This is a genomic window from Adhaeribacter aerolatus, assembly GCF_007991635.1.
Lineage (GTDB): Bacteria > Bacteroidota > Bacteroidia > Cytophagales > Hymenobacteraceae > Adhaeribacter > Adhaeribacter aerolatus.
Window position 1 is genome coordinate 1 of the sequence record NZ_BJYS01000019.1, and the last position, 115343, is coordinate 115343.

The following is a 115343-nucleotide window of genomic DNA, read 5'->3' on the forward strand; positions in this document are numbered from 1 at the left end:
ATATCAATTATGTGGCAAAGTAGTGGATTATACAAATCCAATTAAATTACCTAATGGTTTTAGAATTGAAAGCCGTGAAATATATTTTCATGAAAGCTTTATAGTAGACTGAATTTTAGAAGTGTTATTTTAGAGATGAGGTTTATGGCTAATGGTAAAAATTGGATTTTATAAGAAAAAATTACTTCGCCCAACAAAAACGAAAGCCCATTGAAACTGGCACTAGCAGGAACGTTGTTGCCCATTTTGATAAAATAATAGCATCATCCTGATGAATAAAAAACTCTTAGAAGCAATTAGTAAAATTGATATCAATAATGAAGATATCAGCGATAAGGAGTTAATTGAAAATTTGGACTTTTTAGAGAAGGCACACGCAAGCATTCATAATATTCTCATTACTGCCCGAATGAAGAAACTGATGCAGGATTTCGGGGAAAGAGAAACGGATATTTATGTAGTTACATACCCTAAATCAGGAACAACCTTAATGCAAATGATTATCTATCAGTTAACGAAAGATGGGAGCATGGATTTCGAACATTTGTATGATGTATCACCGTGGTGCAGGTTTTCAGCCTATTTTAACAAAGTAATGCCAAGTGTGGGTGAAAGAAGAATAATTAAAGCACATGATGAATACAAAATGCTTAGTGGCATTAGAAAAGGCAAATTCATTTTTGTTATCCGAGACTGTTTAGACGTTATAGCTTCCCTTTATCAACACATAAAAGACTATAACAATCCAAATGCAAGTTTTGAAGAATTAGCGAATCGCAAAATGCGAGATTGGTTTGAATACAATAAAAGCTGGCTGGAGAATAAAAATGAATTAAATATACTATACCTTAATTATGAAGATATAATTGAAAATAAAAAGTCCGTAATTCTAAAAATAGCAGCGTTTCTGGAAGTGGAAATGGATGATCCCAAAATGGAACGGGTTCTGCAAAGAACGTCTTTTGAATTTATGAAAAAACATGAAACTAAATTTGGGGAGCAGCCAGAACATTGGAAGGTATATAATAATTTTATTCGGAGTGGGAAGGTTGGTGAAGGAAAGACGAAGTTAACGGAAGAACAATTTGAAGAGTTCCTAAATCTTTCTGAAGGGTACAAGACGGAAGGCACAATTCTGCAAAGATATTTCGTATAAATAACGTGCTACAAAAAACCAAAAAGTAATAAAACGCTTTTTAGATCAACCGTTTCCAACAGCTTTTCAAAATAATCCCTAATGAAACATATTATTTTAGTAATAATGTTCTCCTTTTTGGTTGAGGAATCGGTTAAAGCACAGACCTACAAAGAACAATACACGAAATGTTATCAGCTAATGAATGGTGTAAATATGCAAGACACCAGTTATTTCACCCAGAAGCTTAAAATGCTTGATTGCTTGATTGGCAGTAATGCTCCCAGCTTTAGTGTTAAAGCGCTTGATGGAAAAATACTCACACTACCAAAGTTAAAAGGCAGGTTGTTGTAATTAATTTCTGGAATACGGGTTATAAACCTTGTATTGCGGAAATGCCGGCTCTTAATGTAATAGTGGAAAGGTATAAGGGTAAGAACGTAACGTTCCTGTCCATTGCACCCGAAGAAGAAGAAATCATTAGAACATTTCTTAAAAAAAGATCTTTTCATTTTATTCCGGTGGCAAATGCACGAAAGTTAATAATAGAAGACTTTATTACCGAACAGATGTATCCTTATACCATGATCATTGACAAGAACGGAATAATAAAAAAGATTATACTTGGGGGCTCAGAGGATAAGGAGAAAACTTTCAGCAGTATATTACCCCACATTGATGAAAGTTTAGCAAAATAATAATAGCTGTTGCTATCCCTTTGTATACCAAACCCAGGTTTTGCGGCAGTATTGGCTTACACGTGGCCCATTGTCAGCAATTGGTCATGTCAATATTTTAGTGTTGAACCAAACAAAAGCCAATCAAAAACCGGTTATAATTGGCGCAAAATGCCTGCAATTTTTCGTAATTACATCCTTTATATTAGATAAGATAAAATGATCTTTACGAAGATTGTAATCAATATTAATCTAGCTAAATAAATACTTGAATTATGAATACTGACCCTTCCTTGAAACTTGATATCTATGTCAATTATTCCGGGCATTGCGAAAAAGCATTCCAATTTTACGAGCAGCATCTTGGCGGGGAAATTAAAATGATGATACCTCACCAACAACCGCTTCCCAATTTCCCGACAGAATGGAAGAAACCAATTCTTCATGCAATAATAGAGATTGGCGGTACTTTGGTCAGGGGCGCCGACATTCCTGATGCTGAACCTATGCGTAGCGCTTATCTGACGCTTAGACTGGCTACACCGGAGCAAGCGGAACACATCTATAACCTGCTTTCCGAAGATGGCGAAATCTTTATGAAGATGGAAAAGACTTTCTTTGCAAATCGCTTTGCTATGCTCCGGGATAAATTTGGAACATCATGGATGCTTCTTAATGAAATTTAGAATTCATTTCTTTTGTAAAGCGTCTAAATAAACAATATCCACTTTTTAGGTGTAGTTGGGCGGAACTCCTTATGTAGATGAGGATTATAATTTTCTGAAAGGAACAATCAAAGGCCCACCAGCGCAAACTTGCGGCACCAGTAAATTAACGTGGTAGAATTAATTGATACTTGAACCAGGTAAGATCAAATCCTTCGGAAACTATATTTTACCTTAATTTCTGATTATTTAATTGCTTCAAAAATGCGGATAGGAGGGGCGTTCCGGATACAAAATTCGGTTCTTACTTTTTTGAAGTGCATATCCAGGTAATCTTTCAGGAATTTATCTAACTGGAAAAAAGTTTGGTAGGCCAGAAATTTACCGCCGGGGCGCAGGCACTCGGCCGATTTTTTTACGATGGTATTCCGGAGCGGATGCGGCAGAAAAGAAAAAGGTATACCCGAAATAATATAGTCGGCGTTTTTAATGCTGCTTCGGGCCAGTAACTCTACCACATTTTCGGCGCTTTCGTGGTAAATAACCAACCGGGGATCCCGAAACGCGTTTTGTAAAATATTCACAAATTCCACATTCCGCTCGATTAAAATTATAGTAGAATCGGGTGTGAGGTTATCCAGCAAATAGCGGGTAAAAACGCCGGTACCGGGGCCGTATTCGATGATGACGTTTTTTTTGCGGAAATCTATTTTATCGCAGACCTTTTTGATACCAAAGATAGAAGTTGGGGTAAAAGAAGCGACTTGTTTGTCGCGCAACATGTTTTTTAAATACACAATAGTATCCATACTCTATCTTTTGAGGTGCGCTGTCTGGTGGTTAATAGTTATAAACCGATGTTTTGAAAATATATTTAAAATATTCTACTTCCCGGACTTTGGCCGGTTAGAATATATTACGGCATTTTGGTTGGAGCGGATAAGGCGGCCGGAAATTATTAATCGAAATTGGTGAGAGCGTAGGAGAGAATATTGGCCCCCATGCGTAGGGCTAACTGGCGTTTTTCTTCCGGATCGTTATATATTTCCTGGTCTTCCCAGCCGTTGCCCAGGTCGCACTCATAAGAGTAAAAACAAACCAGCCGACCCTGGTAGATGAGCCCAAACCCTTGCGGCGATTTGTTGTCGTGTTCGTGTATTTTGGGCAATCCTTTCGGAAATTTGTATTTCTGGTGGTAAATGGGGTGGTTAAAAGGCAGTTCTACAAAATTTAATTCCGGAAATACTTTTTTCATTTCGGCCCGGATGTATTTGTCTAAACCATAATTATCGTCGATGTGCAGAAATCCCCCGTTAACCAGGTATTTTCTTAGGTTTTCGGCTTCGGCATCCGAAAAAACCACGTTGCCGTGCCCGGTCATGTGCACAAACGGGTAACTGAAAAGTTCGGCGCTGCCCACCTCCACAATTGCTTCGTCTTTGTTGATATTCATGCTCAGGTTCTGGTTGCAGAACTTTATTAAATTGGGCAGGGAGGTCTTATTCGCGTACCAGTCGCCGCCGCCATTGTATTTTAACTTGGCAATCTGGAAACTCGGATTTTGGGCCAGGCTCCCAAAGAGCGTTAGCAGGCACAAAAGAAAAGTAAATAAATATTTCATAATGTATAAACGCGGTTAAGCAATTTTCATTTCGTATAATAAATTTAAAGTATGACACGCCACCAACGCGGCCGTTTCGGTGCGCAAACGGCTTTGGCCCAAGGTTACCGGTTTTATTCCTTTCTCATAAGCCAGTTCTATCTCACCGGGGGTAAAATCGCCTTCCGGCCCAATCAACACACAAGCCGAGTCGTGCAGATTTAGTTGGTGCAAAGAGGTTCTTTCGTGCGCCTCCAGGTGCGCAATATAAGTTTGATCTGGTTGAACTGTTCTTATAAAGTCTTTAAAAGGTATAATATCGTTTACTGCGGGTTTGTAAGCTTTTACGGATTGTTTCATGGCGCTCACCACCACTTTTTCCAACCGTTCCAGGTTCACCTGCTTTCGTTCTGAACGTTCGCAAAGCAAAAAAGATATTTGATTTACCCCAATTTCGGTAGCTTTTTCCAGAAACCATTCTATCCGATCGATATTTTTAGTAGGCGTTACCGCAATATGTATGTTAAAGGGCCGGTAGTTAAATGCCTTTTGGGCTTCAACTAGCCGCAGGCTACATTTCTTAGGGTTATCCTGCTCAATTACGGCCTTATAAAAACCACCTTTGCCATCTACCAAACTTACAAAATCGCCTTTGGTTAAGCGCAAAACTTTTATGGCGTGTTTAGATTCTTCTTCGGGCAGCACAACCGTAGTATCGGTCAGCAACGGGGTGTAGAAAAGGTGCATGCTTCTTTTAGTTTTAGCCAATATAACAGCCACACATTATTTTACCACTACAAACGTTAACAAAATATTCTTAGGTTAGGTTATAAGAATAGTGGAGGTTATTAAAGTTAGTGTTATTTATAGCAAAAGAATAATATTTTGGGATTATGCGCGACAGATTGTAGCTTTACTTAACTTGTAAAAACTTTATTACTTTATTTTAAAATATTTAGATGGAACAAACCTTAACGGATGAAAGACTCGCGGGGGAAAAAGAAGAAAAACACCCCAGTTCGCTGTACATGCTCTTTTTTACGGAAATGTGGGAGCGGTTTAGCTACTACGGCATGCGGGCTTTACTTACTTTATATCTAATTTCGGAGGTATCTAAAGGTGGCTTAGGCTGGACTTCGGCCCAAGCCGGCCAGCTATATGGTATTTATACCGGATTGGTTTACGTAACGCCGCTCATTGGCGGCTACCTGGCCGATAAATTTTTAGGTTACCGGTGGGCCGTAATTATCGGGGGCTTGCTGATGGCTTTGGGACACGCCTCTCTGGCAGTGGAGCCTTTGCCTTTTTTCTATGCCGGTTTAGGTTTACTGATTGTTGGTAATGGTTTTTTTAAACCGAGTATTTCATCGATGGTGGGGCAACTGTACCCCGAGGGCAGCAAGTTAAAAGACTCGGCCTATACTATTTTTTACATGGGTATTAACCTGGGGGCCTTTTTAGGTTCTTTAATTTGCGGTTACCTGGGCGAAAATATTGGCTGGCACTATGGTTTTGGCGCCGCCGGGGTGGGCATGGTGTTGGGGCTGGCACAGTTTTACATTGGCCGGCATCGGTTAGGTAAAATTGGTTTGAAACCCGAGCGGAAAAATGTAAATGTAAATAACGCACCGAAAGAACCATTAACCAAAGTAGAGCGTGACCGGCTGGTGGTGGTGCTTACCTTATCTTTCTTCTCCATATTATTCTGGCTGGCATTTGAACAAGCCGGTTCTTCGATGAATATTTTTGCTTACAAATTTACCGACCGTTCTATATTTGGCTGGGAAGTACCGGCAACCTGGTTTCAGTCCATCAATGCCTTCTTCATCTTTACCTTAGCGCCATTCTTCTCGATGCTGTGGGTGAAGCTGGCGAAAAAGAACTTGGACCCATCGGGACCGTATAAGTTTGCCATTGGTTTGGTTTTATTGGGGTTAGGCTTTGCGGTGCTGGTTTTTGGTTCCTTATCTATACCCCAGGGAGCCGAGACAGCGGGTGTAAGCATGATGTGGCTGGTACTGGCTTATTTGCTGCACACCATGGGCGAACTTTGTTTGTCGCCGGTAGGCTTATCTTTCGTTAATAAATTATCGCCGGCCCGCCTGATTGGGGTTATGTTCGGGGTTTGGTTTCTGGCCTCGGCCATTGGTAATTACATTGGCGGGGCTTTAGCCGGTATGATCGACGAAATGGCTAAAACCCAATCCATGTCCAGTTTCTTTTTAATATTTGTATCTATCGCTTTTGCCGCCGCTTTCGTGCTCTTCCTCTTATCACGTAGGTTAGTTAAGTTGATGCACGGCGTACATTAATTATTTTAAACGGTACTTATCAAAGCCTCTGCTCATAACAGCAGGGGCTTTTTTTATGTCATCTATTCAGGACTGGTGCCACAATACCTATCCAATACCACAGAATAAGGGTCTCTTTATAACTCAAATTTAACGCAGCCGTTTATGTTCTGTAAAACATAAATATCTCGTATGAAACTGAACCAACCCTTTTTTACCTCGCTGCTGATTTTATTGGTTCTTAATGGTTGTACAACCCAGAGTCAGGTCAGCCAACCAACAGAACCGGCTGCCATACCGCTGGCCGCAAATCCTAACTTTGAGGTTGACAATAATGTTTCCGCTGCCGGAAATAATAAAATCCGGGATCATGTCCAAAAACTCTATAATCGTCAGGTGGATGTCTTGGATGTTAAAACACCTGACGAGATGGCAATTTATTCTCAACTGGTTGATGTGCCCGATAAAACAACTTATGCGGTAGCCGGTAATCCTTTGACCAATGTAGATACTTTAAAGTTTAAAACCGATGGCTTTGTAAATCGCCGGCTGGCGGGTTTGGCTTACCTGCACAAGCGAGGTGTAAACAGGAAGGATAAAATTATTTCGGCTGAATATTTATTTACCACCGACGACGGCTATTATTACTTGTTAGGTTATGCGCCGGTGCCGCATTTGATCATGAACGAAGAAGATGTTATAATTGCCCAGGATAGCCTAAACCGGAAATCGACCGGACTGATGCGTACGTTGATTAAAAAATAAGGAGAAGTTTTTAAACCCTGATTAAGCTAAAAATACTTACCACCAGAAAAACAAAAGCCCCGGCATTTGCCGAGGCTTTTGTTTTTAATTAGGAAGGGATGGATTACATCATGCCACCCATGCCGCCCATGCCACCTGGCATTCCGCCACCAGCACCAGCTTTCTCTTCTTCCGGCTCGTCAGAGATTACGCAGTCGGTAGTTAACAACATACCGGCGATAGACGCAGCGTTTTCTAAAGCCAAACGGGTTACTTTAGTAGGGTCAATAATACCAGCCGCAAACAGGTTTTCAAATCTGTCTTCGCGGGCATTGTAACCGTAATCGTCTTTGCCTTCGCGTACTTTCTGAATAATTACAGAACCTTCGCCACCAGCGTTAGAAACGATAGTTCTTAAAGGAGCTTCCAAAGCCGTCCGGATAATGTTAACACCGGTTAACTGATCGTCGTTATCAACTTTAACGTCTTTCAGTACTTCGATGGCGCGTACCAAAGCAACACCACCACCAGCTACAATGCCTTCTTCTACGGCAGCGCGGGTAGCGTGTAAAGCATCATCCACGCGGTCTTTCTTTTCTTTCATTTCAACTTCAGTAGAAGCACCAATGTAAAGAATAGCAACCCCGCCAGATAATTTAGCTAAACGCTCCTGTAATTTTTCGCGGTCGTAGTCAGAAGTAGTTGTTTCCATCTGCGCCTTAATCTGGTTCACACGGCCAACAATTTCTGATTTCTCACCTTTACCATTTACAATGGTAGTGTTGTCTTTGTCGATGATGATTTTTTCGGCCTGGCCTAAATATTCCAGGGTAGCGTTCTCCAGTTTGTAACCACGCTCTTCCGAAATAACCTGACCACCGGTTAATACGGCAATGTCTTCCAGCATAGCTTTACGACGGTCGCCGAAGCCAGGAGCTTTAACAGCCGCAATTTTTAAAGAACCACGCAGCTTGTTCACTACCAGAGTAGCTAAAGCTTCGCCGTCCACGTCTTCGGCCACAATAACCAAAGGCTTACCAGTCTGAACTACCTGCTCTAATACCGGCAGTAATTCTTTCATGGTAGAAACTTTTTTGTCGTAGATCAGGATGAAAGCATTGTCTAAATCAGCTTCCATTTTCTCTGGGTTGGTTACGAAGTAAGGCGACAGGTAACCACGGTCGAACTGCATACCTTCTACAGTTTTTACTTCGGTTTCAGTACCTTTAGCTTCTTCAACGGTAATAACACCATCTTTACCAACTTTATCCATGGCATCGGCAATCATTTGGCCAATTTCGGAATCGTTGTTAGCAGAGATAGTACCTACCTGCGAAATTTCGCTTGAATTTTCGATTTTTTTAGACTGCGTTCTCAGGTTTTCAACTACGGCCGCAACCGCTTTGTCGATACCTCTTTTCAGATCCATTGGGTTAGCACCGGCGGCTACGTTTTTGCTACCGGCAGTGTAAATAGCTTGGGCTAATACAGTAGCAGTAGTAGTACCATCACCAGCCTGGTCAGCGGTTTTAGAAGCAACTTCTTTAACCAACTGCGCACCCATATTTTCGATAGGGTCTTTCAGTTCAATTTCTTTGGCAACAGTTACACCGTCTTTGGTAATGGCAGGTGCGCCAAATTTTTTGTCGATAACAACGTTGCGGCCTTTAGGGCCTAAAGTAACCTTAACGGCATTCGCTAATTTGTCAACGCCAGCCTTCACTTTGTTCCGGGCTTCGGTATCAAACGAAATATTTTTAGCCATAATATTAATATTTTATGTTTTAAGTTTAAGGATGAATTTGCCGGGTGGCAAACTGAATTTTAGATATTAAATTATAATACAGCAAAAATGTCAGACTCTTTCATGATCAGGTAATCAGTACCTTCGATCGAAATTTCGGTACCGGCATATTTACCATATAAAACCTGGTCACCCACTTTCAATTGCGGCTTCACCAATACGCCCTGATCTGACATTTTACCTTCGCCAACGGCAACTATTTCGCCACGCTGTGGTTTTTCTTTCGCGGTGTCCGGAATAATAATACCAGATTTAGTTTTTTCTTCGGCTGCTGCAGGAGCTACAATTACGCGGTCTGCTAACGGTTTAATATTTACTGCCATAGTTTTTAATTATTTTTTTTGTTAATAAGTTAAATTTAATATCTACAATTAGTGGTGTTCTAAACCAGGTTTTAAACCTACTAGCCTTCCTATCATTTCCTGTGCCATTAAGGTTAATCCTGCCAGTTTAGGTCAAAATTTCAGTTTTATGCTGCTGTTTACTGACAGTACCGGGTGAAACTTTGTCACTTGTAAGGCCGGAAGGAACTGGAATTCCTGGTAAAAAAAAATCCGGTGATGGAATAAATCAAATCACCGGATTTTTCTATAAAAAAATATTATTACTGCGCAGAATCGGTAGTAACCGGTGTAGTTGCATTAGGCGTAGCTGGTGCAGGAGCAGGAGCAGTATTATTGGTACCGGCCGGTGCTTTACCCGTATTCGGTATGGTTTGCGGCACAACCGGTGCTGTTGCTGGTGCTGCACCTTGCTGACTTGCCCGTTCCTGGTTAACGCTTCTGGCTCTCAGGGCACCGGCATTTTTATCAATTATCATATTAGAGCTTAAAGAAAGTACTACTAAACCAATGGCTAAGCCCCATGTCAGGCGCTCCAACAAATCTCCGGTTCTTTTTACCCCGATCAGGTTGCTCGAACCAGCACCAAATTGGTTAGATAATCCGCCGCCTTTAGAGTTCTGCGATAATACCACTAAAACCAGCAGGATAGAGATAAAAATAATGATACTGATGAGAGCAATGTACATTTTAAGTCAGCTTTTGTAATTTTTCAATTTTAGATGCAAAGTAAGCCTTTTTTTCCGGAATTTTCAATATCAGGTGCTCATATATTTTTATGGCTTTCTTGATCTTACCTTGTTTCACCAGAATTTTGGCCAAGGTCTCGGAGGCCATGTTTTTCTTGATTTTCGTGCTTTTAGAAGATAGGTCTTCCATTGGTTCGGCCTTGATTTTTACATTAGCCATCGATTTCAGTTTCGGGTTCTGTCGCAAAAACTGATCAATGATATCAAACTGCCGGCTTACCGGGGGAGCCGCTGCGGGCGTATAGCTTTCGAGCTGGTGCTGCTTGCTGTATTCCAGAATCAATTCCGGCTGAAAGTAATACGGCTCGGCTGGCGTTAACTCATCTTTTAACTGAATTATTTCTCCTAACCGGCTGGATGACATCCAGTAACCTAAATCATTTTCATGAAATACTTTATAGATTATTTCTTCTTTATAAGGTGTTAGCTGCCCGGTTACCGGTATTTCTTCAACTTCTTTTTCCGGTTTAAACAAATATTCATCAAACCGGGCCAAGGTTTCGTCAGCCGCTTCCGGCTCCAAACTATTCCCTATTTCAGTTGGTGCTACTGCGTCAATGGTAGCAGGTTCCGGTTCCGCTAAAGGTTCTTCTACCGCAGTTTCCGAATTTACCGGCTGAACTTCAAAATCCGTTAAAACTTCTGCCAGCAGGTTTTCGGGCTCGGTAATAATCAGGTTGTTCACAAAGTCTGTTACGAGGTCGCGGTAGGGCGCTGCCGGCGTCAGGTTTTCGATGGCAAAAAGCGTGTCCTGGTCTTCGTATAATTCAAAAGCCAAACTGTTTTCCGCCTGTTGGTAAGGCACTGGCAACTCCTCCGGCTCCTCTATGGCTGTTAGTTCTGGTTCTGCTTCCGGGTGTGCCGTTAATAGCTCGGTTTCGACTTCGGCAGTAGGTATTGTTATATCGTTGGTAGTATCTGCCTGTATGGCGGGGTGATCAATATTTTCTTCTGCTGTAGAATATTCAGGTGTGGGGGCTGCCTCTAAAATTTCCGGGTTTGGTTCCGTTATGGTTTCATGAGACGGTTCCGCCACTTCCTGGTTTAGCGGGGCAATAATTTGATTTTGTTTTTGGGTGGTTGGTGCCGGCTCAATGGGGGCAACGGTTAGTTCGGGGGCGGCGGTATAAATGAGTTTTTTCAGGAGTTGCCGGTTGGTGGCACAAGCAGCAGCCCGCCGGATACGCTGGTTCGAAAGCATACTACCCTGATCGTAAGCGGCTTTGGCTAAGAGCAGATGCGCGGTCTGGCAGTAAGGAAAGCTCGCCGCCAGTTTTTCCAGCTCGGCTACCTCTTGCTCCGAAATAGAAGAAACATGATTGATAATGTTTAAAAAAGCCGCTTTATTCATTTAATCTTATGTCAATTGCCTTTTCTGCTGTTGGCAATCTTAAACCTGTATTTATTTAGAATTTCTGAAGGTCAAACTATTAATAATATTTAAGCAATATTTACCAGTTGGCCAAGGAGCGGTTAAAAACATCCTGCACCATTCTTTCGATAATATCGCGAAGGGCGCGCTCGTCTATCTGGGAAATATTCTGCGACTGCGGAAAATCCCGGAAAGAAGAAAAAGCCTGGTCGAAATCCTGCTTGGGGTCTTTGGTATTGTGGTAGCGTACCTGGAGCCGGATGGTCAGGCGGTTGGCACCCGCAATGTCACCGCGGGTTTCGTCGTTCTGGATGGCAGCCGGACTAAAATTATAAGATAAAATCTGGCCTTCCAGTTGAATGTCGCCGTCCTGGGGGGCCAGTTTCAGGTTGGAGTTACGCTGAAAATACGTCCGGAATTCTTCGCTAACCAGGTTCGTTAAAAAAGAAGGTCCCTCACCCGAATTATTCTCAAAGTTCCGGATGGTCATGGTTTTGATACCCGGATCGATATTGGTACCGGTAAAAGAATATTTGATACAGCCGCTCAGCGAAAAAAGCAGGGTAAAAAATGGTATCAGTACGTATCTGCTTTTATTCTTCCAATCCATACTGCTTTAATTTTCTATATAAAGTTCTTTCGGAAATGCCTAAATCCTGCGCCGCATATTTTCGCTTGTTGTTATGCTTCCGAAGGGCTTTCATAATTAACTCTTTTTCTTTGATTTCCAGCGACAGCGTTTCTTCTTCGGTTTCGTGCGGAATATCTTCTACCTTGTTCGCCTCATAAGGGTCAGCCTTTCCTTTCACCGATAAAATAAAGTTGTCGGGGCCGTCCTGGTGGGCTTTATAAGGCCGGGGTTCAAAGGTGCCCATATTTTCAAAAAGGTGGCCGTGGTCTTTCAGGTAATCGTGGTGCTCGCCGTGGTTCGGGTTAATTAAATCAAATACCAGCTTCTTTAGGTCGTTTACATCCTTCTTCATATCGAAGAGTACCTTGTACAAGATATCGCGCTCCGAAAAATCCTTGTCCGGCTTTTTGTTCGAACCAATGAGCATGGGCAATTGATTATTTTGGTCCTGGGGTAAATATTCCCGGAGTTTGGCCGCATTTATCTCCCGGGTTTCATATTCCAGAACGGAAATCTGCTCTACAATATTCTTTAGTTGCCGGATATTTCCGGGGAACCGGAAGCGCAATAATTCAGCTACGGCATCCGGCGTCAAGGAAATCGGTTTTACTTTGTATTTGTCCGAAAAATCTGAAGCAAATTTCCTGAATAATAAATATATATCCTCGCCGCGTTCACGTAAAGGTGGAACACTAATAGGTACGGTATTTAAGCGGTAATACAGGTCCTCGCGGAAAGCCCCTTCGTTAACCGCATTTAATAAATTCACGTTGGTAGCAGCTACCACCCGCACATCGGTTTTCTGTACTTTAGAAGAACCAACTTTTATAAATTCGCCATTTTCGAGTACGCGCAGCAAACGGGCCTGGGTACCCAAAGGCATTTCGCCAATTTCGTCGAGGAAAATGGTGCCGCCGTTGGTTACTTCAAAATAGCCTTTGCGCAAATCGGTAGCGCCGGTAAAAGCACCTTTTTCGTGGCCAAATAATTCAGAATCGATGGTACCTTCGGGAATGGCGCCGCAGTTAATGGCAATAAACTGGCCGTGCTTGCGCGGACTCAGGTGATGAATAATTTTAGAAAAAGATTCTTTCCCGCTACCACTTTCGCCGGAAATAAGTACGGTCATGTCGGTAGGCGCTACTTGTACCGCCACCTGGATGGCGTAATTGAGGAGCGGCGAGTTACCGATAATTCCGAATCGTTGTTTTATACTTTGTATTTCAGCCGGATTCAAATTTTAATTTTTTAGGGGGTTAAAAACCTAAAAGGGCTATTGTTTTAAAGGCCCAAAGGCTGATAAAAAATTTACCAGCCTTTGAGCCTGCAAAAGCAAAAGCGCAATTTATTTTATGGGTTGGCCAAACAGCGTACCTACCGAGCAGGAATCTACCAGCACCTCTACGTAATCGCCTTTCTGGTAATTTCCTTTCGGGAAAACCACTACTTTGTTCTGGTCGTTGCGGCCCTGTAAATCGGCCTCCGACTTTTTAGAAAAGCCTTCTACCAGCACCCGGTGTATTTTGCCTACATCCTGCTGGTTGCGCAGCAGCGATAATTCGCGTTGCTTGTCTATAATTTCCTGTAAACGCCGTTTTTTTACCTCCAGCGGAATATCATCTACAAATTTCCGGGCGGCCAGCGTACCGGGTCTTTCGGAATAAAAGAACATGTACGAATAATCGTACTGCACAAAATCCATCAGACTGAGGGTGTCCTGGTGTTCTTCTTCGGTTTCGGTGCAGAAACCCGCAATCATATCCGAAGAAATGCCGCACTCCTGGCCCAGAATCCGGCGGATAGCCTTTACGCGGTTAATATACCATTCCCGGTCGTAGGTCCGGTTCATCAGTTCCAGTACGCGGGAGTTGCCGCTTTGCACGGGCAGGTGAATATATTTACAAATATTGGGGTACTTTTTAATCGTATACAGCACCTCGTCGGTAATATCTTTGGGGTGCGAGGTGGAGAACCGTACCCGTAAATCAGGGCTTACTAAAGCGACCCGTTCCAGCAAACCGGCAAAATTTACCTGCTCGGTGCCGTCGGCAGAAGCCCACTTATAAGAATCGACGTTCTGGCCGAGTAAAGTTACTTCTTTGTAGCCTTCCGCTACCAAGCTTTGGGCTTCGGCCACAATCGAATGCGCATCGCGGCTGCGTTCCCGGCCCCGTGTAAACGGTACCACGCAAAACGAGCACATGTTATCGCAGCCCCGCATAATGGATATAAAAGCGCTTACCCCGTTGGTGTTTAACCGGATGGGGTTAATGTCGGCGTAGGTTTCTTCGCGTGAGAGCAGCACGTTTACCGCCCGCTGGCCGCCGTCTACTTCGTTAATCAGGTTAGGTAATTCGCGGTACGCATCCGGACCCACTACCATATCCACTAGTTTTTCTTCTTCCAGCAATTTCGATTTTAAGCGCTCGGCCATACAACCCAGTACGCCCACCACCAAACCAGGGCGTGATTTTTTCAGCGCATTTATCTGGCGTAAACGGGCCCGTACGGTTTGTTCGGCTTTTTCCCGGATAGAACAGGTATTCAAAAAAACCACGTCGGCTATATTCAAGTCCGAAGTAGTATCGAAACCCTCTTTGGCCAGAATGGAAGACACAATCTCGCTATCGGAGTAATTCATCTGGCAGCCGTAACTCTCGATGTACAGTTTCCGCAAACGCCCGGTATTCTGGTCTGGGGTTACCTTTGTTTCGCAAGCTTCCGGTTGGGCCGGAGCTTCCGGAATAAAATCTATGTCTGTTAAAAGCGAATTCATAAGCATTAAAATTGGGGGCAAATATAAGGTTTTTTTCGCTACTAAATGACAGAATGGCAGACAAATTTATCTCCCTGATTTTAAGCTGCATAAAAAAACGTGTTAGATTAAAGATCTAACACGTCGCACATAAGCCAAGCTAAGTCTGCTTTTTTATTCCACCTTAAACTTGATGGGGTCAGATGTAAGGCTGTGTAAGGTTATTAAACCATAAACCGTTTGGCCGGGCTCAATGGTTTTGTCCAGCAAATTAAACTGCTGTAGGTCTTCCCGGAAATTTTTATTTGCAGAGCTGGCTACTAAAATATTGGCTAGCGAAATTACCGGACCGGTTGGCAAGGTGGTTCCACCCGTTGTTTCTACTTTGCCATAATTGTTGGTATTGGTAGTAGCACCCACCGTGAAATTTAGCGGCAGGTATAATAAATAAATCCAAGTGCCTTGTTTGATGTTCTGGGCCACAATAGAAGGCGAAACAGGAACAGTTTGGTTGTTGCCCACAATTAATTTTAAATTCTCGTTCAGGCGCAGGGCTTTGTTTGTATTATTGGTAATCCGGACAGCTACTACCCGCATACCGTGTTTACGTTCTTTTTTTACATACTTCTTATTCCGCTTCAGCGACAATACATCGTAGGCATACGAAAATTGTACATCGTCGGTGTTTTCAGTAAAGCCAAATGGGACTTTCTGTGGATTAATGCTTTTGTAACTGGAGGCGCAGCCGGATAAGAAAAGACATACAGCCACAAAGAGAATTGGTAAACGGTGTTTCATGGTTAATTTGCAGGTTTATTTATTTTTAGTTGCGGTTGCAAATTAAATTAATTTATTAATATTTTAATATATAACTATTTATTTATTTTTAAATATTTCCAGAATTGCCTTTGCTTTTAATAAGCATTCTTCATACTCTTGCTCCGGGTCCGAGTCGTAAGTAATGGCGCTGCCAACCATGTACGACAGGTATCGGCTGCTGGCGTTATATTGCAGGCTCCGGATAACTACATTCAAATCAAAATCGCCGTTGGGTTTAATATAACCCAAACTGCCGGAAAATAAACCGCGGCGGGTAGTTTCGTACTGCTCAATCAACTCCATCGCTCTTATTTTGGGTGCTCCGGTCATGCTGCCCATCGGGAACGCATTTTTTATGGCCTCCGGAACAGAACAGCCAGGCCGGATGGTGGAGGTTACCGTGGTAATCATTTGGTAGAGGTGCTGAAAACCATAAATGCCGAACATTTCTTCTACCTTCACCGAACCTATTGCGGACGACTTGGCTAAATCGTTGCGCACCAAATCCATGATCATCATGTTTTCGGCTATTTCTTTTTCGCTGGTCCGCAATTGTTCGCGCAAGCGGGCATCTTCCTTTGGGTCCGGGCTGCGCCGGATGGTACCCTTTATGGGTTGGGAAATTAATTTAGAACCTTCTTTTTTTAAGGAACGCTCCGGCGAGGCGCAGAGTAAATATTTATCGTACAATTTAAAGAAGCCGGCAAAGGGAGTAGGCGAAGCCTGGTTCAGTGCCCAGAAAGTTGCTGCCGGATTAATAATTGCTTCCGGGGAGAAAAACTCGACGCAATAATTTAATTCGTATACATCGCCTTCCAGAATATTTTGCTGGATAGCCTTTACCGTATGGAGGTACTGCTGCCGGGAAGTGCGGTGCTCAATTTCGATTTTAGTTTCTGAAACAAACGTAGTAGTGGGTGTACTTTTAATGGCCGCCAATATTTGCGGAATATCAGCAGCTTGCCGGCTCTTAACCTCAAAGCCCTCTGCATCAAAATAAAAGGCTATTTCGGGTTCAAAAAAATATACCAGCGGAAAACCCAGGTAATCCGGATTCTGGCTTTTTAATTTTTCTACCTGATTTTTTAGATCATAACTCAGGAATCCACATAAAATTTGCTCGGTAGCCGCTAAAGCATTAGATAAACCGGAAAACGCATGGTACGGGTGGATTAGCTGTTCCGTGGTGTTGCTTACTGCCAAAATATTCTCGAAGCCCTGGTAAGGATAAGGAATATGGTTAGGCTCGTAAAAGGCCACAACTTTGTAAGTATCCGCCCACGACAAAGCTTTTTGCTTGAAATCGTTTATGGTAAAACCAAGTTGCGCAAACGAAAAATATACGGAATACATGAAAAAAGCTCCAGCCTAAATTTGAAGGAGCAAAGTGAATAAAAAAATAGGCAAAAAGCTAAAAGCCCCGGTTTTATCTGGAATACATTTACCGGATAAAGCCAGGGCTTAGGGCAGGAGCAGGGTTACAACAATGGGAAATCTGCCTTAATAACCAGCTTGACGCCCAATTGTTTGCCAATTGCTATAACTTTAAATATCAGTTTTAAATTCTTTAACCTTCTGGTAAATACACTTGAAATGATAGAGAGCAAAACAAAGCCTGCTTTTCCATTCAAAAACCAAGATTATTAATATTAAGAACGTTCATAAAAAAAGGATGACTGTTCTGCCATCCTTTTTTATGAGTTCTGTTTCTGCCAAATTAAGCTACTTTCTGCTCTACATCGGCGAAAATACGGCCGCAGTGTTCGCAAACAATAATTTTTTTATGAGAAGCAATATCGGACTGGCGTTGTGGGGGTACCGTATTAAAGCAACCACCGCAGGCATCGCGCTTTACGGTTACTACCGCTAAACCATTGCGCACGTTCTGGCGAATGCGGGAATAGGCCATTAGTAAACGGTCCTCGATGTGCTTTACGGCTTCTTCGCGTTCCTGCATCAAGGCTCTTTCTTCTTCTTCGCTCTCAGAAACGATTACCTGTAACTCACCGTTTTTAGAAGCCAAATCTTTGCGGCGCTCTTCCAGTTTTTGTTTCGTGCCGGCAATTTCGTTGTTTTTTTGCTCTATCTGGTAGTAGCCTTCTTTTATCTTTTTCTCAGAAATTTGAATTTCCAGGCGCTGCAGTTCAATCTCTTTGGTAATAGCATCGTACTCGCGGTTGTTCCGAACATTGGATTGCTGGTCTTCGTATTTGCGGATTAAATTTTCAGAATCCTTGATAGCTTGCTTGCGGGCGGCAATATTATCGTTTATGGCCTGAATTTCTTCATCAAATTTATTTACGCGCACCTCGTAACCGGCAATTTCGTCTTCCAGGTCCCGGACTTCTTCCGGTAAATCGCCCCGAACCCTTCTTATTTCGTCTAGCTGAGAATCAATGGTTTGAAGCCGCATCAAAGCTTCTAATTTGTTAGCAACGGTACTTTCCATGTAGTGCTTTAAGTGTATCTGACAGGATTAGTATTGACTTTCGATTTTAAGACTGCAAAATTACTAAACTTTTTTCGAATAATATCATAAAATATTTCCTTTGTAAAAACTTCACTTTCATAATGTCCGATATCGGCCAGGAGCATCTTTTTTTCCGGGATAAAAAACTCATGGTATTTCAAATCGGCCGTTACAAAAGCATCGGCTCCCTGGCGCAAAGCGTCTTTTATTAAAAAGCTACCGGCTCCGCCGCAAAGTGCTACTTTCTTTATTTTATCTCCCGTAAACTCCGTATGCCGCAGGGCATTTAACTGCAGGTACGCTTTCAGGTAATCTAAAAACTCCGGTGGGGTTAAAGCTTCGGGTAAATTGCCAATCATGCCGGCGCCGGTTTCCTGGTTGGCATTCTCCAGACGGTAAATATCGTAAGCCACTTCCTCGTATGGGTGGGCCGCAAATAAGGCCGTTAAGATTTTATCTTTCAAATGATCCGGCAATATTACTTCCAGGCGGTTTTCGGCTACTTCTTCCTGTTGGCCCGCTTCGCCAATATGCGGGTTGGCATTTACCGAAGGTTTAAAGGTACCCGTGCCGCTTACCCGGAAGCTGCAATTCTGGTATTCGCCAATCTGCCCGGCCCCGGCAGCGTACAGAGCGGCCAGCACTTTAGGCGTATCTGTGAGCGGGGCAAATGTTATCAGTTTTAATAAGTTGCCGGTTTTGGGGCTGAGAATTCTAATATATTGCAGACCTAACTTTTCGCAGATTTTTGCGTTCACGCCGGACAATACATTATCCAGGTTGGTGTGGCAGGCATAAATGGCTATATCGCGCTTTATGGCTTGAATAATTATTTTTTCTACCTCATCGCGGCCAGTAAGTTGTTTTAAGGGCCGGAAAATTACCGGATGGTGGGCTACAATCAGGTTACAACCCGCTGCCAGGGCTTCATCGAGTACGGCCAGCGTACAATCCAGCGTTACCAGAACGCCCGTAACTTCAATATTTGGGTCGCCGGTTTGTAAGCCCGAGTTGTCGTAGCTTTCCTGGTAAGTGAGGGGCGCGAGTTGCTGCAGGAGGTTGGTGATATCTTTTATTTTGGTCATCAGGAGTAAATTGGTTTTAACAGCCGAGTTAAAATTAATGTTAATTTTGCAGCCGAAAGAATGCCGGCATGAAAAATTCTGCTTACCCGCTTTTACCATTCTCTTTATTATACGCCGGTATTACGCGGGCCCGCAATTGGTTGTACGACCAGCAGGTTTATCCTTCTCATCAATTTCCGGTTCCGGTCATCAGCGTTGGCAACCTGACGGTAGGCGGCACCGGTAAAACCCCGCACGTAGAATTTCTGGTCCGGTTACTGCAGCCGCGTAAAATGGCCATCCTGAGCCGGGGCTATAAACGAAAGACTACCGGATTTGTGCTGGCCGACAGCAGTGCTACGCCCGCTACCATCGGGGATGAGCCATACCAATATACCCAGGTTTTTCCGGAAATAGCGGTAGCCGTTTGCGAAAAGCGGGTAGCGGGCATTCAGAAGCTTTTAGCTTTAAACCCCGCGCCCGAAGTAATATTGCTGGATGATGCCTTTCAGCATCGCCCGGTACAGCCCCATTTAAATATACTAATAACCGATTATTACCGTTTGTTCTACCAGGATTTCGTGCTGCCGGCGGGGCGTTTGCGCGAAAGCCGTTCGGGTGCAGTTCGTGCCGATATTATTTTGGTAAGTAAAACACCGGTAAATATTACTCAGGATGAAAAAGAAAATATCCGGCAGCGAATCCGGGAATATGCCCGGCCGGGGGTGCCTGTTTTCTTTACTACTTACCAGTACCAGGTGCCCGTAAATTTTGGCTTACCGGCGCCGCTGCAGCGCAATCTGGTGCTGGTAACCGGTATCGCCCAGCCGCAGCCCTTACTGAATTATTTAGAAGAGCAAGGTTTTAGCCTGCTGCGGCATTTTAATTATCCGGATCATTATGACTTTGGCCCGCCGGATATACAGGAAATTTCTAATTTTGTGAAAACCGAAACCAAAACACCCGTAAGTATCCTGACCACGCAAAAAGACTGGACCAAATTAGCCGGTCCTGAGCTATTACCGTTAGTTAAAGAATTACCTTTTTATTTTATGCCCATCCAGGTGCAATTTCTGGAGGAACAGGTTCTTTTTGAAAATTTGCTCTTCCAGACATTTGTAAAATCCTGAAAACTTAATGATTATTCCCAATCGCGTGAAGCCAAACTTTTTATATTTAATCCTGCTTTTTATTTTACCGGTATTAAGTGCCTCGGCACAAATATTAAACGACTCGTCGCAAACAATTTATGGCACCAAAACTACCAAGACTTACCTGGAAGAAGATTTTTTACGGGGCAATTACACGCTGCGCCGCGTAGATACGGCGCTTACCAATATGCACCAGTCGCGCAACTGGTACCACGACACAACTTTTCACCAGGATTTAGGTAATGTGGGTACTGCTGGCAAACCTATATTGTGGCGTTTCCCGCAAAAAATAGGGGTGCGGCTGGGTAAAAATGCTTTCGACCGGTACGCCTATCAATCCGATAAAATAACTTACTTCGATACCAAATCGCCGTACACGCATTTATTTTATATTCAGGGCGGCCAAGGTGAGCAGGTTTTTGAAGCCAAACACAGCCGGAGCCTTTCTAAAAAAGCTAATATTGGTTTTGCCTTCGAGCGGATGTCGGGCGAAAAACAGTTTGGAATTCAGCCCGGCCTGGGTAAAGAAACCCAAACGCAGCATACCGGCTTTGTATTATTTACCCACCTGCAGGATAGTACCGGCAAATACCATTTGTTTTCTAATTACATCCACGTCGATCATGATTTGGCCGAAACCGGCGGCCTCCGGATAGGTTCGGAGGCTACCCGCGATTCGTTGTTTGGCATTTTCGGTGGCGGCGATGCCCCGGTCTGGTTAAGCCAGGCGGCCAACGAAGAAAAGCGCAATAGTTTTCACCTGACACAATTTTATACCCTGGCGAAAGAATATATTAAAGTATTTCATACCCTCGATTTTCGGCACCAGTATAACAAATATTTCGATAACCAGGTGAACCGGTACGGCGCCACCAAGCCGCCTTTGCTTTACCCGGCCATTCAAGTAGATTCTACCCGCACCGACGATCGGAGTTGGTATCGCGAGTTGGAAAATACCGTTGGTATTACCGGTAACCACCCTTTGTTTGTGTACAAACTTTACGCCCGCCGGCGCGATGCCAGCATAAACCTGAATACACGTTCGCAGATAGACCCTATTGATTCGACCCGGGTAACAGAAGGTTACCGGCAAAGTTTTGGGCAGAATTTTATTGGCGGCGAAACACAATTCCGGTTAAAAGATATTTTCAATATTTCGGTTAATGCCGAGTACCAGTTGTTTAAAGATTACCTGGCTACGGCTTCGGCGCGGGTTAAATATTTTACCTTTAGCCAAACCCGGAGTTCTTACTCGCCTACCTTGGTGCAGCAATTAATGGCTTCCAACCACTTTAACTGGGATAATAATTTCGACAATATAGTCGCCGACCGCACGGCAGCTTCGGTACAAGGCACCTTGTGGCGCAATACTTTAACCGCCGAAGTAGCCCGGGTAAATTTGCAGAACTATGTTATTTATAATACCTCGGCCGTTCCGCAGCAGCTAAGTAAGCAGTTATCGTTTTATACCGCCTTTGTGCATCATCACCTGGCCCTCAAAAATTTCCACGCCGATCACGTGTTCTCTTACAACAAATTAGACAATGCCCAGGAAATCCGGATGCCCAAATGGCTGGTGAATTCGCGTTTTTATTACCAGGGCTCGTTGTTTAAAAATGCTTTGTTTGGGCAGGTGGGCGTAGAAACCTATGTAACCGACAGTTACTATGCCGATGCTTATATGCCGGTTACGCAGCAGTTTTATTTGCAGGATAACTTTAGGGTGCCGGGTTCAAACTTTACGAGTAAACCTTACCCCATTGTAGATTTGTTTTTGACCGTAGATATTAAATCCTTTAATGGTTTTGTAAAAATGTCGCACGTAAACCAGGGCTACCCGCAGGAAGGTTATTTTTCTTCTCCGTATTATCCGGGTATGGGCCGGAGCTTTGTGTTTGGCATTAAATGGATGTTTTTTGATTAACAACAATCTATCACAAGCATTTTAAAGCATCAATTTATTTAAATTTTATAAAAGGCTTATAATCAATAGTAAATAAAAATTAAGCTTCCTATTTGTTTGCTGATTTAGACAATGGCCGAAATAAATCCGAATAAACCGATATTAAAATTAAAGTTGCCTACCGATCCGCGCTGGGTAAATATTGCCGAGAAGAACATAGAAGATATTCTGGTAGACCATGCTTACTGTGAGCAGAAAGCGGCTACTTCGGGCATTTCGCTGATTGTAAAGTACCCCGATAAAACGAAACTGGTAGAGGAAATGACCGCGCTGGTAGCCGAAGAATGGAGCCACTTTGAACGGGTGATGGAAGAGCTGAAAAAACGTGGCTTTGGCTTAGGGCGCAACCGGCCCGATGAATACGTAGTGGAGTTATCCAAACACATCCGGAAAGGGGACAAGCGGGAACGGCAACTGATGGACCATTTGCTGGTAAATGCCCTGATTGAAGCCCGTAGCTGTGAGCGTTTTAAACTGCTCTGGAAAAATATCCAGGACGAAGGATTGCAGAAATTTTATTACGAATTGATGGTATCGGAAGCCGGCCATTTTGTGAGTTTTGTGAAACTGGCCAAAGAATACATGCCGGCCGATGTAGTAGATGCCCGTTTACAGGAATTACTCAAAATAGAAGCCGAAATCATAGCCAGCCTGGAACATCGCCCCGATAGAATGCATTAGTTTCGTTATTCGTTAATTGTTAATCGTTGTTCGAGTAAAATAAATAGGTGTATTGAAAAAACAAGAAAGCCACTTTATACATAGAAGTGGCTTTCTCGTTTATTTTTATAATAATTTTTTTTCCGAACAACGATTAACAAACAAAGAAACTCAGGTTTTCTGTTTTTTCTTTTTGGCGGCGGGAAACAAAATATTATTCAGAATCAGCCGGTAGCCGGCTGAGTTGGGGTGTAATTTTAAATCGGTGGGTTCTTCGTCTACCATGTGCTGGTAATCTTCCGGGTCGTGGCCGCCGTAAAAAGTCCAGGTGCCTTTGCCCATGGTGCCGTGCATGTACCGCACTTCGTTGGCCGCTTTGGTTTCGCCCATTAGTACAACATCCGATTTAATTAATCTTTTCTTAAAAGCGGTAGTCTGGCCCATAAACCCTTTAATGGTTTTTTCGTGGTTTTGGGTGAGCATGGTAGGAATGGGATCCCATTTGGCCGAAAATGTAAACAACTGGAAAAAATCGTTGCTCTGGGTCAGGTTGCGTTCTGATTGCTGGTTGTCAATATCCGAAAATTCTGCTTCGTACGGATTCCGCACGATTTTAAAATCTTTGAATGCAAAAGTTTTACTATAATCCAGTTTTTCCTGCGCCTGCGGGTCCATGCCATCACCGTCGAACATGACATCAGCAATATCGGTTCCTTCGGCCGCTAAAGCTATATCGTAGGTATCGGTGGCCGAACACATGGCGAACATAAAGCCACCACCGGCGCAAAATTCTTTTATCTTCTTCACAACCGATAACTTTAACTGGGTTACTTTGCTAAAGCCGTATTTTTTGGCAATGGTTTCGGCCTCCTGTTGCTGGGCCCGGTACCACGGATAGTTTTTGTAATAGGTATAAAACTTACCGTACTGGCCCGTAAAATCTTCGTGGTGCAGGTGCAGCCAGTCGTATTTGGGCAAAGCACCATCCATTACTTCTTCGTCAAATATAACATCGTAAGGAATTTCGGCGTATGTGAGCACCAGCGTAACGGCATCATCCCAGGGCTGTTTCGATTTAGGAGAATATACCGCAATCTTTGGTACTTTCTCCAGTTTCATTACATCCATGTTTGCCTCGGGGCTGGCAATTTGCGATAAAATACTACCGTACTGCGCATCCGAAATAACGTTATAACTTACGCCCCGCACCACCAACTCGTTTTCGAGCGCCTGTGAATGCTTAAAAGCAAAACTGCCGCCCCGGTAGTTTAGCAGCCAGTCTACTTCTACTTGTTTCGTTAATACGTAATATGCTACGCCATAAGCCTTCAGGTGATCTTTCTGGGAATCGTCCATCGGAATAAGAACTTCGGAGGCATATACCTGTCGCCCAAGCACCCATAAAAGTGAGAATAAGAGAAAAAAACGATTTATCATATTTTTAGGGAGAAAAGCCGGAACAAAATTAAAAATAGATTACAATTAATCAGAATTACGTTTTACCTTTAAAAGGGTAAACCTGAAGTTTGTATAACGCAGGGCCGGGAGTCAGGTATATATTTTTTTCTATAATTTATGCATTTACTCGAAAATATAAAAGAAGGACTACGGGCCATTCAGAGTAATTTATTGCGGACGGTTTTAACAGCCCTGATTGTTTCTATCGGCATTATGTCGCTGGTGGGTATATTAACGGCGGTAGAAAGCATCAAAAACTCTATAAACGAAACCTTTTCGAGCTTTGGTGCAAATTCTTTTGATATTGAAAGCAAAGGATACACGAACCGCTTCCGGCAAGGCGGCCGGGCTGAAAAAGCTTATCCACCCATTTCGTACCTGCAAGCCCGTAAGTACAAAGAATCGGTTAGCCAGAACATGCGGGTTAGTCTTTCTGCGCATATTGCCGGGGCGGTGGTAGTTAAGTACAATAATATTAAAACCAATCCGAATATTACTGTGACGGCCGGCGACGAAAATTATTTGTTGAACGAAAGTTTTAACCTGGCCAGCGGCCGGCCTTTTTCGAACCAGGAACTGGAAAACGGCGCCAATGTGGTAATTATGGGGGGTGAAGTGGCGAAAAATTTATTTAAAGAAAGAAGCCCCATTTACAAAAATATTTACTTTTTGGGTAAGCGCTTTAAAGTGGTAGGTGTGCTGGAAGAGAGTGGCAGCAACATGGGTGGCGGCGGCGCCGACCGCCGCTTGCTCATTCCGCTGGTTACTGGTAACCAGCTGCCGCGCTCCCGGGCCTTAACCTACGATATCAAAACCACCATATTAAATAACGACAATATTGATTACGCTATGGCCGAAGCTACCGGCATTATGCGTAAAGTACGGCAGGACCAGCTGGGCAAAGAGGAGTCTTTTGAAATAAACCGCAGCGACTCTATGCTGAAATCGTTGAATGATATTTCGGGTTATCTCAAAATTGGTGGCTCTCTGGTGGGTTTTATTACTTTATTAGGTGCTTCCATTGGCCTGATGAATATTATGATGGTTTCGGTAACCGAACGAACCCGCGAAATTGGCGTACGTAAAGCATTGGGGGCAACCAAGAAACAAATCCGGCAGCAGTTTTTAGTTGAAGCCATAGTGGTTTGTATGTTGGGCGGCATTCTGGGTATTTTACTTGGTGTGCTCATGGGTAACGGCATAGCCAAATTAATCGGCGAAAGCTCGTTTTTTGTGCCCTGGCTTTGGGTGCTGGTGGGCTTAGTGGTGTGCGTGGCCGTTGGTTTAATATCGGGCTACTATCCGGCTTTCAAAGCTTCCAAACTCGACCCCATCGAATCGTTGCGTTATGAATAAATAACCTGTATATGGCTAAAAAGCCTGGTATATTCCCAACTTTCTTTATTTCGGGTTTTGAATGCTCTACTTTCCTCTGGAAAGACCAGGGCCGGCGTAACCTGACCTGCGAAACCCAACACCACCTCTACGCCCGCCAGGATTACCAGATGCTGCGGAAGCTGGGCATTGCCGTAGCCCGTGAAGGTATTCCGTGGCCCATGGTAGATAAAGCCGGCGTTTATGATTTCTCCGTTATAGATGCTTTTCTGGAAGCTATGGCCGAAGCCCAGATAATGCCCATCTGGGACTTGTGCCACTACGGCTACCCCGACGATCTGGACCCTTTCAGCGAGGAGTTTACCCAACGTTTTGCCGCTTATTGCCGGGCCGCCGCCGCTTATGTTACCGAGCGTTTACCGGGCCAGCATTTTTTTACCCCCATCAACGAAATAACTTTTTTCTCTTTTGCCGCCGGCGAATGGGGGTGGGTAGCGCCTTTTAAGAATACCAAAGAAGACCGGTTCCGGTTACGGTTAAGTTTATGCAAGGCGGCTATTGCCGGGGTAAAAGCCATCCGGGAAATAATGCCGGAAGCCCGCATGGTGCATATAGATCCCTTGGTACAGGTAGTAGCGCCGTTGGATCGGCCCGACCAGATTCCGGCTGCTTACCACGAAACGTACGTCGATACTTTTGTGGCCTGGGATATTCTGGCCGGGAAAAAACATCCGGAACTGGGCGGCTCCCCGGAAATACTAGATATAGTAGGTGCCAATAATTATTCTTTCGGGCAAATGGAATACCGCGAACACGGCCCCCACGCAGCCTTGGATCCGCACGACGAACGCATTAAACCCTTGTGCGAATTGCTGAACCTGGTTTGGGAACGCTACCACCGGCCCATGATTATTGGAGAAACCAGCGGAATGGAAGGCGGCCGTTCGGCCTGGCTGAAAGATGTGATGGAAGAATCGCTGGCAGCGGTTAACCAGGGCATTGATTTACACGGAATTTGTTTGTTCCCGGCGGTAGACATGCCCGACTGGCATACCGGTGAGTGGCTTCATAACGGCATTTGCGACCTCAAAGCCGAAGGCGAAATTCTGAAAAGGGTATTGCACCAGCCATACGTAGAAGAGCTCCGCCGCTGGCAAAAAGAACTAAACCGGGTAACCGAACTTGATACCAATCCGTTTAGCGACCCCGTTGAATTGCAGGACGTTATAGATGCTGCCAAACGGTTGCAAACCCAACCAGACCAGAATTGGTATTAATAGCCGCATTACCTTTTAAATCTGGGTTGGCACTGCTTTAAAAGAATTTCAGGTGCAGGAATTAAATTAAATAAATAAGGTTAAAATATCCCTTTAAGAGGGAAAGCTAGGAATCCGGCACCGGATAAAACATAGATTATTAGATTAGAGCATTGAAATTTTACATCTCTTTCTTTTTATTCTGGCTTCTATCAGCCTTGAATGTGCAAGCCCAAATGGTAACTGTTTTGGACAAAACCACCCGGCAACCCATCGCTTTTGTGAACCTGAGCAGCCCGGATGGCGGAATTACGATTCCTACTGATACCGATGGGAAAGCGGATATTTCGGCTTTTAAACCCGTTGACAAAATTAATTTCAGCCTAGTTGGGTACCGGAATTTAACCTTGACCTATCCAGTCATCGAGTCCCTGAAATTTACAGTTGCCTTAGCCCAAAGCAGCTATTCTTTAGACGAAGTAGTAATCTCGGCGAGTAAGTTCGACGAAAAGCGGGAAGAAGTTCCGCAGCAAATTCAGGTATTACATACCCGGGACTTAACTTTTATAAGCCAGCCTACCACAGCCGACGTGCTGGTACAATCGGGTAATATTTTAGTCCAGAAAAGTCAGTTAGGTGGGGGCAGCCCGATAATACGGGGTTTTGAAGCGAATAAGGTTCTGCTGGTGGTAGATGGCGTCCGGATGAATAATGCCATTTACCGCGGCGGCCATTTGCAAAATGTAATTACCCTGGATAACGCCGTGCTGGATAGAGCTGAGATAGTATTTGGGCCTGGTTCGGTGGTTTACGGCAGCGATGCCTTGGGCGGTGTGATGCATTTTTATACGCGCAGCCCAATTTTAGCCTCTGCTGATAAAAATAAAAGTATGCAGGTAAATGCCTTTAGCCGCTACGCGACAGCCGCCAACGAAAAAACAATTCATGCCGATGTCAACCTGGGTTTTCGGAAAATTGGATTGCTGACGAGCTTTACCTTTTCCGATTTTTCGGACCTGCGGCAGGGTAAACGCCACAATAAATTCGATGAACCATCCGGATTACGTACTTTTTATGTACAACGGGTAAATAACCAGGACAGCGTTTTCCGGAACCCCAAATCAAATCAGCTCCGCCCATCCGGCTACCGCCAGTACGACTTGCTTCAGAAAATTAAATATCAACCCAATACTAACACGTCGCACCTCCTGAATATTCAATATTCCACTTCTTCTGATATTCCGCGTTTCGACCGGTTAACCTTGCGCCGTAATGGCCTACCCCGCTTTGCCGAGTGGTATTATGGTCCGCAGGAAAGATTATTTGGTGCGTATACTTTAGAGAAGAAAAGCACCGGCGCTTTTTACGACAATGCCCGATTTATAGCAGCTTACCAGCACCTGGAAGAGAGTCGCATAGACCGCGACCTGAACAATCCGCTCCGGAATAACCGCCTGGAAGCAGTTGGGGTTTATTCTTTTAATTCAGATTTTGAAAAGGACACCGGCAAAAATGAATTCCGGTACGGCGTGGAAGGTGTACATAATACCGTTCAATCCCGGGCTTATAAGTTAAATATTAATACCGGTGAATCGAATCCTTTAGATACCCGGTATCCCGACGGCGGTTCGGCCATGACGTCGGTGGCGGCTTATATTACCCATGCTTTCGAAGCTTCGCCTAAACTCATTTTGCACGATGGCCTGCGCTACAGTCAGGTTAAGTTAACGGCTAATTTTATAGACAAGACCTTTTTCCCATTCCCGTTCGATGAAGTTACGCAACAGAACGTCGCTTTAAACGGCAACATGGGCCTTACCTTTTTAACGGGTAACGAATGGCGGTTAGTAGGTTTGGTATCCAGTGGTTTCCGGGCCCCTAATGTTGACGATTTAAGCAAGGTTTTCGAGAGTGTGCCGGGTACGGTAATTGTACCCAACCCCAATTTAAAACCAGAGTATACTTACAATGCCGAACTAACGGTAGCTAAAGGATTTAACCAGCGGGTGCGATTAGAAGGTATTGGCTATTATACTTGGTACCGGCAGGCCATTACTACCCTGCCCGGTGCTTTCAACAACGAAACACAAATTAATTACAATAACCAGTTGAGCCAGGTCTTAACCAACGTAAATGCCCAGAAAGCTTACCTGTATGGCTTCAGCGGCAGTTTGGTAGCCGATATTACAACGGCTGTTTCGATAACCAGCAACCTGAATTATACTTTTGGCCGCATCAAAACCGATTCTACCGATTACCCTTTGGATCATATTCCGCCGGTATTTGGCCGTACAGCCTTCAATATTAAATTAAAGAAATTTCAGGGAGAATTTTTTGCCCAATACCACGGTGCCAAAGCTTTGCGGCATTACAATTTGTTAGGCGAAGATAATGTTGCTTTTGCCACGGCTACCGGCATGCCGGCTTGGTACACGCTTAATCTCCGTACGGCTTACCAGGTACACCAAAATATTCAACTGCAAGCGGCTCTTGAAAATATTCTGGACCGGCATTACCGGGTTTTTGCCTCTTCCATCAGCGCGCCGGGCCGCAACTTTAGCCTGACGGTAAGAGGAAATTTTTAAGCAGCAATAAATAGAATGCTTGAACATAGATAAGGAATGTTACGATGAAAAAATGGAGATTAAAGCCGAAAAAGAAGTAGAAACTATTTGTCCGGCCAACCGGCAGGAATGGCGTTTATGGTTAAAAGAAAATCATCGTACGAAAAAATCGGTTTGGCTTATTTATTTTAAAAAGAAGTCTGGTTATTTCACCATTTCCTGGAGCGAAGCCGTGGAAGAAGCCCTTTGCTTTGGCTGGATAGACAGCAAGGCAAAACCGTTGGATGCGGAGCGATTCATGCAATTCTTCTGCCAACGAAAGCCCACCAGTGTATGGTCGAAGATAAACAAGGAAAAGATACAACGGTTATCGGACGCAGGACTTATAACACCTGCCGGTTACGATAGCATCCAGATTGCCAAACAAAACGGTTCCTGGACCATTCTGGACGAAGTAGAAGAACTAATTATACCGGAGACCTGGAAAAAGCTTTTCAAACACACGCTGGCTCAAAGGACTATTTTCTAAGTTTAAGCAAATCCGTTAGGAAAAGTATGTTGCAATGGCTGGTTATGGCCAGACGACCAGAAACCAGGCAGAAACGGATTGACGAAATAGCCGAACTGGCTGCCCAAAAGTTAAAGCCGAAACAGTTTTAGTATCTAAAATTGAGCTGTAACAATTACTTGGATAATAGAGGCTATAGTGCTTAAGCTGAAATGAATGACATAATTATCCTTTGAAATATAATATAATAGTGCTTAAACTACTAGTACTGGAACTAACCTTAATTTCCAGATTTCCATATAATGGATAAACAGGAAATATGCCAGCAAAGCAAACCTTCTTTATCCGGACTTGTTTTAAAAGCTCTACTTAGAATACCGCTATTGCTATTAACAGCTCAAAATATTACGCCCAAATACATGGTTGCCAAGTTGTCTGGAATTAAATATTTTTTATTTACATTGATAACTATATCAGTAGCAGGGCAAGTTAAGGCGCAGAGCAACCTCAATCTTAAATTTTTCGGTTTAAGTCTGCATCCCAAAGGCGATGTAAATGCGCCTTTAATGCCCTTGAACCCAGATAAAAAGGGCTATTTGGTTTTTAACCTGGGCGGCACGCTTGGTTATGAACATTTCCTGAAGCCAGATAAATTTTCTTTAAAAGCTATTCAGGCCGTTTATTCTGATTGTGCGGCGCAACTGGGCGGCTTTACGCATGTGGGTGTGCGGTGGGTGATATTTAAAAAAGGCAAGCATTCACTGAACGGCGGTTTCGGCCCAACTTTGGTTTACCGCCGCAACTGGTACGAACTGGAGAATTACGAAGATTCCGGTTTTTTCGATGGCGGAAAGAAAGTAAAATACCAGTACAAATTTATTCCGTACGCCGGCGAATTTGAGTACAACCTGGCCTTAAACGACCAATACGAGTTTTCTACCACCTTTATTCCGGGTTATCCCAGCCTCATGAGTTTATCTTTTGGTATCCGGTACTGGCTGCCGCAGAAAGAAAAGGCCCCCGTTTCAGTACCCATATATCCGGCAGTACGGCGTTAAATTTTTATTCTTTTTGGGTATTTTTCGTTACCAAACATTTATGATATTTGGCTCAACTTTTTTTTATGCATTTCAGCACTTTACAATACACGTCTTTACAAACCATTGCCGATACCTTTAACCTGGCCTTCTCGGATTATGTAATTCCGATGCACTTTACCGAGGTGCAGTTAATCGAAAAGCTGACCCGCGACGGCATAAACCTGGAGCATTCGGTAGGTGCTTTCGACGGCGAAAAGTTAGTAGGCTTTATATTGCAAGGGTTAGGGCAGTGGGAGGGTTTGCTTTCGGCTTACAACGGCGGTACCGGCGTTATTCCGGCTTACCGTGGCAGAAAAATTACCCAGCAACTATATGCTTACTGTATACCCCAGTTAAAAGCGGCTGGGGTAGAACAATGCTTGCTGGAGGTAGTTACCCGGAACCAAGTTGCTGTAAAAACCTACAAAGCCATTGGTTTTACCATTGCCCGAACCTTAGAAAGCTATAAAGGCGAAATAAATACCCAAAGCCCAACCGATTTACCGTCCGGTATTATTTACCGCGAAGTAGTAGATTTAAATTGGGCGCTCGCCGAAACTTTCTGGGACTACCAGCCTTCCTGGGGCTATAATTTTGCGGCCATTCAGCGCATCCGCCAGTTTACCCGCCTGGTGGGAGTTTACAACAAAGAGCATTTAATTGGGTACGGGGCTATTCATGAAAATACCAACCGGGTGGCCCAGTTTGCCATTGCCCCAGCTTACCGGAGAAAAGGATTGGGTTTACACCTCTTTCAAAAGCTAGCCACCGGCAAAACCGCTCCGCTCTCGGTTATAAATGTGGACGATAAAAGCGAGGTTACGCTTAATTTCCTGGATGATATTGGCCTGACGCCATTCTTACAGCAATACGAAATGACTTTGAAGATTTAACTTTATCAAGTTCAGTTTCCGTAAATTAACCGGAGGTGTCTCTCCGGTTAATTTACGGAATCATTACTTCTGTTCTGTTTTAGAGACAATTAACAGGTTAATATAGGATGGGAGCGTCCTCGCCCATGTTTTCTTCTGCCGGCCTCTGGCCGTTATAATTTTTGATTCGTAATAATTGACTCTTCTTCTGCCGGTCTCTGGCCTTTATTTATAATATCTGACCCACTTGTTTATAGCGGCCAGAGGCCGGCAGAAATCCTCACCAGCGGGACGCTGGTGATAGCATTAATATTGGTTTATGTGTACAGATAATTCTTCATTGCTACAGGCCGATTTGGTGGGTAAATAGTGAGCAAATATTTATCTAGTAATAAATTACAGTAGGTTTAAAATTTAAAACTCCAGGATAAAACCTAAGGTTGGTACCAGGTTGCCGTCATCGTTGTTCAGGATGAGCGGAATGGCATTACTGCCGTCTTCCTGTAAAGGTCCACCGTTGGTAGTGGCAAAGCCGTTGTTTTCGGTGTTGCGCTGAAAGGTGTACCGCTCATAGCCCGGGGTTTTGCTACCCAGCACATTGGCAATATCCAGGAATAAATCTAAGGTAACGCGGTTAAAATTCCACTTTTTATCTAATCGTACATCTAACTGGCTGAAAGGCCGCAGCCGCTCGGAATTAAGTTGGGAATAATCCAGAATGCCCACCCCCAAGGCGCCATAATTTCGCCGGGAAGCTTCTAAATCGAAAGGAGTAGCTGGTGCCCCGCCGGCAAAGCGGTATTTAGCCCCGAATTCCCAGTTCTTCGGAAGTTTCTTGCCCAACAGTGCCGAAACCAAATGGCGGTAATCCCAGGAACTGGAGATATATCGGCCATCGGTACCGGCAAACTGACTCACCACATAAGTATAAGAAAGTACCGAGAAAACGGAGCCAGTCAATTTTTTCTGAAGGTAGAATTCCAGGCCGTAAGCCCGGCCCAGGCCGTTGCTGGTTATGGCTTCGTTGCCAATAGAACCAAAATCACCACCCTGATTCGCCAGCGAAATGCCATCGCGTACCGAAACCGGGTAATTGCTATATTTCTTATAAAAACCTTCTAAAGTAAACCGTAAATCGGTACGCGGCAAAAACTCGGTGCCTAACACATAGTGCGCCGATTTAATGTAATCCGCGGCTTGGTTTAAATATTGGCCGTTTTCCTGATAGCCCAATACAGTATAAGTGGGTAGCTTATAATAGATGCCCGATGAAGCATTTAAGGTCCATTTATCGGATATCACGTACGAGATAGCACCGCGTGGCGAAAGCGTTTTCAGCGGATTATTGCCGGTTTCGGTGAAAGAATTCATATCCGACCGAATCCCGAAAGACAAACCCAGTTTATCGTTTAAAACCGAACGGGATACCTGACCAAAAGCCCCGTACCGGAAGAAATCGAGGTTGGTATTGTAATTAACGGTTAAGCCGGGCTGCACCAGGTCGCCTTGCTCGTCGCGGAGTTCCGGCCTTATTACATTAAAGACATTATTCGTAAACTGCACCAATTGTCCCGATACCCCGTAAGCGTATTTAAAGCCGTTCTGAAATTTATTTACATCCAGCCGCAGTTTATTTTCAGTTTCGCGGGAGTTCGATTTTAAAGTTTGTAGAGCATTATTGTTATTTTGGGCGTCTTCAAATTTCTCCAGATCAATATTAAAAGCGTTCCGGCTCAAAGCCAGATTTAGGTAGCCGTCGTTAATTAATCTTTTAACCGCCACGCCGGTGGTGTAATTCCATTGGTTATTCAACGGAATAGAACGCAGAATATATTCGTTTTCGGGAGTGCTGTTGCGCGGTACGCCAAAAGAAAATTCATCTATGGCGCCCACGCCTAAAAAGGTAAGCGACGTTTTACTGTTTAATTTGTGGTCTACTTTGTACTGAAAATCCCAGTAATTCGGGCGGATAGGTAAATCGAGGAGTTTAAACAAAAATTGTAGATAAGAGCGCCGGGCTGATACTAAATAAGTGGTTTTAGGAGAAATCGGCCCTTCGAAGGTGGTGGCAAATTCAGAACCGCTTAACCGGATATTACCCGAAAAACGCTCGGGGTTGCCGTACCGCTGCCGGAACCCGAAGACCGAAGACAAAGCATTGTCGTATCGGGCATCAAAAGCCGAGGAACTTACTTTTAAATCTTCGATAAACGAAACGTTTAGAATACCCGTAGCTCCGCCGGCGCTACCCTGCGTAGTAAAATGGTTGATTAACGGAATCTCGATGCCATCGAGGTAATAAACATTTTCGCTGGGCGCACCGCCGCGGATAATTAAATCGTTGCGGCTGCCGCCGCCGGTACCGTTCGTTGCCACTCCCGGCAGCACCTGCACCACTTTCGAAATATCAAAATTACCCCCGGGGTTACTACGTATTTCTTCGGTACTTAAACCCTGCACCGAGAGAGGAGTAACTAAATCAGCTACGGCGGCGCTTTGCCGGCGATTGGCGGTTATTTCTACTTCCTGTAATTTGCTGGCGGCCGGAGCCAGTTCAAAGTTTACAATCTGGGCATTACCGGCCGTTACGTTAATATTAAATTTACTTTGCGACTGGTAACCCAAATAAGAGCTTTCTAGGGTATAGCTGCCCAAGGTAATATTTTCCAGGCGGTACCGGCCGGCTTCATTGCTAACGGTACCTAATTCGGTATTATTTAACCGGATGGTAACGCCAATCAGCGGTTCCTGGGTATTTACATCCCGCACGGTACCTGTAATTACCCCGGACTGGGCTAAGACCATGCCGGGCAAAAATGATAAAAGTAAAAGTATGAGTCTCATTTTATGTTATAATATTAAAACTTTATGATAACATAATACTTAATAATTTGTTTTTGTGAGGAGGATTAAATAGAATAATTTGTAATTACTGGTGCCCTCGCCATAATAATGCTTCATTCCCATGCCGGAATCAAAATATAAGTTGTTACAAGAATTGTTACCCTGGCTCGACAAGTATGAACAGGAACAAGGAGCCCTTGGGGCGAGTTTACCGGACTTTCAAAGATGGCTGGGAGAGCGGTTAATGCTGGAAAAACAAGCCGTGCCAGCAACAAAACCGGAAGAAGCCCTGGAAGGCGAAATTGCCCGCTACCTGACCATTCTGAACCGCTATGCCCGGTTTTATATTAAAAAGGCTTTACAACCAACAGATTTTGTTTCAATGGATGATTTTGGTTACCTGATGCATCTGCTCGATGGTGGCAGCCTTACCAAATCAGCTTTAATTCAGAAAAATATTCACGATATACCTTCGGGTACCGAAATAATAAAACGGCTTATCCGGCAGGGGTGGGTAAATGAAACCCGCGATGAAAAAGATAAAAGAAAAGTTTATTTAACCGTTAATGAAACCGGAAAAGCCGCTTTAATGGCTTCGCTCAGTCAGCTCCGGCAAGTATCCCGCCTGTTTAGTCGCAATTTAGATACCCTGGAAAAACAGCAACTATTAAGAATATTTAAAAAATTAGAATTATTCCACCACGATCAATTTTTGCGGCACAAAGATAAATCGTTGGATGAGATTATAAATTCAGTCTAAAATGATTAACTTTCATAGAGAAGGTACTTGAGCGGCTGTGTTTTACTTAAAAGTAGGTATTGCGGCCCGGTTCTTCATCCTTTATATTCCCAAAGCATTTGCTGAATCTTAAAAAGGTAGAACTATGAAAGAAAAACACATTATTCTGAGAATAGCCCGGTCTGCTACGCGCGATTTATTTCTGGGCGGCGCCATAGCCGGACCGCGGGCAACCGAAAACGTTGCTGCCGGTTTGGCCGTCGAAATTGAGGAAATAGACCGGAACCGTATTTCTACGTTGTCGCGCCTTTCCGATGTGGTGGCCATTGCCCCAGCTATCCCCATGAAATTAATAAAGCCCGTTTCGGTAGAAGCTGTAAAAGAAGCGGCCGCGCCGGAGGTGGCCTGGGGCGTACGGGCGGTTGGCGCCGATACTTCGCCTTACACCGGCAGTGGGGTAGTGGTGGCTGTGCTCGATACCGGAATTGATGCCTCACACCCGGCTTTCGCCGGTATGAGTATTATTCAGAATGACTTTACCGGGGAGGGCAGCGGCGACCAGCACGGCCATGGTACCCACTGCGCCGGTACTATATTTGGGAGGAATACGGGTAACCGGCGCATTGGCGTAGCACCCGGTGTTGAAAAAGCTTTGATTGGCAAAGTGTTGGGAGCCGAAGGAGGATCCAGCGAGCAGATTGTCAGTGCTATGCAATGGGCGGTAGAGAATGGAGCCAATGTTATCTCTATGTCCTTGGGCATGGATTTTCCGGGGCTGGTGAAACAATTAATCGATTCCGGTTTCCCGGCGGAGTTGGCCACTTCCCGGGCGCTGGAAAGTTACCGGACCAACGTACAACTTTTCGACCGGTTAGTGGCGCTTATTCATTCCCAGGCCAGTTTCTTACAACCTACCGTAATTGTGGCGGCAGCCGGCAACGAAAGTGAGAGAAATACCAACCCGGATTTCGAAATTGCTGTTAGTCCGCCGGCAGTGGCGGATGGGGTTATTTCGGTTGGGGCTTTAGGGGAGGAGGCCAAAGGTTTATCAGTAGCCTATTTCTCCAATACCGGCCCAACGGTATCCGGACCCGGCGTCAATATTATTTCAGCCCAACCCGGTGGCGGTTTTGCGATTATGAGCGGTACCAGTATGGCCACTCCGCACGTAGCCGGGGTGGCAGCGCTCTGGGCCGAAAAAATTAAAACCACCAGCGTGTTGAGCCCAACCCAACTTACCGCCAGATTGATTGGTTCCGGTACTACCACGGGTTTAATAGCCGGCATAGATCCTTTCGATATTGGGGCGGGCCTGGTACGCGCGCCGCAACTATAACAAATGGGTATATTATCCCAGAGTGGCTGTCTGAAAAATAGGAAGTGGTTATAGGGTTTTATAAATCGGATAATACCGGAGCCTTAGCGGCAGGTTACCAGCAAGAGGTCTGACAGAAATTTTAGAATTGACAGTGATAATAACCCTAAAGGCACCTGTTTTGGCCTGAAACAGTAATATTAAATAATTTTTATTTGAAGAAGCGATGGCCCATGTAATTGTATAGGTCATTGCTTTCTTTAACCTATTGGTTTTAACGTTCTCTGCCAACTGAAATCTAATGAAGCGTTTACAACCCATTCCACCCAATTATTTACCATACTACGATGAACTTTACGTTATTTCGGATCTGCATTTGGGAGGACAAACCGGCTTCCAGATATTCGATGCCGGTGCATCGTTGCAAAAGTTTGTAGAGCAGTTAAGAGACAAAGCACCCGAAAAGGCAATTGCTTTGCTGATAAACGGAGATTTGGTAGACTTTCTGGCCGAAAAACCTGCTCTGCCTTTCGACCCGATTGATGCTATAAGTAAACTGGACCGGATTATGAAAGATCCGGCATTTGAAATGGTTTGGCTCGCCTTACAACAGTTCGTAGTGGTATCCAATCGGTTCTTAATCATTAATTTAGGTAATCACGATTTAGAGCTGGCTTTACCCTGGGTGCGCACCCATTTACTGCATAAGCTTGCCCCCGAAAATGAAGCTGCCCGCAGCAGAATTACCTTATCTTTTGAAGGAACTGGCTATGCTTGCCGGGTAGGTGCGGCTCAGGTACTTTGTGTGCATGGCAATGAGGTGGACGAATGGAATATAGCCGATTACGAAACTATCCGGCGCCTGGGCCGCGACATCTTGCAGGGCCGACCGGTAGAGAACTGGATTCCGAATGCCGGAACCCAATTGGTTATTCAAATCATGAACGAACTCAAAAGCCAGTACCCATTTATCGATTTGTTAAAACCGGAAGCCCAGGCCGTGCTGCCAACTTTATTGGCGCTGGCCCCCGAACAAGGAGATAATCTAAACGCCATAGCGGCTACGGCCCGCCGGCTATTGTGGGATAAAATAAAAGTGGCCACTGGTTTTCTGGGGCGTGAAGAAGAATTTATAAGCCCTAATACCCAAACTTATCCCGATTCATTTCCCTTTCTCCCGGCCGGCACAGATAATTCTTTGGGTTACGGTTCGGCCATAAAAGATAACGAAGCGTATGCGGCTAATTTACTGGCAGAAACCGAAATGCGCCTGCAAACCAATGTTTCACCGGCGGCCTTAATTCAGCAGGAATTACGGGGAAGGAACCTGGGCGTTTCTTCTGCCTTATTCAAGTTTATACGGGGTGAGGATCGGAGCGAAATATTACGCGAAGCGTTGGAGAAACTCCAGGAAGACCGCAGTTTTGATTTAAAAACGCCGGACGAAACCTTCCGGCGGCTAGATGATTTAATAGGCGATAATTTTGATTTTATTATTTCCGGCCACACCCATCTGGAACGAGCTTTGCCGCGCGGGCACAAGAAAGGCTGGTACTACAATAGCGGTACCTGGGTCAGGCTGATTAAATTAGAAAAAGCGGCGCTGCAAAGTCAGGAACTGTTCGGGCAGCTATTCAATGCTTTTAAAACCGGCAACCAGGAGGCGCTGGCGCCCTATATTATCCGGCGGCTGACCGTAATTGCTATAACCACTGAGGGGCAGCAAACGATTGGCAAAATGTTGAGGGTGAATCCGGTGCCAGGTAAAAATTTTATAACCGAAGTACCGGAAAGTATTTTTAAAACAGTAAACTATAAAAATTAAAAATGCGCACCATTACGCTTGAACTGTTACGCCACGGACCGGCCCATAACCAACTTTTATCGCCGCTAACGCCTTACCTTGCCTTGTGCGAGAATCATGGGGCGGTTACCTTTCATGTGCCTTTTGAGCATAACCAGTTTCTGCACCGGCTAAGTGCTTTGAGTTATAAATACGGCGACGAATCGCGAATATTTCAGCTAAACGACACCGCCCGGGTCTTGGGCGACTTGCTGGGAAATATTCCGGGCTTAACCGCTGAGTCGGGTAAAACCAATGGCTCCGACGAAAACCTGACGCATTTGCGACTAATAATTTCGGCTTCCGAACTGGCTTTATTACCTTTTGAATTGGCTTTATCGCCGAACGGCTTACCCGGTTCCGGGCAGCATTTGCTGTTGCAGCCCCAAATGCCTATTTGCCTGACCCGCGAAATCAGGCGCGTACCCGGCGAAAAATTACAGTGGCCGCTGGAACCCCGCATTTTGTTTATTGCGGCTTCTCCGCCGGAGGTTGGCGAGATACCCGTTGAATCGCACTTGTTAATCATGCGGCGGCAGATTGAACCTTGGGTAAAATATTTCAACCCAGCCGAAAAAGAAACTGCCCGGCAGCGGATTGAAGAGCATCTGGTATTTTTACCAGGGGCCTCTATCGAAGAAATTGAAAAACAATGCGCTACAAATACTTTTACCCATATTCATATTCTGGCCCACGGGGTAGAGCGCCAGGAAAATTATGATACCCGCTTTTTCCTGGCCTTGCACAATGCGCACGATCCTTACAAAACCGAGTATATCAGCGGGGCTCGCCTGGCCACCGCCCTGCGTCCTTCGCACCGGCCCGACAGCGGTGATTTAGCGAAACCCGTAGTAGTTACCCTGGCCAGTTGCGACAGCGGCAATGTGGGTTCGGTGGCCGGTGCTGGCGCCAGCATTGCCCATGCGTTGCACGAATCCGGTATCCCGATGGTAGTTGCCGGTCAGTTCCCGCTTTCTTTTGAAGGCTCCGTTTGCTTGGTAGATTGCCTGTACGAAGGTTTGCTATGGGGTACCGATCCGCGCCGCCTTTTGTACGATTTACGCCGCCGGCTTTACGCGCAATTCCAAGACAAGCACGACTGGGCCGGGTTAACGGCTTACGTGTCTTTCCCGCCCGATTTTGACAAACAGCTTTGTAATGTTCAAATAGAACAAGCCCAACGCAGTATTGATGCAGCTATGAACCACGCCGATCAAGCAATACGGCAGTTTTCAACCTCGGACCCTGGTACCAATGCGGCTGGGCCTTCGCTTACGGAGAATCCTCAACTTCTGCAACTGTTGGCAACCGCCCGGGAAAAAATAAAAAAAGCGAAAGAGAAGCTAGGTCGCTTGCTGACCCGGATGCCAAGTGAGAAAATGCGGATTTTGGGATTGCAGGCCAGTACTGATAAACGGCAAGCCCAAATTATGTTTTCGGTTTCTCAAAGCTCTTTTGACAAACTTAGTGCTACCGATAGGGAAGAAGTCCGTAAAGAATCTCTTGAGCTTTTGCGCAATGCCCGGGAAAATTATTGGCAAACTTTTCTGCTGCAGCGCTCCGATAGCTGGGCCCTGGTCCAATATTTATCTTTAAAGCTGGTGCTAAACCGGCTTTCTCCTGAAAACGGCCCACCATTGTCTGCGGATAATATACCTCCTGTCAAGCAAGAAGATAAGAATAAAATACTACCCTTGTGGTCGATGGCCAAAATGCTGTCGGAGTATGACTTGCGTAGCCCGGATTTAAAACGACAAATATGGGCTCATAGCAATCTGGCCGAACTTTATTTACTTTCATCTATTTTAATGCCCTCAGAATCGGCTGTAGATTTTTCCTGGTTGATTCCGGCAAATGCGCAGGAACAAGCCTTAAAGTTTACAGATGATTTTATAGAGCTTGCCGGGAGAAACTCCTTTTCGGTATACGCTACCCGCCGGCAAATGCTCAGATATACAGAGTGGTTTAATAAAATTGCCGATTTAGGAAAGTTGCCCGACTTAGCTACGGAGATTATCTTTAAATTTCCGGAAGAGGTAGAAGAAATATGGAAATAATTTTAATTTCCTGATGCAAATACCTAGGTTAATCGCTGTAATTATCTTGGGTAATTAACATGAGCTTTATCACATTTTTAAATTTATTTGGTGCAGGCCTGTTTAGACCATTAAATAGATAAGTTATAACTACTACCCAGCCATAAAACATGAAATCCACCGGCAAGTAAGTTTATGTAATGACCTATAAATGCCGTGAATACCTAAAAGCGAAGATAAAAACAACCAATACAGCATACATGGAAAAGCTTCCAATTAGCCAATCAAAGAAAATTCTCTTAAAGCCAGTAATATAGTGTAGGGGAAAGTAGTAGCCTCAGAAAAGCGGCCTAGATTATACCAGTTTAACCCAGATTAAAGTGGAAAATTGCCCATTTTAATGAGTAATAGGCTGGTTAAAGAGCAGAAAGCACAGGCATTATTTCCTTTCAGGAATTTTTTAGCCGAACGAATATTAGGAAAGAGAAGGTTTAGGTTTAAAATAAACTTTAAATTCTGAGCCTTGGCCTACTTCACTTTCAACTTCTATGCGGTCGCCGGTATTATCCAAAATTTTTTTCACCAGGTACAACCCAATGCCCGAACCTTCTACATGAGCATGCGCTCTCTTGTACAGCGCAAAAACTTTATTTATTTGGCTTTCGGCAATACCCAGCCCATTATCCTTAACGGTAAGTAAACAGGTATCGTCGGGTAGTACAAAAGTGCTAATTTGTACAAGCGGTGTTCTGGCTGGGTCGGCGTATTTAATAGCGTTAGATACCAGATTAAATAATATGCTGCGCAGGTTTTTGCGGGTATAAATCAGGCTTTCCCAGTCGAGGGCATTTACCTGAATTCTTGCCTGGCTGGTATGAATTAATTCCCGCAGGCTTTCTTTTACCTCTTGTATAAGGCCCGGAATACTTACTTCTTCCGGTTTTTCTTTGCCTTGCTGCAGCAATGTAATATCGGCCAAATCAGAAATTACATTTTTCAAGGTTGCGATAGAACTTTGCATCATACCCAATATTTGTGCGTGTTGCTGACTTTCGGGGCCTAAATCTTCTGCCAAGGCCATTAATAGACCTTCCATGTTTACAATCGGCGATTTTAAATCGTGCGAGGCCGTATACACAAAATTATCCAGGTCATTATTAATGCGTACCAGTTCTAAATTTTTGCGCATCAGTTCTTCGTTGCGCCGGCGTTCCGTTAAATCGCGGGTAATTTTGGCAAAGCCCAGCAAGCGTTTATCGCTGTTATACACCGGGGTAATTACCACGTTGGCCCAAAAAGCGGTACCATCTTTCCGGATGCGCCAACCTTCGTCCTCGAATCGGTCATTTTCGATAGCCTGTGCCAACTCAAATTGCGGATAACCACTTTCAACGGCTGCACGTGGATAAAATACCGAAAAGTGCTTACCAATTATTTCTTTGGCTGCGTATCCTACAATGCGTTGGGCTCCCACATTCCAGGAGGTAATCAGCCCTTCTGGATTTAGCATCAGAATAGCGTAATCCTGCACGCAGTTTATGAGTAACCGGCTTTTTTCTTCGCTTTCTTTTAATTCCTCGTTTATCCGGTACAACTGTTCTTCCAGTTGTTTTTTTTCGGTGAGATCGCGTGTTATTTTAGAAAAACCAATTAATTCTTTCTTGCTGTTATAAATGGCCGTTATAACCACATTAGCCCAAAATGCCGAACCATCTTTCCGGTAACGCCATCCTTCATCCTCAAAACGACCATCCGTACGCGCTTTTCTTAATTCATATTCGGGGTAGCCCTGTAAAATAGCATCACGGCTGTAAAATTTAGAAAAATATTTGCCAATAATTTCGTTGGCCTCATACCCTTTAATTCGCTTAGCGCCTTCGTTCCAGGTAGCAATGTGGCCGGCTGGGTCTAGCATAAAAATGGCATAGTCCGTAACCCCTCCAATTAATAAACGATACTTTTCTTCGCTATCTTTTAACTCTTCGTAAGCTTTGTATAAGTCGTCTTCGGCTTTTTTTCTTTCGGATAAGTCGCGGGTAATTTTAGAATAGCCAATTAGTACTTTATCCGGGTTGTAAATGGGCGTTATGATAACGTTGGCCCAGAACGCGGTACCATCTTTCCGGATACGCCAGCCTTCGTCTTCAAAACGGCCGTGGATTTGAGCTTCTTTTAATTCAGTAGCCGGATAATCCCGTTCTTTATCAGCCTCGGTATAGAACGTTGAAAAATGGTGCCCAATAATTTCTTCGGCAGTGTATTGCTTTATCCGTTTAGCGCCGGCATTCCAGGTAGCCACTTTACCGGTCGGGTCTAACAGAAAGATAGCATAATCTGTTATGTTTTCGATTAATAACCGGTAACGATCTTCCGTTGTGCCTAAAGAATGATAATCCGAAACAACCTCCAACGCTGAACTCATTTTGTATGCGGTAAATCTTCTGAATCAAAAATAAGTTTTATTTGATAGCTACCAATTATTACAGAAACCTTTGTTAAAAAAATGCTAAGATGCATGCTTTTTAAAATATGGTAGCCGCTTACCAGGTTTATGCAGAACCATTTTATTACGCATGTCTTAAACTTAAGTTTGAAATATTGGTATTTTATAAATATATTACAATTGCTATAATTTTAAATTTTGGCGTATTATTTTCGAAAGGCAGAACCAAATAGCAATTAATAAATCTAACAGCTTTATTCATTTAAGTTAAGGAGGTTAGATTATCAGGTAAGGAACAAACTGTCCAAGCCTGAATTAAAACAAACCTTTTAAAAATCTTACTGGATATTTATAAACCCGAAAATGAATGCCATAAGCCTTTTGGTTTTAGCCGCTATTACGCACTTATAAACCTAATTAGGAACAATCCTGGAAAAGCATTTTAACTGCCAAGTATCTACCTTGGTCAAGGTTCGTATAAGTTTATTTAAATGCGCTCATTTGGGTAGGGGAGTTCAGGTGCTAATCTAAGATTGATATATAACGAAAGAGGTTCGATTTGAAATTTAACAATTAGAAGATTACAAGATGTTCCAGTAGTTCGGAAGCTGCGGTCCGGATCCCAACATTATTTTTATAGGAAGTAGATATTCTATATTTTAGGCCACTAAGCCAATACCAATGCCTACAGACGATACGGCAATTTTGAGTTAGAAAAATTTGGAAAAATTAGCTGAATCCGCGTTTCGGAAGACATAATAGTAATGATTCTGGTCCACCCATTTATTTAGTAGAAGAATTAGATCATTAGATAGAAGTTTAAGGATATATTCAATTAATATTGATAATGTCGTTGCACCGCGTTTTAATAAATATAAACCTTCAAATTAAACATTTATGACACATACCTTTCCAATGAGATTTACCCTGGAAAACGGTACGCATGTAACGGTAAATAATACCGGCTCTAATGCTTACGAATTTATTTTACAACCGGAAGATGGCCCCAATCGCCAGTTTACCTACTTAGATGATGGCAGAACCAAAACCCAGGTAGAAGCATCGCTTAATTTTGAAGAAATAGATGCTTTGCGCCAGTTCTGGTTAGAAACAGAAGATATTGGGTAATCTGCACATGGGGTAATAAAAACCCTATCTTTAAATAGCTATAATTATATCGAGCATAGGACCACGCTGAGTACGCCATAAGCTGACCTTGCGGCGACTTTTCCCAACCAGAGTCGGGTGAGCGTACAACTACGACACCTCGCTATTTGGTTATTTATACCTGGCGTAAGTCCTTAAGAAAATACTGGGTCTTGTGGCGTAGCCGAAATAACTCTTGTACCGGTTTTGCAAATAATGCAGCTTATTCCGTAACTCATAGCCATTTTAGCAACGCCACATGACCTTATAATTCTGTAATTCCTTTATTTATGTTCTTTTGTTACAGCAGGGAAGTACAAGTATAAGATTGCCTGGTTCGTGCTCTACATGGTTGTGTAGCACTATCATCTTTCAGTTTAAGCCATCCAAACAATATACCTTTTCCGTTGCTATTAATATTTTGCTTTTTGCGGCGGCAATTTATCTTTTCGTATCAAGCATAATTTATTGCGGCGCGGCGGTAATGTCTTTTGTAATTACGGGCCAAACACCGGCTCTTGGGAAGCTAATGCCTTTGTTGGCACCCCTTACACCGGCATCCTGCTGAAAATAATAGAGTGGCCAGCCTTTATAGGTTAATTGTTTTTTACCGAAAATCGTGATAACGCTGAATGAATTTTTGTCCAGAGTAGAAGGCACTACTATCTGGTCGGTTTCGTAAATGGGCCACACGGCATCGTGCGTAGCATTCTGGTTGGTATAGTTATTCTTATTAAACTTATCGTTGATAAAACCATACAAGGTTTGGCCCATTCCATCGGTAAAGTATAAGGTTTTACCAGTGCCTTCGGTATAATTAGATTTATAGTTTTTGCCATCGTGCCCTACCAACTGGGCATTTACCAGCATAATAGAATAATCGGGTTTGGCCACAAACCAAATACCACCCACGCCCTCACCAGTGGTTTGTCCGGGCGCTTCCAGGGTGTTTACACCATTAACCGCCGGCGCATAATAATAGAGCGGCCAGGTTTTATAGGTTACTTGTTTTTTGCCGTTAGCTGCCGTTATGGTACCAAAATCCGATAGTTCTAGGCCATCGCCCAACTGGTCGGCTGTTAAATTCTCTACATTAAAATAAGGCCAAAGTGCTTCGCAGCCGCCGGCGCAGTTATTCTGACCATTAAAATCGTTCGAGAAGTAGTAAAGGGTACGACCATCTTTATCAACCAGGTAATTGCCGAGAGTAGCACTGGTTTGCAGTTTTATCTCTTTTGTAACACCGGCTTCATTGTCGTCGTCGCAACTCCAGGCAAAAAGCAGGAGCGCGGGTAACAGTAATTTAAAACTGTACTGAAATATCTTTTTCATAATGTTTTGGGCTAGGTGACTTTTTTGGTTTAAAACTTCGATTTTAAAACAGGGGATAATATTAGTTGAGCTCAACTACAGGTCGGATGGAATAGCGGAATGGTTGCCTCGGCTTAAATTTTTTTTGTTCTGATATGTATTTCCAGGAGACAGAGTCAAGTCAATTATTTCTGACAATATTATAATCTGAATGAATTTTCTTTTACCTTGGTAATGTTCCGCGTCGGCGGCTTTATCTCCTAAGCTTATTCTATGAAACCTGCTATTATAATTGCGCTGCTTATTATTTTTTTATTCGTAATTCGGTCCCGGGTTAAGAAGAAAAAGTAGGCGGAAACACAACTTTTTTGCCAGGCAAACCACCAGGTTCTCCAAGTAAATTTTTATAACACCACCTTTTTCGAGCTTAAAACATGATGTATCAGCTTATTTTATCTTTTTGGCTTGCCATTGCTTTACTGTCGTTTAATGGTCCGGAGAACATAAGGACAGACATGGTTCACCCGCTGCAGAAAGCTAAATCAAAAAGCTTGTTTAACGGGAAAGATTTAACCGGCTGGCACGCCGATGTACCCAAAATGGATAATAATCCGGAGGTAAAAAGTCCGTTTATTGTGCGCGATGGTTTGCTGGTTAGTTTAGGAACGCCCGGCGGCCATTTAATTACCGATGCCAGTTACCAGAACTACCGCCTCGAACTGGAGTATCGGTTTGCCGGTAAACCCGGCAATTGCGGGGCGCTGGTGCACGCATCTACCCCGCGGGCTTTGTACGAAATGTTTCCGAAATCGATAGAAGTACAAATGATGCACCAGAACGCCGGCGATTTTTGGTGTATTCAGGAAGATATTGTGGTGCCGGATATGGAAAAACGCCGCGGGCCTAAAGAAAAATGGGGCGTTAACGGCGATAAACTGCGGCGCATTCCCAACCTGACGGATGGCTCGGAAAAGCCGCTGGGCGAGTGGAACGCCATGACTATTGAGTGCGTGGGCAACACCATTAAAGTGTGGTTAAACAACGATATGGTTAATTATGGTTTTGACGCAACCGTCAGCCAGGGTCAGATTGCTTTGCAGGCCGAAGGCGCCGAAGTAGAGTTTCGGAAAGTTTTATTAACGCCGATAAAGAAGTTAACAGATTAAGAAAGCTAAAGATTAAGCCACGAAGGTTCCGGCTCCTGCGTATTAAATGATGCATCAGGGTTTGGAATTGCTTAGAGTTCCTCGAGGCTGAACAATATTCTTTTGCCTTTTTCCTGGCCAATTCTAACCATTTCGTCGGCTCCGCCCGAAGGTCCGCCAATTCTTAGGATGGCATCGCATTTACTAATCAGCCGGATGGCCACCGGATGGAATAATTCATTCCAGATGGTATCGCCTATTTGGGTGGAACCGGCCGTGTGGATTAAGGGCAAAGCAAACCATTCGCCTAAAACCGGTAAGTGGCCGGCCCTATAAATTTCTAGCGCCATTTTTTCCATTAAAGCTACATTTTGCCCAATCAAATCCGGGTCGTCGTTAGTGCCGGAGCGGTATGGGCCGGCAACCAGTATGAGCAAAGGATGGGTTAGTTCTGGCATAAAAGGTTGTTTATTTTAACGTACTGCAGCAGCATAATGGTTTTGCCGTCTTTAATTTCACCGGTCGCAATCAGGTTGTAAGCGGTTTCAAAATCAAGCTCCAGCACTTCAATATTTTCCTGTTCTTCGGCCAGCCCGCCACCTTTGCTTACCTGCATTTCGCGCGCGTATTCGGCCACAAAAAAATATAGGATCTCGGTTACAGAACCCGGCGACATGTAAGCTTCGAATATTTTTTGCACCTGCGATATTTTATAGCCCGTTTCTTCTTCGGTTTCTTTTTTAATACAATCTTCGGCATTATCCCTATCCAAAAGCCCGGCACAAGCCTCTATCAGCATACCGGTTGGGTTGCCGTTAATAAAAGAAGGTAGCCGGAATTGGCGGGTTAAGATTACGGTTTTCTGTGCTTTGTTATAAAGCAAAATAGTGGCTCCGTTGCCGCGGTCGTAAGCTTCCCGGCTTTGGGTCTGCCAGGTACCATTTTTTTGCAAATAATCAAAGGTAACTTTCCGGAGTGTGTACCAATTATCCGAAAGAACCTCGGTCTTATTAATTTTTATTTTTTCATTCATGAATTAAGTGTTTAAATACAAGCTACTTTTAGAACAAGAGTATTTATTTAAATGAGAGGTTGCACAAAGTGGGCTGAACCTAAATAAAAATATATCACTTACTATACAAAACAGAAATAAAAAATAAAGCTACCTGGCTTAATATTTTGTAAGTTTATATTAGAAATTTTATCCGGATTTATTCTACTATTAAGCCCGATAAAACTTGAATATACTAGATTTTTTAGCCAACCAGCGCAACAAAGCTTTTCTCCTATAATATATTCTGTTCATGGAAATTCCCTTGCTTACCGATATTATAGTCGTATTAGGGCTGGCCGTGCTGGTAATTATGCTGTTTCAGCGGTTCCGGTTTCCTACAATTCTGGGTTTCTTAGCTACAGGCGTTATTACGGGCCCGCACGGTTTTGGCATTATTCCGGATACCCACCAGATAGAAGTTTTGGCTGAAATAGGGGTCATTCTGCTGCTCTTTATTATTGGCATGGAGTTCTCGCTGCATAACCTGTTTCTTATTAAACGTACCGTTTTTGTGGGTGGCGCCGTACAGGTTTTTCTAACCATTCTTCTGGTTACCGTACTATTAAATACGGCCGGCATGGCTTTGCCGCAGGCTATTTTCATTGGTTTTCTTTTTTCGCTCAGCAGCACGGCTATCGTACTCAAACTCTTGCAAGATAAAGATGAGCTAAACAGCCCGCACGGGAAAATTGTGCTCGCTATTCTTATCTTTCAGGATATAATTGTGGTGCCCATGATGCTGGTAGCGCCGCTTATGGCCGGTGGCACCCAAAATATTGCCCAAGCCTTGTTATTGATGCTGCTGAAAGGTGTACTGGTAATTGTTTTTGTATTGCTGAGCGCCCGCTACGTGGTACCGCGTTTGCTTTACCAGGTGGCTCAAACCAAAAGTCGCGAATTATTTATTTTAAGCGTAGTAGTTATTTGTTTTGCGGTGGCCTGGCTTACCTCCAGACTGGGGTTATCTCTGGCGCTGGGAGCTTTTATGGCGGGCTTGATTATATCGGAATCGGAGTACAGCCACCAGGCCACCAGCAATATTATTCCTTTCCGCGAGTTATTCAGCAGCTTTTTCTTTGTGTCGATTGGTATGCTCCTGGATGCTTCTTTTATGCTGGAGCACCTGCCTTATATTCTGGGTCTGACCCTCCTGATTATTTTAGTAAAAACATTTGTGGCTACGATAGCCGCTAAAATATTACGATACCCGCTGCGCACCTCGTTGATGGTGGGGTTGGCCATTTTTCAGGTTGGCGAGTTTGCTTTTATTTTGTCTAAAACTGGTATCAAATATGGCTTATTAACCCCTGAAGTTTACCAGTATTTTTTATCGGTGTCTTTGTTAACCATGGCCTTTACGCCGTTCGTAATTAATAAATACCAGCCCATCGCCTCCGGCTTAAGTAAGTTGTTAGGTGCACAGCCGCACTTGGCACACGCCGGAGATAACCAGCCCGACAATGACCCGTTGCACCACCTCGATGATCATGTGGTAATTATTGGATATGGCATTAACGGGCGCAACGTTGCCAAAGCTGCCCGATACGCCCGCATACCTTACGTGATTGTGGAATTAGATGCCATTACCGTTCGGCGGGAGCGCCGCTTTGGCGAACCCATTGTGTATGGCGATGCCATGCACCATATGATTTTACACCATGTAAATATTCAGAAAGCGCGGGTGGTAGTTATTGCGGTTTCGGATCCGGCGGCTACCAAGCGCATTCTTTCGGGCATCCGGCAGATTACTGATAAGGTGCATATAATCGTACGCACGCGTTTTGTGCTGGAGATGGCTGAAAATTATCACCTGGGCGCTGATGAAGTGGTGCCGGAAGAATTCGAAACCTCCATCGAAATATTTACCCGGGTGCTGGCGAAGTACCTGCAGCCCCGTGACCAGATAGAAGCTTTTACCAATAGTATCCGGGCTGATAATTACCAGATGCTCCGTACGCTAAACGGCCGTAAACAATCTCTGGGCCACTACGATATTGAGTTGCCGGATTTTGAAATAGCCAGCTTAAAAATATTTACCTCCGGCAGCAATATTGTAAATAAACCACTGCGCGAGGCAAACCTCCGGCAGCGGTTTAGCATAACCATTGTAGGAATAAACCGCGAAGGCCAGACGATTCATAATATTGATGCGGAGACCTTTTTGCTGCAAGGTGATGTGGTATATGTGGCCGGCAAACCAGCCGACATCAGCCGCTTCGACAACCTCCTTCGGGAATAATTTTGCTGTGAACTTCCGGTACAAATATATAGGTGCCAAACTTATACTGGTGCTTCGCGAAATTATAAATTAAAAATTGTGAATTTTAAGTTGTAAAAGCTCTTTTCCGTTTTTGGGTTTCATCTGGTTCTAAAATCTATTTGGAATAAGTAATAATAATAGGACTTTTGCAAAATGGTTTTTCTAACATTGTAAATCCTCCCCCTTGCCCCCTCCGAAGGGGGACTTTGGATAATTTTGCGAAAGTCCTGAATAAATCGAATATTATTAAAAAGTGATGTTGCTATGGTATGCTACGCCATTATCTAACAAAAGACGTACTGGCCATTGGCAAAATGCCGCTTTGCCACAACCCGAAGAAATATTATTATCCGTAAGCCAGATGCTATAAACAAAAACAGGCAAGAATTATTTGCCCATTTTTGTTTATAGATATTATTTTAACAATTGCTCCGTTCGGATTTTTATTCCTGGTAAAGATTGGTATAATATTCATCGGCCATACGGTCGGCTCCAAACATAGGGGCAACATCCCGCATACTTTGCTTCATAATCTGTACCCACTTTTTCCGGTTCTGGTAGTAAGCCGGGATAATTTCCTGCTCCAGTATTTGCATCATGTTGGCGTAATCCTGCTCGTCTTGCTCGTATTCCGGTAAAGAGGTATCTACAATCGGGAAGAGGAAACTGTTTTCACCGTGACGGCCAAATTCCGGAATCCAGCCATCCTGCACCGTAAAGTTAATGGCGCCGTTCATAGCAGCGGTCATACCACTGGTGCCGGAGGCTTCGCGGGGGCGGCGGGGCGTATTCAACCATATATCGGCGCCCTGTTTTAGTTTGCGCGAAAGTTCTATTTCGTACCCGGTTAAAACAGCAAAATTATTTCTCTTATAAGACAGCTTTACCAGCTTGTTAAATACTTCAATAGCGCCCATGTCGAAAGGATAAGGCTTACCGGCCCAGATTACCTGAACGGGTTGGCCTTCGCGGTTAATTAAATTGAAAAAATGGTGCAGATCGCGTAAGAGCAGGTCGGCTCGTTTATAACCGGCAAACCGTCGGGCCCATACAATGGTTAATACATCGGTTTTAAACAACTTACCCGTCTGGTCGGCTACCATCTCAAAAAGTGGTTTCTTCATTTCGGCTTTGCGCCGCACCAGGGCTTCGTCGTTGTTCTGTTCAAAAGCTCCGTACAAGGCCTCATCGCGCCAGAAAGGTACATTCTGGGCATTTGTAATGGCTTTAATTTCGCAGATACCATCGTTCCCGGCCCACATATCGCGCGATACCTCGCCGTGCAATTGCGAAACCCCGTTGGCTATGCGCGCCAGCCGCAGGGCGGCTAAGGTATGGCTGAACATCTGGCCGTGCATACCGGTAATAAACCGCACTTCATCCAGGTGAATATCACCAAAAAAGGTCATTTTATTTAATAGCAGAATGTCGTGCTCTTCGTTGCCGGCTTTTTCGGGGGTGTGCGTGGTAAATATCAGTTGCTCTTTTACTTCCGCCAGGTGGTGGTTTTTCGCGTATAAATAAAACGCCAGAGGCAGGGCGTGTGCTTCGTTCATGTGGTAACGCGCCGCGCCACCCAGCGCTTCTACTACTTTAGCGCCGCCAATCCCCAGCACCATGCTTTGCGCAATCCGGGCAGCCGGCTCGGGATCGTATAACATGTGCGAAATGGTTTGGCTCAGGTAATCGTTTTCCGGAATATCGGTCGTGAGCAGGTAAACCGGCACGGTGCCGAAGATTTCGGGCTTCAAGACCAGGGCCTTTACCCAAACGGTATTGCCGTGTATAATAACCGGTACCACAATGCCGGAATCTTCCAAAAAGGTATAATATTTATCGGAGAACTGGACCCGCATGGTGTTGTCGTCGTTGCGCACCTGGTCGTAGTAACCAAATTTCCAGAGCATCCCAATGCCAATCATGTTCTGGCGCAAATCGTACGCGCTGCGCATGTGCGAACCAGCCAGGTAACCTAAACCACCAGAGTATATTTTCAGGGCCTGGTGAATGCCAAACTCCATACTAAAGTAAGCGACCCGCTCGGTATACTTCGGGTTTATATCATAGGGGTGATACCATTTGTTGTATTCTGACATAGAGACGTTTTAAATTATGAATATTTAAACCTTGTATTAATTCCTGTTCATGGTCTGCCCGGACAAAATGAAATATTATGCCGTACCGGCCCTGGGCCCATACGGCTGCTATTTTTCTTTAAACCTGGCAATTTGTCGGCCTAATATATTCAGAATAAAATTTACCTGGAGCAATATTTTAACGGATTGCCCGAATATTTACGGTAAATGCTTACCGTATTTCTACCAAAAGAAAAGGCCAACAGGCGATAAATACGGATTTCGGCCTTTAGTGTTGGTGCGAGGCCATCAGATCGTTGCCGTTTTTTAACACGTGTTCGCTGTAAAGCAGGTAAGCTCCGGTAACCACCACAGTATCGCCGAGGCTCAAACCGCTTTGGATAGAAATATTATTTGTACCCGCTTCGCCGGTAGTAACCATCCGGGGCTGAAAAGTATTCTTCCCTCTTTTTAGCCACACATGCGCCCCTTGCTGCTCCCGGATGACCGCTTCCTGCGGCAGAATAATCTCTTTTCCGGAAGCGCTGGTTAAGGTAATGGTGGCGGGCATACCCGGCAGCAGATTTCCTTTTGGGTTGGGCATTTCGGCCCGCATTATTACCACCTGACTGTTTTGCCGGAACTCCGGGTTAACGAAAGAAACTCTTGCGATCTGGGGAGCAATACCCGGTACGGAAACCTGAATTTTATCGCCGGTCTTTACGGCCAGGGCTTCACCAGCGTAGAGTTCAGCTTCTACCCATAATTTATTCAGATTGGTTAGCCGGTAGAGTAAACCGCCCTCGGGCACATAAATACCCTCAGCCGCGGCTATTTCGGTTACAATACCGGGACGCGGGGAAAGAAAGGTTATGCGGGCATCCGGTCGCTTCGACTTAGAAAGCCGGCTAATCTGACCTTCGGTTAAGCCAAATAACCTCAATTTTTGCCGGGCTGCTTCCAGGAAAGAGGCATAGCGGGTTTCCTGCTGACCAAAATTCTGGTATTGTTCCAGGGTTAATAAATATTCCCGTTCCAGGGTTAAAAGATCTTCGCTGTATAAATCGTATAGGGGCTGGCCTTTCCGGATGGGAACACCTGTTTCCTTTACATACAGTTTTTCAATCCGGCCGGCGGCCCGGCTGCTGATGAGGTCTACCTGGGTCTCGTCGGGCACCAGGCGGCCGGTGAGAATGGTGTTAGCGGCAATTTGGCCGGTTTGCACGGGTTGGATGGTGATGTTGCCTAACTTTATTTGGCTATCGCTCAGCACCAGGGTATTGTTCGTGTCTTTGGCAGTAGCCTTGGGCTTGCTGACTGGCACCAGGTCCATGCCGCAAACCGGACAGGAGCCGGGCTGGTTCTCTACAATCTGCGGGTGCATCGGGCAGGTGTAAGTGGTTCCGGTTTCGACATTGGTGTGGTTATGGGTTTCCTGGCAGGCAAAGGCGGTTAGCGCCAAGGTGAATACCAGTAAAATTTTTGTTAAATATTTCATCAGTATGAAAAATATAATCTTCTGTAAATAGACGCTTACCTGTTATCTGCTACCCGGATAAAGCTTTCGCTATCCACCAGGAACTGGGCGTTGGCGGCAATTTCGGTTTGGATGTCCAGGCCTTTTTGTACTTCTACCAGGTCATCGGAACGCTTGCCCACGATTATTTCTATGGGTTGAAAGACCCCGTTTAGCTTCCGGAAAACGACGGACGAGGAGCCCAGATCCAGGACAGCAGATTTTGGCACCCATAGGGCTGAATCAGTGGCCATGGCTATTTTACCCGTAACCAGTTGGCCAACCAAGGCGCTGTTATGCTGCGTAGGCAATAAAACTCTTACCTGGGCAAAGCTTTCACCGGCTTCGTAAAAAGGCTGTACCAGGTGAATTCGGGTTTTAATATTTGTCTCTGGTAGCTGATTAAAGAATAAAGTAACCGGGGTGCCTTTTTTCAGGTTTGCCGCTGCCGTACTGCTGACGTTAAACTCGGCCCATACTTCGTCCGCATTTACTACCCGGAATAAAGTTTGCCCCGCGGTTACGTACATACCTTCGCGCACCGAAAAACCAGGTGTGGCCGGGGCAGGAGGCGCTGAACTAATATTGCTGCCGGTTGCGGCGCTGCTCATATCAGCCATACCGCCCGAACCAGCACCGTTATTACCATTAACGGCCGTATAAGTGGGGGGTGTGGTAACCGTGGGGTCTACGACGTAGCCGTTATATGGGCTGTAAACCGGAAAAGTGTAGTTTGCCTCGCGCTGGCGGCTAATCTGGCTTATTTGGGCTTCCGTAGCGCCCAGGTATTGCAGTTTCTGTTTTGCAGCCCGGATAAGGTCCGTATTCTGCGCATCGTGCTCCAAAAGATAAATTAATTCGTTCTGGGCCGTGATTAAATCCGGGCTGTAAATGTCATATAATTTCTGGCCTTTACGTACCGGCTGGTAGTTAAATTGCACGTAAAGCTTTTCGATGCGGCCGCCGAAACGGGCCGGAATGGTATATTGCCGCCGTGTATCGTAGGTAATAATGCCGGGGAACGTAATTTCACTGTTTACCTCCTTGGTTACAGGGGTTATGGTTTTTATATTCGCAATAACCGTCTGGTTCGTGGGTTGTAGCAGGTAATTTAAATCGCCGGCAACAGTAGCAGCCTCGGTAGCCTCTCTGCGTTGCGGTACCAAATCCATACCGCAGATAGGGCAGGAGCCGGGCTCGTCTTTTACTATTTGCGGGTGCATCGGACAGGTATAAGTGGTGCCGGTTTCGGCATGGTCCGGGTGGTTCTCCCGGCAACTAACCAGGGCCAGCGGCAGAAACAAAAACAGCAGCCGGAATATTCTATTTCTCAAGTTCTTTTTCATAATTCACACCAATCAGGTACAATTGTTCCAGGTTGTTCAGGTACTCCATTTGGGCCATATTCAAGGCTTCCCAGGCATCTACAACCTGGGGCAGATCGGCCGTGTTTTGTTCGTAACGCAGGAGCGTAGTCTGGTAATTTTTATTCAGGGCTGGCAATATTTTATTTTGATAATTGCTTACCTGGGTCTTTTTGGTACTAAACTCCAAGGCCATTTGGCTAATCATGCTTTTGGCTTCGTTCAGCAGGTTGGCCCGGCCCAGTTGCATGGCTTGTATCTCCAGGTTCATGGCTTTGCTGTTAGCCTTGTACATTCTGGCCGACCAGGGCGCAATCGGAATAGAAACCATACCCATGGCGGTAAACTGCCGGGGCATCATGCCGGTACGGGGCTTCATGTGATCGAAGCGGAGGCTGAAATCCGGCTTTCGCTCCAACTTCTCCAACTGCAGATTTAACCGCATCGATTCGATGGTGCGATCCAGTTGCCGGACATCGCTGCGGAGACTGGTTAAAGCAGCCGTATCTGGTAGGATAACCAACTCGGGTACTTTTACCAGCGTATCAATGGCAAAGCGGGTTTCCGGCGGAAAACTCATCAGCATGTTTAACTGAATATTTTTCATTTGGATTTCGCTGTCAGTCATTAAGAGCATATTTTCTACTTCGTGCAGGCGAGCTTCGGCTTTGTAAATATTGCCGAGGGTGCCTTGGTTTAAGGGGTAGCGCACTTTAGCCAGTTTCAGCATAAACTCCATTATGCGGCGGCTCTCTTCTAAAACGGCTTTCTTCTTTTCCTGTACCACCCATCCGTAGTAAGCGGTTTTGGCCTGCGCCCGAAATTGGTTATACATTACCTCGTGCGATTCTTCCTCAATAGCCGCTTTCGATTGCAGGTATTTTTCTTTCGCTTTTAGCTTGGCCGGGTTCGGAATATCCTGCTGGGCCGAAATCATAAACGAGCCTTTATCGCGGCTATCCATGATGTTCTGGCCCGGATAAGGCGCCATAAATACGCCGCTGCCCACCATGGGAGCCATCCAGCTCTTGGCGCCTTCGGCTGAAGTCTCGATAGCCAGTGTTTCTAAATCGTGCTCCTTTAGCATCAGGTTATAATGATGGATATACAGGAGTACACTATCAAGGGTTAAAACCCGGGGTTTAACCTGCGCCTGCGCCTGGAGGCTACAGCCCAGAATAAGGAATAGGATTATATATTTAAATTTAGTGCTTAACATCGTAGATATCCAGTTTGCCGTATTTTCTTAATTCGTATTCTTTCGTCATCTCAAAAACTACCGGCGTTACGAGTAATATGTGAATGGAAGAAGTAAATACCCCACCAATCATGGGCAATACAATGGGCAGCATTACATCGGTACCCACGCCGGTAGCCCACAATACCGGAATTAAACCAAACAAGGACACCGAAACGGTCATGATCTTAGGCCGCAGCCGTTTAACGGCGCCCCGGAAAACGTATTCCCGAATATCGGCTTTGGTGATGGTGGCAGCGGTATTTCCCTTATCCCGGGCCAGATCACTCATGGCTTCGTTCAAATAAACCACCATTACCATGGCCGTTTCCACGGCCAACCCAAACAACGCAATAAAACCAACTGCCACCGCTACCGATAAATTGATGCCGTAGAAGTATACAATAAAAACCCCGCCCACGAGAGCAAACGGAATCGTAATCAGGTTTAAGAGTGCCTCTTTAAAGGAATGGAACGAGAAGTACAGAATCAGGAAAATAATTACAAGTACCAGCGGAATGATTATTTTGAGTGTTTGGTTGGCGCGTACCTGATTTTCCCACTGACCACTCCACTCCAGGTGGTAACCATTGGGCAGGTTGGTGAGTGAGGCATTCAGGGTTTGAATGGCTTCCTGTACGGTGCTGCCTAAATCCCGGTCCCGCACATTAAACAAAACGGCACCCCGGAGGTGGGCATTTTCGGAGCTGAGCATCGGCGGCCCATCCACAAAATTTATATCGGCTACCGCCGAAAGTGGAATGGTGCCGCTGGTGCCGGTAGAAATGGGAATGCGCCGGATTCTATCCAAGCTGTTGCGATATTCCTGCGCCAGCCGCACATTTATCGAAAACCGTTGCCGTCCTTCAATGGTGTTTCCAATCGGAATGCCGCCCAGTGCCGATTCTACAATATTATTTACATCATTTACGGAAAGTCCGTATCGGCCTAATTCTTCTCTTCTGGTATCAATTTCGAGGTATTTGCCGCCGGTTACGGGTTCGATGTACAAATCTTTAACGCCCGGAACACCACCCAAAGCGGCCCTTACTTTTTCTGAAACAGCGGCAATGGAATCCAGTCGCTGGCCATAAATTTTAACCCCTACATCGGTGCGGATGCCGGTGGCCAGCATGTTAATGCGGTTGATAATAGGTTGTGTCCAACCATTGATAACGCCTGGTATCTGCAGTTTGCCATCGAGTTCTCGGATAATATCGGCTTTGGTCAGGCCGGCGCGCCATTCAGAATGAGGCTTTAGCAAAATGATGGTTTCAATCATGCTGATGGGCGAGTTGTCGGTGGCCGTACTGGCCCGGCCCGCCTTGCCCAGCACCTGGTCTACCTCCGGCACCGACATAATAATTTTATCCTGCACCTGCAAAATCCGTTTGGCTTCGGCATTGGAGATATCGGGTAAAGTAACCGGCATAAATAAAATCGAACTTTCGTCCAGCGGGGGCATAAACTCGTTTCCCATGCGCAGCAACATCGGAATGCTAATAGCTAATGCCAGCAAATTCAGGCCAATGGTGGTTTTGCGCCATTTTAAGCAAATCCGCAATAAAGGACCGTATACTTTTTCCAACCCCCGGTTAATGGGGTTACTACTCTCAGGTTTAAGCTTGCCTTTTACAAAATAGGAAATAAGTACCGGTGTCAAAGTGATAGCTACAATTGCATCAACTATTAATATAAAAGTTTTGGTCCAGGCCAGCGGGCTGAATAATTTTCCTTCCTGACCGGTTAACAAGAATACCGGCAGAAAAGAGGTAATCACAATAATGGTGCTCCAAAACACGCTGGGACCAACTTGTTTAGCGGCTTTTTCGATTATGTTTAAGCGTTGTTCTTTATTCATGGCTAGGATTATTTTGCGCCTCGGCTAAATGGCGGTAAGCATTTTCTACCATTACAATGGCATCGTCTACAATTACCCCAATAGAAAGGGCGATGCCGGTAAGCGACATAATATTAGAGGAAATACCGAAGGCATTGAGCAGGATAAAACCAATACACACCGACAGCGGCAGTTGAATAATAATAACCAAAGCGCTGCGCCAGTGAAAGAGGAAAATAAAAACCACTACCGAAGCCACCAGCATTTCTTCTACCAGGGTTGTTTGCACCGAATCAACCGACTCCTTTATCAGCCCGCTGCGGTCGTATACAATATTAAACTTTACGCCTTTGGGTAAACCAGCCGAAACTTCCTGCATTTTGGCTTTTACATTTTCGATTACTTCGGCTGCGTTTTCGCCATACCGCATGACCACAATGCCACCTACAGCTTCGCCTTCGCCATTCAAATCAAATATTCCCAAGCGGCTTTCGCCGGTCATTTGTACTGTAGCCACATCCTTTATCCGGATGGGAATAGAATTTTGCGTAAGGACCGGAATATTCTCTATATCGGCCATCGATTGTAGATAGCCGGTGGTTTTAATAATATAGCCGATGTCGCTCAGTTCAAATTTGCGGCCACCGCCTTCGTTATTATTGGTCCGGACCGAATTAATTACCTGGGGTACCGATAGGTTAAAATAAGAGAGCTTATTTGGGTCGAGGGTAATCTGGTATTGTTTCTGAAATCCGCCAAACGAAGCAATTTCGCTTACTCCGGCGACATTCTGGAGCGCGAATTTAACGTACCAATCCTGAATAGCCCGTTGTTCGCCCAGGTCCATACCCGGTGCATCCAGGGTATACCACAATATGTGCCCTACTCCGGTGCCGTCTGGTCCTAAGGTGGGAATGGCGCCTTCGGGTAATAAGCGGCTGGCGTAATTTAACCGCTCTAATACGCGTTCACGAGCCCAGTAAATATCGGTATCGTCTTCAAAAATAACGTAGATAAAGCTCATCCCGAACATGGAGGTACCCCGCACATATTTTACCTGCGGCATACCCTGTAAATTTGTAACCAACGGATAGGTTACCTGGTCTTCTATAATTTGCGGGCTGCGCCCCATCCACTCTGTAAATACAATAACCTGATTTTCCGAAAGGTCCGGAATGGCATCTACTTTATTCGTACTCACCGAATAAATGCCCCAGCCAAATAAGCCGGCAGCAATTAGCAATACAATAACCCGGTTACGGAGCGATATTGAAATTAATTTTCCAATCATCTTTATACATTTAAACTAACCCGGTCAACTGCTAACCGGGCTAGTTATTTCTGATTTAAAGTTTGTTAATGGGCGTGGCCTTCATGCTCCTGGCTGCCGGCGTCGGCTACTTTTTCCAGGTTCATTTTGCACTCCGGGCATTTACCAGGCTTGTCGCTGGTAACTTCCGGGTGCATGGGGCAGGTGTACAGAGCAGCCTGCTCCTGGTTAACTTCGGTTTGCTCGGTATTTTGCTTTTGCTCGCCACCGCAAGCCGAGAAGAATGTTAAACTAAAAGCTAAAAATAGAAGATTCAAAATATTGGCTTTCATTTTATTATAAAGTTTTAAAGAAGTTGTTAGAAATAAGTGTAGAATAATAGCCGATGCTGCCGGATAGAAAAGCCATGCCACGGCAAAGCCATTTCTTAAACAGAAATCAACTGGTTTTTAGGTAAAAATTTTGGTTGCTGGTTACTACTGTTTTCCTGGATGATTTATCAGGCTAATGGCTGAAGCAATCAGCGTGAGACTTACGCCTGAACTCCTGGTAAATAGGAGGACAACGGCTATTAGTTACAGGAAAAGTAAGATACCAGAATGGCATAGCGGGCAAAACCTGGGAACAGGTTTGCTGCTAAAAAGAAAGCGGAGAAATTAAATAATAAAAGTTTGATGTAGAATGCCGATAGACCTGCCCGAGCGGGGAGGTGGCAAGGTAAAATGAGGAATTTGTTCCTGCAGTACAGGACGAATAATTTGGGTATAAATGAGGTGCGCCGTTTTGGCTTTTACAGCCTTGTCCGCCTGATCTGTAGAGGTATTATGATTGGTTTGACTCTGATATTGTGCCTGCACCACACAGGTTAAATCGCCGCAGGTATTTTCTTTTGGCTTAGATTTGTCTCCTTTATCGCAGCAGCAATCCGGTCCGCCAAAGAAAGAAATATATTTCGCCTCATGGCCGTGGCATTCCTCCAGGTTCACTCGAAAGCCCATGGTGGTCAGGGAAATGACCACAATTAAGCTGAGTTGAAAGAATTGGTGGAGCGCCTTCATTGCCATTAATAACGTATTTTATTCTATTTTGGTCTTGGTAAAACTAATAAGTTCTAACATTCCGGACCTGTTTTGTTTTACAAAGGTAGGAGATAAACAGATAAAGCTGTTATAAAATCTTGTTAATAACTTACAAAATTTAATTTAGGGTAGGCCTTGGATTATGAATTAATATAATGCAGAGTAGGAGGGCCTCATCCCCCAACCCCTTCTCCTTGAGGCGAAGGGGAGTTCCGGTAATGCTTTTTTCGAGGGAAACGCATTTATCAAACAGGAGAAATATTCTAGTTTACCTGTAGCGGATACAGTAAATTACTAAAGGCAGTAAATTCCTGTAAAACTGCTTTGGCCTATATTACTGCTTATGGAATACCAGCATTAGTTTTTCCATTCTCTTTATAAGCTTCCTTAAGAAATAAAACAGCGTTATTGCACTGGCTGAAAGAGTAATCAAAATCCCTCTCCTTTTTCAGGAGAGGGATTTAGGGTGAGGTCCTCCCGTAGGAGAAATTATTAAATAGCGGCGCAGATGGCATTCGCCAGAAAAAGAAAAAGGAGCAACTGCTCCTTTTTCCTGAATACTATAGTTAAAAACGGTTAGAGGTTTCGGCCTTGCCGGCCGGCTGAAAGTTGGTGGCTTGTTTAATGGTTTTTTCTTTTCCCTCCGCATCTTCGTAGGTGCGTTCTTCTACTTCTACCGACAAAGATTTTCCTTTGAGTTCTTTTGTGTCGAATTCCGGTTTATCAATGCCTACGGCTTTCAGAAAGCCTGCCAGAATGGGTTGCCCTGGTTCGCTTAAATAAAAGCGTTGGTTTACAAAGCCTTCTCCGTTTTCGAGACGCAGGTTAAAGAACGGAATATCTTTATTTTCGCTTTTGCCTTCTTCTACTTCAGTAATTTGCACTACGTGGCGACCGTCCGGCAAAAAAGGTTTTTCATTTATCTTAACTTTCATAATATTGCTTTTGTTACTAAGTATATTAGTTTGTTATTGCTAATTTTATACGCAACAAAGCTTGTTATGTTTTGTAATACTAAAAAATATGGCCAATGGTTTCGGATTACTTATATAAATTACTCCAACTTAAAAATGCAGCCAATGGCCTTTTACTTTCTGGTCCGAAAACTCTAAGGTGGGCAGCGGTACTTTTACAGCGTTCAGGGCGAAAAATAAGGTTTTAACCAAGCGGCTGTTGGTTTTGATTTTGGTCAGGTCAATATCCGGTGAAATATACCATTGCCGGTAACGCTTCAGGTCTGTTCGGTCAAAAGCCACCTTGCCGTTAGCGTAACCAATATTTTCTTGCGGCCCAAACAAATTATTAGCGCCATAACCTACGGCCAGGTTAAGCCATGGCGGTAAGTTTTGGCTTTGGCTGAAGGCTTTCAGATTGAAGCTTAACCAATAAGTTTGGGCATTATAATCTTTTAAAACACGTTCGGGTTTACTGCTGCCGAATAAAATATTAGCCCGCGCGTTTAATTCGGGTTCGTAGGTTTTAGGAAGTGCCGAAAATTTAAATTGAATTTTTTGTTCCTGCCAAACTAATTGCTGCGAGGCGAACAGGGTAGTGCCTAATAAGTTAGCGCCCATATCCATCCAACTCCAACCGGTGCCAGGAATCGCAAAATGCCCGTCTAAATATTCTTTGGTGGTTAGGTAAGCCAAACTACCAGTACTGGCCAGTATAACCGATTGTTGCGGCGAAAAACCAGCCCAATTGCCTAAACCGTGTAATAGACGGGTAGTAGTATAAGACAGATAAGCATGCTCCGATTTATCCATTTGCCGCCAGGCGCCACCATCGTTTACAGTTTTAAATTTCTTCTCGTAAACGTAGTCATTAGATTTGGTCAGGAGGTAAAGGGAACCTCCCAAGACAGCAATCGCCAGTCCGCCGGCCAGCCATTTTCGGCCATTTTGCGTCTGTTTATTAAACTGGTCCGTTTGCAGCACCGCTGAATCGGCTGTTGTCGGATTTGAAGCAGGTGACTGGTTACCGGTAAGTTGGGCCAGCGCGTTTTTCAGCAGGCAGCCTAATAAGGCGGTTAGTAAAAGTTTTTTCAAGAAAATGAAGTTTTATAATATTTGGCTGAAGTTAAAGATTTTACAATTATAAATTACGTGGCACTATTTTGATTAGTAGCAACGTTGAAAAATTACCATTTAAATGATTGTATCTCGGTTAGTTTTTTCGTCGGAAAGTTTATATGTAATAAGGCTATTACTCTAAAAGGAATAGTTCAAGACAATATCATCAGCCAGAGAGCGGCATCGCTGCGCCGAAACCAAAAAATGAGGGTATCGTTAGGGGAAAAGATAACCGGACGTGAAGAGAACAAGCGTTTTGCCGAAATTTAGCAGCCGAATTAATTCAAAAAAAATAATGAGAGAAGAAGGCCTGACAGCAGAAAATATAAGCCCAACGGATACCGCTACTACTTATGATGTTGCCGAAATAATGGAAGGTTTGTACGGCAATGGCATCATTGCCTTAAAAGGAGCTTTTAGCCAGGAGTGGGTACAGCAACTCGATGAGGACATCCGGGTGTTGTACCAAGAAGCCTTGCAGCGGCCTGGCGGGGCAGTTGGGCGCGGACCCAAACGGCATTACGTCGAAATTCATCCGGAAGATATTCGGGGCTTTTTAGAATTGGCTACCCACCCTTGGGTAATGGCCGTTAGTGAGGCAGTGTTGGGGCCAAACTATAAAATTGTGGAAATTGGATTTGACATTCCGAATCCGGGGGCAGTAAATCAGCCCTGGCATCGCGATTTTCCCGCTCCCGCAGATACTATTGTTGGCCGCCGGTTAAATTCCCTCGCCTTTAACATTACTACTGTAGATGTTTACGAAGACATGGGGCCTTTTGAAGTAGCACCCGGAACCCAGTGGGATTTACCCCTGAATTTCGAACACGAAATGTTCCCGCCTAAAGAAAGTTATTCCCGATATGAACAGCGGGCACAACGTAAAATGCCTGAAATAGGTGATATTTCCGCCCGGTCAGCGTTAACCATTCACCGGGGTACGGCCAACTATTCGGATAAGATGCGGCCGACCCTGGTATTGGGGGTAGATGCTCCGGGCGCTAACAACGCCGAACGCCACGATCTACAAATTACCAAAGCCTATTTTGAAAAACTTCCCGAAAGTTTAAAACAACACCTGACTTACCGCCTGGTAGAAGAACTGGAACCCATTTTTCAGGCCCATTCTATTGAAGGTTTAATGATGGGCGAAGCTTAATATAAAATGCTTATAAAATAAACAAACAGATTTATAGGGCTTTAGCTTAAAAATAATAAAGTTTAGCATGAGGGTTCAGGAAGCTGGTAGTTATAAAGGTGCTCATGAGAAATACTGCTCCAGTGAGCAAAAATTTTGTAAATTCTTTTATAAATATTAGATTTTACCTTTATTATTAATCTCAAATTAGAATGTGATTACATGGTAGAAGATTTTGAGGAAGCGCCGGCTTCGGATGAACAGATCCTGGTGAACAAAGGAATATTAGAAGAAATGCTTTTGTATATTCAGGAAAGTGAGGTGATAATTGACGCACACGAGGGCCAGGGCCGGACTTGGGAGGAGTTGGTAAAAATTTATGCCCTGCCCGATGTGTATTATAAGATTAAAAATATTCTGAAAAAATAGCCTTATAAAGCACTGATTTTCAGGGTAAATTAAGTTAGGAAAAATGATTTGGCTAATTAATGTGAAAACATAGCTTATATACGTTTTTTCAGCGTTACAAAGCGGTAAATTAATTCCCCTTCCCGTCGTAAAATCATAAGCAGCCGGAAATTATCGCGTGTATGCAGTAATTTATCTATTTGGGAAATGGTTAAGGCGTGGGCCGAGCCCGAATTTATAAATAAAATTTCATCATTTACTTTTAAATCGGCGTCAGCGGCCGGCGAACCGGGTTCTACCTTGCTGATAACGTACCGGTTATAACCTTCGCCCACCGCCATTATTTCAATGCCGCACATATCGTGTTCAAAAGAATCGCGATAAAAGCTGTTGGGCCTTAAGGTAAGTGAGCTGCGGTAATAATCAATAATAACGTTAAACCGTTTCAGCACTTCATTCCCCACATTACCGTTTCGCTCCACAGATTTAATTACTTTGGAGCCCACATCCAGGTGATCAGGGAAAGAAGTAAGTACATTATTCATTTTAAATTTATTGATCTCCAAACTTCGCACCCGGCCCAAGTAACCCCGGATGGTACCGCTTAAGCCAGTACCTAATTGGGTCCGGAGCGCTGGTTCGGGTAATTTTATGGCGGGATTTGAGCCTTGTTCCAGCGAAATGGCATGCCCCGCACCCGTATCCAGAATCATGCGGGCATTTAAACGGGTAGAATCGTTCATGGTAACATTGGCATAGATATAAGGCTTCTGATCGTCCAGTTCAAAAGGTATCCGAACGCCATCACGCTTTTTGTAACTAAAGTTCTGGGGCGGATACAAGGTTAAGCTGGTTTCGGTAAAATTAACGCGGACGACAAAGCTATTGAAGAACTGGTAACCCAATATACCATAGATAGGCATGCCCACGTAAGAAGAAAGGTTAAACACATCTTCCGAAAGAATGGTTAAGGCCAGGCTCGGTGCTGTAACATCCGATATTTTAACTTTTATATTGGAAACAATGTAGGCTTTCAGATCGGCCTGATCACTGCCGGCACCGGTTATTTTAATTTCCTTTCCTTTTTTTAGTTCCAGCGTTTCCAACAAGCTGGGGTCCGTAATTATGCCGCTGCCTACGCCGGTATCCAGCACAAAATTAAAAGGACCTTTATCGTTGAGGTAAACCGGTACGATAATCAGGTTGCGGTGGAGGGTAAACTTAACGGCCAGTTTCTTCCGGGGCTTATCAAATTTAAAATATTCCTGCGCCTGGCTGGGTGGTGAAAACAAAAAAATGAAGATCAGCAAAAAGAAGCAGCAAACAAACCAAAACTGGTTATGAGCTCCTATCCGGGATAGAATATGCAGGCTGCCCGTACTCATACTAGTTTTGGTTAATTATCTGGTGTATTTTTAGATAGATACAACTGCCGGTTTGTATTCTTTTAAATTTAACCTTTTGGGGCCGTTTATTCAAATATTATTATACCTAAAGATAAATGCATTTTAAATAAATATTGCCCGGTAGAGCAAAGCCTTGATGGCGGCCTTGAATAACTAACAGTATAGGTTAAAGTAAGCTAAATTAAATATTAGAAATTGAGAAAGTTATAAGTTCTATTAATTATACGTTTAGAATAAAATAACCTAACAAAAAGAATAAATATATTCCTTCTATTTTTCCCAGAATATTCATGCCTTATTTACTTATAAGATAAACTGGGAAATTGCCGCATACGGGCACATGCAAAGACAAGGCAGTATTTGCTTTAATGCTTTATGTTTTGGTTAGTCGCAAATATTTACTTAGCCGGGGGCACTAAACCTTGTATTACAAAGTCCTGGGTTACGCGGGTTCCGGCAGCTTCCAACGCTACCAGGTATTTGCCAGGGCGCAGGTATTGTTTACCGCTATCTGTTGCCATTAATTTAATTTCGGTTACTTCTTTTTTTCGCACCTCGTTCAGGTAACGCTGGTACTTTTCCTGTTCAGCATCGGTTACACTTAAATCATAAACGGCGTAGTTCAGTCCTATTTCGCCGGTATCGCTGAATGTCTTCAGCACCAGGCCATTTTCAGTGGTTATTTTCAGGTTAACCGGACCGGCATTTTTCAGAAAGTAAGGAATAACTATTTGGGGCTCCAGTGGTTTTTGCCAGGTATAGCTTTTATGTCCCCAGTCAGGAGAATACGTCTGGTTGCGAATCAGGAAAGCATGGAGCGGCTTTTGAAGGATAAATTCGGTTAGCTGCTGCACGTGTTCTAAAGAAGCAATGTAAATGGAGCGGCCGTGGGTGCCAATAATCAGATCGTTATCGCGCGGATGCACGACCAAATCGTGGACAGCTACGGCCGGCAAATCTTTAGCCAAACGCATAAAACTTTTGCCCTGGTCCAGAGAAAGATAAACGCCATGGTCGGTGCCTACATACAAAATATTGGCGTTACGTGGGTCTTCTTTTACAACATTAATAGGTTCAAAAGGTAAGTTCTGACCTAATGGCAGCCAGTTTTTACCGTAGTCTTCCGATACGTAGAGGTAAGGCCGGAAATCGTCCCAGCGGTAGCCGTTCAGGGCTGCGTAAACCCGACCCTTTTGAAAACTTGATGCGGTAATACGGCTGACCCACCTATTCTGAGGTAGCTTATCCGAAATGCAGGTCCATTTATTTCCACCGTCTTCCGAAACCTGAATGACACCGTCGTCGGAACCGGTATATAGTAGTCCAAATTTAAGCGGTGATTCGTCAATGGTGGTTAAGGTACCGTAGCCCACATCGCCGGACCGCCCCCCGCTCGTCAGGTCGCCCGAAAGGGTTTGCATGTCTTCGCCTTTTTTTAACGACCGGTGAAATTTATGCGAGCCCAGGTATATAACATCCTGGTTGTGGCGGGAAAGGTGGATGGGCGTTTGCCAGTTAAACCGTAAGGGCCGCTCACCTAATTCGTGTTTGGGCTGAATAGACAAACGTTCACCGGTTTTTTTATTAAGCCGGAAATAATTGCCGTATTGGGTGCCGGTATATATAGTGGCGTTGTCGCGGGTGTCTACGGCTACCTGCATGCCATCGCCGCCCAGTAGTCTTTTGTAGGGATAGTTGCCTTCCTGGTGCCAGGCCGCACCGGCGCGGTAGGTGTTGGGGCCATACCAAACGCCATTATCCTGCAAGCCGCCATAAACATTGTAAGGCTGTTCCATATCTACCGCTACGCTATAAAATTGACCTACTTCCGGCGAATTGGCTTTCAGCCAGGTGGCGCCATCATCGTACGAAATATTTATGCCCCCATCGTTGCCATTAACCAAGTGACCGGGCCGATTAGCGTTTACCCACAACGCATGGTGGTCGGCGTGGACATTGGGCGCATCCAACGCAGTAAAATTTTTTCCGCCATCTTCCGACTTTAAAAGCGGTACGCCTAAAAGATAGAGTTTATCTGGTTGTTGCGGGGCCACCCGGATTTGCCCGAAATAATAGCCGAAGGAGTGATACATACCGTCCATGTAATTCAAATGCGATTTGCGCCAGGTCTTGCCGGCATCGTCGGAACGGTAAATTTCGGCGCCAATTACGGGCCTGTCATACATCAGCGTATTCGCATCCTCCAGGTACTCTACCAAGGCAGCCGGTTTAATTAAGTCGCGTTGCACCTGGGTTTTAATATAATTGGCCGAATATTTTTTCGGGAAATAATTTACTTCCAGAAATGCGGTTAACGCCTGGTCAGAAATATTCAGGAATTCTGCTTTTGATAGCGTACGGAGCTGATTCCGGGTTAGTTGGTCGGTATTTGCTTCATTAGGGTCAGCGACGCGGCGGCCTTGGTTATCCACTAAGGCATACAAAATATTAGTGTTAGTAGGGTAGAGGGCTAAGCCAATCCGGCCCACATGTTCGCCGGTGGGAAAACCGCTGTTCGGGGTAGATAATTTTACCCAGGAATTACCACCATCGGTGCTTTTATAAATGCCCGATCCGGCGCCACCTTCGACAAAATCCCAGGCCCGGCGGGTGCGTTCCCAGGTAGCAGCGTACAAAATATTGGGGTCTTTAACATCTATTTCCAGATCAATACCGCCGGTATTCTCGTTGATGAATAACGTTTGCTGCCAGGTTTTACCGCCATCGGTAGTTTTGTAAAGTCCGCGTTCCGGATTAGGTGAGTACAAATGGCCCAATGCTGCTACCCAGGCAACCTGCGGATTTTGCGGGTGCAACACAATGCGGCCAATATGGTGCGATTCGGGTAAGCCCAAGTATTGCCAGCTTTGGCCTTTATCGCTGCTCTTGTAAATTCCGGTACCCGCATAAGAAGAACGGCTGGAATTATTTTCGCCGGTACCCACCCAAATGGTTTCGGTCTGCCAGTCCACGGCAATGTCGCCAATGGTCATGACGGCTTCCCGGTCGAAGACGGGCGTAAAAGAGATGCCGTTATTTTGGGTTTTCCATAAACCGCCCGAAGCGTAAGCCACGTAAAAATGGGTCGGATCGGTTAGGGAAACATTAACATCAACCACCCGGCCACTCATAATAGTGGGTCCCACGGAGCGTACCGGCACATTTAGTAACAGCGATTCGGAAGTTAATTTTTGCCGCTGCGTAAACCCTTGCAACCGGTCGGCCGCTTTCGTAGCAGCCGGTTGTTTTTCCTTTTGCTGGGCAGATGCCGGGCCGGTTATTATAATTAAATGGAGGACGCTTAGCCAAAAATATTTCATGCGGGGCAATGCCTGATTACTTTTACAAGTATAGGCGTTTAATCCGTATTTAAAATAGCTCCGGGTACCGGCAACAACTAATTTAACTAGCGGAAATATTATTTAAAGCCTTACCCTAACTATTTGCCTGGTTTAATTTCTAATTTCTGTTATTTACCCAATCCAAATAGTTTTTTGGTTAATAAATTCCCGGATGCCCACATAGGAAAGCTCGCGGCCGTAGCCCGATTTTTTAATGCCGCCAAATGGAATACCTGGCGCAGACTGTACCATGGCATTAATAAAAACATTTCCGGATTCTATCTGCCGGGCCAGCTTTTCGCCTTTATTTAAATCCTGCGTAAAAATGGTAGCGCCCAGGCCGTACTTGTGATCGTTGGCAATCCGGATGGCTTCCGCTTCGTCTTTTACCACAAACACCAGCGCTACCGGGCCAAACAGTTCGTCTTCATAAGCCGGCATGCCGGGTTTTATATCGGTCAGAATCATGGGGTGGAAATAGGCATCCCCGGGATTGCGGTGGCCACCATTTAAGTATATTTTAGCTCCTTTGGCTACCGATTCATCTACCTGTTTCTGCAAATCTTCGGCTAAATCGCGGCGCGCCAGGGGGCCATAGTCGCAAGCTTCATCCATCAGGTCTCCCGTTCTTTTGGATTCCATCAGTGCTTTCATTTTTTGCAGAAAAGTCTCCGCTACCGGTTCGACGACCATAAACCTTTTAGCTGCAATACAGCTTTGGCCGGTATTTATCAGGCGGGAGTTAACGGCGGTTTCCACGGCTTTGTCCAGGTCGGCATCGGCCAAGACAAGAAACGGATCGCTGCCGCCCAGTTCCAATACTGTTTTTTTAATTTCGCGGCCCGCCACTTGCGCCACGCTGGAACCGGCCCCTTCGCTGCCGGTTAAAGTAACCGCTTTAATGCGCTCATCCTGAATAACTTTTTCTACTTTATCCGAAGGAATTAATAAAGTGGTAAACGCGCCTTCGGGGAAGCCGGCCTGACGGAAAACAGCTTCGATAGCTAATGCACATTGGGGTACGTTGGAGGCATGTTTCAGAATACCCACGTTGCCGGCCATCAGGGCCGGAGCCGCAAACCGGAACACCTGCCAGTACGGGAAATTCCAGGGCATAACCGCCAGCACCGCCCCTAAAGGCTCGTAAGACACAAAACTGCGGGAGGCTTCCGTTTCCATTATTTCGTCTTGTAGAAATTTCTCCGCGTGTTGGGCATAGTACCGGCACACAGCCGCGCATTTATTTATTTCCGAAGTTGCCTGCTTAATTGGTTTTCCCATTTCCAGAGTCATGAGCTCGGCGTAATGTCGGTTGTCTTTCTCTAGTAAATCGGCGCATTTATTCATTAGCTGGGTCCGCTCGGCAAATGAAGTTTGGCGCCAGCTTCTGAAAGTTTCATCGGCTTGATGTAACGCTTTTTCCAGGGCAGCATCCGTCAGGTACTCGTAGGTTTTCAGAACAGAATTATTAGCGGGATTAATAGATTTTATAGCCATGGTTTTACAGAAATTAGCATTGAGATGCCGGTATGACTTTTTGCCGGAATATTTAATTAAATTTTAAACAAAAAAGTAAATGATTAGTTATAGGTTCTGTAGTTACTCATCTATTTTATTTAGGTTTCTAAATATTCTCTATATTCGCACTTAAACTAATACGTTTGTCCCGCCACGAAAACATAGCTTTTTCTGAAGAAGACCTGATACAAAGGTTGCAACAAAGGGAAGATGCCGCGCTTACGCTTCTGTACGAGCGGTATTCGGCGGCGCTGTATGGCGTAATTCTCCGGATTGTTAAAACCGAAGAAGTGGCCGAAGATGTGATGCAGGAAACTTTTGTTAAAATCTGGTTTTCTATTGGGCAATACAACAAAGAAAAAGGACGACTTTTTACCTGGCTGGTAAATATTGCCCGTCATGCGGCTATCGATAAAATCCGGTCGAAGGAATTTCGCGTAGGTCTCAAAAATAAACCAATACAAGATAGCCCGGTAAACCAGTTGCACTCCAGTTATGAGGTGCGCCCGGAGCACATTGGGATTAAAGATATGGTTGGCAAATTAAACCCCGATCAGAAGAAAATTATCGATATGATGTATTTTGACGGGTATACCCAAAGCGAAGTAGCCGAAGAACTGGATATTCCACTTGGTACCGTTAAAACCAGGGCCAGGGCCGCAATAAAATTTCTGACCAAATTATTAAGTTAAAGAGAAGTAAAGATTAGATTGAATATAGAGGAATATATATCGTCGGGGGTGCTGGAGCTTTACGCGGCCGGTGCGCTTTCCGCGGCCGAAACAGCCGACGTAGAGCGATTGGCGACGCAATATCCGGAAATCAGGGCCGAATTAGATTTAATATTAAATACAATGGACGAATATGCCGCCTTACACGCGGTAAATCCGCCTGCCACTTTAAAAAACAAGGTATTACAGGCAGTAAAACAGCACGGTAGTAGCCAACTGCACACAAATAACTTACCTAAGGATTTTGCGGAAGCGCCTGATAATGGCCGTATTATACCCATAAACCGGTCAGCCAATCAGGCCGCCGCCAGTGCGGCTTTTAAATGGCTCGTGGCTGCCTCATTAATTTTGTTAATTTTAAGCAATGCCCTAAGTTTTTACTTTTATCAGAAATGGCAAAATTCTGATGAAAGCTTGCAAATTGCGCTGAACACCCAGCGGCAATATGCCCAAAATTACCAGCGCGTTCAGCAGCAATTATCGCTTAACCAGCAAGTGCTGGTTTTATTAAGCGATGCGAATACCTTACGCATTGAACTGAAAGGGGTAGAAAAATCTCCGGAATCGAAGGTAACGGTATACTGGCACCGCCTGACCAAGGATGTTTATTTAAATGTAAACAATCTGCCCGAACCGCCTGCAAATAAACAATACCAGTTATGGGCCCTGGTAGATGGCAAACCCTTAGATGCCGGCGTAGTAAACGGCAGTGATGTTGCCAACCAACTGCACCACATGAAAGACGTGCAGCAGGCCCAGGCTTTTGCCATTACCCTGGAGCCTAAGGGCGGCAGCATTAGCCCGACCCTCGAAGAAATGTACGTGATGGGTAAAATATAATATTAATTCAATAGCACTTATTTTACCGAAAGAACAAGGTAAATTATTAGGCACTTCGATACCTTAGTGGGTAAATAATTCTTGTGAAATTTTGCTTTTGTTATGGCGCGAAGTAAACGTTGTTATAATATTTATTTGCCCGGTTTAATTTGGCTGCTCCTGTTAGGTTTAGGAAGTTGTACCAGCCGGGCTGAACAAAATAAGCTTTCAGCAGAACAGCAGACCTGTTTTAATCCGGAATGGGCACAAAATAAGCATTGGGATGATGGCTTAGCCGAAGTAGCTATTTACCAGGCCGAAAGAGTAGTGTATAACAAGCCTCGTTCCTTCGAATACGTATTGATTACGGTTAAAGAAGATTTTAACCAGGCCTTCAATGTAAAAACCGATAATTATAATCGGTCCGATTTATTCCCGGTAATGAAGGTGAACCAGTTTTGCCGAATTCCTACCGACAATTATCCTTATCATTACCTGACCTCCTTATTTTTCCGACGCGAGAACCCGGTTCAGGTGCATAAAATAACAAGCTCTTCGCAGGAGTGGTGCGGCAATACATTTAAAGCCATAACCCAGGCAGGAAACAATTTTAATTATTCCTTTAATTCTTATTGGGACGAACAAGGTACCGGGGAGCTAACGTTACCCGGTGATTTACTATTCGAAGATCAGTTACCTTATACCTTGCGCAGCCTTCGTTTTAAAGACGGCTTAACTTTAAAAGCGCCGATAGCCGAGCTTCTGCAAACGAATAAAGCGAATAAACCTGCTGTCTACCCGGCTACAATCACGGTTCATTCCGATATTGGTTCTACGCCAAATTTATGGTTAGTAAGCGTAAAACTTTCGGCGGAGAAGGAGAATAAATATTTCTTTCGAAAAGAATATCCGCATATACTGGAAAAACAACAAACCTGGGATGGCCGGCAGTTGCAGTTAAAAGAAGTTACGCGCTATGCCTACTGGCAAAAATAAATTTAAGTCTTCGGATAAATTATAATGCCTAAAATTACTTTTGAGTGGCGGTTGCTGCCTCTGGTGTTTCTTCTCTTTTCTTTGGCCTGTAAAACCACTAAGCCCACCGTTCAGGCGCCGCCTAATATTCCGGCTGTACCGCCATACGGACCAGCTACCATCAAACAACAAGTGGCGGAGTCGTTGGTGTTGCAGCAAAGCTTTGTTGGCTTTGCCCTTTACGATCCGCAGCTAAACCAAATGGTGGTGGCGCACAACGCAGATAAATATTTAGTGCCGGCCTCTAATACCAAGTTGTTTACCTTGTACGCCAGCCTTAAAATACTGCCGGATTCAATTCCGGCTTTGAAATATGCCGTAAAAGGCGATTCGCTGCTGTTCTGGGGTACCGGCGATCCTACTTTTACCCACATGGATTTGCAGAACACCATTGCTTATGATTTCCTGAAAAATCGCCGTGAAAAACTTTATTACCTAGAGGCGCCGTTTGCCAGTACGCCTTTTGCGGTTAATTGGAGTTGGGATGATTATAATTATTATTACCAGCCGGAGCGGAATATATTTCCGATCCACGGCAATGTTGTAAGGTTCTCCCGGAAAGCCGAAGGCCCATATGCTACTGCACCCCGTATATTTAAAAAGGAAATCAGAACCGATACGGCTTTGCACCAGCAGCGGGATGCTTTCCGGCGTGCCTGGCGTACCAATGAGTTTACTTTTTACCCCAAACACGCCAATCCAGCTTTTTCTGTAGAAGTACCATTTATTACTTCGCCCGAGCTGACTGTGAAATTATTAGCCGATACCTTAAAACGGCCGGTAAAATGGGTTAAAAGAGCAATACCCCGGGAATACCAAACCTTAACCGGTTTACCAACCGATTCGGTATTAAAGCGGATGCTGCAGGTAAGCGATAATTTGCTAGCCGAACAATTGATGATTTTGTGCTCCGGTAAGCTGTCGGATACGTTATCGGTAGAGCGGGGAATAAAATACGCGCTTAAAACGTACCTGGCTGATTTACCGGATACGCCGGTGTGGGTAGACGGCTCGGGACTTTCGAGTATGAATCTGTTTACGCCCCGCAGCATTATATTTTTGCTGCAGAAGTTGTTGCAGGAACGTCCGCCGGAGAAATTATTGCCGCTGCTGGCAGCGGGTGGCCGGCCGGGCACTTTCCGGAATATTTATAAAGCCGAGGTACCATTTGTTTTTGGTAAATCCGGGTCTTTGTCGCATGTGCACAACCAAAGTGGTTACCTGCTTACCAAAAGCGGCAAACTATTACTATATAGCTTCCTGAACAATAATTACCAGGTTCCTACGGCCGATATCCGCAACGAAATGGTCCGGATTGTTACTGAAATCCACGAAAAATATTAATCTACCGGTTGATTAAAGATATCAATTATAAATTTAACTTATCTATTGGATAAACTTGTAAATCAGGTTGTTTATCTGGTGCGGATTTTCGTGGTGCAACCAGTGCGTAGCGTTGGGCAGAAAAACCAATTCGCCGTTCCGGCACTTATCTTTACTCGGAGTTGCCATTTCGGCACTCAGGAAAGAGTCTTTTTTGCCCCATAATATAAGGGTAGGTACAGTAATGGGTTCCGGCGAATGGTAGGGGTGGTATTTATAAGCCCGGTACCAGTTTAACATCGCTTTTAGAGCCCCGGGTTTTCGCCAGGCTTCTTTGTATTGCAAAAAATCTTCTTTCGAGAAGGTATATTTTAAAGCCGATTTTTGTAAGGTGGTTTTTAGTAATTTATAGTTAAAAGCGCGGTTACTAATTTCGGGTAAAAAAGGCAACTGAAAAAAAGCCGCGTACATACTTTTAAATAATTGCTTTGGGTGGCGGCGCAAATAATTATGAAAAACCTCCGGGTGCGGCATATTTAATATCACCAGCTTTTCCAGTAGTTTCGGGTATTGCGCCGCTACCGCCCAGGCAACGGCCCCGCCCCAATCGTGACCAACTAAAATAATTTTATCGGTAGTTTGCCGGCGGATAAAAGAAACAACATCGGCAGTCAGGTGGGGAAGGGTATACGCTTTTACGCCGGCCGGCTTGCTGCTGCGGTTGTAACCCCGTTGATCGGGAGCCATGGCCCGGTAGCCTTTATCGCCAAAGAAAGGCAATTGTTGGTGCCAGGCATACCAATGTTCCGGAAAGCCATGTAAGAAAATAATTACCTTTCCGTCCGGATCGCCTGCTTCTGCCGCGTTTAAATATATTCCGTTAACCTCGTGTAATTTTTCTCTTATGCGCATAAGCCTATATTCTTTTAATTTAAATACCGGGATACGCGCACAGCTCATGCTGGGTTTAATACCATTAACTTGCGAAACAAACAGATATCTTAAAACGCCTAAAGGCTTGGTGGTGCTTACCTCGAAAAAAGTATTAACATAAACTGGGCCGTAATGCCGTATACAGGTCAAAAATAAAATTCTGATATAGCAGAAATATATGAAGCAAGATGCCGAAAAGTTTAGCCTGGCCATTAACGTGCAGGAACAGGATATAGATGAATTGGGCCACGTAAACAATGTGGTTTACCTGCGTTGGGTACAGGAAGTAGCTACCGCCCACTGGAACCATGCCGCTCCTGCCGGCCTGCAGGAAATGTATACCTGGGTGGTAATCCGGCACGAAATAGATTATTTTTATCCGGCTTTTTTGGGTGATAATATTATTGGTTATACTTGGGTAGGGGAGCATCAGGGTGCTAAATTCGTCCGGTTTGTAAAGCTTTGCCAAGCCGGCAGCGGAAAAGTACTGGCCGAGGCCAAAACAACCTGGTGCCTGCTGGATGCTAAAACCAAACGGCCCCGCCGGATCGAACAGGATGTTTTAAGTATTCTATAGATTAATATTTATCCTGCTTAGACACACGATTTTGCACCGTGCAAAAGTAAATTGCAAGGAGCCCTAAACGGTCTTTATTGATAAAGAGCATGAAACCGAAGCAAGAATACAAACACGTATTGTTGTTTTTAAATTTTAGTTTAATCAGACTTAAAAAGCTGTTATTTCTTTTATCTTTAACAACTGCTAGTTTCCCTAAAATTATAATCTAAAAATATGAAGCGCATTTACTTTGTAAGTGGCACCATCCTGATGCTGGCGGTGTTGGGTTTGTTTTCTTTCAAACTCATCTGGCAAGACAACCGGGCAGCTCTGGCAGCGTCCCTGGATAAATCTATCCGGACCGAGATGCTGAATAAATGGTATCCGCAGGCCGTGGACAAGGAATATGGTGGTTTTCTGAGTACTTTTACGTATGATTTTAAACCCACCGGCGATCAGGATAAAATGATTGTTACCCAAGCGCGGCACACCTGGTCGAATGCCAAAGCAGCTATTTTGTACCCCGAGGTGGAACATTATAAAATCAGTGCGGCCCACGGTTTTGCTTTTCTGAAAAACGTGATGTGGGACAAAACTTACGGTGGTTTTTATACGCTGGTCGATCGGCAAGGCAATGTAAAAAAAGGCAGTTTTGCCCCAAAAGAAGCTTACGGCAATGCTTTCGGCATCTATGCGTTGGCGGCTTATTACCAGGCTTCCGGCGACACCAGCGCTTTAAACCTGGCGCAGAAAGCATTTGGCTGGCTCGAAAAGAACAGCCACGATCCGGTGTACAAAGGATATTTTCAGCACCTGGAGCGTGACGGCCAACCCATCCGGAGAACAAAAGAAGTGCCGTCTACTTCTGATTTAGGTTACAAAGACCAGAACAGTTCTATTCATTTGCTCGAAGCCTTTACGGAACTTTATCAGGTTTGGCCCAACCCTTTGCTGCGACAGCGGTTACAGGAAATGCTTTACCTGATACGAGACAAAATTACCGCGCCGCCGGGCTACTTGATTTTGTTTTTGCAGCCCAACTGGCAACCGGTTTCCTTCCGCGATTCGTCGGAAGCTGTTATTCTGAAGCACCGCAACCTGGACCACGTTTCATTTGGGCACGATGTAGAAACTGCTTACTTAATGCTGGAAGCTTCGCATGTGCTGGGTATGAAAGATGATGTTACTACCATGACGGTAGCCAAACGCATGGTAGACCACGCGCTGCGCCATGGCTGGGATAACCAGGTGGGCGGTTTTTACGACGAAGGGTATTATTATAAAGGAAATCCTAAACTAACCATTATCCGGGATACCAAGAACTGGTGGGCACAGGCCGAAGGTTTGAATACGTTGCTGCTGATGGCTGACCATTATCCCAAAGAGAGTATGGATTATTTCGGGAAATTTCAGACGCTCTGGCGCTACATAGATAAATATTTAATAGATCACGAACACGGCGATTGGTACCCGGGCGGATTAGATAAGGAACCGCAACTAAAAACTGCCTTAAAAGGCCAAATCTGGAAGGGCAATTACCACCAGTTCCGGTCGTTGGCTAATTGCGTGCAGCGCCTGCAAGCCGATAAAGTACCACCGTCCGTGCCAGGTAAGTTAACGGCCAACACCCAGAATAATAAGTTGGTGCTAACCTGGGAAGCGGCCCGCGACAATAAAACTATGCTGGGCTATCATATTTACCAAAGCGGGCAGCGCATTGGTTTCACTCCTTTAACCTCATTTACCATTTCGGGTAGTAAAAACTTGAAAGGCCGGAAACTATCGGTTCGGGCTGTAGATTGGCAAGGAAATTTATCGGTCGCCGCCGATCAGGTAGTTTTATAATACGGCTCTTTCCTGAGCCCCGGCTTGGTAAGTTCTATTGGGTTCTATTCTAAACCAAAAAGGCCTCAACGTTAGCGATGAGGCTTTTTTAGGTATGAAAACATAAACAGGGATTGTGGAACGTGTAAGGCTATATAATAAAGTAAACGGGTGGATTTAAGGTTTAAGTAATAAATTGCTCAATATTGTTTATCAGTATTCAATAAAAATAAATAACTGATTTAGTTATAACTCTCCTTTTAAATAAATATAAATATTAAAATCTATTCTGCTTTTACGGTTTAAATATTAGTCTCTTACTCGTCTTTAGTTTTAACAATGCTTTAAAAGGTACATCTACTAACAGGTCGTAATAAGAGAGCAAATGGTTGCCTGAATATAAAAATTTACCAAAGCATATTTTTCATAACAGCTTTTACCGGTAGGCTGCCGATGAAAAAACGTTCTAAATTTTGAGAGCCGAACTATTGCAAATCATCTTTAAGTTTGGGAACGGGAGTTGAGTAAGCCGGCCGGTACGGTTAGTTCACCGGTATGCGAATCAATCAGGCCATTGCGTTCGTCTTCAATGTTGGTGGCCTGGGTATAAACATCGCCTGCAATGGGCCGCAGCCGCAATTCTTTTTTAAATTGCCGGATGCGTTCGGTCCGTTCTTCCGAATCTTTTGGACCGCCGTAATCCGGGAAACCAAAACCACCCCATTCACTTACCACCAGCGGTACTTGTCCCCGGTAAAAAAACGGGTCGCCTACTACCAGCGGGTGCGCGGCCACGCCCTCCATTTGTCCGTTCGATAGTTGGTCCAGCAATTCCTGCCACCGGGGTAAATCCGGGGTGTAAAGGTGGGCGGTTAATAAATCCGATTTAAGCTTGCCCTCCTGTGAAACATGTTTCCAGCCATCGTTATCTACCACCAGAAACTGCGGGTGATTGATGAGCATGTAATGGTACATCTGAATAATATATTCTCTTGTAGCCGGGTTCGTAGCAATATCTTCCGCGCCCCAATCTTCGTTGTACAAGCTCCAGATAATAACCGAAGGATTGGTTTCGATTAAAGCTAACATCCGGAGCAGTTCGGCTTGGTGGTTTTGCCGGCTCAGTTGTGTAGAACTATGCGGACTGGGTACTTCTACCCACAGTAACAACCCAATTTCATCAGCCAGGTTATAAATACGCGGATCCACGCCCGCAATATGTACCCGGACCAGGTTGCAACCCAACTCTTTCATGGCGTACATGTGTCGCCTCATTTCTTCGAAGGTAGCCGTGCCCGGCTGGTATAGGATGCCGTCGAGGTAAATTTGCTGGTTATTCAGGTAGATATAGCGGCCCCTCGATTCTACTTTCCGCAGTCCGAAATGTGCCTGAATAGCCGCCGAGTAGCCATTAGCATCAATTAATTCGGCCACCAGGCAGTAAAGATTAGGTTCTTCCGGCGACCATAACCGCGCTCCCGGCACTTCCATCACCAAGCGTTGCATTTTCTGGCCGCCCTCCAGGTGCAGCACAAATTCCGAAGTAGCCAGTGGTTGGGTATGCTCTTTGTTTTGTTCAAAAACATTAAGCCGGATGGTATATTGACCCGGATCATGAATGCGGGTGGTAAAATTAAACCGGACCAGGTAGTCCTCTACTACGCTTACCACACCTACCCGCGACCGCAGGCGGTTGCGTTCGATGGTTTCGAGCCAGACGCTGCGCACCGCCCCCGTGTGGGTTTGGTACCAGATGCCGCCGCGCTTATAAATGTGCGATTCTTGTTTACCTCTTGGTATTTCGGCATCCAGCGAATCGGCAATCCGTACGGTCAGTCGGTTTACCGGTAAAAGCATTTCCTCGTCCAGCTCGTAAGAAAAAGAAGTATATTCACCATAATGTATTTCCTGGCCCTCGATGGTGGAAAGCAAATTACCGTTTAGCCATACCCGTGTTTCATAACCGCAGGCCCCAAAAGTAATCTGGAACATCATTTGTTTAGCGTCTTCCTCCGGTTCGGGCAAGGTAAATTCCCGCTCGTACCAAACTACCACGTCGTCTTGCCAGGCTTTTTGCTGGTGGTCTTTGGCTTCAGCCAGGTGGGCTTCTACGGAGCCGGGCCACGAAGCAGTATGTTCGTACTGATGTCCCAGGTACCACTTTTCTGCTAAACCCCGATCTGCCGCATCATAAGCAAAATGCCATTCCCCATCGAGTAATAAAAAGGAGTTGGTACGCAATACCGCTCGCGGCAAGGGATTGGTTTCTTCTTCCGGCGCTATTAATTCTTCTTTACTTTCTGATAAAGCTAAATTAGGAAATTTGGCATCCATAAGGGTTGAGGCTATAAGGGGTTTAAACAGCGCAGAGACTTGGCTTTGCTATCAGATGCTACTACGTAAAGCAAGTGTAATATGGTTGTAATAATATATTAGTTCAGAATAATGTCTATGCATTCATCAGATAAATATTTCTTTATAAAAAATTGAAGTAGATAAAGCGGTGAAAGATGGCAGTCCTATTGTGCTAGTCGAAACATCTTTTATCTTCTCGATTATAGAGCTAACCAGAACCTTGGATCAGTTTAGGATTTAAAAATTTATTTCTAAAGTTTAGTTTTTAGATGATAATACCTTTAGCTTAAGTTTAGTATAAATTGCCTAAATATTTAATATTCAGTTTTTTAATAAAATAATACCAAATCTCATAAATGCTCTTCCCTAACAGAAAGATGGCTATACTGGTTGCACAAATCTCACAGGTCTTTAAGACCTGTGAGGTTTTAATCTATGGCAAGTTTATGCGAGTTGCTATAAACTGGTTAATCAAGAATAATAAATATCCAGACTAACCGGTTCCGGCTTTACTAATTATAGATCTAGGCGCTGGCCTGGTTTAACTCCTTGAGGGCCGCCTCATCTAAACGCATAGTGGCTGCTTTTAAAAGGGAATGAAGTTGCGTTAAATTAGTGGCGCTAGCGATTGGGGCCGTGATGCTGGGGCGGGCAATGAGCCAGGCAATAGAAATGCTGGCCGGGTCGGTATTATAGCGGGCAGCAACTTCATCCAACGCCGCCAGAATCCGGAAGCCCCGATAGTTTAAATATTTTTTGTTGCCACCTCCACGTTTGCTTTTAGCTAAATCTGCTTCGGAGCGGTATTTACCGGTTAAAAAGCCGCTGGCCAGGGCAAAGTAGCTGATCACCCCCAGGTTTTCCTGCTGGCAGATAGGTTCCAGGGCTTCTTCATAATCTTTCCGGTTATACAAATTATACTCTGGCTGCAGACTTATATACCGGGGTAAATTATTATCCCGGCTAACTTGCAAGGCTTCCTGCAGCCGTTCGGGACTAAAGTTAGAGGCGCCTATGGCTCTTATTTTGCCGGCCCTTATTAATTCATCGTAAGCTGCCAACGTTTCTTCCATAGGTATACTCGGATCATCGTAGTGTGATTGGTATAAATCTATGTAATCGGTTTGCAGCCGTTGCAATGACTCATCGCATGACTTTAATATATGCGCTTTCGATAAGCCTTTTACGCCCGGCGCCATTTCGCCACCTACTTTAGAAGCAATAATAACTTTATCGCGGCCGCCGTGTTTCTGCAGCCATTTGCCAATGATGGTTTCGGATTCGCCACCTTCATGGCCCGGCACCCACGACGAATAGGTATCGGCAGTATCAATTAAATTAAAACCCGCATCTGTAAAAGTATCTAACAAATCAAAGGAGATAGATTCATCTACTGTCCAGCCAAAAACATTACCGCCAAAAGCCAGTGGGGCTACTTCCAGCCCGGAGTTACCTAATTTTCTTTTTTCCATTTTAACTTTTGTTTTAAGACTAGGTCTACGCACAAAAGCAGGGCTGGATTTAAAGCCGGCTAAAATTTGGTAATCGGAAAAAGAATGCAGCAGTATATATTACTAAATTTAATGGGCTTTTACGGTGTTAGAAAGCAGTTCTTCGGCCCGGAAAAGATTATGGGTAGCTTGCAATATTTTGGCTTTGAGTTTTGGGTTATAATGGGGGTTATCTTGTAAGAACTGGCGCACGGCCTTGGCAGCGGCGGTACTTTGGTAAGCGCCAAGGCTAGCCTGCAGCCAGCTGGCCGGAAAAAAAATATCGCCGGTAAGTTGTATTTGTTGCAGCAGTTCCAGGCTGGCCGGCAAATATTTAACCGAAGCGTTCTGCCGGAGTGGGTGGTGAAGATATTCCAAAGCCGAAACGACCCAGGCTTCCTGTTCGCGGTTATGCTCATCTTTCAAGGAATTAAAAAAGGAGTCGCGCTGACTTTGGTCACCGGATAAGGCCGGCCATAAATAGCGAAAGCGCTTTTTCCGGTCCGGGTTCTGAATGCGTTCGTATTGTGTTTCCAGCAGAGTAGGTGTCTGGGGATAATCCTGCACAGCCAGAGCCAGGGCTAAAGCCGTGAAATCATCTTCGGTAAGTTTAACCCCGGCCGGGGCTTGTTGTTTCTGCCAGATTTGGTAAATTTTATCTTGCGCCGCTTTGGTTAAGGAAATATGCTGGTAGGCCTTAAACAATAGCTTTTTATTATTAGGTGCTTTCTGCCGAATCATCGCCTGCCAGAGTGTATTTTCTAAGGTATTGGCTACAATGTGCCGCTGTTCCGGTAAGGTAAACTGCCAGTAAAGCTGGCTCAGTTGGTTGGTGAGTAATTTCAAATTTAGTTCTTCGGTTTCTAAAGCGGCTCCGGCTGCATAAAGCCGGAGCAATTCAGCTGGTTTAACCCGGCGGCCCCGCAGCATATTCTCGTAAAGGTTAATCAGAGCGGAGGCCCGGCTTACCGGGTTCTTGATCGTGAATAAATTGGGCAGCATTTTGGTATCTACCGGAAACAAACCGTATCCCAGCCCGGTAGGGTTAAATAAAAGGTAATCCGGAACAGGCTTACCCGCCGCTTCCGGAATAATTATTTCGCGTTTGTTCAGGTGCACCAGTATATCTTCGGTATGGTTAGGGTAAACCAGCGAAACCGTAAACTGCTGCGGCCAAATCCGGTCAGAGCCGTCTTCGCCTTTCTGGGAAATTATTAGTTTGCTTATTTTATTTTGCTGGTTAAGCAATTCGTAGGAAATTTCCGGCCGGCCTGGTTCACTTACCCACACCTGGCTCCATTGCGCTAAATTGATAGGCGTATGGGTATCTAATAGCTGAATTAATTCGGGCCAGGAGGCGTTGCCGTTTGCATATTTTTTTAAATATTCCCGGATTCCCTGCCGAAAATTATCTGGCCCCATCAATAACTCCAGTTGCCGCATAACAATGGGTGCTTTGTGGTAAATAATATTGCCGTACAGGGTACCGGCCTCCTGTAAATTAGTTAGCGGTTGCCGGATAGGATTGGCGCCTGCTGTCCGATCTACGCTATAGGCGGCTAGGTAATGGTCCGTTAAAAATTTCAGGTCGAAGTCGGAGGTTGCCCCGGTTTGCTGGGTTATTTTATCGGCCATAAAGTTGGCAAATACCTCTTTCATCCAAACATCGTTGAACCACCGCATGGTAACCAGGTCGCCAAACCACATGTGGGCCGTTTCGTGGGCAATCAGATTAGAGCGGTTATTTTTCTGGTCCTGGGTAGCGCCTTCATCAAGAAACAGGGAAGCCGCTTTGTATTGAATGGCTCCTACGTGTTCCATGCCGTTGTACTGAAAATCCGGAATCGCCACAAAATCGAATTTCTGGAAAGGGTAGGGTAGTTGGGTGTAATCCGTTAAAAAAGTCAGAGCATCGTGGTGCAGCTTAAATATCGGGTTCAGGCTCTCGGCTATTTTTTGCTGGTCCGTTTCGCGATGGTAAAAGTGCATGGGGCGCCCGTTCTGGGTTTGGGATAAGTGTCGGAATTTACCGGCCGCAAAAGAAAACAGATAGGTGCTAATGGTATCGGTAGTGCCAAAATTAAGCGTCTTGTTTGCGCTAGTTATGCTGGAGTCTTGTAGGGCCGCATTAGTCAACGCTTGCCAGGAGCGGGGTAAGGTAAGGGTTAGCTTAAAAGTAGCTTTTAAATCGGGCTGGTCGAAGCAAGGAAAAACCGTGCGGGCCCGGTCGGGTACGAGCAAGGTATACAGGTAGTCTTCGTTGCGGTTAAGCGATAAATTGCCGGCCGCAAAAGAAATATAAATTTCGTTTTTTCCTGTTTTTAAATATTTCGGCGAAACGATTAGGTGTTCCTGTTCAAACATAACCGGAATATCCCGGCCATTTACTTTTACCTGCGCTAAGTTTTCTCTTTTTTCTTTAAAATCTAGCTGTAGCGGTTTTTCTTTTTCTTGCAGTTCAAAAGTAATGGTTTCGGTGGCCGGAATAGGTTCGTTTTTAGAAGCTGGAATTTGAAAAGCCAATTGATAAGAGATATTCCGGATGACTTGTTTCCGATAGGTGGCCAACGTTTGCGATATGCCGGGTTCTACGGGCAAGTGACTGGCCTTCTTCACTTGGTTGATACAGGCATTTAAAAGAATAATAAGAAGTAAAAACGAATACCGCAGTAGTATCAATTTGGTAAGAGTAAGAAATTTGCGCACCAAGTTAGGTTTTGAACGGGTTAAGCGCATCTAAAATAAAAAATAATTATCTAAAATATCTATTTTATAAACGGGTTTGGACGGAAGGTAGGCTATTGATTTTCTGCTATGCTACTGCTCTTTTTCGGTTTAATGAATGGCTATTTAAAAATAATAATGGCTAATTTTATCTAAAGTCAATTTTAGGTGGATTAATATTAACCTCTTATTATCAATTTGTAAAGGAAATTTATTGAATATTAAATATTATCTAAAAGAAACAGCCTTCACTTTTCTGGTAAAATGAAGGCTGTAAAACTTTATAAAATAGAATATAATTTTAAGGAAAAATACCCAGCGATAAATAGCTGACCGATATTTTTTGAATAGCATCAAAAAAGGCGGCTGTCCGCAAATCGTTAATACCGGGGTTGCGGTGCATCACATCCCTGATTTCGTGGTAAGCTAGAATCATAGTATCTTCCAGGCCTGACCGTACCAAATCTACTTCGTCGGCCCCGTGAATAAGCATTTGCCTTTCTTTGGCGCTGATGGTATGACCGGTGTGCTGCTCAATGGTATCCACAATGCGGCGCAAACTGGCTTCTTCGGCCCGTTTACCCATGCGGCCAAACCGTACGTTTGATAAGTTCTTCAGCCATTCGAAATAAGAAACAGTAACCCCACCGGCATTCAGGTATAAATCAGGAATGATAAAAATACCTTTTTGCAGTAATATTTTTTCGCCTTCCTGGGTAATTGGTCCGTTAGCACCTTCGGCAATTATTTTGGCTTGTATGGTAGCAGCATTACGGTGGTCAATTTGGTTTTCGAGGGCGGCCGGCAACAGAATATCGCACTCGTAGGCAAGTAAGTCTAAAGAGTTAGCAATGTTAGTGGCATCCGGGAAATCTAGAATAGAACCGGTGTTTTTTCGGTGCAGAAAAGCCGCTTCTAAGTCTATGCCGTCTTTGTTAAATATGCCGCCTTCGCGTTCGGCAATGCCAATGATGATGACCCCTTCCTGCTGGCAGAAATGCGTGGCATGGTACCCCACGTTACCCAAACCCTGCACAATCATGCGTTTGCCGCTTAAACCCGGCGAGATGCCTAACTGGTTCAGGATTTCGGTGTCTTGTAAAGCTTCACGCAAACCGTAAAATATTCCCAAACCTGTAGCTTCGGTCCGGCCGCGGATACCGCCCTGGCCCACCGGCTTACCGGTTACGGAGCCCAAAGCATTGGTTTCGCCGTGTTTAAAAGTATGGTAGGTATCGGCGATCCAGGCCATTTCGCGGCTGCCGGTGCCGTAATCGGGAGCCGGTACATCTACGCCCGGACCAATTAAATTTTTCTTGATAAGCTCACTGGCGTAGCGCCGGGTTACTTTTTCCAATACCTCTACCGGCGTGGTGCGAGGGTTAATTTTAACGCCACCCTTGGCGCCGCCAAAAGGTACATCTACCAGGGCGCATTTAAAAGTCATAAGGGTAGCCAGGGCAATTACCTCGTCTTCGTCAACGTGCATGCTGTAGCGGATACCGCCTTTGGTAGGTAATTTGTGGTGACTGTGCTGGGCGCGGATGCCTTCGTACACCACTACTTTTCCGTCTACTTCTACCGGAAAGTTTACTTTGTAAACGCTGTTGCAAATTTTAATTTGTTCCAGAATGCCTGAGTCCAGATTGGTGTGGCGGGCGGCCTGATCATAATAATGGTGAACACTGTTTAAAAATTGTTTTCCCTCGCTTTCTTGATTCATAGTTTATGTGGAATTGGTGTGGCACTATAGTAACGCGTAGCCGTTGGTATTGTTATAAATTTAAGGTTTAGCACAATTGCTGGTAAGATAAGTAGTTTAAGGTATAATTTGTAGCAGGGCTATTATAAGCATTAATGCGGTTAATCCGTTAATTTCGCATAACCAATGCTTAAAAGTTCGTATAGAACCCAAAATATAATTTTGATTCCTTTAAAACCTTTTATGCCGGCAGCGCCAACTTCGAAGTATTCCGCCAGTAAGCCTATTTTTAAATCCGAACGTTACACGGTGTTGCCTGACCGGGTGATGCAGGAAATTTTTGAAGCCTGCGCATTGTCACGGACCGAACTTATCTCGAATTACAAAAGTCCTACCAATAGCCACCAACCACCACGCATTTATTTTAAATTTAGCCTGAACGGGTTAGATAACGAAATGGCGTGGGGCGAAGATCACATTATTCATTGTCGTTCAACCGACGGCATCTGCGTATCTCCCATCATAAAGTTTGGCGAGCGGTATATCGATGACTCTCATCTGTCTTTGGATGCCGTATTGGCCCCGCATACCACATTAAAACTGCGCTTAGATTTACGGGAGGTATTAGACGCCTTCCGGCAAAAAGGTTTTTACACCACCTATAACGGCACCAAAATTTACCGCCAGGAGTTTAAGGGCGCTTTTGTAGCGGGCAGTATGCCGCCCTTGTCCTGGAATTTCGACCGCTTGGGTTACCAGAAAGATATGCAGTTGCACGATGCCGACGGCGATGGTATTTACGACATCACGCTTACCCTTAATCCGCCGGACGAGCCCGACGTGCCGCTCCGCCGTTGGGAATTAAGCCGCGATATTTCAGCTTATCCGCAGTACAAATCAGATTATGTGTTGCTGGATGCCTTGTATAATTTATCGCTCGAAGAGATGGAGAAAGATGTGGAGCCGGATAATACTTTCCGGACCGGGCTGGAATGGGCCGGCGTCTGGACCCGCGATGTAAGTTACAGTGCTATTCTGGCTATGGCTTTGCTGCGGCCCGATATTGCCCAAAATAGTTTGCTGCATAAAGTCCGGAACAATCGCATTATACAAGATACGGGCACCGGCGGAGCTTACCCGGTTTCTACGGACCGACAGATTTGGGCTGTAGCCGCCTGGGAAATTTTTAAAGTAACCGGCGACCAGGAGTGGCTCCGGACAGCTTACGCAATTATTAAGCAAACGCTCGTGGACGATGAACATAATATTTACGATAGCGAAACTGGCCTGGTGCAAGGCGAATCTTCTTTCCTGGACTGGCGGGAACAAACTTACCCCGAATGGATGCAGCCGGCCGATATTTACGAATCGTTTTGTTTGAGTACCAATGCGGTACACTATGGCGCTAACTTCGTGTTGGCCCAAATGGCAACCCTGTTGGGTGATAATGCAACTGCGGGAAAATATGCTGCTATAGCGGCCAAAATCAAAACCAGCATTAATGCCTATTTCTGGTTGCCGGAGAAAAACTATTATGGCCAATATTTATACGGCCGGTTATTTAAAATTTTATCGCCGCGGGCCGATGCTTTAGGAGAAGCGCTGTGCGTGTTGTTTGACATTGCCGAACCTGAACAGCAACAGTTAATTATAGAAAATACGCCGGTAGGGGCGTTTGGTATTCCTTGTATATCTCCTCAGATTCCGGCTATTCCGCCTTACCATAACAATGCCGTTTGGCCTTTTGTACAGGCTTTCTGGTCGCTGGCTGTGGCCAAAACTGGTAACCAAACTGCTTTAATTCACAATTCAAGCGCCATTTACCGATCTACCGCTTTATTTCTGACGAATAAAGAAAACTTTGTAGCTACCGATGGGGATTTTGCCGGGACGGTTATTAATTCGGACGAGATGTTGTGGAGTTTATCGGGTAACCTGAGTCTGGTTTATAAAGTATTGTTCGGGTTAACTTTCACAACCGATAAATTAATATTGCAGCCCTTTGTATCAGAAGCTTTAAAAGGCAGTCACCAGCTTACGAATTTTCATTACCGACAGGCTATTCTTAATATTTATCTGAGTGGCTTTGGGAACAAAATAAAATCTATCAGTCTGGATGATCAAATACTGGATAAACCTGAAATTCCAGCTTCGCTGACGGGACTCCACGATATCCGGATTACCCTAGCTGATGAAACCCCGGAAGCTCTAAAGATTAATTTATCCTGCGAGGCTTTTTCTCCGGCTACTCCGCAGGTTACCTTGCAAGAAAATCTGCTTTCGTGGCAGCCGGTACCTAACGCCGTGTTCTATAAAATTATCAAAAACGGGCGTGAAGTTGCTAAAATTGGGGCAGAGCAGTTAAGTATCTTATTGCAGGAAGCGGGGGAATATCAGGTAATAGCCGTGGATAAAAATAATTACGAGTCTTTTGCGAGCGAACCTTTAACTAGGCTCCCGACCGAAAATATATGGCTCTACGAAGCAGAAGACTTCACCGAGAAGGCAGATTTTGGCAGTACTGCTTATTCCGGTACTGGTTACGTAGAAATCAGCCGGAACCTCAACACGCAACTTTGTTTTAATCTTAATCTGCCTGCCGCTGGTAAATATGCCTTAGATTTTCGGTATGCCAATGGCAATGGCCCCATCAATACCAATAACAAATGCGCTTTGCGTACGCTAAAAACCAAATCGCATTTACTGGGAACGGTGGTGTTTCCGCAGCGGGGCGATCAGCATTGGTCGGATTGGGGCTTTAGCAACGCTATCGTAACTTATTTAACGGCGGGAGAACAGCAGCTTTGCCTTTCATTTGATCCGGCCAATGAAAACATGGATGGAGAAATAAACCAGGCCTTGCTGGATTATTTACGAATTATTAAACTTCTGGAGGATGGCGTTTAAGTTCCTGCGGTAATATTTACGAAAATGTAATATTTGATTAAGGATTATTGAATATTTCAGAAAAAGCCCCGGTTTAGCGGCCGGGGCTTTCTGGTTTTAGTGCGTATGGCGGGCTTTATTGTAGTTTATCAGGTAAAATATTCCTATTTGGCCCAGGTGGTTTTTTAAAGGTGTCCGGGGCGGTACGTCGTTAATATTGGTTAACCCAAACAGCCAACGGAAATCAGCACCCAAACCCGAACTGCTTATAAAACTTAGTCCGGTAGCCAGCGAAAAATCAACGGCCTCGTAGTTTTCTTTAACGTTAAACCGGTTATCATCCTGATCCTGGCGTTTAGCACCTACCAAAAAGCCAACCTGTGGGCCGGCCTCTAGCCGGAAGCCATCGCCGAACATGTATTGGCCCATTACTGGTACCGTAATGTAATTTATGTGGTGTTTAACTTCTGAATTTTGTAGCTTGGCACCTTGGTTAGAATATAATAATTCTGGTTGTATGGCAATCTGGCGGGTTATATGAATATGCGCCAGGCCGCCCACGTGCAGCCCCAGTTTATAATCGAAATTATCCTGGTTTTTAAGTTTTAAAGTAGAAGCATTAAAACCGCCTTTCAGGCCAAAATGGGTCCGCTGGGCCTGCACCAGGGTAAAAGAGAAAACAGCGATGGTAAAAAGAAAAATTTTTTTCATAGTTGTAAAAGATTTATCGGGCATTTGCACCTACATCACGCATATCCCGAAAAAAGGTTAATATTTTGTAAAGGGATAGTTAAACAAAGAGTACTTTGTTTGGCGGCAAAGTTATCGATTAAGTTTTAAGCGGGCCTAAATCTGGACGGAAGAAATTTACTGAATTATTTTTTTCTAATATGGGATAGCTATTTAATGAGATTGACCACAACAGGTCCAGACCTTAGCCCGAAATAGTGGAATAAACTATTAACTTTAGCGGGCCTAAATACCGGGCGAATAGACGATATAAATAAATATTATTAACCGCTCATAAGGGTTATTTCGTTTGAAGAAGATAACCGCTGAAATAAAATCATGAATGCATTTGATCTGACCGAACACCCGCACCGCCGCTTTAATGCTTTAACCGGCGAATGGATTTTAGTATCGCCACACCGTTCCAAGCGACCCTGGCAAGGCCAGCAGGAAGATATTCCGAAAGAAGAACGACCACAGTACGATCCTAAATGTTACTTGTGCCCCGGCAACGTACGGGCCAATGGCGAGTACAACCCGCCTTACACCCAAACCTTTGTTTTTGATAACGATTTTGGTGCATTGCAGGCCAACGTGCCACTGGGTGACTTCCGGAAAGGAGAATTATTAAAAGCCGAAGCCGAACGGGGCATTTGCCGGGTAATTTGCTTTTCGCCGCGCCACGACCTAACCTTAACCGATATGGAAGTGGGAGAAATTAAGAAAGTGGTAGATGTGTGGCAGCGGGAATATCAGGAATTAGGCGCGCTCGACTTTATTAATTACGTACAGATATTTGAAAACAAAGGCACCGTGATGGGTAGCAGCAACCCGCACCCGCACGGCCAGATTTGGGCCCAGAGCACTGTGCCGGTAGAGCCCGCGAAGGAAACCGTACAGCAATTGGCGTATTACAAAGCGCACGGCCGGAGCTTACTCGCCGATTATTTGGTTTTGGAGCAGGAAGAAAAGCAGCGTATTGTACTGGAAACCGATGCTTTTGTGGCATTGGTGCCTTTTTGGGCGGTGTGGCCTTTCGAGACTATTATAATTCCCAAGCGCCATTTTGGCAATATTTTAGAAATGAACGAGGCCGAAAAAAACGACTTTGCGGCCATAATAAAAGCCCTCTCTACGCTTTACGATAAATTATTTGGCGTTTCGTTCCCGTACTCGGCGGGTATGCACCAAAGCCCTACCGATGGGCAGGAACACCCCGAATGGCATTTTCACATGCACTTTTATCCCCCGCTGTTACGGTCGGCCACTGTTAAAAAGTTTATGGTGGGGTACGAAATGCTAGGCAATCCGCAACGTGATATTACCGCCGAGTGGGCCGCCGAGCGGCTGCGGAGCCTGAAATAAACAGGAGTTTCAGCTAGCGGTTTCGGCTTGGTTAATACGTATAAAAATAGTTTATCTGCGCTGGTTTAGTTAAGCTTGCAGCAGATGGTTTAAAGATAAGATGCCCTGGTTCGGACTGAATCGGGGCATTTTTATATCTTTTAATTTGGTGAGTATTAAGCGGGAATTATTATTTCCAATTAATTAAAAATCAATCAAATATTTATACTAAAAAGCCCTATACCCGCTATTTGGTAATATTTAACAAATAAGGCAAATAATTAAACAAAAGGGCCTATTTTTACCTGCGAAACTGAACAAATTACTAGTTAAAACGGCGGAATATACGTATCTTTACAAATTAAAATAAACCTGAGATTAGAACATTTCATGAGCGAAGTACAAGAGAAAAAAACATCGGATTATTCAGCGGATAGCATACAGGTTTTAGAAGGTTTAGAAGCAGTTCGGAAGCGGCCTGCTATGTATATAGGCGACATTGGCGTTAAAGGTTTACACCATTTGGTGTGGGAGGTAGTTGATAATTCCATCGACGAAGCCCTGGCCGGTCATTGTGATACCATCAATGTTGCTATCAACCCAGATAACTCTGTCACCGTTTCCGATAACGGCCGTGGTATTCCTACCGACTTCCACCACAAAGAAGGCCGTTCGGCTTTGGAAGTGGTAATGACAGTGTTGCATGCCGGCGGTAAATTCGATAAAGATAGTTATAAAGTTTCGGGTGGTTTGCACGGCGTAGGCGTATCCTGCGTAAATGCCTTGTCTACCGACCTTACCGTTACCGTTTACCGGAATGGTAAAATATATGATCAAGCTTATAAAATTGGCATACCGCAATATCCGGTGCGGGAAATTGGTGAGACGGAGAGCCACGGTACTACGGTGCAGTTTAAGCCCGACGATTCTATTTTTACCACTACCGAATACAAATACGACACCATTGCCGGCCGTTTACGCGAATTATCTTTCCTGAACAAAGGTATTCGAATTAATCTTACCGATTTGCGGGAGAAAAAAGCGGACGGCACTTTCCTGAGCGAGTCTTTTTATTCGGAAGGCGGCCTGAAAGAATTTGTTGCTTACCTCGAAGAAACTCGCGAAAACCTGATTCCGGAACCAATTTACGTTGAAAGCGAAAAAAACAATATTCCTATTGAGATTGCACTGCAATACAACTCTTCTTACACCGAGAATATTTTCTCCTACGTAAATAATATTAATACCATCGAAGGGGGTACTCACGTAGCCGGCTTCCGGCGGGCGCTTACCCGTACCTTAAAATCATACGCCGAGCGGTCGGGTATGCTCGAAAAAGCCAAAGTAGAAATTCAAGGCGATGATTTCCGGGAAGGTTTAACGGCCGTTATTTCGGTTAAAGTGCAGGAGCCGCAGTTTGAAGGCCAGACCAAAACCAAGCTGGGCAACTCCGATGTAATGGGTGCCGTGGATATTGCTGTAGGCGAAATGTTGGCCGATTTTTTAGAAGAAAATCCGCGCGAAGCCAAAATCATAATCCAGAAGGTAATATTAGCGGCACAGGCCCGTCAGGCGGCCCGGAAAGCCCGCGAAATGGTACAGCGCAAAAGCGTTTTATCAGGTACCGGCTTACCTGGTAAACTCGCCGACTGCTCCGAATCGGATCCGGCCCAGTGCGAAATATACCTGGTAGAGGGTGACTCGGCGGGTGGTTCGGCTAAACAAGGCCGCGATCGTAAATTCCAGGCTATTCTGCCGTTGCGGGGTAAAATCCTGAACGTAGAGAAAGCCCAGGAACACCGCATTTACGAGAACGACGAGATTAAAAACATGATTACGGCTTTGGGGGTAAGCTTTGGTACCGCCGACGACCACAAAGCCCTGAACATGGAAAAACTGCGGTATCATCGGATAATTATCATGACCGATGCGGATATTGACGGCAGCCACATCCGGACGTTGATTCTGACGTTCTTTTTCCGGTATATGAAAGACCTGATCGATAACGGATATATTTATATTGCTTTGCCGCCGCTTTACCTGGTTAAAAAAGGCAAAGAAGAACGCTATTGCTGGACCGAACAGGAACGCGCCGATGCCATTAAAGAACTGGCCAAGGGCGGTAAAGAAGACTCGGTAGGGGTGCAGCGATACAAAGGTTTGGGCGAGATGAACCCCGAACAGCTTTGGACTACGACCATGCGCCCCGATACCCGCAGTTTAAAGCAGGTAACTATCGAGTCGGCGGCTGAGGCAGATCATTTGTTTTCGATGCTCATGGGCGACGAGGTAGCACCGCGCCGCGATTTTATCGAAAGAAATGCCAAATATGCCCGTGTAGACGTATAAAAAGTAAACAGCTTTCGTTTTATAAAAAGCTTGCCCACCCGGCAAGCTTTTTTTATAATATAATTAAATAAAGTTTGCACGTATAATAGGTTAATTCGCATCTTTAAAACCTTATTCAGAGAATAAATTTACAACTTTCGGGTTGTAGATAGCAGGCAAACAATACCGCAAAAGCCAAACAGTAGCGTAACTATGGAGTTAAATAAAGTTTCGGATCAAATCAGAAAGAGTAAGTATATCAGCCGTGATCTAAGCTGGATTCGGTTTAATTACCGGGTATTGGATCAGGCCAAGAGTACGGAACGGGGATTATTTGATGCCTTAAAATTTTTAGCCATAACCGCCTCTAACCTGGATGAGTTTTTTATGATCCGGGTGGGCAGCTTGTATAATTATATAGATTACGGTAAAGAAAGAGTAGATTACTCGGGCTTACGGGAATTGCCATTCCGGCGTAAACTCCTGGAATTTGCCCACCGCTTGGTAACCGATGTTTACCTGACCTTTGAAGAATGGAAGCTGCAGTTTAATAAAAGCGGATTTAGTATTTGTAAAATAGATGATTTAACCGAAGGCGAACAGCGGAAAGCCAGTCGGTTTTATTTTAACACTATTTTCCCGATGCTGACGCCCATGGTTTACGATAACTACCATGGTTTTCCGTTGCTGATGAACCAGGCCCTTATTTTTGGGGTAATTACCAAAAGTAACGATGATGCCAAACTGCAGAACCGCTTAACTTTTATTCAGATTCCGCAGAATTTGTCCCGGTTTTTTGAAATTCAGCGGAAAGATAAACTGCTTTTTGTGCCGATAGAAGAAATTATCCGGTGGCAAATCGAAACGCTCTTCCGGAATGTTGAAATAGTATCTATTGATTTATTCCGGATAACCCGGAACGGCGATTTTACTTTAGAAGAAAGCGACGACATTGATGCCGATTTTATTAACGAAATAAAAATAAAGCTCAAAACACGTAAAAAAGGCCGGGTAGTACGGGTTGAAATGGAAAAAAATCCGTCGCCGGTGCTTTTAAAAGGCTTAAAAGAGCGTTGGAACATTGATAATGCCAATATTTTTATAATTAATAATTTGCTGGATCTGAAAAGTTTGTGGCAAATAATCCGGCACACCAATTTCCTGGATAAATTAACCCGCCAGCCCAACCCGGTGAACCCCATTGGCTTACCCGATTCAGAGCACAGCGATTTATTTGAGGTACTAAAGCAGAAAGATGTATTACTGCATCATCCGTTTAACAGCATTGAGCCCGTGGTACAACTGTTAGAGCGCGCTGCCGAAGACCCGAATGTTCTGGCTATCAAACAAACTATTTACCGCCTGGCCGATCAGTCGCGGGTAACCGCTGCCTTGCTCAAAGCCGCTGAAAACGGGAAACACGTTTCGGTTTTGTTTGAAGTAAAAGCCCGATTCGACGAAGAACGGAATATTAAAGAAGGGGAGAAGTTGGAAAAAGCCGGATGCTTTGTTATTTACGGCATCAGCAAGTATAAAACCCATACCAAAATGCTCATGATCATCCGGAAAGAAGGCGAGAAGGTAACCCGGTATGTGCATATTGGCAGCGGTAATTACAATGAGCAAACCAGCCGCTTGTACACCGATATCAGTTTGTTAACCACCGACGAAACCTACGCCCACGATGTATCGGAGTTTTTTAACGTTATCACCGGCCATTCTTTCCCAAATGATTACCAATACCTGATTACGGCGCCGAAAGATATGCGTCACCAAATTCTGGAACTCATCCGCACCGAAGCCGAGAATGCCCGTAATGGTTTACCCAGCGGTATTGTAATGAAAATGAATTCGCTGGAAGACAAAGAAATTATTGACGAATTTTACAAAGCCTCCAAAGACGGGGTGCCCATTAAATTAATTGTGCGGGGCATTTGCTGTTTGCGGCCGCAGCGCCAGGAACTGAGCGAAAATATTTCGGTTATCTCTATTGTAGGCGAGTTTCTGGAGCACACCCGCTTGTTTTATTTTCATAACAACGGCGAACCCAAAGTATACGGCGGCAGCGCCGATATGATGGTGCGCAGTTTCGACCGCCGCATTGAGGCTCTTTTTTTAATTGTAGACCAAAACGTTAAGCGGGAAGCCATGAAAATATTACTGTATAATTTAAAAGATAACCAGAATACTTACATCATGCGCGAAGATGGCGCCTACATAAAAAAACGCGAACCCGAAGAAGAAGCCTTTAATATTCACCGGGAGTTTTACCACATGCAAATTGCCCCCGACGAAGAAATAAAGTTGTTTTAGTTAAAAGAACAAAAAACGTTACACACCAAATGAGGGTATTTTGATAACAATATGCAAGCCAGTTAGCGGTTTTTGATTTAGAGCAGAATGGTCTTTTAAAATCCGTATGGCACTTTGGTGCCGGATTTTATTTTGTGCTTCCTATCTTTGCGGCCTTTACGAAGTAAAAACATGCCAAAGAGAAGTTAGAACAAGCGGAAAAAAACCATGGAAAATAATATTCCGGATAAAGGAATTCCTATAGCTGTTTCCTTAACATCAACTTTAGAAGCTGAAAATATGCGGCCGCAAATAGCGCCGGATAAAAAGAGGCTTTTAATAATGGCGGCTTTAGCGGTAGTAATAGCCATTTGCATCAGCTTTATCTCTAAGTTATTAGTCTATTTAATTGACCTGGTAACGCATATTTCTTTTTACGGTAATTTATCGGTCGAGCCGGTAAGTCCGGCCCATCACCAACTGGGTTTATTCGTAATAGTAGTGCCGGCCATTGGCGGGGTAATTATTGGGTTAATGGCTTTATACGGTTCTAAAGCTATTCGCGGGCACGGTATTCCCGAGGCCATGGAGCAGGTTTTAACCAACCAGAGCCGAATAAAGCCCTCTATTACCTATTTAAAGCCTATTTCTTCCGCCATTTCTATCGGCACCGGTGGCCCTTTTGGTGCTGAAGGGCCCATCATTGCCACGGGTGGCGCCTTAGGTTCTACCCTGGGCCAGCTATTAAATATTACCCATATCGAGCGCAAAATATTACTGGCTGCCGGCGCTACAGCTGGTATGTCTGCTATTTTCGGCAGTCCGGTGGCGGCTATATTTTTGGCCATAGAACTCCTGCTGTTCGAGTTTTCACCCCGTTCCATTATTCCGGTTGCGCTGGCTTGTATAACCGGGGCCGCCGGGCACCATTTCTTATTCGAAGGTGGCCCGGTTTTTCCCATCGATACGCTAATTGGGATACCTTCTAATCCGGCGTTGGTAGGGTATAGTGCTATTGGCATTGTAGTGGGGCTGCTGTCGGTGGTGGTAACCAAACTGGTTTACCTGGTGGAAGATGCCTTCGAAAAGCTACCGGTTCATTGGATGTGGTGGCCGGCCATTGGCGGCCTGGGCGTTGGCGTAGTTGGCTATTTCGCGCCGCGTACGTTAGGCGTCGGTTATGAAAATATTACCGATATTCTATCGGGCAATATTCCGGTGCAGTTAGTTTTATCGCTGGGTTTATTAAAATTTGTTTCCTGGGTAATTGCGTTGGGCAGCGGCACCTCGGGCGGCACCTTGGCGCCTTTGTTAACGATTGGCGCGGCAGCCGGGGCTTTGCTGGGCAGCATTATTATTTTTCTTTTTCCGGAAGCGGGGGTTACACTCATCCTGGCTGCTTTGGTGGGCATGTCGGCGATGTTTGCCGGCGCCTCCCGGGCCTTAATTACTTCTATTATTTTTGCCATCGAAACCACCTCACAATCCAACGCCTTGTTGCCGCTGCTGGCTTCCTGCACCGGTTCTTATTTTGTTTCTTTTTTCCTGATGGAAAATACAATCATGACCGAGAAGATTGCCCGCCGGGGCGTAAAAACGCCGCATTCCTACGAGCCGGATATTTTAGAGAAAGTAACGATTGGTCAGGTAATACAGGAAAACCGGCTGGCCTTAGGTGCCGAAAACCGCATTGGTGAAGTACGGGAATGGCTGGAAAAAGAGCAGGAATACAATAGCAATTTTTTTGTAATCGTAAATCCTGACCAAACGTTTAAAGGCATCATCAGTTCCTCTAATTTGTACAGCAGCCATCACCATTCCGAAACTTTAATTGGCTCCCTTATAAAACGCCTGCCGGTTTCAGTTTCGGCTAATAGCAGCCTGCGGATGGCCGTAGAAATAATGGCCAAAGAAAATGTGGACGTACTACCGGTGGTATCGCGGGAGAATACCATTATGGGGGTGCTGACTTATAAAGATATTATTGGGGCCTATAAAAAAAGCCTGGACGAGCACGAAAAGCAAGTCGCCAATCTTTCGCTTAAAAATTATAGTCTGAAAATTTTACAGCACGGACAAAAACTGATTACTACGGTAAAAAAAGGCTCAAAATAAGTGGCCTGGTACCGGTTCCGACTGATTATTAGCTTACATGAACAAAAAGTTAAAAAAGCACTTGCGGCTGGCCCGTTTTATTTTTTACAAAGAGACCTTAGTCGATTCCAAAGAACATTTATGGACCTTTATCGGATCATTTACCGGCATTGGCTTAATTGGGCTGCTGCACAGCGCTTATCTTACGCCGGCCGATAATATTTTTCTGATTGGTTCCTTTGGCGCTTCCTCCGTCCTCATTTACGGCATCATTAACAGTCCGCTGGCCCAGCCCCGGAATTTAATAGGCGGGCACCTGATTAGCGCCCTGATAGGCGTGACCGTTCACCAGTTAATTCCGCAGGAAGTCTGGTTAGCGGCCGCACTTTCGGTTTCGCTCTCGATTGTGCTGATGCAGATAACCAAAACCCTGCATCCGCCCGGTGGCGCCACCGCTCTGATTGCCAATATAGGCTCGGCAAAAATTACAAGTTTAGGCTATCTGTATGTATTAAATCCGGTATTATCCGGAGCCGTTATTTTGTTGTTGGTGGCCCTCGTATTTAATAATGTAACACCCCGCCGCAGCTATCCCATTAATAAAAAATGGTACCGCATCTGGAAAAGAAAATACCGGCACTAACCAGATGTCTACTTTAAATTATTTCAAGCCAGTATCATTTTCTTCCTGCGGGTTACCTGTAGGCGGATGAAGTTTTCTCTAACTGATATTTAATATTAATCAGCAGGCCTCTCTATAATTATCAGCAAGTAGTTTTAGGGATCAGCGTTGCCATTTCCACGCATTCAAATCAGCGCCAGCTATTTTTTAGAAATTTTTTTCAACTATCGTATTCATTGGCTTTTCTTCTGAAATCATTCTGCAGCGGCAAAACAATAATACAAACCATCCGTGGTAAAGTGCTAGTAACCAAGGTATAATGAGTAGATTATTGCTGCGGCCTACCTAAACATGATATTAATCATCAATAAAAGAGATTAATATCTTCTATAATTATTCTAATGCCCTTTACATTTGTTCTGTAACTAGTGGCCCAAAAAAGGGGTAAATAGCTACTTAACGCAATAAAATATGAGAAAGCAAATTTCAAAACATCACAATTTACGCTGGAAAAAACTCCTTAATCCAGCGTTGGGGCTAGCCCTGAGTTGTTTCTTTTTCGTGAGTTGCTCTTCGGGCAGTAACGAGAAAAACACCCAGAGCGAGCAGGAAAACGCCGCCACCGAAAGTCCGGCTGCCGCAGCAGCACCCGCTGCCGATGAAGGTACCGGTATTGGTCCTGTAAAAAACGTAAGTCTGGGCGCTGAAATTGACCAGGCTTTGGCTGACAAGGGAAAAGCGGTTTTCGAGAGCAAATGTACCGCCTGCCACAAGTTTGGCGAACGCTACGTAGGTCCGGATTTGGCCGGGGTAACCGAACGTCGCAAGCCCGAATGGATTATGAACATGGTTCTGAATCCGCAGGAAATGGTACAGCAGGACCCTACCGCCAAAGAATTGCTCGGGGAGTTCATGACCCAAATGCCCAACCAGAACTTAACCGAAGACGAAGCACGGTCCGTGCTGGAATATTTCCGGACTCAAACTAAGAAGTAAACCTAAACCAGTAATAAACATCATGAAAAAACTAACCACATCAGTCTTAACCGGTGCCGGTTGCCTGCTCCTGGGAACGCTTGCCCTGACCAATTGTCAGAAATCTGCACTCAGCAACGATTCGGCCATTGGTGCCGACGGCGATGCCGCTAAAAAAGTTTACGTAGCTCCGGGCAAGCACGACGAATATTACGCTTACCTTTCCGGCGGTTTTAACGGCCAGGTAGACGTATACGGGTTGCCCTCAGGCCGGTTGCTAAAAGTAATTCCGGTATTTTCGCAAAACCCCGAAAACGGCTACGGCTACAACGAAGAAACCAAGCCTATGCTGCAAACCTCGTTCGGCCAGATTCCGTGGGACGATTTGCACCACCCCAAATTATCGCGCACCGACGGTAAGCCCGATGGCCGCTGGTTATTTGTAAACGGCAACAATACCCCCCGGATTGCCCGCTTAGACTTGACCACCTTCGAAACGGCCGAAATAATTGAGATTCCGAATAGCGCTGGCCAGCACTGCTCGCCGTACCCGACAGATAATACCGAATACGTAGTGGCCGGTACCCGCTTTGCCGTACCCATTGCCGATAATGGTGGCATTGAGGATGTACCGCTTGATACGTATAAAGACAAATTCCGGGCTTCGCTTTCTTTTATAAAAGTAGATAAAAACACCGGCCACATGGATATTGACTTCCAGATTCTGGTGCCCGGTTTCGACTTCGACTTAGCTAATGGGGGTAAAGGCCCGTCTGCTGACTGGATGTTCTTTACTTCTTATAACACCGAGAAAGCCGGTACCCTGAAAGAAATGGGCGCATCGCAGAACGATAAAGACTATTTAGCCGCCATTAACTGGAAAAAAGCTGCCGAATATGCCCGGCAGGGCAAAGCCCGCGAAATACCGGCTAATTATTACCACAACATGATGGATGAAAAAACGCATACAGCGGTTTCTACCCAGAAGAAAACGGTACGGGTATTATTGCCCGAAGATTGCCCCGGCATGATGTACCTGATTCCGGTGCCAAAATCGCCACACGGCGTTGACGTAGACCCTACCGGCGAAAATATTGTGGTAAGTGGTAAACTGGCGGCTGTTATTCCGGTGCACTCTTATTCTAAAATGATAAAAGCCATCGAGAATAAATCTTATGATAATACCATTAGCGGCATCCCCGTGCTGAAATACGAAAGTGTGCTGGCCGGCGAAGTACAAAAACCAGGTTTAGGACCACTGCACACCGAGTTCGACAACAAAGGCAATGCGTATACCTCCATGTTCGTGTCTTCAGAAGTGGTAAAATGGAACGTTAAATCACGCGAAGTTTTAGATCGGATTCCGGTATATTATTCAATCGGTCACTTAATGATACCGGGCGGCGATACCCAGAACCCCGACGGTAAATATTTACTGGCCATGAATAAAATTACCAAAGACCGTTATCTGCCTACCGGTCCGGAACTGGCCCAAACTGCCCAGCTAATTGATATCAGCGGCGATAAAATGAAAATGCTGCTCGATTTCCCTACTTTTGGCGAACCGCACTACGCCCAGGCCATTAAAGCCGATATGGTAGCGAAAAATTCGAAAAAATTCTACCGCCTCGATGAAAATAAACACCCGCATGCCACTATTAAAGAGGCTGATGCCCGGGTGGAACGTAAAGGCAACCAGGTTCACGTGTACATGACCGCCATTCGCAGCCACTTAGCGCCGGATAATATTGAAGGTATCCACCTGGGTGATGAGGTTTACTTCCACGTAACCAACCTGGAGCAAGACTGGGACGTACCGCACGGCTTTGCCGTAATGGGTAACCAAAACGCCGAACTGCTGGTGATGCCTGGCCAAACCAGAACCCTGAAATGGGTACCTACCAAAACCGGGGTAACACCGTTCTACTGCACCGACTTCTGCTCGGCCTTACACCAGGAAATGCAGGGTTATGCCCGGGTTTCTCCAAAAGGTGCCAACACACCGGTTAAATTCTGGCTGGGCGAGAAAAAGAAACCCGCCATTTAATAGATAACATTTAAATTCTTGTACCCAGGTTGCTTACAAAGCAGCCTGGGTACTAATAAAAAAACAAGGCCATGAAAAAGACCTCCACCATTTTATTACTGTTAAGCAGTGCTTTTTTAGCGGCTATCTTTTTTGTGCCATTGTGGCATATTCGCCTGGAAGCGCCGCAATATCCCGGCGGACTCGACATGTACATCTGGATCCACCAGATTACCGGCACCGACGAATTTACCTTACAAAATATTAATATTCTGAATCACTACGTAGGCATGGAAGCCATTAAACCCGGCTCTTTTGTGGAATTAAATATTATGCCTTACGTGCTCATGGGTTTAATATTATTAAGTGTGGGCGTTTTATTCTGGCGTAACCGGAAAGCTTTGGTTGCTTATACTGCTTTATTAATAATTGCCGGTACTGTTGGCCTGGCAGATTTTTATTACTGGATTCAGGAATTCGGTAATAACCTCAGCCCGCTGGCGCCTATTAAAGTTCCGGGCATGACTTATTCGCCGCCGTTTTTAGGCATTAAAACTTTGCTAAACATTACGGCTTCTTCATTTCCGGATTTCGGCGGGTACTTTTTTGGCATAGCCGTGCTGTTATTGTTTTTAGCTATTTATTTTGCCTTTAAAAAAGAGACTAAAAGCGAAACTTTACCACTAACGTCATTCGGTAAGATTAGCGCCGTAACTACCAGCTTGCTATTATTTTCCTGTTCCGTAGAACCGCAGCCTATTGCCTACGGTAGCGATAGTTGTGATCATTGCCGCATGACCATTTCGGATAATCGGTACGGAGCCGAATTGGTTACCTCAAAAGGTAAAGCTTTTAAATTTGATTCGGCCGAATGCCTGGCGGCTTATGTGAACGAGCAAAAAAATACAGAAGCCGCCCTGTTGCTGGTAACCGATTATAACCGGCCCGGAGAATTTGTTAACGCGGCTGAAGCCATCTTTCTGCAGAGCGAGCAGCAACCCAGCCCCATGGGCCTGAACCTGACCGCCTTTGCTGACCAAAATACCGCTGCCGAAATAGCCCGCGAAAAATCCGGCCAACTGCTGCACTGGGCCGAGGTGCTGCAACTGGCTGCCGGCCAGGCCAAGCAAATGATGTAAAATATTTAAGAACTAAACAGATAGATTAATACCTAACCAGAAGACCTTTTCAATTTTGAAGGTAAAATAGGGTTAATTTGAATCTAACATATCTAATCTAATCGTGTTCCATCCAGGATTAACCGGAAGGGCAACATCCAACTAAAAAATGACAACATTTCCCCAACATAGCAGAAACTTTTTATTTACCGTGCTGGCCCTGGTGCTGCCGGTTCTGTTGGGGGCAGCAACTATTCTCGCCAAAACCCTTACGGTGAGTCCCACCGGAAAAATCCGGTCGGTAAAAGAGGCCGTGCGGTTGGCGCAGCCCTACGATACCATTTGGGTTAATGCCGGAATATACCACGAAAACGAAATTACTATAGATAAACCGCTGGCCATTATTGGCCGGCAACAGGCGGTACTGGATGCCAGGTTTAAAAAAGGCATTTTCTCGGTAATGGCGGAAAATGTATTAATTGCGGGCCTTACCCTCCAGAACGTAGAAGAAAGCTTTACCAAAAATTATGCAGCGGTGCGGGTGCGCGGCGGCGGCCACGTAACGGTACGGAATAATACCATTTTAAATTCTTATTACGGCGTATACCTGGAGCAAACCGATAGCTGCACCGTGAGCCACAATTTAATTCGTGGCAATGCCAAACAAGAATCTACTTCCGGCAATGCTATTCATTTATGGCGGACCGACCATATAAATATTGTATCGAATAAAGTATCGGGCCACCGCGACGGTATTTACCTGGAAACATCCAGCAACAGTACCATCACCGGTAATATCAGCCAGAACAACTTGCGTTATGGTTTGCATTTTATGTTTTCCGATAACAACAGCTACCAGCGCAATCAGTTTATGCGCAACGGATCGGGTATTGCCGTTATGTACTCCCGCAATATTATCATGACTGATAATTTATTTGAGGAAAACTGGGGTGCGGCCGCTTACGGCATTCTGCTGAAAGATATTACCGACGGCTACATAGAACGGAATATTTTCCGGCAAAACACCACCGGTATTTACGCCGAAGGTTCTTCGCGGCTTCTTCTCAAAAACAACGAGTTCCGGAACAATGGCTGGGCCGTGCGCCTGTTGGGCAGCAGCGAAGACTTAACCTTTGAGCAAAATAACTTTATCGGGAATACTTTCGAAATTAGTACCAGCACCAATTACAGCAGCCACAATACTTTCCGGGCCAATTACTGGAGCAGCTATACCGGCTACGACCTAGACAAGGACGGCACCGGCGATGTACCGCACAAACCGGTGAAACTATTTTCTTACCTGCTCGAAGATATACCAACTTCGGTGGTGTTGCTGCGCAGCTTGTTTATAGATTTGCTGGAGCTGATGGAAAAGGTGGCCCCGGTGCTTACCCCCGAAAACGTACTGGATAACGAGCCCAGTACCCGTTTAAACGTTTGGAAGTCATGATAGAAATAAGAAATATAGCCAAGGCATTTGGTAAGTTACAGGTGCTCAATGGTATTGATATAAGCCTGGAGAAAGGAAAAATATATGCTTTTCTGGGTCCTAATGGCTCCGGCAAAACTACGCTCATTAAAAGCATATTGGGTTTAACCCAACCCGATAAGGGAGAAATATTTATTCAAGACGAAAACATAAAAGATAACTGGCGCTACAAAAGCCGCATTGGTTACATGCCGCAGATTGCCCGGTTTCCTGAGAACCTGAATATGATGGAATTATTTCGCATGACCATGGATATCCGGAAGACGCCTGCCAACGAAGAAAAATATATTTCTTATTTTAACCTGGAAGACGCGCGCGATAAAAAGCTTAAAAACCTATCGGGTGGCACCAAACAAAAAGTAAATGCCGTTCTGGCCTTTATGTTTAACCCCGATATCCTCATTTTTGATGAACCATCGGTGGGTCTGGACCCGGTATCGCACCTGAAGCTGAAAGATTTGATACGCGAAGAACGTGATAAGGGCAAAACCATTTTGCTGACCACGCACATATTGAGCGAAGTAGAAGAACTGGCCGATGAAGTAATATTCCTGCTCGAAGGCAAGATATACTTTAAAGGCACAGTGCAAAACCTGGTGCAAACCCAGAATGAGCGCAACCTCGAACGAGCCATTGCCCAACTATTGCTGCAATCCGAAAAAAAAACTAAAAAGCTTAATCTAAAAGCGGCATGAACTCTTTAACCAAAATAATTAAATATTCTTTTTACGACACCTGGCGAAGCTGGTGGGCGCTGCTCTACGGCTTGTTTTTTCTCGTAATTTCGGTTACGCTGCTGTACTTCTCCGGCGATTTTAACAAAGCCCTGGTCAGTTTGCTGAATATTATACTATTGCTGGTGCCCCTAATCAGCACCGTGTTTGGGGTGATGTACGCTTATAACTCCCGCGAATTTACCGAACTGTTACTGGCTCAACCTCTTAAGCGCAATAATATTTTTCTGGGCCAGTATTTAGGCTTAACCTTGTCGCTGATGTTAAGCCTGGGTTTAGGTTTAGGCATTGCTTTTATATTATTTGCCGGCACCGCCGAAGAGAGCGTGCATTTGGGTATGCTCACGCTGTGCGGCGCTTTGCTTACCGCTATTTTTACCGGTCTGGCTTTTCTGGTATCGGTATTGTTCGAAGACCGGGTAAAAGGTTTTGGCATTGCTATCCTGATTTGGCTTTTTGCCGCGGTTATTTACGATGGCTTGCTGCTGGCCTTCCTGGTTATTTTCAACGATTACCCTTTAGAGAAAGCCACCATCGGCCTGACTTTATTCAACCCCATTGATTTGTCGCGTATTCTGATTTTACTGCGTTTGGAAACGGCTGCCTTGCTGGGCTACACCGGTGCCGTATTTAATAAATTTTTCGGTACAGCGTCAGGTATGGCGGTGTCGCTGGGGGCTTTGTTGCTATGGATAATAATTCCCCTGGTAATATTCCTGCGAAAAGTACAACATAAAGATTTTTAAAATAGTAATTAGAAATAATTAGGGCACGCTATAAATAAGCTAGATTAATAGCTGGTGTAGTTTATTATGGAAGGATAAGTTTATAATGTAAATAGAAATTAATCATTTAACCCCGATGAAAAAAGTAGTTCTATTATTAAGCAGCGTCTTCGTATTTGCCTGCGGCGACAATGCTAAAAATACAGCCGGCGAGGAAGTTGATGGTAATATTAACTCCGCCGAACACGTGGAAGAAAATACCCACGAGAACAGGTCGCCCCAGTTAAGCGAAGATCCCGGTCCTGATAACCGTTTTGAAGTGGATACGATTAGTTCGGCCGAAAGCGCCAAAGAACAAAGTCAAAAGTCTTCTGAGTAATTTATAATTAAAAAATAATCCTGCCGCTTACATAACCGGCAGGATTATTTTTTTATAGCTTAGAGGGGTCTTACATTTTTGTACAACAGCTCTGAAAACTTAATTATTGTAAAACCTATTCTCTAACCATAACTGCATTCCTCTATAGAATAGACTTTCCAGGCCATAATTTACATAAGCAACAACTATTTGGTGAAGGATAAAAATATTTCTTTTTAGCGGAGCTCTTTTAGGTTAATAGTAACTGCTCTTTGCTTTGGTTTAATTGCGCCTGCATTTGTTCCTGTTCCGCTTTTCCGGTAAATATTTGGGGTATTATTTCTTCGTAGTAGGAGATACCCTGGAGTAGATTCTGGCGGAATGCCTGCAAATATTTCTGTTGCTTGTCGGTTACCGGTGGTACTTGTTCTGCAACCAGGTTCCGGAAATAATCGAGGTACATTTTTAATTCGTTCAGGAATAGGTGTGGCCGGTGAGTTTGGTTGAGCAGGTTGGTGCGGCCGTAAATATGATCTACCATCTGGGCCAAAGAAAAAACACCGGAGAAATAAGCCAGGTTAGGGCCGGGGCAAATAGCCACGGGACGATTTTCGGGTTTCCGGCCAATTTGGAGCACCTGCAAAGCTGCGTTGGCCAAACCATCGCACAAGCATTCTTTGGCAAGTACTTTTTGAGCTTTTTCCTGGTACTCAGCTACGGGTAAGTCCAAAGCCTGCAACTGGTTAAGTTTTAATTTCTGGTATTTACGCGAAGCCGTGCAGATGGGCGTTTCGGTAAACTCGGTGTTAGATACCAGGTACTTTTTGGTGCAGGGGCTACCAGGCCGGTCACGGCCGATGCGGTATTCTTTTACTTCTTCGCTGCTGGTGTTCCGCAAGGCGTTAAACGGCACGCCCAAAGGCGAAATAGGACTCAGGTATAAATCCTCGGCGCGGGCTTGCACCAGTTTTTCCAGGGTATCGGCATCTATGGTGGTGGCTTCGGGCACGAGCAGGAAAGGCGTTCCCCAACCGGTGGCTTCTACCCCGTAATATTCGATTAAGAAGTTTTGTTCGGCGGCAGTGCCGATGCCCCCCTGTACGGTTACCCGCTGATCCGGCACCACTGATGCAACCGGTAATCCTTTTTGGGTAAGGGCCGACTGGTACATTCCGAATAATTCTTTTTGCAGGCTTTGCCGGTTTTGTTTAAACTCTTCCAAAATGGGGCCTAATAAATATCCATCGGTGGCAAAGGCGTGGCCGCCGCAATTTAAACCCGATTCGATCCGGAACTCCGAAACCCAGATTCCTTTTTTAGCCAATATCTTGCCCTGCACCAGCGCCGAGCGGTAATCACTCACTTTTATAATTACTTTTTTGCGGAAGTTACCAGCCGCATCTGGCTGAAAATCGGCAAACTGGTCGAGGTAAGCGTAAAGCCGCATATTCATACCCGCCGAAAACACCACCGATGCCGCAACCGAACTGTTGGCAAAACCCCGTAGCGCTGCCAGCGCGTCGGAATATTCCGGAGGCAACGGCTCACCGTTTTTCCGGTAGTTGGTTTTATCTAATTTGGTCATAATATTTACATCAATGGCGCCGGGCTGCACCATGGCACGTAAAGCGTCCTCCGCCTGCTTTATCTCTTCCGGATTCGAAAGTTGCAGCATTTGTAAATATTGCGCTTTAACGGGTGAGGTGTCGGGCAGTAATGTAAAATATTTGGTCAGGTCCGATTCCGGGGTAAAAGGTTGGCGCCTCAAATTTTCGGTTTGGGCCAAAACCAATTTGTCTAATAAATTCAGGTAGGCCGTAACACGCCGGGCCCGGAAATCTTCCTGATCGGTACCAATGGGGGTAAAGGGTTCTTCGTTAAGCCGGCTGTAATATTCCCGCATTTGTTCCAGCAAGGTATCATCGCTTAGCGACAACACCGAGGAAATGCCGTAACGGGCCACTTTCAACGGCGTATCAATAGAAAAAGCAAGTCCCATAACCGGGATGTGGAAGGTGTGTAGGCGGGTTGGTTGCATCTTAGAGAAATTTAAATTAGTTTGGTAAAGACAAGAATCAGAATTAGCCTATTATATAAATTATTATATAAATAGATGCGTCGTCGCCTTGCCGGTTCCGAAAGGTAGCGTGGTTAATATGGTTCTGGCATGACCAGGATTAGTAGCCCGGTTGATATCCATCATTGTTTTTTAAATTAGGCGTTTCTATACCGGGCGGGTTTAGCATTATCTGATGCGGGTTACATTATTTTATGATCAAAGTCCTTTTACAGATGGCCGGCTTCGGGTAATTTGCCTTCGTTTCTGATGCCGGAATAAAGGGTCAGGGCGGTTTATATTATTTAAAAACGTGAAAAATACCTGGCTTAAAACAGCACTTCTTAATTTTGTCGTAGTTGCCTTGCTGGGTTTATTTCTGCGTTGGTTTATGGTTTCGCCGCCAGTTGGTTTTAACTATAAATACCTGCTCCACGCGCATTCGCACATAGCTATTCTGGGTTGGCTGTTTTCGGCCTTCTTTGTGGCTTTGCTGGGCGCTTACCTACCGGAAAAAAATCGGAATAATAAAATTTACCGGTGGCAGTTCTGGCTGGGACAATTAACGGTGGTGGGTATGTTGTGTAGTTTTCCGGTGCAGGGCTACGGGCTTTATTCGATTGTATTTTCTACCCTGCATATTTTTATCAGTTATTGGTTTATTTACCAATTTTTAAAGGATAGCCGTAAGGAAAGCCTTATTAAAAGCCAGCATTTAATTTCCTTTAAATTTATTAAAGCTTCGCTATATTTTCTGGCGCTATCCACGCTGGGTCCCTGGGCAATGGGGCCGATAATGGCTACCGGCGGCAGCGGCAGCCATTTGTATTACAATGCCATTTATTTTTATCTGCATTTTCAGTACAATGGCTGGCTTAGTTTTGCCGCGCTTGGTTTGCTGTTCTGGTTACTGGAGAAAAAACAAGTGCCTTTTAGTCGGGCCGACGCTAGCTGGTTTTTTAATTTATTCTTCTGGGCCTGCCTGCCCGGTTATTTATTGTCGGTGCTATGGATTAAACCGCCGGCCATTATTTACTACCTGGCCGGATTAGCCGCCGTGATGCAAGTTATTGGCTTGCTCTTATTTTTACGTTTGCTTTACCGGCACCGCCTGGCTATTAGTCGGCTTTTTACCGGTTGGAGCAGTATCTTCTTTTCTTTGGCGATTATCTGTTTTACTTTAAAGATAATAATGCAACTAGCTACGGCCATTCCTTTTATGGCCGATTTGGCTTACTCCGTACGCAATTTTATAATCGGCTATTTGCACCTGGTATTAATTGGCTTTGTCACCTTCTTTTTGTTCGCCTACTTTATTCAGCAGGGGCAATTTAGCATTTACCGTAAGGTTAGCCGCTGGGGCTTAGGTATATTTATCGCCGGTTTTTTTCTGAGCGAAACCTTATTATTTATGCAAGGTCTGTTTTTCTGGGCGGGTTGGGGTATGCTGCCGGAATATTTTCGTCTGCTGTTCTGGGTAAGTACTTTGTTGCCAATCGGACTGATTCTTTTTCTGGCCGGACAGCAGGGAAATAAAACAATTACGGAAAGTAAAATCAAAATCCATAAAAATGCGTTTAATCCGGTTTCCAGACATTGATATGGAAGTCAATCTAACTAACGAAACAAGATTAAATGGTCTGCTGAATATTTTATTGTTTGATAAACAATATTTCGCAAGCTCTTGTCTTAAGTTTTGCTATACACTTATCAGGCTTTATCTTTAATTAATAAAAAAATGCTTTCTTCCACCCCGGTTACTTCGTGAGGAATGGTGGGAGGAATATCAAAAGTATTCAGCGCTGCAACCTGGGTGGTAGTACCTTCCATTTCGAAGGCAATAAGTCCTTTTAAAACAATAAGCAGGGCAGGGGTGGCGCTGAAATGTTTTTTTAATATTTGCCCCTTTTTAAGGCCTATTACTATTGTGTGTTGCTTATCTGTATTTTTCAGTTGCAAAGTGGCGGGTTTGTCGTCTTTAAATTCGAGTTGTTCCGGAATATTCATTTTCATACAGGTATTTTTTAAATTAGATTATCTTTATTAGAATAGTTTTTTTTCGGTAATAAAAATTAAATAAGAGATATATCAGCAGAAACATCTCTATCCTGAGCTTTGTGACTCCGGATGCATTGCCAGGTAGGCGGCAGTGTAAGGGTGCTCCCGGGCAACACCGGCCTGCATAATGTGCATCACCGCCCACCCACTTGCCTTCAAATTATCCGAAATAATAGCCCGGTGGCACCGCCACCATACTGCTTCCGAACACATATAGGCCGTCCGCTGCTGCGCTGCTATTGTGGTAAGTTGCGCCATACCTTCTGCAAATGCTTCTGTTTCCGTATAATCGGCATAGCCCCGGAAAGCTTCGTTCCGCCATACCGTGTTAGCTGAGTCGGGGCGGGGTTTACGGCGGCCGCCCAACGCCTCTTCGGCCAGGTAATTAATGCCGGCTGCGGGCAAGTACTCTTCCAGTGTCGATTTATTAAAATGCGGATATTTCTTAGAGCCCGGATACCGGCGGACATCCACCAGCAGCTCAATCCGAAAGGATCCCAAGGTAGCTAAAAACTCCTCCGGGCTGCGGGTAGAGTGTCCAATGGTCCAGATGGTGGGGCTGTTTTTCTCCATGTTTAGATTATGGTTCGTAAAATAATCGGGCGATGGCTAACTTTTTCAGTTGAGTTTACCGGCATCCACCGGGCAACATTGAAATACAGAGCCTTTTTATTTACTTATGGCCAAGGTTAACAAAAAAACTGATTCTTCACGGGCGAGTACGCTGTGCGGAATACCGGCATGTAGCGCCAGCATTTGCCCTGCGCCCAATTCAAATGACTGCTCCGCTGTCGAAAAACTTATCTGTCCCTCCAGCACCTGTACACTTATAACACCCGGGGCGGTATGGGTTTTCATTTCGGCGCCGGCATGGAGGGCAACCAGTACCAGGCGCATACCATCGGATTTAAATATGGTAATGGCATTCCGGTCGCTGGTCTGCCAGGCTTTTTCCTGTTTTATTTGTTCCCGGAAAGCGGATAAGTTCATCTCTATTACCGAGGCATCCAGGGGGCGGTCGCCGGCCGGGCGTTGCGGGGTTGCATCATTGGCTTTTATCTCTTTTATAGCTTTGGCGGGAGCGACAGTAGCATCATGCAATGCTTTGACCATATCCGAAGCCATTTCGTCGCTGTAAATACCATAGCCGTTTACTAAAGTGCCTTTTAAACCGTGTTTGTCCGAGGAAATGGCATATACCACCGCTTCGTCGCCGGGGTCCGAAAGACCTTCGAACCGGTAGTGCGCATCTACAACAAATTCGTTTGGATAAACCTGCAAGGAGTTGCCGTGGCATACCAAACAATTATCCTGTAGGTTGAAGTCTACGTTATAGCCATCTTTTTTAAGCTTTTCTAAAACTTCCGAAAGGGTGGTCATCGTGTTCATAGAAATAATTTTAGATTATATAAAATTGCTTTTTAGTCTTAAAAAAACGGTGAAAATAATTGTAATAGCCGACAGATAAAGCTGGTCCTGAATTTCCTGGGCTTTGCTTGCTACTGGCACCAACCGGTTGCTTATTTGTTTGGTACAGCGGTTAATATTATTTTAAAAATTCTTAATAAAAGAGGTTCCTTCCTGCAAAGCGGAAGCTAATTGCCGGATGGTGGTTTCCTGAAATACCTGGCGCAGCGTTTCGCGGGCAGCTTTAAATTTGTCGTGCATGGGGCAGGGGTGAAGTTCAGAGCATCTTTTTAGACCCAGGCCACACTCGCGGAACACCGCCATGCCGTCGATGGCATTTACAATATTGATAACCGGCTGCTCCAGTTGAAAATCTTCGATGTAAAAACCACCATATGGCCCTTTGAGCGACGTGATAATGCGGTGCTTGTTTAATACCTGCAGAATTTTGGCTGTGAAGGCTTCCGGGGCATCTACTTCCCGGGCTATTTCTTTTACATTCAGCTTTTGGTTTTTATCAGCTTGCGAAGCCACAAAAATAGCCGCCCGTATTCCGTATTTACATGCTTTCGATATCATCTTGTCTGTTTATGGCCCGTTTTGTGCTAAATTATTAAGGTAAATAAGGTAAAATCTGCCGGTGGCCGGTTATATTGATGCCCTGTTTTTGAATATTTCAATAGTAGCCGAAGTCTTTCAGTCGCCCCGTTCTAATTTTCAAGGAGTGGTTAATGGTCGCCCGCAGTTACTTTATCCAAAACTCATCCGGAAAAGTATCTTTTGCCTGGGTTTCATGCGATTGGGCTAAGATTGCACCAATAGAAATTAATTCCTGCTCATCCAGTACCGCTTCCAGGTGCGGAAACAGTTCTCTTTCTTCAAAACGGATATGGGCATCTAACTGGTCGGCTAATTGGTTTAACAAATCCGGAGTCGGGCCCGAAGTGCTGCTTTCTACCTGCCGAATGAGGTTGCTAAGCTCCCGGTGTTGTTTCACTGCTTTCCCGCAGTAATCGTCGTTCACCTTTTCGAACAGAAGTTCCTCTTCCTCCCGAAAGTGCTGCCGGAGATGATTATCCCAGAAATAAGCCACATACGGCTGAATCCGACTGGTATCAACCTGCTTGCGAAGGCCATGCCGTATTTTCCAGCAAAACAAAAGGCCGGTATGATGTTCTTGAGATAAGCTAACGATATGCTTACTGCGTTTGATCGGTTTTCTTTCCATGTTTATTTTTCGTTGAACTCGATGTTTGCATCGGCCGCTAATACTACAAAGGCCCTGAAGTCCGATAAAATTTCCAGGGTATGCGGCTCGCGGGCTGGTATCGGGAAAGTAGCGCCGGGCTGCAATATTTGTTCTTTAGTAGTTAGACTTAGCCGGGCCTCACCACTTACTACCATTATAAAGGCATCCGACGTTGCATAATGCCGGGGCATAATTTTGCCGGCGGGCAGCGTAATTTGCAATATTTTATAACTGGCATTTTTATGAATTTCTTCCATTTGTATTTTTTAAGCCTTTTACCTTTTTCTTTTAACCGGCTAAAGACTATGCTCCTGACACAGTATTTTATTACGGTACTTCTTTCAGGGAAAGAATATAGCTAACCATTATTTTAGCTTCTTCATTACTCACCTTGGGGTGAGCACTCATAACTGCCCGGCCCCAGGAACCACTGCCACCGCTCATTACCCGCTGGGCCAGCATTTCTATATAAACGCGCTGGACCGGGTACCTTTTGGCTATATCTTTAAAAGCCGGTCCTACCGATTTTTTATCTTCTTTGTGGCACGTATAACAATCTGAATAAGCAATCAGTACTTCGCCTTTTTGGGCCACCGCAACCGGTATTGTATCATTTTCGCCTGGAATAGCCCGGATATAATCAATTTTTTTTCGTTCATTTTTAATTTCCGGTTTATTGCAGGCAACGGCCCAAATACTGTTTAACAATAAACAAAGCCCAAAGTACAGGTGATACTTTCTTTTTCTTTGGTCATCTACAGGCATCTTCTAAATCAGGGTATATTTAGTATTTACTTGGCTGTCGTGGATGCGGCGTTCAAAAGTATTGGCCATGATTAAAGCTCTTCTTTTGGCTTCTTCGGCCATCGGCCCGGTAAAGTGCTTATCCACCGTTTTGATAAAGAGGCTTAACCACCTTGCAAAATGTTCGGCTTCTACGGGCATGGTAGCGTGTTTGGCAAAAGGGTTGCCCGTATATCCTTTTACCCCAAACAAAGCGGCATTCCAGAACGTGTACATCTTTTCCAAGTGCGGAACCCAATATGTAGAAAGCCGGAAGTTAAAGATGGGAGCCAATAAGTCATCCTCGGCTACTTTTGAGTAGAAATCATCTACCATCAGCTTAATATCCTCTATTCCGGCTATATCAGGTTTGCTGCCCATAACTAAAATTTAAACCTTCTTTGTTTTTTGCTCCTGTTTTATTCGATGAATAATTTCATTTTAAGCACGCTGCCAATTTATGAATGCGGCATTACACTTATAAAGGAAGTGCTTTAACTAGTTCGCACCGGTATTAAGTAAGTGGACCAATGGCTTCATTCAATCAACTAAGAAAAGCGTTGCTTAAGGTGCTATATGGTAAAAGTAAGTAATAAATTCTAAAAAAGGCAATATTATCCGAAATAGCTTTGCTCTGGATAGCATAATATATGCTTTAATTCGATAAGGTATGACCGAAAGCTTAACCTTAAATAATTAAGCAGCCGGACGATATATTTTATTAATTAAAGGAAATATTACCTCGGTGTAGGTGTGCTATTTTGAATGAAAAATTCGTCTTGAGCCATTAACCTTAAAAAGATCTAGATTCCTATTAAAGTAAAAGGCTCCGGTCCAGTTGCTTCTGAACCGGAGCTTTTTAAAATTACTCCCACAAATAAGGTTAACTTAACTGCAGCCCAAACTAGTGCCGCAATTTAAACATTTATAACAGGTACCCGACCGAATGGTTAGATGACCGCAGGAAGGACAGGCCGGCGCATCGCCCATTAAAGCGGCCAGCACCTGCTGGGTTTGTTCAAAAAGTAGCGCTTGCGGTTTTTCGCCGTTAACCGCTATTGGTTTAGCCTGCAGGTTGCTATCGGTGGTGTCAGGCATTGGTTTGCGGTGGCTCGGAGTTTGCGGCGGCTGATCGCTAGTTTTGTCCGGTACCACGTGCACCAAATCCAGGCGGTTCAGATATTCGAAGCCCAGTAACCGGAAAATAAAATCAGTGATAGAAGTGGCATTTTTAATATTAGGATGCTCTACCGGGCCCGCCGGTTCAAAACGGGTAAAAGTAAACCGGCTTACAAACTCATCCAGCGGTACCCCATATTGCAGCCCCAGCGATACCGAAATAGCAAAACAATTGAGCAGCGACCGGAAAGAAGCACCTTCTTTGTACATATCAATAAATATTTCACCTAAGGTACCATCCTGGTACTCACCCGTCCGGATGTAGATGGTATGGCCGTCTATCTTGGCTTTCTGGGTAAAGCCGTTCCTTTTATCGGGCAGCCGTTTGCGTTTGACAATATCTGATAAGGCACGTTTAAAGCGGGTATCTTTCGATTCGGTAATAAGTGCGCGGGCGGCTTCCAGCACCTGTTCTTCGGTTAACATTCGCGGTGAGTCGGGTGCGGCCGGCTCGGAAGAAATTTCTGCTAGGGCAGCGGTTTTGTCCGGTTTAACGGCTTTCTTGCTACTTAGCGGTTGCGATAATTTGCTGCCGTCGCGGTAAACCGAACAGGCTTTTAGCCCCAGTTGCCAGGCTTGTAAGTTGCAATTGGCTACATCGTCGGCCGTGCTTTCGGCGGGCAGGTTAATGGTTTTGGAAATGGCCCCGGAAATAAAGGGCTGAACGGCAGCCATCATGCGCAAGTGCCCGCTGGGTTTAATAAAACGGGTGCCGCGGTTGCCGCATTTATTTGCACAATCAAAAACCGGGTAGTGTTCTGGTTTTAAGTGGGGGGCTCCTTCTATGGTCAGAGTACCGCATATATAAATATTGGCCTCTTCTATTTGTCCTTCCGAAAGTTTCCAATACCGGAGCAAATCGAAACCGGGTTGTTCGTAATCCTGGTGTTTAATGCCCAGCCGCTGCAGGCAAGCCTCGCCCAATACATGCTGGTTAAAGGCAAACCGGATATCAAAAGCGGTAGCCAGATTTTGTTCGAGTTTGGCGATTTCGGTTAAGTTAAGGCCTTGTTGCTGCAAAAAAGTATCATTT

The 115343-nt window shown here is 44.8% G+C and carries 94 protein-coding genes (1 of these 94 running past the window's edge); 45 read left to right on the forward strand and 49 right to left on the reverse strand.

What is annotated here, in order from left to right; all coding sequences use genetic code 11:
• Window positions 1–271: 271 nt before the first annotated feature.
• The 4 genes from AAE02nite_RS13160 (at window position 272) to AAE02nite_RS13175 (ending at window position 2498) form a co-directional block, all read left to right on the forward strand.
• Entirely contained in the window at window positions 272–1156 is an 885-nt protein-coding gene (locus AAE02nite_RS13160) for a sulfotransferase domain-containing protein (RefSeq protein ID WP_146898211.1), read from the forward strand.
• Between the two features lie 81 nt (window positions 1157–1237).
• Window positions 1238–1489, forward strand: a complete 252-nt coding sequence (locus tag AAE02nite_RS13165) for a hypothetical protein (RefSeq protein WP_146898212.1) — start codon at window positions 1238–1240, stop codon at window positions 1487–1489.
• A complete protein-coding gene (locus AAE02nite_RS13170) occupies window positions 1489–1833 on the forward strand; it encodes a TlpA disulfide reductase family protein (protein WP_146898213.1) in 345 nt (114 codons plus the stop codon). The genes AAE02nite_RS13165 and AAE02nite_RS13170 overlap by 1 nt, the downstream gene beginning before the upstream one ends.
• Window positions 1834–2087: 254 nt before the next feature.
• Window positions 2088–2498: a VOC family protein gene (locus AAE02nite_RS13175; protein ID WP_146898214.1), complete on the forward strand. Its 411-nt coding sequence runs from the start codon at window positions 2088–2090 to the stop codon at window positions 2496–2498.
• Between the two features lie 224 nt (window positions 2499–2722).
• Here the strand turns inward: AAE02nite_RS13175 and AAE02nite_RS13180 are convergent, their stop codons facing one another.
• The 3 genes from AAE02nite_RS13180 to AAE02nite_RS13190 form a co-directional block, all read right to left on the reverse strand.
• Complete coding sequence (locus AAE02nite_RS13180; protein ID WP_146898215.1) at window positions 2723–3286, reverse strand: class I SAM-dependent methyltransferase; 564 nt, start codon at window positions 3284–3286, stop codon at window positions 2723–2725.
• A gap of 149 nt (window positions 3287–3435) precedes the next feature.
• Complete coding sequence (locus AAE02nite_RS13185) at window positions 3436–4098, reverse strand: DUF4159 domain-containing protein (protein ID WP_146898216.1); 663 nt, start codon at window positions 4096–4098, stop codon at window positions 3436–3438.
• A gap of 15 nt (window positions 4099–4113) precedes the next feature.
• Entirely contained in the window at window positions 4114–4824 is a 711-nt protein-coding gene (locus tag AAE02nite_RS13190; RefSeq protein WP_146898217.1) for a 16S rRNA (uracil(1498)-N(3))-methyltransferase, read from the reverse strand.
• Window positions 4825–5036: 212 nt separating this feature from the next.
• Here AAE02nite_RS13190 and AAE02nite_RS13195 point away from each other — a divergent pair, with 212 nt between their 5' ends.
• Both AAE02nite_RS13195 and AAE02nite_RS13200 read left to right on the forward strand, forming a co-directional pair.
• Window positions 5037–6389 carry a peptide MFS transporter gene (locus AAE02nite_RS13195; RefSeq protein ID WP_146898218.1) on the forward strand — a complete coding sequence of 451 codons (1353 nt, stop codon included), beginning with the start codon at window positions 5037–5039 and terminating at the stop codon, window positions 6387–6389.
• A gap of 171 nt (window positions 6390–6560) precedes the next feature.
• The gene (locus AAE02nite_RS13200) at window positions 6561–7133 is read left to right on the forward strand and encodes a hypothetical protein (protein ID WP_146898219.1); all 573 of its coding nucleotides are present in this window, start codon (window positions 6561–6563) and stop codon (window positions 7131–7133) included.
• Between the two features lie 103 nt (window positions 7134–7236).
• On the opposite strand, the gene groL is transcribed toward AAE02nite_RS13200, so the two are convergent.
• From groL to AAE02nite_RS13255, 11 genes are all read right to left on the reverse strand, one after another.
• Entirely contained in the window at window positions 7237–8877 is a 1641-nt protein-coding gene (groL, locus tag AAE02nite_RS13205) for a chaperonin GroEL (protein ID WP_146898220.1), read from the reverse strand.
• A 71-nt stretch (window positions 8878–8948) separates the two neighbouring features.
• A complete protein-coding gene (gene groES, locus AAE02nite_RS13210) occupies window positions 8949–9239 on the reverse strand; it encodes a co-chaperone GroES (RefSeq protein ID WP_146898221.1) in 291 nt (96 codons plus the stop codon).
• Between the two features lie 281 nt (window positions 9240–9520).
• Window positions 9521–9946, reverse strand: a complete 426-nt coding sequence (secG, locus tag AAE02nite_RS13215) for a preprotein translocase subunit SecG (protein WP_146898222.1) — start codon at window positions 9944–9946, stop codon at window positions 9521–9523.
• A 1-nt stretch (window position 9947) separates the two neighbouring features.
• Complete coding sequence (locus AAE02nite_RS13220; RefSeq protein WP_146898223.1) at window positions 9948–11357, reverse strand: DUF8458 domain-containing protein; 1410 nt, start codon at window positions 11355–11357, stop codon at window positions 9948–9950.
• Between the two features lie 100 nt (window positions 11358–11457).
• Window positions 11458–11988 (reverse strand): LptE family protein, encoded by a 531-nt coding sequence (locus AAE02nite_RS13225; RefSeq protein WP_146898224.1) that lies wholly within the window; start codon window positions 11986–11988, stop codon window positions 11458–11460.
• Window positions 11972–13246 carry a sigma-54 interaction domain-containing protein gene (locus AAE02nite_RS13230; RefSeq protein ID WP_146898225.1) on the reverse strand — a complete coding sequence of 425 codons (1275 nt, stop codon included), beginning with the start codon at window positions 13244–13246 and terminating at the stop codon, window positions 11972–11974. The genes AAE02nite_RS13225 and AAE02nite_RS13230 overlap by 17 nt, the downstream gene beginning before the upstream one ends.
• 108 nt (window positions 13247–13354) lie before the next feature.
• A complete protein-coding gene (gene miaB / locus AAE02nite_RS13235) occupies window positions 13355–14785 on the reverse strand; it encodes a tRNA (N6-isopentenyl adenosine(37)-C2)-methylthiotransferase MiaB (RefSeq protein ID WP_146898226.1) in 1431 nt (476 codons plus the stop codon).
• A gap of 153 nt (window positions 14786–14938) precedes the next feature.
• The gene (locus AAE02nite_RS13240; protein ID WP_146898227.1) at window positions 14939–15562 is read right to left on the reverse strand and encodes a hypothetical protein; all 624 of its coding nucleotides are present in this window, start codon (window positions 15560–15562) and stop codon (window positions 14939–14941) included.
• A 78-nt stretch (window positions 15563–15640) separates the two neighbouring features.
• Window positions 15641–16936 (reverse strand): anthranilate synthase component I family protein, encoded by a 1296-nt coding sequence (locus AAE02nite_RS13245; RefSeq protein ID WP_146898228.1) that lies wholly within the window; start codon window positions 16934–16936, stop codon window positions 15641–15643.
• Between the two features lie 364 nt (window positions 16937–17300).
• Window positions 17301–18032 carry a zinc ribbon domain-containing protein gene (locus AAE02nite_RS13250; protein ID WP_146898229.1) on the reverse strand — a complete coding sequence of 244 codons (732 nt, stop codon included), beginning with the start codon at window positions 18030–18032 and terminating at the stop codon, window positions 17301–17303.
• Window positions 18033–18040: 8 nt separating this feature from the next.
• The gene (locus AAE02nite_RS13255; protein WP_146898230.1) at window positions 18041–19138 is read right to left on the reverse strand and encodes a Nif3-like dinuclear metal center hexameric protein; all 1098 of its coding nucleotides are present in this window, start codon (window positions 19136–19138) and stop codon (window positions 18041–18043) included.
• Between the two features lie 68 nt (window positions 19139–19206).
• Between AAE02nite_RS13255 and lpxK the strand changes: the two genes are divergently transcribed.
• The 3 genes from lpxK to AAE02nite_RS13270 all read left to right on the forward strand — a co-directional run bounded on the left by lpxK (window position 19207) and on the right by AAE02nite_RS13270 (window position 22912).
• Window positions 19207–20247, forward strand: a complete 1041-nt coding sequence (gene lpxK, locus AAE02nite_RS13260; RefSeq protein ID WP_146898231.1) for a tetraacyldisaccharide 4'-kinase — start codon at window positions 19207–19209, stop codon at window positions 20245–20247.
• 7 nt (window positions 20248–20254) lie between these two features.
• Window positions 20255–22192, forward strand: coding sequence for a putative porin (locus tag AAE02nite_RS13265; protein ID WP_146898232.1), 1938 nt, complete (start codon window positions 20255–20257; stop codon window positions 22190–22192).
• A gap of 111 nt (window positions 22193–22303) precedes the next feature.
• Window positions 22304–22912, forward strand: a complete 609-nt coding sequence (locus AAE02nite_RS13270) for a MiaE family protein (RefSeq protein ID WP_146898233.1) — start codon at window positions 22304–22306, stop codon at window positions 22910–22912.
• A 150-nt stretch (window positions 22913–23062) separates the two neighbouring features.
• Here the strand turns inward: AAE02nite_RS13270 and AAE02nite_RS13275 are convergent, their stop codons facing one another.
• Window positions 23063–24328, reverse strand: coding sequence for an asparagine synthetase B (locus tag AAE02nite_RS13275; RefSeq protein ID WP_146898234.1), 1266 nt, complete (start codon window positions 24326–24328; stop codon window positions 23063–23065).
• 138 nt (window positions 24329–24466) lie between these two features.
• Here AAE02nite_RS13275 and AAE02nite_RS13280 point away from each other — a divergent pair, with 138 nt between their 5' ends.
• The 7 genes from AAE02nite_RS13280 (at window position 24467) to AAE02nite_RS13305 (ending at window position 31984) form a co-directional block, all read left to right on the forward strand.
• Complete coding sequence (locus AAE02nite_RS13280; protein ID WP_146898235.1) at window positions 24467–25705, forward strand: ABC transporter permease; 1239 nt, start codon at window positions 24467–24469, stop codon at window positions 25703–25705.
• 11 nt (window positions 25706–25716) lie between these two features.
• Window positions 25717–26961 (forward strand): glycoside hydrolase family 1 protein, encoded by a 1245-nt coding sequence (locus tag AAE02nite_RS13285; protein WP_146898236.1) that lies wholly within the window; start codon window positions 25717–25719, stop codon window positions 26959–26961.
• Window positions 26962–27113: 152 nt separating this feature from the next.
• Window positions 27114–29525, forward strand: a complete 2412-nt coding sequence (locus AAE02nite_RS13290) for a TonB-dependent receptor (RefSeq protein WP_146898237.1) — start codon at window positions 27114–27116, stop codon at window positions 29523–29525.
• Window positions 29526–29544: 19 nt separating this feature from the next.
• Window positions 29545–30033 carry a YdeI/OmpD-associated family protein gene (locus tag AAE02nite_RS13295; protein ID WP_307725541.1) on the forward strand — a complete coding sequence of 163 codons (489 nt, stop codon included), beginning with the start codon at window positions 29545–29547 and terminating at the stop codon, window positions 30031–30033.
• A complete protein-coding gene (locus tag AAE02nite_RS26965; protein WP_307725542.1) occupies window positions 29985–30164 on the forward strand; it encodes a YdeI/OmpD-associated family protein in 180 nt (59 codons plus the stop codon). The genes AAE02nite_RS13295 and AAE02nite_RS26965 overlap by 49 nt, the downstream gene beginning before the upstream one ends.
• Before the next feature lie 309 nt (window positions 30165–30473).
• Window positions 30474–31070, forward strand: a complete 597-nt coding sequence (locus AAE02nite_RS13300) for a hypothetical protein (RefSeq protein ID WP_146898238.1) — start codon at window positions 30474–30476, stop codon at window positions 31068–31070.
• Window positions 31071–31135: 65 nt separating this feature from the next.
• Entirely contained in the window at window positions 31136–31984 is an 849-nt protein-coding gene (locus tag AAE02nite_RS13305; RefSeq protein ID WP_146898239.1) for a GNAT family N-acetyltransferase, read from the forward strand.
• A 393-nt stretch (window positions 31985–32377) separates the two neighbouring features.
• On the opposite strand, the gene AAE02nite_RS13310 is transcribed toward AAE02nite_RS13305, so the two are convergent.
• The gene (locus AAE02nite_RS13310) at window positions 32378–34807 is read right to left on the reverse strand and encodes a TonB-dependent receptor (RefSeq protein ID WP_146898240.1); all 2430 of its coding nucleotides are present in this window, start codon (window positions 34805–34807) and stop codon (window positions 32378–32380) included.
• Between the two features lie 121 nt (window positions 34808–34928).
• On the opposite strand from AAE02nite_RS13310, the gene AAE02nite_RS13315 reads away from it, so the two are divergent.
• From AAE02nite_RS13315 to AAE02nite_RS13330, 4 genes are all read left to right on the forward strand, one after another.
• Window positions 34929–35567 (forward strand): MarR family winged helix-turn-helix transcriptional regulator, encoded by a 639-nt coding sequence (locus tag AAE02nite_RS13315; protein ID WP_146898241.1) that lies wholly within the window; start codon window positions 34929–34931, stop codon window positions 35565–35567.
• 124 nt (window positions 35568–35691) lie between these two features.
• Window positions 35692–36882 (forward strand): S8 family peptidase, encoded by a 1191-nt coding sequence (locus AAE02nite_RS13320; RefSeq protein ID WP_146898242.1) that lies wholly within the window; start codon window positions 35692–35694, stop codon window positions 36880–36882.
• A 280-nt stretch (window positions 36883–37162) separates the two neighbouring features.
• The gene (locus tag AAE02nite_RS13325; RefSeq protein WP_146898243.1) at window positions 37163–38686 is read left to right on the forward strand and encodes a metallophosphoesterase; all 1524 of its coding nucleotides are present in this window, start codon (window positions 37163–37165) and stop codon (window positions 38684–38686) included.
• A gap of 2 nt (window positions 38687–38688) precedes the next feature.
• Window positions 38689–40761: a CHAT domain-containing protein gene (locus AAE02nite_RS13330; protein WP_146898244.1), complete on the forward strand. Its 2073-nt coding sequence runs from the start codon at window positions 38689–38691 to the stop codon at window positions 40759–40761.
• 454 nt (window positions 40762–41215) lie between these two features.
• Here the strand turns inward: AAE02nite_RS13330 and AAE02nite_RS13335 are convergent, their stop codons facing one another.
• Entirely contained in the window at window positions 41216–43162 is a 1947-nt protein-coding gene (locus AAE02nite_RS13335; protein ID WP_146898245.1) for a PAS domain-containing sensor histidine kinase, read from the reverse strand.
• Between the two features lie 918 nt (window positions 43163–44080).
• On the opposite strand from AAE02nite_RS13335, the gene AAE02nite_RS13340 reads away from it, so the two are divergent.
• A complete protein-coding gene (locus AAE02nite_RS13340; protein WP_146898246.1) occupies window positions 44081–44311 on the forward strand; it encodes a hypothetical protein in 231 nt (76 codons plus the stop codon).
• 483 nt (window positions 44312–44794) lie between these two features.
• On the opposite strand, the gene AAE02nite_RS13345 is transcribed toward AAE02nite_RS13340, so the two are convergent.
• Window positions 44795–45661 (reverse strand): COG4315 family predicted lipoprotein, encoded by an 867-nt coding sequence (locus AAE02nite_RS13345; protein ID WP_146898247.1) that lies wholly within the window; start codon window positions 45659–45661, stop codon window positions 44795–44797.
• A 494-nt stretch (window positions 45662–46155) separates the two neighbouring features.
• Here AAE02nite_RS13345 and AAE02nite_RS13350 point away from each other — a divergent pair, with 494 nt between their 5' ends.
• Window positions 46156–46806, forward strand: coding sequence for a 3-keto-disaccharide hydrolase (locus AAE02nite_RS13350; RefSeq protein WP_371863466.1), 651 nt, complete (start codon window positions 46156–46158; stop codon window positions 46804–46806).
• A 71-nt stretch (window positions 46807–46877) separates the two neighbouring features.
• On the opposite strand, the gene AAE02nite_RS13355 is transcribed toward AAE02nite_RS13350, so the two are convergent.
• Window positions 46878–47243 (reverse strand): DUF4406 domain-containing protein, encoded by a 366-nt coding sequence (locus tag AAE02nite_RS13355; protein ID WP_146898248.1) that lies wholly within the window; start codon window positions 47241–47243, stop codon window positions 46878–46880.
• Window positions 47231–47818 (reverse strand): GDP-mannose pyrophosphatase NudK, encoded by a 588-nt coding sequence (nudK, locus tag AAE02nite_RS13360; protein ID WP_146898249.1) that lies wholly within the window; start codon window positions 47816–47818, stop codon window positions 47231–47233. The genes AAE02nite_RS13355 and nudK overlap by 13 nt, the downstream gene beginning before the upstream one ends.
• A 271-nt stretch (window positions 47819–48089) precedes the next feature.
• On the opposite strand from nudK, the gene AAE02nite_RS13365 reads away from it, so the two are divergent.
• Window positions 48090–50078 (forward strand): monovalent cation:proton antiporter family protein, encoded by a 1989-nt coding sequence (locus AAE02nite_RS13365; protein WP_146898250.1) that lies wholly within the window; start codon window positions 48090–48092, stop codon window positions 50076–50078.
• Between the two features lie 464 nt (window positions 50079–50542).
• Here AAE02nite_RS13365 and glgP read toward each other — a convergent pair whose 3' ends face one another.
• The 10 genes from glgP to AAE02nite_RS13415 all read right to left on the reverse strand — a co-directional run bounded on the left by glgP (window position 50543) and on the right by AAE02nite_RS13415 (window position 62528).
• Window positions 50543–52195 carry an alpha-glucan family phosphorylase gene (gene glgP, locus AAE02nite_RS13370; RefSeq protein ID WP_146898251.1) on the reverse strand — a complete coding sequence of 551 codons (1653 nt, stop codon included), beginning with the start codon at window positions 52193–52195 and terminating at the stop codon, window positions 50543–50545.
• A gap of 268 nt (window positions 52196–52463) precedes the next feature.
• Window positions 52464–53672 (reverse strand): efflux RND transporter periplasmic adaptor subunit, encoded by a 1209-nt coding sequence (locus tag AAE02nite_RS13375; protein ID WP_146898252.1) that lies wholly within the window; start codon window positions 53670–53672, stop codon window positions 52464–52466.
• Between the two features lie 35 nt (window positions 53673–53707).
• Window positions 53708–55036, reverse strand: a complete 1329-nt coding sequence (locus tag AAE02nite_RS13380) for a heavy metal-binding domain-containing protein (RefSeq protein WP_146898253.1) — start codon at window positions 55034–55036, stop codon at window positions 53708–53710.
• Entirely contained in the window at window positions 55014–56273 is a 1260-nt protein-coding gene (locus AAE02nite_RS13385) for a TolC family protein (RefSeq protein WP_146898254.1), read from the reverse strand. Before AAE02nite_RS13385 ends, AAE02nite_RS13380 begins: the two co-directional genes overlap by 23 nt.
• Window positions 56260–58152 (reverse strand): efflux RND transporter permease subunit, encoded by a 1893-nt coding sequence (locus AAE02nite_RS13390; protein WP_146898255.1) that lies wholly within the window; start codon window positions 58150–58152, stop codon window positions 56260–56262. Before AAE02nite_RS13390 ends, AAE02nite_RS13385 begins: the two co-directional genes overlap by 14 nt.
• Window positions 58145–59422: an efflux RND transporter permease subunit gene (locus AAE02nite_RS13395; protein WP_146898256.1), complete on the reverse strand. Its 1278-nt coding sequence runs from the start codon at window positions 59420–59422 to the stop codon at window positions 58145–58147. The genes AAE02nite_RS13390 and AAE02nite_RS13395 overlap by 8 nt, the downstream gene beginning before the upstream one ends.
• A gap of 65 nt (window positions 59423–59487) precedes the next feature.
• Window positions 59488–59733, reverse strand: coding sequence for a heavy metal-binding domain-containing protein (locus AAE02nite_RS13400; protein WP_146898257.1), 246 nt, complete (start codon window positions 59731–59733; stop codon window positions 59488–59490).
• Between the two features lie 324 nt (window positions 59734–60057).
• Window positions 60058–60459, reverse strand: a complete 402-nt coding sequence (locus tag AAE02nite_RS13405; RefSeq protein WP_146898258.1) for an HYC_CC_PP family protein — start codon at window positions 60457–60459, stop codon at window positions 60058–60060.
• Window positions 60460–61046: 587 nt separating this feature from the next.
• Complete coding sequence (locus AAE02nite_RS13410; RefSeq protein WP_146898259.1) at window positions 61047–61415, reverse strand: hypothetical protein; 369 nt, start codon at window positions 61413–61415, stop codon at window positions 61047–61049.
• A 129-nt stretch (window positions 61416–61544) separates the two neighbouring features.
• On the reverse strand, window positions 61545–62528 hold the full coding sequence (locus AAE02nite_RS13415) for a DUF2279 domain-containing protein (protein WP_146898260.1): 984 nt from the start codon (window positions 62526–62528) through the stop codon (window positions 61545–61547).
• Window positions 62529–62847: 319 nt separating this feature from the next.
• Between AAE02nite_RS13415 and AAE02nite_RS13420 the strand changes: the two genes are divergently transcribed.
• The gene (locus AAE02nite_RS13420) at window positions 62848–63711 is read left to right on the forward strand and encodes a phytanoyl-CoA dioxygenase family protein (protein WP_146898261.1); all 864 of its coding nucleotides are present in this window, start codon (window positions 62848–62850) and stop codon (window positions 63709–63711) included.
• A gap of 201 nt (window positions 63712–63912) precedes the next feature.
• A complete protein-coding gene (locus AAE02nite_RS13425) occupies window positions 63913–64119 on the forward strand; it encodes a hypothetical protein (protein ID WP_146898262.1) in 207 nt (68 codons plus the stop codon).
• A gap of 74 nt (window positions 64120–64193) precedes the next feature.
• On the opposite strand, the gene AAE02nite_RS13430 is transcribed toward AAE02nite_RS13425, so the two are convergent.
• The 3 genes from AAE02nite_RS13430 to AAE02nite_RS13440 all read right to left on the reverse strand — a co-directional run bounded on the left by AAE02nite_RS13430 (window position 64194) and on the right by AAE02nite_RS13440 (window position 70342).
• Complete coding sequence (locus AAE02nite_RS13430; RefSeq protein WP_146898263.1) at window positions 64194–65483, reverse strand: aspartyl protease family protein; 1290 nt, start codon at window positions 65481–65483, stop codon at window positions 64194–64196.
• Between the two features lie 419 nt (window positions 65484–65902).
• The gene (locus AAE02nite_RS13435; RefSeq protein WP_146898264.1) at window positions 65903–68824 is read right to left on the reverse strand and encodes a WD40/YVTN/BNR-like repeat-containing protein; all 2922 of its coding nucleotides are present in this window, start codon (window positions 68822–68824) and stop codon (window positions 65903–65905) included.
• A 153-nt stretch (window positions 68825–68977) separates the two neighbouring features.
• The gene (locus tag AAE02nite_RS13440; protein ID WP_146898265.1) at window positions 68978–70342 is read right to left on the reverse strand and encodes an NAD-dependent succinate-semialdehyde dehydrogenase; all 1365 of its coding nucleotides are present in this window, start codon (window positions 70340–70342) and stop codon (window positions 68978–68980) included.
• 164 nt (window positions 70343–70506) lie between these two features.
• Here AAE02nite_RS13440 and AAE02nite_RS13445 point away from each other — a divergent pair, with 164 nt between their 5' ends.
• The 4 genes from AAE02nite_RS13445 (at window position 70507) to AAE02nite_RS13460 (ending at window position 74292) form a co-directional block, all read left to right on the forward strand.
• A complete protein-coding gene (locus tag AAE02nite_RS13445; RefSeq protein ID WP_170252599.1) occupies window positions 70507–71055 on the forward strand; it encodes an RNA polymerase sigma factor in 549 nt (182 codons plus the stop codon).
• Window positions 71056–71073: 18 nt separating this feature from the next.
• Window positions 71074–71934, forward strand: coding sequence for an anti-sigma factor (locus AAE02nite_RS13450; RefSeq protein WP_146898266.1), 861 nt, complete (start codon window positions 71074–71076; stop codon window positions 71932–71934).
• 102 nt (window positions 71935–72036) lie between these two features.
• Window positions 72037–72909, forward strand: coding sequence for a hypothetical protein (locus AAE02nite_RS13455; protein ID WP_146898267.1), 873 nt, complete (start codon window positions 72037–72039; stop codon window positions 72907–72909).
• A gap of 24 nt (window positions 72910–72933) precedes the next feature.
• Window positions 72934–74292, forward strand: coding sequence for a D-alanyl-D-alanine carboxypeptidase (locus tag AAE02nite_RS13460; protein WP_146898268.1), 1359 nt, complete (start codon window positions 72934–72936; stop codon window positions 74290–74292).
• A 42-nt stretch (window positions 74293–74334) separates the two neighbouring features.
• On the opposite strand, the gene AAE02nite_RS13465 is transcribed toward AAE02nite_RS13460, so the two are convergent.
• Window positions 74335–75183 (reverse strand): alpha/beta fold hydrolase, encoded by an 849-nt coding sequence (locus AAE02nite_RS13465; RefSeq protein ID WP_146898269.1) that lies wholly within the window; start codon window positions 75181–75183, stop codon window positions 74335–74337.
• 199 nt (window positions 75184–75382) lie between these two features.
• On the opposite strand from AAE02nite_RS13465, the gene AAE02nite_RS13470 reads away from it, so the two are divergent.
• Both AAE02nite_RS13470 and AAE02nite_RS13475 read left to right on the forward strand, forming a co-directional pair.
• Window positions 75383–75781, forward strand: a complete 399-nt coding sequence (locus AAE02nite_RS13470; protein ID WP_146898270.1) for an acyl-CoA thioesterase — start codon at window positions 75383–75385, stop codon at window positions 75779–75781.
• 216 nt (window positions 75782–75997) lie between these two features.
• A complete protein-coding gene (locus AAE02nite_RS13475) occupies window positions 75998–77608 on the forward strand; it encodes an AGE family epimerase/isomerase (RefSeq protein WP_146898271.1) in 1611 nt (536 codons plus the stop codon).
• A gap of 480 nt (window positions 77609–78088) precedes the next feature.
• Here the strand turns inward: AAE02nite_RS13475 and AAE02nite_RS13480 are convergent, their stop codons facing one another.
• The 4 genes from AAE02nite_RS13480 to AAE02nite_RS13495 all read right to left on the reverse strand — a co-directional run bounded on the left by AAE02nite_RS13480 (window position 78089) and on the right by AAE02nite_RS13495 (window position 85879).
• A complete protein-coding gene (locus tag AAE02nite_RS13480) occupies window positions 78089–79921 on the reverse strand; it encodes a glycoside hydrolase family 2 TIM barrel-domain containing protein (RefSeq protein WP_146898272.1) in 1833 nt (610 codons plus the stop codon).
• Between the two features lie 545 nt (window positions 79922–80466).
• On the reverse strand, window positions 80467–81414 hold the full coding sequence (locus AAE02nite_RS13485) for an aldo/keto reductase (protein ID WP_146898273.1): 948 nt from the start codon (window positions 81412–81414) through the stop codon (window positions 80467–80469).
• A 108-nt stretch (window positions 81415–81522) separates the two neighbouring features.
• Window positions 81523–84048, reverse strand: a complete 2526-nt coding sequence (locus AAE02nite_RS13490; RefSeq protein ID WP_246151021.1) for a M1 family metallopeptidase — start codon at window positions 84046–84048, stop codon at window positions 81523–81525.
• 409 nt (window positions 84049–84457) lie between these two features.
• A complete protein-coding gene (locus AAE02nite_RS13495; protein ID WP_146898275.1) occupies window positions 84458–85879 on the reverse strand; it encodes a Glu/Leu/Phe/Val family dehydrogenase in 1422 nt (473 codons plus the stop codon).
• Between the two features lie 222 nt (window positions 85880–86101).
• Between AAE02nite_RS13495 and AAE02nite_RS13500 the strand changes: the two genes are divergently transcribed.
• On the forward strand, window positions 86102–88765 hold the full coding sequence (locus tag AAE02nite_RS13500; RefSeq protein ID WP_146898276.1) for an alpha-L-rhamnosidase-related protein: 2664 nt from the start codon (window positions 86102–86104) through the stop codon (window positions 88763–88765).
• A gap of 96 nt (window positions 88766–88861) precedes the next feature.
• Here AAE02nite_RS13500 and AAE02nite_RS13505 read toward each other — a convergent pair whose 3' ends face one another.
• Window positions 88862–89455: a porin family protein gene (locus AAE02nite_RS13505; RefSeq protein WP_170252600.1), complete on the reverse strand. Its 594-nt coding sequence runs from the start codon at window positions 89453–89455 to the stop codon at window positions 88862–88864.
• A 357-nt stretch (window positions 89456–89812) separates the two neighbouring features.
• Here AAE02nite_RS13505 and AAE02nite_RS13510 point away from each other — a divergent pair, with 357 nt between their 5' ends.
• The 12 genes from AAE02nite_RS13510 (at window position 89813) to AAE02nite_RS13565 (ending at window position 105599) form a co-directional block, all read left to right on the forward strand.
• Window positions 89813–90838 carry a UDP-glucose--hexose-1-phosphate uridylyltransferase gene (locus AAE02nite_RS13510; protein ID WP_146898278.1) on the forward strand — a complete coding sequence of 342 codons (1026 nt, stop codon included), beginning with the start codon at window positions 89813–89815 and terminating at the stop codon, window positions 90836–90838.
• A 369-nt stretch (window positions 90839–91207) separates the two neighbouring features.
• Window positions 91208–93166 carry a DNA topoisomerase (ATP-hydrolyzing) subunit B gene (gyrB, locus tag AAE02nite_RS13515; RefSeq protein ID WP_146898279.1) on the forward strand — a complete coding sequence of 653 codons (1959 nt, stop codon included), beginning with the start codon at window positions 91208–91210 and terminating at the stop codon, window positions 93164–93166.
• A 192-nt stretch (window positions 93167–93358) separates the two neighbouring features.
• The gene (ppk1, locus tag AAE02nite_RS13520) at window positions 93359–95458 is read left to right on the forward strand and encodes a polyphosphate kinase 1 (protein WP_146898280.1); all 2100 of its coding nucleotides are present in this window, start codon (window positions 93359–93361) and stop codon (window positions 95456–95458) included.
• Window positions 95459–95665: 207 nt separating this feature from the next.
• Complete coding sequence (locus AAE02nite_RS13525; RefSeq protein WP_146898281.1) at window positions 95666–97552, forward strand: chloride channel protein; 1887 nt, start codon at window positions 95666–95668, stop codon at window positions 97550–97552.
• A 37-nt stretch (window positions 97553–97589) separates the two neighbouring features.
• Window positions 97590–98174: an HPP family protein gene (locus AAE02nite_RS13530; RefSeq protein ID WP_146898282.1), complete on the forward strand. Its 585-nt coding sequence runs from the start codon at window positions 97590–97592 to the stop codon at window positions 98172–98174.
• Between the two features lie 450 nt (window positions 98175–98624).
• A complete protein-coding gene (locus AAE02nite_RS13535) occupies window positions 98625–99149 on the forward strand; it encodes a c-type cytochrome (protein ID WP_146898283.1) in 525 nt (174 codons plus the stop codon).
• Between the two features lie 22 nt (window positions 99150–99171).
• Window positions 99172–101175 (forward strand): Sec-dependent nitrous-oxide reductase, encoded by a 2004-nt coding sequence (nosZ, locus tag AAE02nite_RS13540; RefSeq protein WP_146898284.1) that lies wholly within the window; start codon window positions 99172–99174, stop codon window positions 101173–101175.
• Between the two features lie 71 nt (window positions 101176–101246).
• Window positions 101247–102293: a nitrous oxide reductase accessory protein NosL gene (locus tag AAE02nite_RS26700; RefSeq protein WP_246151022.1), complete on the forward strand. Its 1047-nt coding sequence runs from the start codon at window positions 101247–101249 to the stop codon at window positions 102291–102293.
• 148 nt (window positions 102294–102441) lie between these two features.
• Complete coding sequence (gene nosD / locus AAE02nite_RS13550) at window positions 102442–103722, forward strand: nitrous oxide reductase family maturation protein NosD (RefSeq protein WP_146898285.1); 1281 nt, start codon at window positions 102442–102444, stop codon at window positions 103720–103722.
• Window positions 103719–104456: an ABC transporter ATP-binding protein gene (locus AAE02nite_RS13555; protein ID WP_146898286.1), complete on the forward strand. Its 738-nt coding sequence runs from the start codon at window positions 103719–103721 to the stop codon at window positions 104454–104456. Before nosD ends, AAE02nite_RS13555 begins: the two co-directional genes overlap by 4 nt.
• Window positions 104453–105241 carry an ABC transporter permease gene (locus AAE02nite_RS13560; protein ID WP_146898287.1) on the forward strand — a complete coding sequence of 263 codons (789 nt, stop codon included), beginning with the start codon at window positions 104453–104455 and terminating at the stop codon, window positions 105239–105241. Before AAE02nite_RS13555 ends, AAE02nite_RS13560 begins: the two co-directional genes overlap by 4 nt.
• A 115-nt stretch (window positions 105242–105356) precedes the next feature.
• Window positions 105357–105599, forward strand: coding sequence for a hypothetical protein (locus AAE02nite_RS13565; RefSeq protein WP_146898288.1), 243 nt, complete (start codon window positions 105357–105359; stop codon window positions 105597–105599).
• 229 nt (window positions 105600–105828) lie between these two features.
• On the opposite strand, the gene AAE02nite_RS13570 is transcribed toward AAE02nite_RS13565, so the two are convergent.
• On the reverse strand, window positions 105829–107616 hold the full coding sequence (locus AAE02nite_RS13570; RefSeq protein ID WP_146898289.1) for a nitronate monooxygenase family protein: 1788 nt from the start codon (window positions 107614–107616) through the stop codon (window positions 105829–105831).
• 331 nt (window positions 107617–107947) lie between these two features.
• Between AAE02nite_RS13570 and AAE02nite_RS13575 the strand changes: the two genes are divergently transcribed.
• Window positions 107948–109234 carry a hypothetical protein gene (locus tag AAE02nite_RS13575; RefSeq protein ID WP_146898290.1) on the forward strand — a complete coding sequence of 429 codons (1287 nt, stop codon included), beginning with the start codon at window positions 107948–107950 and terminating at the stop codon, window positions 109232–109234.
• Between the two features lie 110 nt (window positions 109235–109344).
• Here the strand turns inward: AAE02nite_RS13575 and AAE02nite_RS13580 are convergent, their stop codons facing one another.
• The 9 genes from AAE02nite_RS13580 to AAE02nite_RS13620 form a co-directional block, all read right to left on the reverse strand.
• Window positions 109345–109647, reverse strand: a complete 303-nt coding sequence (locus tag AAE02nite_RS13580; protein ID WP_146898291.1) for a cupin domain-containing protein — start codon at window positions 109645–109647, stop codon at window positions 109345–109347.
• 90 nt (window positions 109648–109737) lie between these two features.
• Window positions 109738–110265: a DUF488 domain-containing protein gene (locus tag AAE02nite_RS13585; RefSeq protein WP_146898292.1), complete on the reverse strand. Its 528-nt coding sequence runs from the start codon at window positions 110263–110265 to the stop codon at window positions 109738–109740.
• 96 nt (window positions 110266–110361) lie between these two features.
• Window positions 110362–111081, reverse strand: coding sequence for a cupin domain-containing protein (locus AAE02nite_RS13590; RefSeq protein ID WP_146898293.1), 720 nt, complete (start codon window positions 111079–111081; stop codon window positions 110362–110364).
• Window positions 111082–111243: 162 nt separating this feature from the next.
• Complete coding sequence (locus tag AAE02nite_RS13595) at window positions 111244–111678, reverse strand: RrF2 family transcriptional regulator (protein ID WP_146898294.1); 435 nt, start codon at window positions 111676–111678, stop codon at window positions 111244–111246.
• Between the two features lie 166 nt (window positions 111679–111844).
• A complete protein-coding gene (locus tag AAE02nite_RS13600; RefSeq protein ID WP_146898295.1) occupies window positions 111845–112327 on the reverse strand; it encodes a hemerythrin domain-containing protein in 483 nt (160 codons plus the stop codon).
• A 2-nt stretch (window positions 112328–112329) separates the two neighbouring features.
• Window positions 112330–112605: a cupin domain-containing protein gene (locus AAE02nite_RS13605; protein WP_246151024.1), complete on the reverse strand. Its 276-nt coding sequence runs from the start codon at window positions 112603–112605 to the stop codon at window positions 112330–112332.
• A 70-nt stretch (window positions 112606–112675) separates the two neighbouring features.
• The gene (locus AAE02nite_RS13610) at window positions 112676–113113 is read right to left on the reverse strand and encodes a c-type cytochrome (protein ID WP_146898297.1); all 438 of its coding nucleotides are present in this window, start codon (window positions 113111–113113) and stop codon (window positions 112676–112678) included.
• Between the two features lie 3 nt (window positions 113114–113116).
• Window positions 113117–113512, reverse strand: a complete 396-nt coding sequence (locus AAE02nite_RS13615) for a group III truncated hemoglobin (RefSeq protein WP_146898298.1) — start codon at window positions 113510–113512, stop codon at window positions 113117–113119.
• 507 nt (window positions 113513–114019) lie between these two features.
• Window positions 114020–115343, reverse strand: partial view of a vitamin B12-dependent ribonucleotide reductase gene (locus AAE02nite_RS13620; protein WP_146898299.1) — the 3' end only. 1985 nt of this gene lie beyond the right edge of the window; the window shows 1324 of its 3309 coding nt (coding positions 1986–3309); its start codon lies beyond the right edge, outside the window; it ends in the stop codon at window positions 114020–114022.

Bases quoted from the DNA above. Each gene is read 5' to 3' on its own strand.
- AAE02nite_RS13160 (WP_146898211.1), top strand. From the start codon at position 272: ATGAATAAAAAACTCTTAGAAGCAATTAGTAAAATTGATATCAATAAT.
- AAE02nite_RS13165 (WP_146898212.1), top strand. From the start codon at position 1,238: ATGAAACATATTATTTTAGTAATAATGTTCTCCTTTTTGGTTGAGGAA.
- AAE02nite_RS13175 (WP_146898214.1), top strand. From the start codon at position 2,088: ATGAATACTGACCCTTCCTTGAAACTTGATATCTATGTCAATTATTCC.
- AAE02nite_RS13180 (WP_146898215.1), bottom strand. From the start codon at position 3,286: ATGGATACTATTGTGTATTTAAAAAACATGTTGCGCGACAAACAAGTC.
- AAE02nite_RS13185 (WP_146898216.1), bottom strand. From the start codon at position 4,098: ATGAAATATTTATTTACTTTTCTTTTGTGCCTGCTAACGCTCTTTGGG.
- AAE02nite_RS13190 (WP_146898217.1), bottom strand. From the start codon at position 4,824: ATGCACCTTTTCTACACCCCGTTGCTGACCGATACTACGGTTGTGCTG.
- AAE02nite_RS13195 (WP_146898218.1), top strand. From the start codon at position 5,037: ATGGAACAAACCTTAACGGATGAAAGACTCGCGGGGGAAAAAGAAGAA.
- AAE02nite_RS13200 (WP_146898219.1), top strand. From the start codon at position 6,561: ATGAAACTGAACCAACCCTTTTTTACCTCGCTGCTGATTTTATTGGTT.
- groL (WP_146898220.1), bottom strand. From the start codon at position 8,877: ATGGCTAAAAATATTTCGTTTGATACCGAAGCCCGGAACAAAGTGAAG.
- groES (WP_146898221.1), bottom strand. From the start codon at position 9,239: ATGGCAGTAAATATTAAACCGTTAGCAGACCGCGTAATTGTAGCTCCT.
- secG (WP_146898222.1), bottom strand. From the start codon at position 9,946: ATGTACATTGCTCTCATCAGTATCATTATTTTTATCTCTATCCTGCTG.
- AAE02nite_RS13220 (WP_146898223.1), bottom strand. From the start codon at position 11,357: ATGAATAAAGCGGCTTTTTTAAACATTATCAATCATGTTTCTTCTATT.
- AAE02nite_RS13225 (WP_146898224.1), bottom strand. From the start codon at position 11,988: ATGGATTGGAAGAATAAAAGCAGATACGTACTGATACCATTTTTTACC.
- miaB (WP_146898226.1), bottom strand. From the start codon at position 14,785: ATGAATTCGCTTTTAACAGACATAGATTTTATTCCGGAAGCTCCGGCC.
- AAE02nite_RS13240 (WP_146898227.1), bottom strand. From the start codon at position 15,562: ATGAAACACCGTTTACCAATTCTCTTTGTGGCTGTATGTCTTTTCTTA.
- AAE02nite_RS13245 (WP_146898228.1), bottom strand. From the start codon at position 16,936: ATGTATTCCGTATATTTTTCGTTTGCGCAACTTGGTTTTACCATAAAC.
- AAE02nite_RS13250 (WP_146898229.1), bottom strand. From the start codon at position 18,032: ATGGAAAGTACCGTTGCTAACAAATTAGAAGCTTTGATGCGGCTTCAA.
- AAE02nite_RS13255 (WP_146898230.1), bottom strand. From the start codon at position 19,138: ATGACCAAAATAAAAGATATCACCAACCTCCTGCAGCAACTCGCGCCC.
- lpxK (WP_146898231.1), top strand. From the start codon at position 19,207: ATGAAAAATTCTGCTTACCCGCTTTTACCATTCTCTTTATTATACGCC.
- AAE02nite_RS13265 (WP_146898232.1), top strand. From the start codon at position 20,255: ATGATTATTCCCAATCGCGTGAAGCCAAACTTTTTATATTTAATCCTG.
- AAE02nite_RS13270 (WP_146898233.1), top strand. From the start codon at position 22,304: ATGGCCGAAATAAATCCGAATAAACCGATATTAAAATTAAAGTTGCCT.
- AAE02nite_RS13275 (WP_146898234.1), bottom strand. From the start codon at position 24,328: ATGATAAATCGTTTTTTTCTCTTATTCTCACTTTTATGGGTGCTTGGG.
- AAE02nite_RS13280 (WP_146898235.1), top strand. From the start codon at position 24,467: ATGCATTTACTCGAAAATATAAAAGAAGGACTACGGGCCATTCAGAGT.
- AAE02nite_RS13285 (WP_146898236.1), top strand. From the start codon at position 25,717: ATGGCTAAAAAGCCTGGTATATTCCCAACTTTCTTTATTTCGGGTTTT.
- AAE02nite_RS13305 (WP_146898239.1), top strand. From the start codon at position 31,136: ATGCATTTCAGCACTTTACAATACACGTCTTTACAAACCATTGCCGAT.
- AAE02nite_RS13310 (WP_146898240.1), bottom strand. From the start codon at position 34,807: ATGAGACTCATACTTTTACTTTTATCATTTTTGCCCGGCATGGTCTTA.
- AAE02nite_RS13315 (WP_146898241.1), top strand. From the start codon at position 34,929: ATGCCGGAATCAAAATATAAGTTGTTACAAGAATTGTTACCCTGGCTC.
- AAE02nite_RS13320 (WP_146898242.1), top strand. From the start codon at position 35,692: ATGAAAGAAAAACACATTATTCTGAGAATAGCCCGGTCTGCTACGCGC.
- AAE02nite_RS13325 (WP_146898243.1), top strand. From the start codon at position 37,163: ATGAAGCGTTTACAACCCATTCCACCCAATTATTTACCATACTACGAT.
- AAE02nite_RS13330 (WP_146898244.1), top strand. From the start codon at position 38,689: ATGCGCACCATTACGCTTGAACTGTTACGCCACGGACCGGCCCATAAC.
- AAE02nite_RS13335 (WP_146898245.1), bottom strand. From the start codon at position 43,162: ATGAGTTCAGCGTTGGAGGTTGTTTCGGATTATCATTCTTTAGGCACA.
- AAE02nite_RS13340 (WP_146898246.1), top strand. From the start codon at position 44,081: ATGACACATACCTTTCCAATGAGATTTACCCTGGAAAACGGTACGCAT.
- AAE02nite_RS13345 (WP_146898247.1), bottom strand. From the start codon at position 45,661: ATGAAAAAGATATTTCAGTACAGTTTTAAATTACTGTTACCCGCGCTC.
- AAE02nite_RS13350 (WP_371863466.1), top strand. From the start codon at position 46,156: ATGGTTCACCCGCTGCAGAAAGCTAAATCAAAAAGCTTGTTTAACGGG.
- AAE02nite_RS13355 (WP_146898248.1), bottom strand. From the start codon at position 47,243: ATGCCAGAACTAACCCATCCTTTGCTCATACTGGTTGCCGGCCCATAC.
- nudK (WP_146898249.1), bottom strand. From the start codon at position 47,818: ATGAATGAAAAAATAAAAATTAATAAGACCGAGGTTCTTTCGGATAAT.
- AAE02nite_RS13365 (WP_146898250.1), top strand. From the start codon at position 48,090: ATGGAAATTCCCTTGCTTACCGATATTATAGTCGTATTAGGGCTGGCC.
- glgP (WP_146898251.1), bottom strand. From the start codon at position 52,195: ATGTCAGAATACAACAAATGGTATCACCCCTATGATATAAACCCGAAG.
- AAE02nite_RS13375 (WP_146898252.1), bottom strand. From the start codon at position 53,672: ATGAAATATTTAACAAAAATTTTACTGGTATTCACCTTGGCGCTAACC.
- AAE02nite_RS13380 (WP_146898253.1), bottom strand. From the start codon at position 55,036: ATGAAAAAGAACTTGAGAAATAGAATATTCCGGCTGCTGTTTTTGTTT.
- AAE02nite_RS13385 (WP_146898254.1), bottom strand. From the start codon at position 56,273: ATGTTAAGCACTAAATTTAAATATATAATCCTATTCCTTATTCTGGGC.
- AAE02nite_RS13390 (WP_146898255.1), bottom strand. From the start codon at position 58,152: ATGAATAAAGAACAACGCTTAAACATAATCGAAAAAGCCGCTAAACAA.
- AAE02nite_RS13395 (WP_146898256.1), bottom strand. From the start codon at position 59,422: ATGATTGGAAAATTAATTTCAATATCGCTCCGTAACCGGGTTATTGTA.
- AAE02nite_RS13400 (WP_146898257.1), bottom strand. From the start codon at position 59,733: ATGAAAGCCAATATTTTGAATCTTCTATTTTTAGCTTTTAGTTTAACA.
- AAE02nite_RS13405 (WP_146898258.1), bottom strand. From the start codon at position 60,459: ATGAAGGCGCTCCACCAATTCTTTCAACTCAGCTTAATTGTGGTCATT.
- AAE02nite_RS13410 (WP_146898259.1), bottom strand. From the start codon at position 61,415: ATGAAAGTTAAGATAAATGAAAAACCTTTTTTGCCGGACGGTCGCCAC.
- AAE02nite_RS13420 (WP_146898261.1), top strand. From the start codon at position 62,848: ATGAGAGAAGAAGGCCTGACAGCAGAAAATATAAGCCCAACGGATACC.
- AAE02nite_RS13425 (WP_146898262.1), top strand. From the start codon at position 63,913: ATGGTAGAAGATTTTGAGGAAGCGCCGGCTTCGGATGAACAGATCCTG.
- AAE02nite_RS13430 (WP_146898263.1), bottom strand. From the start codon at position 65,483: ATGAGTACGGGCAGCCTGCATATTCTATCCCGGATAGGAGCTCATAAC.
- AAE02nite_RS13435 (WP_146898264.1), bottom strand. From the start codon at position 68,824: ATGAAATATTTTTGGCTAAGCGTCCTCCATTTAATTATAATAACCGGC.
- AAE02nite_RS13440 (WP_146898265.1), bottom strand. From the start codon at position 70,342: ATGGCTATAAAATCTATTAATCCCGCTAATAATTCTGTTCTGAAAACC.
- AAE02nite_RS13455 (WP_146898267.1), top strand. From the start codon at position 72,037: ATGGCGCGAAGTAAACGTTGTTATAATATTTATTTGCCCGGTTTAATT.
- AAE02nite_RS13460 (WP_146898268.1), top strand. From the start codon at position 72,934: ATGCCTAAAATTACTTTTGAGTGGCGGTTGCTGCCTCTGGTGTTTCTT.
- AAE02nite_RS13465 (WP_146898269.1), bottom strand. From the start codon at position 75,183: ATGCGCATAAGAGAAAAATTACACGAGGTTAACGGAATATATTTAAAC.
- AAE02nite_RS13470 (WP_146898270.1), top strand. From the start codon at position 75,383: ATGAAGCAAGATGCCGAAAAGTTTAGCCTGGCCATTAACGTGCAGGAA.
- AAE02nite_RS13475 (WP_146898271.1), top strand. From the start codon at position 75,998: ATGAAGCGCATTTACTTTGTAAGTGGCACCATCCTGATGCTGGCGGTG.
- AAE02nite_RS13480 (WP_146898272.1), bottom strand. From the start codon at position 79,921: ATGGATGCCAAATTTCCTAATTTAGCTTTATCAGAAAGTAAAGAAGAA.
- AAE02nite_RS13485 (WP_146898273.1), bottom strand. From the start codon at position 81,414: ATGGAAAAAAGAAAATTAGGTAACTCCGGGCTGGAAGTAGCCCCACTG.
- AAE02nite_RS13495 (WP_146898275.1), bottom strand. From the start codon at position 85,879: ATGAATCAAGAAAGCGAGGGAAAACAATTTTTAAACAGTGTTCACCAT.
- AAE02nite_RS13500 (WP_146898276.1), top strand. From the start codon at position 86,102: ATGCCGGCAGCGCCAACTTCGAAGTATTCCGCCAGTAAGCCTATTTTT.
- AAE02nite_RS13505 (WP_170252600.1), bottom strand. From the start codon at position 89,455: ATGAAAAAAATTTTTCTTTTTACCATCGCTGTTTTCTCTTTTACCCTG.
- AAE02nite_RS13510 (WP_146898278.1), top strand. From the start codon at position 89,813: ATGAATGCATTTGATCTGACCGAACACCCGCACCGCCGCTTTAATGCT.
- gyrB (WP_146898279.1), top strand. From the start codon at position 91,208: ATGAGCGAAGTACAAGAGAAAAAAACATCGGATTATTCAGCGGATAGC.
- ppk1 (WP_146898280.1), top strand. From the start codon at position 93,359: ATGGAGTTAAATAAAGTTTCGGATCAAATCAGAAAGAGTAAGTATATC.
- AAE02nite_RS13525 (WP_146898281.1), top strand. From the start codon at position 95,666: ATGGAAAATAATATTCCGGATAAAGGAATTCCTATAGCTGTTTCCTTA.
- AAE02nite_RS13530 (WP_146898282.1), top strand. From the start codon at position 97,590: ATGAACAAAAAGTTAAAAAAGCACTTGCGGCTGGCCCGTTTTATTTTT.
- AAE02nite_RS13535 (WP_146898283.1), top strand. From the start codon at position 98,625: ATGAGAAAGCAAATTTCAAAACATCACAATTTACGCTGGAAAAAACTC.
- nosZ (WP_146898284.1), top strand. From the start codon at position 99,172: ATGAAAAAACTAACCACATCAGTCTTAACCGGTGCCGGTTGCCTGCTC.
- AAE02nite_RS26700 (WP_246151022.1), top strand. From the start codon at position 101,247: ATGAAAAAGACCTCCACCATTTTATTACTGTTAAGCAGTGCTTTTTTA.
- nosD (WP_146898285.1), top strand. From the start codon at position 102,442: ATGACAACATTTCCCCAACATAGCAGAAACTTTTTATTTACCGTGCTG.
- AAE02nite_RS13555 (WP_146898286.1), top strand. From the start codon at position 103,719: ATGATAGAAATAAGAAATATAGCCAAGGCATTTGGTAAGTTACAGGTG.
- AAE02nite_RS13560 (WP_146898287.1), top strand. From the start codon at position 104,453: ATGAACTCTTTAACCAAAATAATTAAATATTCTTTTTACGACACCTGG.
- AAE02nite_RS13565 (WP_146898288.1), top strand. From the start codon at position 105,357: ATGAAAAAAGTAGTTCTATTATTAAGCAGCGTCTTCGTATTTGCCTGC.
- AAE02nite_RS13570 (WP_146898289.1), bottom strand. From the start codon at position 107,616: ATGCAACCAACCCGCCTACACACCTTCCACATCCCGGTTATGGGACTT.
- AAE02nite_RS13580 (WP_146898291.1), bottom strand. From the start codon at position 109,647: ATGAAAATGAATATTCCGGAACAACTCGAATTTAAAGACGACAAACCC.
- AAE02nite_RS13585 (WP_146898292.1), bottom strand. From the start codon at position 110,265: ATGGAGAAAAACAGCCCCACCATCTGGACCATTGGACACTCTACCCGC.
- AAE02nite_RS13590 (WP_146898293.1), bottom strand. From the start codon at position 111,081: ATGAACACGATGACCACCCTTTCGGAAGTTTTAGAAAAGCTTAAAAAA.
- AAE02nite_RS13595 (WP_146898294.1), bottom strand. From the start codon at position 111,678: ATGATATCGAAAGCATGTAAATACGGAATACGGGCGGCTATTTTTGTG.
- AAE02nite_RS13600 (WP_146898295.1), bottom strand. From the start codon at position 112,327: ATGGAAAGAAAACCGATCAAACGCAGTAAGCATATCGTTAGCTTATCT.
- AAE02nite_RS13605 (WP_246151024.1), bottom strand. From the start codon at position 112,605: ATGGAAGAAATTCATAAAAATGCCAGTTATAAAATATTGCAAATTACG.
- AAE02nite_RS13610 (WP_146898297.1), bottom strand. From the start codon at position 113,113: ATGCCTGTAGATGACCAAAGAAAAAGAAAGTATCACCTGTACTTTGGG.
- AAE02nite_RS13615 (WP_146898298.1), bottom strand. From the start codon at position 113,512: ATGGGCAGCAAACCTGATATAGCCGGAATAGAGGATATTAAGCTGATG.